111 protein-coding genes and 1 riboswitch are annotated in these 113,034 nt (G+C 63.1%); of the genes, 58 read left to right on the forward strand and 53 right to left on the reverse strand.

The genetic code is table 11. The annotated features are described in order from the left end of the window. The coding region (locus NKH17_RS00005) for a transposase (protein ID WP_352969820.1) at positions 1 to 332 on the forward strand (332 nt) is incomplete at its 5' end. Positions 333 to 344: 12 nt separating this feature from the next. Here the strand turns inward: NKH17_RS00005 and NKH17_RS00010 are convergent. Further along, a complete protein-coding gene (locus NKH17_RS00010) occupies positions 345 to 1,985 on the reverse strand; it encodes an acyl-CoA synthetase (RefSeq protein ID WP_352897729.1) in 1,641 nt (546 codons plus the stop codon). A 186-nt stretch (positions 1,986 to 2,171) separates the two neighbouring features. Between NKH17_RS00010 and NKH17_RS00015 the strand changes: the two genes are divergently transcribed. After that, complete coding sequence (locus NKH17_RS00015; RefSeq protein ID WP_352897731.1) at positions 2,172 to 3,137, forward strand: sugar-binding transcriptional regulator; 966 nt, start codon at positions 2,172 to 2,174, stop codon at positions 3,135 to 3,137. 84 nt (positions 3,138 to 3,221) lie between these two features. Beyond that, the gene (locus NKH17_RS00020) at positions 3,222 to 5,276 is read left to right on the forward strand and encodes a bifunctional aldolase/short-chain dehydrogenase (protein WP_352897733.1); all 2,055 of its coding nucleotides are present in this window, start codon (positions 3,222 to 3,224) and stop codon (positions 5,274 to 5,276) included. 68 nt (positions 5,277 to 5,344) lie between these two features. On the opposite strand, the gene NKH17_RS00025 is transcribed toward NKH17_RS00020, so the two are convergent. From NKH17_RS00025 to NKH17_RS00035, 3 genes are all read right to left on the reverse strand, one after another. Further along, the gene (locus tag NKH17_RS00025; protein ID WP_352505322.1) at positions 5,345 to 6,400 is read right to left on the reverse strand and encodes a substrate-binding domain-containing protein; all 1,056 of its coding nucleotides are present in this window, start codon (positions 6,398 to 6,400) and stop codon (positions 5,345 to 5,347) included. A gap of 45 nt (positions 6,401 to 6,445) precedes the next feature. Further along, complete coding sequence (locus NKH17_RS00030; protein WP_352476556.1) at positions 6,446 to 7,441, reverse strand: ABC transporter permease; 996 nt, start codon at positions 7,439 to 7,441, stop codon at positions 6,446 to 6,448. 83 nt (positions 7,442 to 7,524) lie between these two features. After that, positions 7,525 to 9,036: a sugar ABC transporter ATP-binding protein gene (locus NKH17_RS00035; RefSeq protein ID WP_352897736.1), complete on the reverse strand. Its 1,512-nt coding sequence runs from the start codon at positions 9,034 to 9,036 to the stop codon at positions 7,525 to 7,527. Positions 9,037 to 9,171: 135 nt separating this feature from the next. Between NKH17_RS00035 and mtnK the strand changes: the two genes are divergently transcribed. The 10 genes from mtnK (at position 9,172) to dhaL (ending at position 19,837) form a co-directional block, all read left to right on the forward strand. Then, entirely contained in the window at positions 9,172 to 10,443 is a 1,272-nt protein-coding gene (mtnK, locus tag NKH17_RS00040) for an S-methyl-5-thioribose kinase (protein WP_352897738.1), read from the forward strand. After that, a complete protein-coding gene (gene mtnA / locus NKH17_RS00045) occupies positions 10,440 to 11,534 on the forward strand; it encodes an S-methyl-5-thioribose-1-phosphate isomerase (RefSeq protein ID WP_352897740.1) in 1,095 nt (364 codons plus the stop codon). Before mtnK ends, mtnA begins: the two co-directional genes overlap by 4 nt. Positions 11,535 to 11,714: 180 nt before the next feature. Beyond that, positions 11,715 to 12,599 (forward strand): helix-turn-helix domain-containing protein, encoded by an 885-nt coding sequence (locus NKH17_RS00050; protein WP_352645508.1) that lies wholly within the window; start codon positions 11,715 to 11,717, stop codon positions 12,597 to 12,599. Between the two features lie 130 nt (positions 12,600 to 12,729). Then, on the forward strand, positions 12,730 to 13,389 hold the full coding sequence (locus tag NKH17_RS00055) for a 2Fe-2S iron-sulfur cluster-binding protein (protein WP_352476552.1): 660 nt from the start codon (positions 12,730 to 12,732) through the stop codon (positions 13,387 to 13,389). Between the two features lie 3 nt (positions 13,390 to 13,392). Continuing rightward, positions 13,393 to 14,379, forward strand: a complete 987-nt coding sequence (locus tag NKH17_RS00060; protein WP_352897742.1) for an FAD binding domain-containing protein — start codon at positions 13,393 to 13,395, stop codon at positions 14,377 to 14,379. 71 nt (positions 14,380 to 14,450) lie between these two features. Then, positions 14,451 to 14,921 (forward strand): nuclear transport factor 2 family protein, encoded by a 471-nt coding sequence (locus NKH17_RS00065; RefSeq protein WP_352476550.1) that lies wholly within the window; start codon positions 14,451 to 14,453, stop codon positions 14,919 to 14,921. Between the two features lie 96 nt (positions 14,922 to 15,017). After that, entirely contained in the window at positions 15,018 to 17,327 is a 2,310-nt protein-coding gene (locus NKH17_RS00070) for a xanthine dehydrogenase family protein molybdopterin-binding subunit (RefSeq protein ID WP_352897744.1), read from the forward strand. 91 nt (positions 17,328 to 17,418) lie between these two features. Next, positions 17,419 to 17,566, forward strand: a riboswitch (FMN riboswitch). 76 nt (positions 17,567 to 17,642) lie between these two features. Then, positions 17,643 to 18,116, forward strand: a complete 474-nt coding sequence (locus NKH17_RS00075; protein WP_352476549.1) for a 6,7-dimethyl-8-ribityllumazine synthase — start codon at positions 17,643 to 17,645, stop codon at positions 18,114 to 18,116. Positions 18,117 to 18,184: 68 nt separating this feature from the next. After that, positions 18,185 to 19,192 carry a dihydroxyacetone kinase subunit DhaK gene (locus tag NKH17_RS00080; protein ID WP_352897746.1) on the forward strand — a complete coding sequence of 336 codons (1,008 nt, stop codon included), beginning with the start codon at positions 18,185 to 18,187 and terminating at the stop codon, positions 19,190 to 19,192. Between the two features lie 9 nt (positions 19,193 to 19,201). Then, positions 19,202 to 19,837 (forward strand): dihydroxyacetone kinase subunit DhaL, encoded by a 636-nt coding sequence (dhaL, locus tag NKH17_RS00085; RefSeq protein WP_352476547.1) that lies wholly within the window; start codon positions 19,202 to 19,204, stop codon positions 19,835 to 19,837. Here dhaL and derI read toward each other — a convergent pair. Genes derI through NKH17_RS00100 form a run of 3 tightly spaced genes read right to left on the reverse strand, consistent with a single transcriptional unit; the run spans position 19,834 to position 21,837 of the window. After that, entirely contained in the window at positions 19,834 to 20,277 is a 444-nt protein-coding gene (gene derI, locus NKH17_RS00090; RefSeq protein ID WP_254818715.1) for a D-erythrulose-4-phosphate isomerase, read from the reverse strand. The two genes, dhaL and derI, sit on opposite strands and share 4 nt — an antisense overlap. 26 nt (positions 20,278 to 20,303) lie before the next feature. Continuing rightward, complete coding sequence (locus tag NKH17_RS00095; protein WP_352476546.1) at positions 20,304 to 21,062, reverse strand: triose-phosphate isomerase; 759 nt, start codon at positions 21,060 to 21,062, stop codon at positions 20,304 to 20,306. A 10-nt stretch (positions 21,063 to 21,072) separates the two neighbouring features. Further along, positions 21,073 to 21,837, reverse strand: a complete 765-nt coding sequence (locus tag NKH17_RS00100) for a DeoR/GlpR family DNA-binding transcription regulator (protein WP_352476545.1) — start codon at positions 21,835 to 21,837, stop codon at positions 21,073 to 21,075. Between the two features lie 256 nt (positions 21,838 to 22,093). Here NKH17_RS00100 and fba point away from each other — a divergent pair, with 256 nt between their 5' ends. Continuing rightward, positions 22,094 to 23,158 (forward strand): class II fructose-bisphosphate aldolase, encoded by a 1,065-nt coding sequence (gene fba / locus NKH17_RS00105; RefSeq protein WP_352476544.1) that lies wholly within the window; start codon positions 22,094 to 22,096, stop codon positions 23,156 to 23,158. Between the two features lie 42 nt (positions 23,159 to 23,200). Here the strand turns inward: fba and NKH17_RS00110 are convergent, their stop codons facing one another. From NKH17_RS00110 to NKH17_RS00155, 10 genes are all read right to left on the reverse strand, one after another. Next, positions 23,201 to 24,139: a sugar phosphate isomerase/epimerase family protein gene (locus tag NKH17_RS00110; protein WP_352476771.1), complete on the reverse strand. Its 939-nt coding sequence runs from the start codon at positions 24,137 to 24,139 to the stop codon at positions 23,201 to 23,203. Next, positions 24,139 to 25,656, reverse strand: a complete 1,518-nt coding sequence (locus tag NKH17_RS00115) for a glycerol-3-phosphate dehydrogenase (protein ID WP_352476543.1) — start codon at positions 25,654 to 25,656, stop codon at positions 24,139 to 24,141. The genes NKH17_RS00110 and NKH17_RS00115 overlap by 1 nt, the downstream gene beginning before the upstream one ends. 19 nt (positions 25,657 to 25,675) lie before the next feature. Further along, positions 25,676 to 26,716, reverse strand: coding sequence for a 2-hydroxyacid dehydrogenase (locus NKH17_RS00120; RefSeq protein ID WP_352476542.1), 1,041 nt, complete (start codon positions 26,714 to 26,716; stop codon positions 25,676 to 25,678). A gap of 7 nt (positions 26,717 to 26,723) precedes the next feature. Further along, entirely contained in the window at positions 26,724 to 28,286 is a 1,563-nt protein-coding gene (locus NKH17_RS00125) for an FGGY-family carbohydrate kinase (protein WP_352897749.1), read from the reverse strand. After that, on the reverse strand, positions 28,286 to 29,410 hold the full coding sequence (locus NKH17_RS00130; RefSeq protein ID WP_352476540.1) for an ABC transporter ATP-binding protein: 1,125 nt from the start codon (positions 29,408 to 29,410) through the stop codon (positions 28,286 to 28,288). The genes NKH17_RS00125 and NKH17_RS00130 overlap by 1 nt, the downstream gene beginning before the upstream one ends. After that, complete coding sequence (locus NKH17_RS00135; protein WP_352476539.1) at positions 29,407 to 30,525, reverse strand: ABC transporter ATP-binding protein; 1,119 nt, start codon at positions 30,523 to 30,525, stop codon at positions 29,407 to 29,409. The genes NKH17_RS00130 and NKH17_RS00135 overlap by 4 nt, the downstream gene beginning before the upstream one ends. A gap of 4 nt (positions 30,526 to 30,529) precedes the next feature. Next, positions 30,530 to 31,387: a carbohydrate ABC transporter permease gene (locus NKH17_RS00140; protein ID WP_352897752.1), complete on the reverse strand. Its 858-nt coding sequence runs from the start codon at positions 31,385 to 31,387 to the stop codon at positions 30,530 to 30,532. Between the two features lie 9 nt (positions 31,388 to 31,396). Then, positions 31,397 to 32,320, reverse strand: coding sequence for a carbohydrate ABC transporter permease (locus tag NKH17_RS00145; RefSeq protein ID WP_254818724.1), 924 nt, complete (start codon positions 32,318 to 32,320; stop codon positions 31,397 to 31,399). 151 nt (positions 32,321 to 32,471) lie between these two features. Further along, positions 32,472 to 33,917 (reverse strand): ABC transporter substrate-binding protein, encoded by a 1,446-nt coding sequence (locus NKH17_RS00150; protein ID WP_352897754.1) that lies wholly within the window; start codon positions 33,915 to 33,917, stop codon positions 32,472 to 32,474. A gap of 44 nt (positions 33,918 to 33,961) precedes the next feature. Continuing rightward, positions 33,962 to 34,936 (reverse strand): sugar-binding transcriptional regulator, encoded by a 975-nt coding sequence (locus tag NKH17_RS00155; RefSeq protein ID WP_352701800.1) that lies wholly within the window; start codon positions 34,934 to 34,936, stop codon positions 33,962 to 33,964. Between the two features lie 226 nt (positions 34,937 to 35,162). On the opposite strand from NKH17_RS00155, the gene NKH17_RS00160 reads away from it, so the two are divergent. From NKH17_RS00160 to NKH17_RS00215, 12 genes are all read left to right on the forward strand, one after another. Further along, positions 35,163 to 36,206, forward strand: coding sequence for a LacI family DNA-binding transcriptional regulator (locus NKH17_RS00160; RefSeq protein WP_352645342.1), 1,044 nt, complete (start codon positions 35,163 to 35,165; stop codon positions 36,204 to 36,206). Positions 36,207 to 36,242: 36 nt separating this feature from the next. Continuing rightward, positions 36,243 to 37,511, forward strand: coding sequence for an ABC transporter substrate-binding protein (locus NKH17_RS00165; protein ID WP_352897756.1), 1,269 nt, complete (start codon positions 36,243 to 36,245; stop codon positions 37,509 to 37,511). Between the two features lie 76 nt (positions 37,512 to 37,587). Continuing rightward, positions 37,588 to 38,433, forward strand: coding sequence for a carbohydrate ABC transporter permease (locus NKH17_RS00170; protein ID WP_352645339.1), 846 nt, complete (start codon positions 37,588 to 37,590; stop codon positions 38,431 to 38,433). Further along, the gene (locus NKH17_RS00175) at positions 38,430 to 39,272 is read left to right on the forward strand and encodes a carbohydrate ABC transporter permease (RefSeq protein ID WP_352645338.1); all 843 of its coding nucleotides are present in this window, start codon (positions 38,430 to 38,432) and stop codon (positions 39,270 to 39,272) included. Before NKH17_RS00170 ends, NKH17_RS00175 begins: the two co-directional genes overlap by 4 nt. A gap of 21 nt (positions 39,273 to 39,293) precedes the next feature. Next, positions 39,294 to 40,334: an ABC transporter ATP-binding protein gene (locus NKH17_RS00180; RefSeq protein WP_352645336.1), complete on the forward strand. Its 1,041-nt coding sequence runs from the start codon at positions 39,294 to 39,296 to the stop codon at positions 40,332 to 40,334. Positions 40,335 to 40,368: 34 nt separating this feature from the next. Further along, positions 40,369 to 41,649 (forward strand): amylo-alpha-1,6-glucosidase, encoded by a 1,281-nt coding sequence (locus NKH17_RS00185; RefSeq protein ID WP_352897759.1) that lies wholly within the window; start codon positions 40,369 to 40,371, stop codon positions 41,647 to 41,649. Between the two features lie 191 nt (positions 41,650 to 41,840). Then, the gene (locus NKH17_RS00190; protein WP_352897761.1) at positions 41,841 to 43,244 is read left to right on the forward strand and encodes an SWIM zinc finger family protein; all 1,404 of its coding nucleotides are present in this window, start codon (positions 41,841 to 41,843) and stop codon (positions 43,242 to 43,244) included. Next, entirely contained in the window at positions 43,241 to 44,683 is a 1,443-nt protein-coding gene (locus tag NKH17_RS00195) for a DUF5691 domain-containing protein (protein ID WP_352897763.1), read from the forward strand. The genes NKH17_RS00190 and NKH17_RS00195 overlap by 4 nt, the downstream gene beginning before the upstream one ends. Before the next feature lie 18 nt (positions 44,684 to 44,701). After that, positions 44,702 to 45,781, forward strand: coding sequence for an ATP-binding protein (locus tag NKH17_RS00200; RefSeq protein WP_352897765.1), 1,080 nt, complete (start codon positions 44,702 to 44,704; stop codon positions 45,779 to 45,781). A gap of 4 nt (positions 45,782 to 45,785) precedes the next feature. Further along, positions 45,786 to 48,035: a DUF5682 family protein gene (locus NKH17_RS00205; protein WP_352897767.1), complete on the forward strand. Its 2,250-nt coding sequence runs from the start codon at positions 45,786 to 45,788 to the stop codon at positions 48,033 to 48,035. A gap of 2 nt (positions 48,036 to 48,037) precedes the next feature. Beyond that, the gene (locus NKH17_RS00210) at positions 48,038 to 49,276 is read left to right on the forward strand and encodes a VWA domain-containing protein (RefSeq protein ID WP_352897769.1); all 1,239 of its coding nucleotides are present in this window, start codon (positions 48,038 to 48,040) and stop codon (positions 49,274 to 49,276) included. 255 nt (positions 49,277 to 49,531) lie between these two features. Next, the gene (locus NKH17_RS00215) at positions 49,532 to 50,923 is read left to right on the forward strand and encodes an FAD-binding oxidoreductase (protein ID WP_352969835.1); all 1,392 of its coding nucleotides are present in this window, start codon (positions 49,532 to 49,534) and stop codon (positions 50,921 to 50,923) included. A 35-nt stretch (positions 50,924 to 50,958) separates the two neighbouring features. Here the strand turns inward: NKH17_RS00215 and NKH17_RS00220 are convergent, their stop codons facing one another. The 3 genes from NKH17_RS00220 to NKH17_RS00230 form a co-directional block, all read right to left on the reverse strand. Further along, on the reverse strand, positions 50,959 to 51,888 hold the full coding sequence (locus NKH17_RS00220) for a pseudouridine-5'-phosphate glycosidase (protein WP_352737222.1): 930 nt from the start codon (positions 51,886 to 51,888) through the stop codon (positions 50,959 to 50,961). 12 nt (positions 51,889 to 51,900) lie between these two features. Further along, complete coding sequence (locus NKH17_RS00225; RefSeq protein ID WP_352897773.1) at positions 51,901 to 53,010, reverse strand: carbohydrate kinase; 1,110 nt, start codon at positions 53,008 to 53,010, stop codon at positions 51,901 to 51,903. Positions 53,011 to 53,241: 231 nt separating this feature from the next. Further along, on the reverse strand, positions 53,242 to 54,090 hold the full coding sequence (locus NKH17_RS00230) for a MurR/RpiR family transcriptional regulator (RefSeq protein WP_352897775.1): 849 nt from the start codon (positions 54,088 to 54,090) through the stop codon (positions 53,242 to 53,244). A gap of 185 nt (positions 54,091 to 54,275) precedes the next feature. Here NKH17_RS00230 and murA point away from each other — a divergent pair, with 185 nt between their 5' ends. The 9 genes from murA (at position 54,276) to NKH17_RS00275 (ending at position 64,918) form a co-directional block, all read left to right on the forward strand. Then, positions 54,276 to 55,532, forward strand: coding sequence for a UDP-N-acetylglucosamine 1-carboxyvinyltransferase (gene murA, locus NKH17_RS00235; RefSeq protein WP_352897777.1), 1,257 nt, complete (start codon positions 54,276 to 54,278; stop codon positions 55,530 to 55,532). Next, complete coding sequence (locus NKH17_RS00240; RefSeq protein WP_352897779.1) at positions 55,529 to 56,419, forward strand: glucosamine kinase nucleotide-binding domain-containing protein; 891 nt, start codon at positions 55,529 to 55,531, stop codon at positions 56,417 to 56,419. Before murA ends, NKH17_RS00240 begins: the two co-directional genes overlap by 4 nt. Before the next feature lie 188 nt (positions 56,420 to 56,607). Further along, a complete protein-coding gene (gene murQ / locus NKH17_RS00245) occupies positions 56,608 to 57,513 on the forward strand; it encodes an N-acetylmuramic acid 6-phosphate etherase (protein WP_502910570.1) in 906 nt (301 codons plus the stop codon). 99 nt (positions 57,514 to 57,612) lie between these two features. Further along, positions 57,613 to 59,133, forward strand: coding sequence for an ABC transporter substrate-binding protein (locus NKH17_RS00250; protein WP_352645319.1), 1,521 nt, complete (start codon positions 57,613 to 57,615; stop codon positions 59,131 to 59,133). A 34-nt stretch (positions 59,134 to 59,167) separates the two neighbouring features. Then, positions 59,168 to 60,127: an ABC transporter permease gene (locus NKH17_RS00255; RefSeq protein ID WP_352897783.1), complete on the forward strand. Its 960-nt coding sequence runs from the start codon at positions 59,168 to 59,170 to the stop codon at positions 60,125 to 60,127. Further along, positions 60,127 to 60,966, forward strand: a complete 840-nt coding sequence (locus NKH17_RS00260) for an ABC transporter permease (RefSeq protein WP_352897785.1) — start codon at positions 60,127 to 60,129, stop codon at positions 60,964 to 60,966. The genes NKH17_RS00255 and NKH17_RS00260 overlap by 1 nt, the downstream gene beginning before the upstream one ends. After that, complete coding sequence (locus NKH17_RS00265; protein WP_352897787.1) at positions 60,963 to 62,711, forward strand: ABC transporter ATP-binding protein; 1,749 nt, start codon at positions 60,963 to 60,965, stop codon at positions 62,709 to 62,711. The genes NKH17_RS00260 and NKH17_RS00265 overlap by 4 nt, the downstream gene beginning before the upstream one ends. A 69-nt stretch (positions 62,712 to 62,780) precedes the next feature. Next, the gene (locus NKH17_RS00270; RefSeq protein ID WP_352897789.1) at positions 62,781 to 63,782 is read left to right on the forward strand and encodes a serine hydrolase domain-containing protein; all 1,002 of its coding nucleotides are present in this window, start codon (positions 62,781 to 62,783) and stop codon (positions 63,780 to 63,782) included. Between the two features lie 5 nt (positions 63,783 to 63,787). Continuing rightward, a complete protein-coding gene (locus NKH17_RS00275) occupies positions 63,788 to 64,918 on the forward strand; it encodes an anhydro-N-acetylmuramic acid kinase (protein WP_352897791.1) in 1,131 nt (376 codons plus the stop codon). Here NKH17_RS00275 and NKH17_RS00280 read toward each other — a convergent pair. Together NKH17_RS00280 and NKH17_RS00285 are read right to left on the reverse strand one after the other, a co-directional pair. Beyond that, a complete protein-coding gene (locus NKH17_RS00280) occupies positions 64,915 to 65,346 on the reverse strand; it encodes a GNAT family N-acetyltransferase (protein ID WP_352897792.1) in 432 nt (143 codons plus the stop codon). The genes NKH17_RS00275 and NKH17_RS00280 overlap by 4 nt on opposite strands. Positions 65,347 to 65,395: 49 nt before the next feature. After that, positions 65,396 to 66,571, reverse strand: a complete 1,176-nt coding sequence (locus NKH17_RS00285) for an MFS transporter (RefSeq protein WP_352897794.1) — start codon at positions 66,569 to 66,571, stop codon at positions 65,396 to 65,398. A 48-nt stretch (positions 66,572 to 66,619) separates the two neighbouring features. On the opposite strand from NKH17_RS00285, the gene NKH17_RS00290 reads away from it, so the two are divergent. From NKH17_RS00290 to NKH17_RS00300, 3 genes are all read left to right on the forward strand, one after another. Then, a complete protein-coding gene (locus NKH17_RS00290) occupies positions 66,620 to 67,159 on the forward strand; it encodes an Lrp/AsnC family transcriptional regulator (RefSeq protein WP_352452390.1) in 540 nt (179 codons plus the stop codon). Positions 67,160 to 67,298: 139 nt separating this feature from the next. Continuing rightward, complete coding sequence (locus NKH17_RS00295; RefSeq protein WP_352897796.1) at positions 67,299 to 67,838, forward strand: dihydrofolate reductase family protein; 540 nt, start codon at positions 67,299 to 67,301, stop codon at positions 67,836 to 67,838. Positions 67,839 to 67,860: 22 nt separating this feature from the next. Next, positions 67,861 to 68,778: a sigma-70 family RNA polymerase sigma factor gene (locus NKH17_RS00300; protein WP_352897798.1), complete on the forward strand. Its 918-nt coding sequence runs from the start codon at positions 67,861 to 67,863 to the stop codon at positions 68,776 to 68,778. 74 nt (positions 68,779 to 68,852) lie between these two features. On the opposite strand, the gene NKH17_RS00305 is transcribed toward NKH17_RS00300, so the two are convergent. Genes NKH17_RS00305 through NKH17_RS00330 form a run of 6 tightly spaced genes read right to left on the reverse strand, consistent with a single transcriptional unit; the run spans position 68,853 to position 73,237 of the window. Next, a complete protein-coding gene (locus NKH17_RS00305) occupies positions 68,853 to 70,112 on the reverse strand; it encodes an ABC transporter substrate-binding protein (protein WP_128244314.1) in 1,260 nt (419 codons plus the stop codon). A 47-nt stretch (positions 70,113 to 70,159) separates the two neighbouring features. Continuing rightward, a complete protein-coding gene (locus tag NKH17_RS00310; protein WP_352897800.1) occupies positions 70,160 to 70,588 on the reverse strand; it encodes a DUF4440 domain-containing protein in 429 nt (142 codons plus the stop codon). Positions 70,589 to 70,596: 8 nt separating this feature from the next. Continuing rightward, a complete protein-coding gene (locus tag NKH17_RS00315; RefSeq protein WP_352897802.1) occupies positions 70,597 to 71,652 on the reverse strand; it encodes an aldo/keto reductase in 1,056 nt (351 codons plus the stop codon). Beyond that, positions 71,649 to 72,008 (reverse strand): TIGR04076 family protein, encoded by a 360-nt coding sequence (locus NKH17_RS00320; protein WP_352701846.1) that lies wholly within the window; start codon positions 72,006 to 72,008, stop codon positions 71,649 to 71,651. The genes NKH17_RS00315 and NKH17_RS00320 overlap by 4 nt, the downstream gene beginning before the upstream one ends. Next, entirely contained in the window at positions 72,009 to 72,497 is a 489-nt protein-coding gene (locus tag NKH17_RS00325) for a DUF3830 family protein (RefSeq protein WP_352897804.1), read from the reverse strand. It abuts the gene before it with no gap. After that, the gene (locus NKH17_RS00330) at positions 72,494 to 73,237 is read right to left on the reverse strand and encodes a GntR family transcriptional regulator (protein ID WP_352897806.1); all 744 of its coding nucleotides are present in this window, start codon (positions 73,235 to 73,237) and stop codon (positions 72,494 to 72,496) included. The genes NKH17_RS00325 and NKH17_RS00330 overlap by 4 nt, the downstream gene beginning before the upstream one ends. Positions 73,238 to 73,362: 125 nt before the next feature. On the opposite strand from NKH17_RS00330, the gene NKH17_RS00335 reads away from it, so the two are divergent. The 6 genes from NKH17_RS00335 (at position 73,363) to NKH17_RS00360 (ending at position 78,302) form a co-directional block, all read left to right on the forward strand. Continuing rightward, positions 73,363 to 74,160: an ABC transporter ATP-binding protein gene (locus NKH17_RS00335; RefSeq protein WP_254818756.1), complete on the forward strand. Its 798-nt coding sequence runs from the start codon at positions 73,363 to 73,365 to the stop codon at positions 74,158 to 74,160. Then, entirely contained in the window at positions 74,157 to 74,906 is a 750-nt protein-coding gene (locus NKH17_RS00340; protein ID WP_352897808.1) for an ABC transporter ATP-binding protein, read from the forward strand. The genes NKH17_RS00335 and NKH17_RS00340 overlap by 4 nt, the downstream gene beginning before the upstream one ends. After that, positions 74,903 to 75,811 carry a branched-chain amino acid ABC transporter permease gene (locus tag NKH17_RS00345; RefSeq protein WP_352897810.1) on the forward strand — a complete coding sequence of 303 codons (909 nt, stop codon included), beginning with the start codon at positions 74,903 to 74,905 and terminating at the stop codon, positions 75,809 to 75,811. The genes NKH17_RS00340 and NKH17_RS00345 overlap by 4 nt, the downstream gene beginning before the upstream one ends. Then, positions 75,808 to 76,788 carry a branched-chain amino acid ABC transporter permease gene (locus tag NKH17_RS00350; RefSeq protein WP_352897935.1) on the forward strand — a complete coding sequence of 327 codons (981 nt, stop codon included), beginning with the start codon at positions 75,808 to 75,810 and terminating at the stop codon, positions 76,786 to 76,788. The genes NKH17_RS00345 and NKH17_RS00350 overlap by 4 nt, the downstream gene beginning before the upstream one ends. After that, the gene (locus NKH17_RS00355) at positions 76,788 to 78,080 is read left to right on the forward strand and encodes an NAD(P)/FAD-dependent oxidoreductase (protein ID WP_352897812.1); all 1,293 of its coding nucleotides are present in this window, start codon (positions 76,788 to 76,790) and stop codon (positions 78,078 to 78,080) included. The genes NKH17_RS00350 and NKH17_RS00355 overlap by 1 nt, the downstream gene beginning before the upstream one ends. Before the next feature lie 75 nt (positions 78,081 to 78,155). Continuing rightward, the gene (locus NKH17_RS00360; RefSeq protein WP_023716676.1) at positions 78,156 to 78,302 is read left to right on the forward strand and encodes a hypothetical protein; all 147 of its coding nucleotides are present in this window, start codon (positions 78,156 to 78,158) and stop codon (positions 78,300 to 78,302) included. Between the two features lie 47 nt (positions 78,303 to 78,349). Here NKH17_RS00360 and NKH17_RS00365 read toward each other — a convergent pair whose 3' ends face one another. The 6 genes from NKH17_RS00365 to NKH17_RS00390 form a co-directional block, all read right to left on the reverse strand. Next, complete coding sequence (locus NKH17_RS00365; RefSeq protein ID WP_352897814.1) at positions 78,350 to 79,186, reverse strand: GNAT family N-acetyltransferase; 837 nt, start codon at positions 79,184 to 79,186, stop codon at positions 78,350 to 78,352. A 6-nt stretch (positions 79,187 to 79,192) separates the two neighbouring features. Next, positions 79,193 to 79,933 carry an aspartate/glutamate racemase family protein gene (locus tag NKH17_RS00370; RefSeq protein WP_352897816.1) on the reverse strand — a complete coding sequence of 247 codons (741 nt, stop codon included), beginning with the start codon at positions 79,931 to 79,933 and terminating at the stop codon, positions 79,193 to 79,195. Between the two features lie 2 nt (positions 79,934 to 79,935). Beyond that, positions 79,936 to 80,754 carry an ABC transporter permease gene (locus NKH17_RS00375; protein WP_352801327.1) on the reverse strand — a complete coding sequence of 273 codons (819 nt, stop codon included), beginning with the start codon at positions 80,752 to 80,754 and terminating at the stop codon, positions 79,936 to 79,938. 4 nt (positions 80,755 to 80,758) lie between these two features. Beyond that, positions 80,759 to 81,667 (reverse strand): ABC transporter permease, encoded by a 909-nt coding sequence (locus tag NKH17_RS00380; RefSeq protein WP_352897818.1) that lies wholly within the window; start codon positions 81,665 to 81,667, stop codon positions 80,759 to 80,761. Between the two features lie 254 nt (positions 81,668 to 81,921). Continuing rightward, complete coding sequence (locus NKH17_RS00385) at positions 81,922 to 83,211, reverse strand: ABC transporter substrate-binding protein (RefSeq protein ID WP_352897820.1); 1,290 nt, start codon at positions 83,209 to 83,211, stop codon at positions 81,922 to 81,924. 36 nt (positions 83,212 to 83,247) lie between these two features. After that, a complete protein-coding gene (locus NKH17_RS00390) occupies positions 83,248 to 84,336 on the reverse strand; it encodes an ABC transporter ATP-binding protein (RefSeq protein ID WP_352897821.1) in 1,089 nt (362 codons plus the stop codon). A 258-nt stretch (positions 84,337 to 84,594) separates the two neighbouring features. Here NKH17_RS00390 and NKH17_RS00395 point away from each other — a divergent pair, with 258 nt between their 5' ends. Then, positions 84,595 to 85,308, forward strand: coding sequence for a GntR family transcriptional regulator (locus NKH17_RS00395; protein ID WP_352476498.1), 714 nt, complete (start codon positions 84,595 to 84,597; stop codon positions 85,306 to 85,308). Between the two features lie 7 nt (positions 85,309 to 85,315). Here NKH17_RS00395 and NKH17_RS00400 read toward each other — a convergent pair whose 3' ends face one another. Further along, positions 85,316 to 86,413 carry a lactonase family protein gene (locus tag NKH17_RS00400; RefSeq protein ID WP_352476497.1) on the reverse strand — a complete coding sequence of 366 codons (1,098 nt, stop codon included), beginning with the start codon at positions 86,411 to 86,413 and terminating at the stop codon, positions 85,316 to 85,318. 191 nt (positions 86,414 to 86,604) lie between these two features. Here NKH17_RS00400 and NKH17_RS00405 point away from each other — a divergent pair, with 191 nt between their 5' ends. The 4 genes from NKH17_RS00405 to NKH17_RS00420 are packed head-to-tail and all read left to right on the forward strand — an operon-like array spanning position 86,605 to position 89,676. Further along, positions 86,605 to 87,156, forward strand: coding sequence for a MaoC family dehydratase (locus tag NKH17_RS00405; RefSeq protein ID WP_352476496.1), 552 nt, complete (start codon positions 86,605 to 86,607; stop codon positions 87,154 to 87,156). 3 nt (positions 87,157 to 87,159) lie between these two features. Continuing rightward, entirely contained in the window at positions 87,160 to 88,320 is a 1,161-nt protein-coding gene (locus tag NKH17_RS00410) for a CaiB/BaiF CoA transferase family protein (protein WP_352476495.1), read from the forward strand. Between the two features lie 20 nt (positions 88,321 to 88,340). Continuing rightward, positions 88,341 to 89,483: an extracellular solute-binding protein gene (locus NKH17_RS00415; protein WP_352897937.1), complete on the forward strand. Its 1,143-nt coding sequence runs from the start codon at positions 88,341 to 88,343 to the stop codon at positions 89,481 to 89,483. A 43-nt stretch (positions 89,484 to 89,526) separates the two neighbouring features. Continuing rightward, complete coding sequence (locus NKH17_RS00420; protein ID WP_254818770.1) at positions 89,527 to 89,676, forward strand: hypothetical protein; 150 nt, start codon at positions 89,527 to 89,529, stop codon at positions 89,674 to 89,676. A gap of 65 nt (positions 89,677 to 89,741) precedes the next feature. Here the strand turns inward: NKH17_RS00420 and NKH17_RS00425 are convergent, their stop codons facing one another. Together NKH17_RS00425 and NKH17_RS00430 are read right to left on the reverse strand one after the other, a co-directional pair. Then, on the reverse strand, positions 89,742 to 90,578 hold the full coding sequence (locus NKH17_RS00425; RefSeq protein ID WP_352897824.1) for an amidohydrolase family protein: 837 nt from the start codon (positions 90,576 to 90,578) through the stop codon (positions 89,742 to 89,744). A gap of 67 nt (positions 90,579 to 90,645) precedes the next feature. After that, the gene (locus tag NKH17_RS00430) at positions 90,646 to 91,434 is read right to left on the reverse strand and encodes an IclR family transcriptional regulator (protein ID WP_352451570.1); all 789 of its coding nucleotides are present in this window, start codon (positions 91,432 to 91,434) and stop codon (positions 90,646 to 90,648) included. 159 nt (positions 91,435 to 91,593) lie between these two features. Between NKH17_RS00430 and NKH17_RS00435 the strand changes: the two genes are divergently transcribed. The 8 genes from NKH17_RS00435 (at position 91,594) to NKH17_RS00470 (ending at position 98,923) form a co-directional block, all read left to right on the forward strand. Then, on the forward strand, positions 91,594 to 92,913 hold the full coding sequence (locus NKH17_RS00435) for a type 2 periplasmic-binding domain-containing protein (protein ID WP_352897826.1): 1,320 nt from the start codon (positions 91,594 to 91,596) through the stop codon (positions 92,911 to 92,913). Positions 92,914 to 93,053: 140 nt separating this feature from the next. Next, positions 93,054 to 93,950 carry a carbohydrate ABC transporter permease gene (locus NKH17_RS00440; protein WP_352645280.1) on the forward strand — a complete coding sequence of 299 codons (897 nt, stop codon included), beginning with the start codon at positions 93,054 to 93,056 and terminating at the stop codon, positions 93,948 to 93,950. A gap of 2 nt (positions 93,951 to 93,952) precedes the next feature. Continuing rightward, positions 93,953 to 94,819 carry a carbohydrate ABC transporter permease gene (locus tag NKH17_RS00445; protein WP_352465970.1) on the forward strand — a complete coding sequence of 289 codons (867 nt, stop codon included), beginning with the start codon at positions 93,953 to 93,955 and terminating at the stop codon, positions 94,817 to 94,819. A gap of 1 nt (position 94,820) precedes the next feature. Then, positions 94,821 to 95,918, forward strand: a complete 1,098-nt coding sequence (locus tag NKH17_RS00450) for an ABC transporter ATP-binding protein (RefSeq protein ID WP_352897828.1) — start codon at positions 94,821 to 94,823, stop codon at positions 95,916 to 95,918. A 3-nt stretch (positions 95,919 to 95,921) separates the two neighbouring features. Next, on the forward strand, positions 95,922 to 97,034 hold the full coding sequence (locus NKH17_RS00455) for a mandelate racemase/muconate lactonizing enzyme family protein (RefSeq protein WP_352897830.1): 1,113 nt from the start codon (positions 95,922 to 95,924) through the stop codon (positions 97,032 to 97,034). A 9-nt stretch (positions 97,035 to 97,043) separates the two neighbouring features. After that, positions 97,044 to 97,373, forward strand: coding sequence for an L-rhamnose mutarotase (locus NKH17_RS00460; protein ID WP_023676093.1), 330 nt, complete (start codon positions 97,044 to 97,046; stop codon positions 97,371 to 97,373). Next, positions 97,366 to 98,442: a Gfo/Idh/MocA family protein gene (locus NKH17_RS00465; protein WP_352897832.1), complete on the forward strand. Its 1,077-nt coding sequence runs from the start codon at positions 97,366 to 97,368 to the stop codon at positions 98,440 to 98,442. The genes NKH17_RS00460 and NKH17_RS00465 overlap by 8 nt, the downstream gene beginning before the upstream one ends. A gap of 1 nt (position 98,443) precedes the next feature. Continuing rightward, complete coding sequence (locus NKH17_RS00470; protein WP_352897833.1) at positions 98,444 to 98,923, forward strand: MaoC/PaaZ C-terminal domain-containing protein; 480 nt, start codon at positions 98,444 to 98,446, stop codon at positions 98,921 to 98,923. Positions 98,924 to 99,163: 240 nt separating this feature from the next. Here the strand turns inward: NKH17_RS00470 and NKH17_RS00475 are convergent, their stop codons facing one another. The 9 genes from NKH17_RS00475 to NKH17_RS00515 all read right to left on the reverse strand — a co-directional run bounded on the left by NKH17_RS00475 (position 99,164) and on the right by NKH17_RS00515 (position 106,998). Then, positions 99,164 to 100,120, reverse strand: coding sequence for a C-terminal binding protein (locus NKH17_RS00475; RefSeq protein WP_352897835.1), 957 nt, complete (start codon positions 100,118 to 100,120; stop codon positions 99,164 to 99,166). Between the two features lie 12 nt (positions 100,121 to 100,132). Continuing rightward, positions 100,133 to 100,891: an HpcH/HpaI aldolase family protein gene (locus NKH17_RS00480; RefSeq protein WP_352897837.1), complete on the reverse strand. Its 759-nt coding sequence runs from the start codon at positions 100,889 to 100,891 to the stop codon at positions 100,133 to 100,135. A 41-nt stretch (positions 100,892 to 100,932) separates the two neighbouring features. Beyond that, a complete protein-coding gene (locus NKH17_RS00485; protein ID WP_352897839.1) occupies positions 100,933 to 101,646 on the reverse strand; it encodes a hypothetical protein in 714 nt (237 codons plus the stop codon). Between the two features lie 26 nt (positions 101,647 to 101,672). Next, positions 101,673 to 102,983: a TRAP transporter large permease gene (locus tag NKH17_RS00490; protein WP_254818782.1), complete on the reverse strand. Its 1,311-nt coding sequence runs from the start codon at positions 102,981 to 102,983 to the stop codon at positions 101,673 to 101,675. A gap of 3 nt (positions 102,984 to 102,986) precedes the next feature. After that, positions 102,987 to 103,499 carry a TRAP transporter small permease gene (locus NKH17_RS00495; RefSeq protein ID WP_352897841.1) on the reverse strand — a complete coding sequence of 171 codons (513 nt, stop codon included), beginning with the start codon at positions 103,497 to 103,499 and terminating at the stop codon, positions 102,987 to 102,989. 76 nt (positions 103,500 to 103,575) lie between these two features. Further along, positions 103,576 to 104,553: a TRAP transporter substrate-binding protein DctP gene (gene dctP, locus NKH17_RS00500; protein WP_352897843.1), complete on the reverse strand. Its 978-nt coding sequence runs from the start codon at positions 104,551 to 104,553 to the stop codon at positions 103,576 to 103,578. Positions 104,554 to 104,642: 89 nt separating this feature from the next. Beyond that, the gene (locus NKH17_RS00505; protein WP_352897845.1) at positions 104,643 to 105,188 is read right to left on the reverse strand and encodes a flavin reductase family protein; all 546 of its coding nucleotides are present in this window, start codon (positions 105,186 to 105,188) and stop codon (positions 104,643 to 104,645) included. Continuing rightward, positions 105,188 to 106,285: an LLM class flavin-dependent oxidoreductase gene (locus tag NKH17_RS00510; RefSeq protein ID WP_352897847.1), complete on the reverse strand. Its 1,098-nt coding sequence runs from the start codon at positions 106,283 to 106,285 to the stop codon at positions 105,188 to 105,190. Before NKH17_RS00510 ends, NKH17_RS00505 begins: the two co-directional genes overlap by 1 nt. Continuing rightward, a complete protein-coding gene (locus NKH17_RS00515) occupies positions 106,282 to 106,998 on the reverse strand; it encodes a GntR family transcriptional regulator (protein ID WP_352804456.1) in 717 nt (238 codons plus the stop codon). The genes NKH17_RS00510 and NKH17_RS00515 overlap by 4 nt, the downstream gene beginning before the upstream one ends. Before the next feature lie 442 nt (positions 106,999 to 107,440). Here NKH17_RS00515 and NKH17_RS00520 point away from each other — a divergent pair, with 442 nt between their 5' ends. Beyond that, the gene (locus NKH17_RS00520) at positions 107,441 to 107,707 is read left to right on the forward strand and encodes a hypothetical protein (RefSeq protein WP_352505406.1); all 267 of its coding nucleotides are present in this window, start codon (positions 107,441 to 107,443) and stop codon (positions 107,705 to 107,707) included. 42 nt (positions 107,708 to 107,749) lie between these two features. Here the strand turns inward: NKH17_RS00520 and NKH17_RS00525 are convergent, their stop codons facing one another. The 7 genes from NKH17_RS00525 to NKH17_RS00555 form a co-directional block, all read right to left on the reverse strand. Beyond that, positions 107,750 to 107,968, reverse strand: coding sequence for a hypothetical protein (locus tag NKH17_RS00525; RefSeq protein ID WP_352590409.1), 219 nt, complete (start codon positions 107,966 to 107,968; stop codon positions 107,750 to 107,752). A gap of 3 nt (positions 107,969 to 107,971) precedes the next feature. Continuing rightward, positions 107,972 to 108,157, reverse strand: coding sequence for a hypothetical protein (locus NKH17_RS00530; protein WP_254818788.1), 186 nt, complete (start codon positions 108,155 to 108,157; stop codon positions 107,972 to 107,974). A gap of 137 nt (positions 108,158 to 108,294) precedes the next feature. Further along, positions 108,295 to 108,495: a hypothetical protein gene (locus NKH17_RS00535; protein WP_352645260.1), complete on the reverse strand. Its 201-nt coding sequence runs from the start codon at positions 108,493 to 108,495 to the stop codon at positions 108,295 to 108,297. 105 nt (positions 108,496 to 108,600) lie between these two features. Beyond that, the gene (locus NKH17_RS00540; RefSeq protein ID WP_352505410.1) at positions 108,601 to 109,038 is read right to left on the reverse strand and encodes a GFA family protein; all 438 of its coding nucleotides are present in this window, start codon (positions 109,036 to 109,038) and stop codon (positions 108,601 to 108,603) included. Positions 109,039 to 109,065: 27 nt separating this feature from the next. Further along, positions 109,066 to 109,284, reverse strand: coding sequence for a hypothetical protein (locus NKH17_RS00545; protein WP_254818791.1), 219 nt, complete (start codon positions 109,282 to 109,284; stop codon positions 109,066 to 109,068). Positions 109,285 to 109,436: 152 nt separating this feature from the next. Beyond that, positions 109,437 to 109,778 (reverse strand): response regulator, encoded by a 342-nt coding sequence (locus NKH17_RS00550; RefSeq protein ID WP_352505411.1) that lies wholly within the window; start codon positions 109,776 to 109,778, stop codon positions 109,437 to 109,439. Between the two features lie 14 nt (positions 109,779 to 109,792). Beyond that, complete coding sequence (locus tag NKH17_RS00555) at positions 109,793 to 112,897, reverse strand: CheR family methyltransferase (RefSeq protein ID WP_352897851.1); 3,105 nt, start codon at positions 112,895 to 112,897, stop codon at positions 109,793 to 109,795. Positions 112,898 to 113,034 lie beyond the last annotated feature (137 nt).

The following is a 113,034-nucleotide window of genomic DNA, read 5'->3' on the forward strand; positions in this document are numbered from 1 at the left end:
ACCGTCGCATCTTCGACACCTACGTCGAAACGCAGCTCGCTCCGACGCTGGCAAAGGGCGATGTGGTCATCCTCGACAATCTCGCTGCCCACAAGAGTCCGGCGGCCGAGGCAGCCATCCGGGCCAGAGGCGCATGGCTGCTCTTCCTGCCGCCCTACAGCCCAGACCTCAACCCGATCGAAATGGCCTTCGCCAAGCTCAAGGCGCATCTGCGCGCAAAGGCCATCAGAACCATCGACGCCCTGTGGCAGGCCATTGGCGATATCTGCAATCTCTTCTCCCCAACAGAATGCAGAAACTACTTCACTGCCGCAGGCTATGGACTCACATGAAAGTCCGCCGCTCTAAGGCTGCTTCGCCATCTCCCGCAGCCGGAACTTCTGGATCTTGCCCGTCGAAGTCTTCGGGATTTCGGCGAAGATCACCGCTTTCGGTACCTTGAAGCGGGCGAGCAGCGCGCGGCAGTGCTCGATGATTTCGGCCTCGGTCGCCGCCTTGCCCGGCTTCAGCTCGACATAGGCAACGGGCACCTCGCCCCATTTGTCGTCGGATCGGGCGACAACGCCGCAGGAAGCGACGGCGGGATGCTTGTAGAGCGCCTCCTCGACCTCGATCGAGGAGATGTTTTCGCCGCCGGAGATGATGATGTCCTTGGAACGGTCCTTGAGCTGGATGTAGCCGTCCGGATGCATGACGCCGAGGTCGCCCGAATGGAACCAGCCGCCGGCAAAAGCCTCGTCGCTCGCCTTGCGGTTCCTGAGATAGCCCTTCATGACGATATTGCCGCGGAACATCACCTCGCCGATCGTCTCGCCGTCGGCCGGCGTTTCTTGCATCGTCTGCGGGTCCATCACCGTCAGGCCTTCGAGCGCGGCGTAGCGTACGCCCTGCCTGGCCTTCTTCGCCGCCCTCGCCCCCTTCTCCAGCCGGTCCCACTCGCCATGCCATTCGTTGACGACGGCCGGGCCGTAGGTCTCGGTCAGGCCGTAGAGATGGGTGACGGCAAAGCCCGCATCTGCCATGCCCGACAGCACCGCCTCAGGCGGCGGCGCCGCGGCGGTGTTGAAGGTGACGGTCTGCGGAAACTGCCGCTTGTCCTCGTCGCTGGCGTTGATCAGCACCGACATCACCACCGGCGCGCCACACAGATGGGTAACGCCGTGATCGGCGATGGCGTCGTACATCGGCTTCGGCCGCACCCAGCGCAGGCAGACATGGGTGCCAGCCTGGACGGCAAGCGTCCAGGGAAAGCACCAGCCGTTGCAATGGAACATCGGCAGCGTCCACAGATAGACCGGGTGCTTGCCCATGCCGGCATGGATGGTGTTGGCATAGGCCATCAGTGCCGCGCCGCGATGGTGACAGACGACGCCCTTCGGATTGCCTGTCGTACCGGAGGTGTAGTTGAGCGAGATGGCGTCCCATTCATCGTCCGGCATCGACCAGGCGAAATCCTCGTCGCCGCCGGCGACAAACGCCTCATAGTCCAGCGTGCCGATCCGTTCCCCCTTGGGATAGGGCGCATCGGCGGCATAGTCGGGATCGTCGTAATCGATCAGCAGCGGCCTGACCTTGGCCAGCGTCAGCGCTTGCCGAACCACGCCGGCGAATTCGCGGTCGACGATCAGCACCTTGCTTTCGGCGTGATCGAGCTGGAAGGCAATGACGGCGGCGTCGAGGCGGGTGTTGAGCGAGTGCAGCACCGCCTTGGTCATCGGCACGCCGAAATGCGCTTCCAGCATCGGCGGTGTGTTGGACAGCATGACAGTGACGGTGTCGCCCTTGCCGATGCCGCGCTTAGAAAGGGCCGAGGCAAGCCTCAGCGAGCGTTTCCAGAAATCGCGATAAGTCGTGCGCCGGCGGCCATGAATGATGGCGACCTGGTCGGGAAAGGTTTTTGCCGCCCGCTCGAAATAGGTGAGCGGCGTCAGCGGCTGATGGTTGGCCGGGTTCCTGTCGAGATCCTGTTCGTAGGGATTGCCCATCCCGTCCTCCCCGATGTTCGTCCAGAACTTTAGCTACAGGTTTGCGGTCCGTCACCACCAACGATGCCGCGACAGACCGCATTTGGCACAATGACGGTCTAGATTCGACCGGCGCGAGAGCATTACCTGCCCGCGCGTAGTTTGACTTTTGTCGAGAGCCGTGAATAATGTCAGCAAGGAGATGGCATGGCGATCCGACCGGCAGAACAGCTTATCCACAAGGCCGCGTGGCTTTACTACGCACACGGCTTGCGCCAGGACCAGGTGGCCAGCCAGCTCAAGATTTCGCGCGCCTCGGTAGCCATGTATCTGCGCAAGGCGCGCGAGACCGGCATCGTCAACATCTCGACCTCCACCCAGCTTTTCACCGACGACGTGCTGGCGCGCGAGCTGGAAGACGCGCTGAAGCTCGACGCCGTCTGGATCGCGCCGGAAAACGGCTATGTCGCCGACCCGTCCACCGACATCGCGGTACTTGCGGCAAGCGTCTTCCTCGAGCTGGTCAGGAAGGGCGACCGCATCGGCGTCGCCTGGGGGCGGACCATCTACACCATCGCCGACATCATGTCCTATGCCGATCTGCAGGACGTCACCGTGGTGCAGCTCTGCGGCAATCTCGGCGCCCCCTATTCGTACCGGCCGGACCAATGCACCATGGAGATCGCCCGCCGGCTCAACGCCAAGGGACTGAATTTTTACGCGCCGCTGGTGCTGACGACGGAAGAACTGGCACGCGGCCTGCGCGCCGAGCCGGTGATCCGCGAGCAATTGTCGGGCATCGGTGACTGCAACCTGGCGCTATACTCGGTCGGCTCAGTGGATACCGACAGCCATCTGGTCAAATGCGGCGCGCTGACGCCAAGCGAAATGGCTGCATTGCGCAAGGCGGGTGCGGCCGGCGTCATTGCCGGGCAAATCATCGACGCCCAGGGCCAGGCGCTCGACTGCAGCTACAACCGCCGGCTGATTTCGGCGGAGCTGTCATCGCTGCGCCAGATCGAAAAGCGCCTTGTGGTGGTGCAGGAGGAGAGCAAGTTCGAACCGCTCGTCGCGGCGATCGCCGGCGGGCTCTGCACTCATCTCGTCGTCGGCGCGCGCATGGCACGACGGCTGCTCGACCATGCCGGAGCGGCAGCAGCAAAGGTCGCCTGATAGTTAATTCCAGCCGCCGGTGCATTGTCATCAAAGCGTCGCGGCATTCCTGTTCACAACAAAGAGAAATCGGACGAAGCTGACATGAAGAACCTATGGAATGACGGCGAGGCGGAGAAGCTGGTCGCCGACTATGCAAAGAAGGGTGTGGCCCGCGACCTGGCGTTGCGCGTCTACACGACCAGGCTGCTGGGCGGCGAGCCGCGGCTCGTCCTGCATGGCGGCGGCAACACCTCGTGCAAGACCAAGGCTACCGATCTTGTCGGTGACGAGTGGGACGTGCTCTGCGTCAAGGGCAGCGGCTGGGACATGGGCGTCATCGAGCCGCAGGGGCTGCCGGCGGTCAAGCTCGGCGCGCTGTTGAAGGCGCGGTCGCTGAAGAAGCTCTCCGACGAGGACATGGTCGCGCTGCAGCGGGCGAACCTCATCGATCCGTCCTCGCCAAATCCATCAGTCGAGACGCTGCTGCACGCCTTTCTGCCGCACAAATTCGTCGACCACACGCATTCGACCGCTATCCTCGCCATCGTCGACCAGGAGGACAGCGAGGCGCTGAGCCGCAAGGTGTTCGGCGAAAAGATGGGCTTCGTGCCTTACATCATGCCGGGCTTCGATTTAGCGAAGGCGGCCGCCGATGTTTTCGACGCCGATCCGATGGTCGAAGGCCTGATCCTCGACAAGCATGGGATTTTCACCTTCGGCGACGATGCCAAACAGGCCTATGACCGGATGATCCATTACGTGAACGTCGCCGAGGATTTCATCGCCAGCCACGGCAAGCCGCGCACCGAAAAGCTGGCACTGCCAGCCAGGCTGGCGAAGCCCGCGGAGATTGCGCCGATGCTGCGCGGGGCGGTGGCGGTGGCGCGCGGTGAAGGCCGTTTCGACCGCATGATCAGCGATTTCCGCACCTCGGACGCGATCGTCGATTTCATCAATTCGGCAAAGATCGCCGACTACGCCGGCCGCGGCGTCTCGACACCCGACCTGTCGATCCGCATCAAGACCGGACCGATGGCACTGCCGGCGCCCGACGCTGACAAGGTAGGCGACTACAAATCCGTCATCCGCCAGCATGTCGAGAAATTCGCCAAGGACTATCGCGCCTATTTCGAAACCAATGATGCGCTCGACGACGTGAAGCGCACCATGCTCGACCCGATGCCGCGGCTGACGCTGGTGCCCGGCCTCGGCATGTTCGGCCACGGCCGCACACTCAAGGACGCGAAGATCGCCTCCGACGTCGGCGAAATGTGGATCGAGGCGGTGCGCGGCGCCGAAGCCGTCGGCGACTTCCGTCCACTGTCCAAAGCCGACCTGTTCCCACTCGAATATTGGTCGCTGGAACAGGCCAAGCTCGCCTCCAACAAGCCGAAGCCGTTGACTGGCCAGGTTGTGCTGGTCACCGGCGGCGCCGGCGCAATCGGCGCCGCCACCGCAAAGCTGTTCGCCGACAACGGCGCTCATGCGGTCGTTGTCGATCTCGATGCGTCAAGGGCTGCCGAGGCGGCAAAAAAAGCCGGCAACAATTCGATCGGCATTGGCGCCGACATCACCGATCCGGCGCAGATGCGCGCTGCGTTCGACAAGGCGGTCGCCGTCTTCGGCGGCCTCGACATTCTCGTCTCCAATGCCGGTGCCGCCTGGGAGGGCCGGATCGGCGAACTCGACGACGCCACCTTGCGCAAGAGTTTCGAACTCAATTTCTTCGCGCACCAGTCGGCGGCGCAGAACGCAGTGCGGATCATGCTCGAACAGGGCACCGGCGGCGTGCTGTTGTTCAATACCTCCAAGCAGGCGGTCAATCCGGGGCCGAAGTTCGGCGCTTATGGCATTCCCAAGGCGGCAACGCTGTTTTTGTCCAGGCAATATGCGCTCGACTACGGCGCGCATGGCATCCGCTCCAATGCCGTCAACGCCGACCGCATCCGTTCGGGGCTGTTGACCGATGCCATGATCGCCAGCCGCTCGGGCGCACGCGGCGTGTCGGAGAAGGAGTACATGTCCGGCAACCTGCTCGGGCAGGAAGTGACGGCCGAAGACGTCGCCCAGGCCTTTCTGCATCAAGCGCTGGCCGAGCGGACAACCGCCGATGTGACGACGGTGGACGGCGGCAACATCGCGGCGGCGTTGAGGTAGATCTAAACACCGGAGCAACAAAAAGAGCGGCCCGCGAGCCGCTCTTTTCCTTTGCCAATAGTGAAAGACTACTTCGCGTTCGGGTTCGGCATCCAGGCCGGCATCGCGACGTCGGCATGGGCGAATTGCGGCAGCTTGGCCGAGAGGTCCTCCATGTTCTTGATGTCCTTGTCGATCAGATCCTTCTGGGTGATCAGCGTCGGCGGCACGATGACGTTGTGGCCCGGGTCTTCGCCGGCCAAGAGTTGCGCCAGCGCACGCACCGAGACCTGGCCGACGACGGCCGGGTTGGTGGCGGCGGTTGCCGCCCAGGCGCTGTCCGGCTCGCGCATCGCGGCGATGTCCGAGGTAGAGATGTCGGCCGAATAGATCTTGATGTCCTTGTTCAACCCGGCCTCGTCGACGGCGATCTTCACGCCTTTGGCGAATTCGTCATAGGGCGCGAACATCACCTTGATGTCGGGATGAGCCGACAACACCGAGCGAGCCTGGTTGGCGACCGAATTGGCGATCGGATTGTCGAGCGTGCCGAACATGGCGACTTCGTTGATGCCCGAATATTTCTTCTTGAATTCGACCCAGGTCTCGTTGCGGCGGTCGAGCGGCGCGATGCCGGCGACATAGACATAGCCGGCCTTCCAGCTCTCGCCATTGTCTTTGACCGCCTGTTCGAGCGCCAGGCGCGCGAGGTCGCGGTCGGATTGCTCGATCTGTGGGATCTTGGGGTTTTCGACATTGACGTCGAAGGCGACGACCTTGATGCCGGCATCGACCGCGCGCTGGGCGGCGTCCTTCATCGATTCCGTCAGTCCGTGCTGGATGATGATGCCCTGGACGCCGAGCGCGATGGCTTGGTCGACCATGTCGGCCTGAAGCGCCGCGTCCTGGCGACTGTCGAGCACGCGCAGGTCGACGCCGAGCGCCTTGGCCTGCGCCTCGACACCTGACAAATACGCCTGGAAGAAGTCGCCGGTCGAGAGATAGCGGACCAGCGCTATCTTGACGGCGCCCGGCTTGTCGAACGGCGCTGGCCGATCCTGCGCCATCGCTGGCAACTGCATCAGCAATGTTGCGCCGGCAAGCCCGAGCGCTGCCTTCCCCAAAAGTCTTCTTGTGATGTTCACGTCGCTTCCTCCACTTGTTGAACCCAAAATGTAACCGGTCGAAACCTATCTCCTGCCCCTGCCGGACAGGGCGAAGGTGAAGACAAGGGCGACCACGAGAACCACGCCCTTGACGAAATCCTGCGTGTAGTAAGGCGCGTTCATCATCGTCAGGCCCTGCAGCAGCACGCCGACAAACACCGCGCCGACAGCCGTGCCGAAGGCGTTCGGCTTGGCGGCGCCGAGAACCGCGTAACCGATGAGTGCCGCAGCCACCGCGTCGAGCAACAGATTATTACCCGAGGCGATGTCGCCACGTCCAAGCCGGGCGGCGAGCAAAATGCCGCCGATCGAGGCAAAAACCCCAGAAATAACGTAGGCCCAGATTTTGTATGCCTTGACAGGCGCGCCGGCGAGTTCGGCAGCGCGTTCGTTGCTGCCGACCGCATACATCATGCGCCCGAAACGCGTGTATTCTAGAAAGAACCAGATCAGTACGGCCAGCACGAGCAGGACGACGACCGACACCGGGATGAGGTTCGGGATGAAGAAGTCGAAGCGATGGCGGCCAAGCGCCAGGAACGCGGCGCCGAAGCTGCCGTTGGCGACCGAGCCGTCGGGCATGGTCATGCCGGTGGCGATCGAACGGCCCTCGGTAGGTATGCGCTGCAGGCCGACAAGCAGGAACATCATGCCGAGCGTCGCCAAAAGGTCCGGCACCCGCATATAGACGATCAGCCAGCCATTGATGAGGCCGACGACGGCGCCGATCACAAGGCAGACGACGACCGCCACGACGGCGTTCTGTTCCAGCACCACCATGACGTAGGCAGCCGCCATCATGGCGCTGGTGGCGACCGAGCCGATCGACAGGTCGAAGCCGCCGACGACCAGCGTAGCGGTGACGCCGAGCGCCAGAACGCCGGTGATGGCGACCGACTGGAAGATGAAGACGGCGCTTTGCGGCGAGACGAAACCATCGGCGGCGACGGCGAAATAGGCGATCAGCCCGAACAACAGAACGATGAAGCCGTAGCGAATAGCATGGTCGCGCAGGATCATTCAGCGCTCCCGCACGCTGGCACCGTCTTTATCCGACCCGAATTCATACCCTCTCCATTCCAATTCTCATCGTCTTCCCGCTGTCAGGCTGCGCTGTGCAACGGCCCGCCCGCCACTTCGGCCAATAGCCGCTCGAGATCGACATCGGTATTGCGGTGCTCGCCGACGATCGTCTGCTCCGACATCACCAGGATGCGATCGGCCGTCTCCAGGGCTTCGTCGAGTTCGGTGACGAACAGCAGCGTCGCGCGGCCGTGGGCGCTCGCCCGCAGCTTTGCGGCGATATCGCGTCTGGCCGAGATGTCCACACCTTGAAACGGCTCGTCGAGGATGAAAAGCCTTGCCGCCTGCGACATCCAGCGGGCGACCATCACCTTCTGCTGATTGCCACCGGAAAGCGACGCCATCTCGTCCCTCTCGGAGCGGCAGACGATGCCCAACTCCTGGATTTGCTGGCGGGCAACAGCGCGTTCGATACGGCGTTTGAGAACACCGAGACGCGACATGCGACTGTGGAACGGCAGGCTGATGTTTTGCTGGATGTTGAAGTCGCCGACGATACCGTTTTCGCCACGGTCCTTGGCGACGAGAAACACGCCGGCGGCAATCGCTTCGCCGGTCGACGCCGGCGCATAGGGTTTCCCGTTCAGCACCATGGTCCCGGACAGCGGCTTGCGCAAACCGAACAGCGTCTCGGCGAGTGCGGTCTTGCCGACACCGACGAGGCCGGTGATGGCGACGACCTCGCCGTCGCCGAGGGTCAGCGAAATCGGCCTGGCGCCTTCAGCAATCCGCAATGCATCGGCAGCGAAAATTGCTTTGGCCGAATTCCTGGCGACGATCCGCTCGAGCTGGATCTTACGGCCGAGCATGGCGTTGACCGCACCTTCGTAATCCAGCGGCTTCTTGTCGAAGATACCTGAGATAACCCCATCGCGCATTGAAATGATGCGATCGGCAAGCCGTCTGATATCCGACATACGGTGCGAGATGTAGAGGATCGCCACGCCTTGCTGGCGGAGCCGGTCGAGCAATGCGAACAGCCGGTCGGCTTCGGCGCTGGACAGCGAGGAGGTCGGCTCGTCGAGGATCAGCACTTTCGGCCGGTGCGCCATGGCGCGGGCGATCGCCACCATCTGGCGGTCGGCCAGAGAGAGATCGCTGATCCGGGCCTTGAGGTCGATTGCCAGTCCCATGCGGTCGGCCACCGTCTTTGCCTCGCGACGCACCCGGCCCGGATTGAACAGCGTCGGCACGCCGCTGCCGCTCAGCCTGTCGAGGGTAAGGTTGGTTGCGACGTCGAGGTCGGCGACGACACCGTCATTGATGTTCTGGTGAACGGTAACGACGCCGGCGCGGATCGCCTCGGCCGGCGTTTTCGGGGCGAAGTCCTGACCGGCAAGCGACATCGAGCCGCCGCCATGGTCGTAAACACCGCTGATGATCTTGACGAGGGTGGATTTGCCGGCGCCGTTGGCGCCCATCAGCACGGTCATTTCGCCGGCATGCAATTCGAGCGAGACGCCGCCAAGCACCTCGATATGGCCAAAGGATTTCCTCAGGCCGTCGACGCGGAACACGGCATCATTGCCCATTCGTTCCTCCCTGACCGTGACGCTATGGGCTATATCGGCAATTGTCAACATGATTGACAATTGCCAGAAGGCTTCCTAGCTTGGCCCGGCCGCCGTGGCTCCGCTATCATCGGAGCACATAAGCGGGAGGTGAGGATGACTGGGAAATCGCCGTTCGAAGCACTGTCGGTCGAGACACTGGCGGGCCGTCTCGGTGCCAACGAGGCCCTGTGTTCGCAGATCGGCAAGGATACGAGCCAGTGGAAGGTTCGTGAAGTCGGCGACGGCAATCTGAACCTTGTGTTCATCGTCGAAGGTGCTGAGGGTGCGGCCGTCGTCAAGCAGGCCCTGCCCTACGTCCGGCTGGTCGGCGACAGCTGGCCGCTGCCGTTAAAACGCTCCTTCTTCGAATACCATGCGCTGACGCGGCAACAGGCACGGGCGCTGGGTTCGGTGCCTGAGATCTACCACTTCGATGAAGGCCAGGCGCTGATCATCATGGAGTACCTGTCGCCGCACATTATCCTGCGGCGGGCACTGATCGAAGGCAGGCAACTGCCGAACATCGCGAAAGACATCGGCTTGTTCATGGCCCGCACGCTGTTTCGCGGCTCCGACCTGCATATGGCGACCAAGGATCGCAAGGCCGATCTGGCGCTGTTCGCCGACAATGTCGAACTCTGCGACATCACCGAGAACCTGGTTTTCTCGGATCCGTATTTCGATGCCAAGATGAACCGGCACACCAGCCCGCAGCTCGATGCCATTGTCGCCGAGCTGCGCGCCGACCGCGACCTCAAGGTCGAGGCGCAGCGCATGAAGCACATCTTCGCTGCCAATGCCGAGACGCTGCTGCATGGCGACCTGCATTCCGGCTCGATCATGGTCACCGATACCGAAACGCGGATGATCGATCCCGAATTCGCCTTCTACGGCCCGATCGCCTTCGACGTTGGCATGCTGCTCGCCAATTTCTGGATGGCGTTCTTCTCGCAGCGCGGCCATGAACAGGGCGGAAGCCGCGATGCCATGCGCGACTATCTGCTCGGCGTTACGGTCGAGACATGGTCGGTATTCCGCGTCGAGTTCTCGCATCTGTGGCGAACCGAGCGTACCGGCATGCTCTACCAGAAGAGCCTGTTCGAGGATCAGGGCGACAGGCTTGGCGCCGAGCAGGCGCTAGACCACATGCTGCAGTCGATCTGGACCGATCTGCTCGGCTTTGCCGGCGTCGAGGTTCACCGGCGCATTCTCGGCCTTGCCCATAATGCCGATTTCGAGACCATTGCCGATCCTGATCTGCGCGCCAGATGTGAGGCAAAGGCGCTGAAATTCGGCCGTCACCTCGCCGTCAACCGGCGCCAGATCCACAGCATCGACGAGGTCAACCGGTTGGCCGCGCTGATCGAACAGGAGAGCAGGATTTGAACGTCGGCGACCGCCACTACCGCACCATCTGGCCGAGTGACGACGGGCGTTCGGTGGAGATCATCGACCAGCGCTGGCTGCCGCATGATTTCCGCATCGAAAAGATCGATATCGTCGCCGGCATCGCCACGGCAATCCGCGACATGTGGGTGCGCGGGGCGCCGCTGATCGGCGTCACCGCGGCCTATGGCGTCGCCATGCAGATGGCCGACGACCCGTCGGATGCAGCACTCGACGCCGTCTGGGCAACCTTGCACGAAACGCGCCCGACGGCGATCAATTTGCGCTGGGCGCTGAACGAAATGCAGCGCTTCCTGCTGACGCTTCCCCTGGCAGAACGTGCCGCGGCTGCGTATCGGCGTGCCGGCGAGATCGCCGACGAGGATGTCGGCCTCAACCGCGCCATCGGCGCCCATGGGCTCGAAATCATCAAGGCGATCGCGGCGCGCAAGCAGCCGGGCGAACCAGTCAACATCCTGACCCACTGCAATGCCGGCTGGCTGGCCACCGTCGACTACGGCACCGCCACCGCGCCGATCTATCTGGCGACGGAAGCCGGCATTCCAGTCCATGTCTATGTCGATGAAACGCGACCCCGCAACCAGGGTGCCCAATTGACCGCCTGGGAGATGGCCGGCCACGGCGTGCCGCATACGCTCATTGTCGACAACGCCGGCGGCCATCTGATGCAGCGTGGCCAGATCGACATGGTCGTCGTCGGCACCGACAGGACCACCGCCGACGGCGATGTGTGCAACAAGATCGGTACCTATCTCAAGGCACTGGCCGCCGCCGACAACGACGTGCCGTTCTATGTCGCGCTGCCGTCGCCGACGATCGACTGGACCGTGGGCGACGGGCTGGCCGAAATCCCGATCGAACAGCGCTCGCCCGACGAGGTCTCGCTGGTCTGGGGCAAGACCGCTTCCGGCGAGATCGCCCAGGTCCGCGTGTCGCCGGAAGCCACGCCGGCGGCCAATCCGGCCTTCGACGTGACGCCGGCGCGGCTGGTCACCGGTTTGATCACCGAACGCGGTGTCGCTACGGCCTCGCGCGAAGGCCTGAAGGCGATGTTTCCCGAGCGCGGATGATCGGCTTTTCCGGGAGGGCGCTCTGGATTGCCTGATCTCACGATTTCTTGACCACGGCACGGTTAAAAACGCCTGTTGCCTGTCCCACATGGACGGCCGTATGCGTAGCGGCGGGGCGGCGCCCAACGCTCGAAGCCGGGGTTGACCACGGCCCGGCGAGTGAACAAGCGGGATACCGCGATGTCATTCAGACCATTGCTTGGTGACGGACGGGTTCGGAGCCAGGACGAGAAGTCGGAGCCCCTGCAAACCGCGTCATGGGTCAGCTCCTCGATCGTGTTCGACAACCGGCGGTGGGCGTGCCGGGAGGCGGAGCTCCGCTGGACAGCCCCTCATCATCTGATCGTGCTGACCGAAGAAGGCGGCACGTCCCATACATCCATCCGGCACGAGGCGCGATCCCTTTACGATGGGATGGACCGTCCCGGAGCCCTCACCTTCGTCCCGGCAGGCGCGGAACGACAGGGCTTCTATCGCGATGTAAACCTCTCCTATTCAGCCCTGTGGATCGATCCCGATATCAGGCTTCCCGGATGCGAACGCCTGAGGAACCTGCCTATACTGGTAAACAAGAAAGACGCGGTCGTCGCCACGCTCCTGAGTTCGCTTCGCGACGAGATGGCACTCGGCCACAAGCCAGACACTGCCTATGTCGAGCATCTGGTCGCCCTGGTCAGCCTCCGCGTGGCCAACCTGAGCCGGGAGCAACAGCGGTTTGTACGTCACGGCTGTCTCAGCCGCCGAGCACTTGGTCGCGTTCGGGATTACATCGATGCGCATATGAATTCCGACATTTCGCTAAGCGAGCTGGCAGCCGTCGCGGGCATGGCCGTCGACAGCTTTGCGCGTCGCTTCAAGGCGACGACCGGCCTTGCACCCTATGCCTATGTGATCGAGGAACGGGTGCGGCGAGCGGAGGTGTTGCTGCGCGAAACGGGTTTGTCGATCGGTATCATTGCCTTTCGGCTCGGCTTTTCAAGCCAGAGCCACTTCACCACGACCTTCCGACGTCTAAGGGGCACGACGCCTCGTGCCTATCGGATGAATTCTTCTCCAGAATCCTGATAGTGCCGCCGGTTTCTTGAAAGAAAGGCGCCGCGCGCACTCCCACCTCCAGTGTCGTTGGGTGACAGAACCCGAGGAGTTGCTCGGGTCAAGTTGCCGTCTGCGCTTCATTGCGACTGGGAGATCATGCATGGCCAAAACGGACAACAGGAGCGGGCCGACGCGTCGGATGGTGTTGGAAGGCGGTGTTGCGACCGGGGTGCTCCTGGCTACCGGAATACCGGTTGACGCCGAGCCGGCCGAGACCGTCACGGCGGCGGCATCGGCCACGCCGGTACCGACGATGACGATATCGTTGCGGATCAACGCGAAGGATCTTGCCATCGCGCTCGACCCGCGGACGACGCTGCTCGACGCCCTGCGCAACCATCTCGGCCTCACCGGCTCGAAGAAGGGCTGCGACCACGGCCAGTGCGGCGCATGCACGGTGCTCGTCGATGGGCGCCGGATCAATTCCTGCCTGACGCTTGCCGCAATGCATGAAGGCGACGAGATCACCACGATCGAGGGCCTTGCCGAGGGTGACCGGCTGCATCCGGTCCAGGCCGCCTTCATCGCCCGCGACGGTTTCCAGTGCGGCTACTGTACGCCAGGCCAGATCTGCTCGGCGGTTGGTATGCTGGGCGAGGCGCGGGCTGGCTGGCCAAGCCATGCGAGCGCTGACGTGGCAGCGGCTTCCGTCGGTCTCACCGATGTCGAGATCCGCGAGCGGATGAGCGGCAACATCTGCCGTTGCGCCGCCTATCCGAACATTGTCGCTGCAATCCGCGACGCGGCAGAGGAGGCATGAGCAATGCAGTCCTTCACTTATGAACGTGCGACGAGTGCCGAGCAGGCGGCCGCCGCGGTTGCGGCCCGGCCGGACGCCAAGTTCATCAGCGGCGGCACCAACCTGCTCGACCTGATGAAGCTCGAGATCGAGCGCCCAGCGCATCTCGTCGACATCAGCCGGCTGCCTCTTGATCGGATCGAGGAGACGGCGGAAGGCGGGCTTCGGGTCGGCGCCCAGGTCCGCAATAGCGATCTCGCCGCCGACCCACGGGTAAGGTCGCGCTACCCGATGCTCACGCAAGCGCTGCTGGCGGGAGCGTCTGGACAGATACGCAACAAGGCCTCGACCAGCGGCAATCTCCTGCAGCGTACGCGCTGCCCCTACTTCTATGACCGCAACATGCCCTGCAACAGGCGCCAGCCGGGTTCGGGCTGCGCGGCGCTTCAGGGCTTCAACCGCATGCACGCCGTACTCGGCGCGAGCGAAGCCTGCATCGCGGTACATCCTTCTGACATGGCGGTCGCCATGTCCGGGCTCGACGCCTGGATCGAGACCGTCTCGCCCGGCGGTGAGACCCGCACGATCACGATCGGCGATTTCCATCGATTGCCCGAGGCGACGCCCCATGTGGAGACCGTGCTCGGCCACGGCGAAATGGTCGTTGCGGTTACCCTGCCGCCGCGACCACCCGGCCGGCAGCTTTACCGCAAGGTGCGCGACCGTGCTTCCTACGCCTTCGCGCTGGTGTCGGTGGCAGCAATCGTCGAGAAAAGCGGCGACCGTATCCGAAGCGCTCGGATCGCCATGGGCGGCGTGGCAGCGAAACCCTGGCGCGCGACGGAGGCGGAGCGCGCGCTGGCAGGCGCGGCGGCGTTCGACGGCGCCTTTACCGACGCGGCCGAAGCCGCGCTCGCCGGAGCCGTCGGGCATGGCGCCAATGACTTCAAGATCCCGCTGGCGAAACGGACGGTGCGGCACACGCTCGCTGCTGCCGTCGAACGTGCATGAGGTGGTGCGATGACAGAGACGACGACCCCGAGCAGCGGTTCCCAGATGCAGGCGACGAGCGGGGGATCGATATGAAACTCACGCGACGCGCCGTTGCCGCCGCGGGTGGCGGCCTTTTTGTTTCTGCCGCCGCAGCCTGGGGCGCCACATCCGACCCGGCAGCTCGTCACGTGCTCGAGGCCGCCGTTGACGCCTTCTTTGCCGGCTGGGCCTCTGGCGACTGGACGGCATTCCTTGATTCTTGCGATGAGACGATGACCTTCCAATTCCCTGTCGGCGAGCAACGAGGCCGACATGGACCGCCAGAAGGCAAGCAGGCACTCGCAGCCTGGACCGCCGCGCATCAAGCGCAGGGAAACAGGATCACGAAATCGACCGTCGATCTCAAGCTCTTCGCCGCCGACTGGGTCATCGTCTGCGATCGCGGGAGCGGGACAATCAGTGGCGCGCCCTACACTGGCCTGCATGCGATCTTCATGCGGGCCGGCCCGACAGGGAGGCTGGTCGAGTTTCGCGAGTATTTCGGCGAGATCGCCGCGTGAGCTCCGGCCGCCGCGCGACGAACATGAAGGTGCAAGGAAGAGGCGTCGTCGCGGCCTCGATGCTTCTGAACTCCCAATGAAATCTTTAGGTGACTTATGAACGACACCATACCCGGACTGCCCGGCTCCGCCATCCATTCAAGGGTGAAACCTCGTCCCGATGCCGGCGTCATCGGGCGGCCGATCGACCGCATTGACGGTCCGCTCAAAGTGACGGGCGGCGCCACATACGCTTACGAGAATGCGCCGGATGGTACAGCCTATGGCTACATTCTCGGCGCCTCCGTCGCCAAGGGCCGCATCGCCGAGATCGACACGACCGAAGCCGAACGGGCGCCGGCAGTGCTGCTCGTCATGACGCACCGGAATGCGCCGGCCCAGCCGGATTTCGGCCCATCGGTCACGCCGACGGTGCCGGAGGTCTTCACCCGCGCCCGGCCCGCGCTCAACAGCGATCGGGTGCGGTATTACGACGAGCCCGTCGCGCTGGTCGTTGCGGAGACGTTCGAGGCTGCACGCGCTGCTGCGGGCCTCATCAGAATACGCTACGAGAAGGAGCCGGGCCTCTACGATCTAACGGGCCATCAGGCCGACGCCTATGCACCAAAGCGGACAAATGCCGGCTTCGAGACCGACAGCGTGATCGGCGACTTCGAGAGCGCCTTTGCTGCGGCCCCGGTCAAGATCGATGCCACGTACCGGACGCCTTTCGAACATCACAATCCAATGGAGCCGCATGCGACGCTCGCCGCCTGGTCAGGCAACGAGCTGACGATCGATACATCGGCGCAGACCCTCGCGAACTTCCGGGCCGGGGTCGCCAGCACGCTTCGCATCCCGCCCGAGCGTGTGCGCATCATCAGCCCGTTCATCGGCGGAGGCTTCGGCTCCAAGCTGATTGCCCATGCCGATACGATCCTGGCCGCGCTTGCAGCGCAGGTCCTGCAGCGTCCCGTGAAGATCGCGCTGACGCGACAACAGATGTTCGCCAATGCCGGACACCGCGCAGAGATGATCCAACAGGTGCGTCTCGGCGCGGACACCGATGGGCGGCTCACCGGGATCGCGCACGAGGTCTGGTCGGCAACGTCCAGCTTCGAGGAGTACTGCGAGCAAACGGCAGTGTTTGCCCGCTCGCTCTATGCGGCGCCGAACCGTCTCACCCGCCATCGCCTGGTTCCGCTGGACATCAACCGCGGCGAATGGATGCGCTCGCCCGGCGAAGCGCCCGGCATGCTGGCCTTCGAATGTGCAATGGATGAACTCGCCGAGCGGGTCGGCCTGGATCCGATCGAACTCAGGGTCCGAAACGAGCCGGCACAGGATCCCGAGCGCGGCGTGCCGTTCTCTACCCGCAATCTCGTCGCCTGCATGGACGAAGGCGCCCGGCGTTTCGGTTGGGAGCGGAGAAACCCGACACCTGGCCGCACCCGAGAGGGCCGCAAGCTCATCGGCTACGGCATGGCGGCGGCGATCCGTCCGAACTACATCGGCGCGGCGACGGCGCGGGTTGCGATCGACCGGGACGGTCGGGTGACGGCGCGGCTCGACATGACCGATATTGGGACCGGCACCTATACGATCCTGACCCAGATCGTGGCGGAGAGCCTCGGCCTGCCGATCTCGTCCATCAAAGTGGAGCTTGGCGACAGCCGCTTCCCGCGTACCGCCGGCTCCGGCGGGTCCTGGGGCGCAGCAAGCGCGGGTTCGGCGCTGCACAACGCCTGCAACGCTCTGAAGGAACGCATCCTGGAGGCGGCGCAGTCGAACGAAGCCTCGCCGTTGCGCGGCGCGAACGCCACCGAGGCAAGCTTTGCCGACGGCGAGGTCAGGGTCGGCCAGCGATCGGCGAGCCTGGCCGATCTTATCCGAGGGATCTCTCTCGACGGGCTCGAAGCCGAAGGCTCCGTAGCCGCGGGCGCCACTACCCAGTCATACAAGACCTATTCGCAGCATTCCTATGGCGCGCATTTCGCAGAGGTCGCTGTCGATTGCGATACCGGTGAAATCCGCATGCGCCGGATGCTGACTGTGATCGGCGCGGGCCGTATCCTCAACGCCAAGACCGCGCGCTCGCAAATCATCGGCGGCATGACCTGGGGGATCGGTGCAGCGCTGATGGAGCAGACGGTGCTCGATCCGCGCTACGGCCACTTCGTCAATCACGATCTTGCCGAGTATCATGTGCCGGTCAATGGCGATGTCCCCGATATGGAGGTCGCCTTCCTCGAGGAAGATGACGACAAGGCCAACCCGCTTGGCGCAAAGGGTCTCGGCGAGCTCGGCGTGTGCGGTGCCGGGGCAGCTGTCGCCAACGCCATTTACAACGCGACCGGCGTGCGAGTGCGTGAATTTCCCATCACCTTGGACAAGGTGCTGCCTGCCTTGCCTGTGATCGCCATTTGACTCTGCAAATTGTCAGCGCCTCCTCGCCCTCAAGGGTGACCGCGACGCCGGTGGTTGACAGTGTCATCCAGCCCTTCCATACAAACGCGGTCAATGTTCTCAGGGCGGGGTGAAAGTCCCCACCGGCGGTGAAGGGTTTCGGCCCAAGCCCGCGAGCGCCTTCCAGATGATCGGAAGGGTCAGCAGATCCGGTGTGATTCCGGAGCCGACGGTCAAAGTCCGGATGGAAGAGAACGAATGGAAGACGGTCCGCTTTCGCGGTTCGGATTCCATATCGTGCGTCCTGATTCTGGTTCGAAACGGAAGGATGGACCCATGAATCAGCATTCCCGGAAAAACTATGAAACGATCCGCGTTGCCGTCATTCGGGCGCGCTGGCACGCCGACATCGTCGACCAATGCGTTGCAGCGTTCGAGGCGGAACTGGCGGTTCTCGGGGAGAAACGCTTTGCCGTCGATGTCTTCGACGTGCCGGGTGCCTATGAGATTCCCCTGCATGCAAAGACCTTGGCCCAGACCGGTCGCTATGCGGCGATCCTCGGCGCGGCGTTTGTCGTCAATGGCGGCATCTACCGCCATGAATTCGTGGCGGGCGCTGTCATCGACGGCATGATGAACGTGCAATTGTCGACTGGCGTGCCCGTGCTTTCGGCGGTGCTGACGCCGCACAACTACCATGACAGCGCGGACCATCACCGCTTCTTCTTTGAGCATTTCAAGGTCAAGGGCAAAGAGGCGGCCAGTGCCTGCGTGCAACTGCTGGCGGCACGCGAACGCATCGCGGCATGAAATCTCCGTCGCGGGTGGAAATCCCGGTAAGGCGCTGTAGTATCTCACGAAAACCAGGGAGGATGCCGGTGCAGACCAAGAAGATCATCAATGACGGTAACCGCTCCGTCGACGAGATGCTGGAGGGCATCCTGGCTGCGCATCCGCGCCATCTCAAAAGTGCGGAGGGAAGTCCGCGCTCCATCATCGCCCGCGACGGCCCACGCCCCGGCAAGGTCGGCCTCGTCATCGGCGGTGGCTCCGGCCACGAGCCGACCTTCCTCGGCTTCGTCGGCAAGGGGCTGGCCGACGCCGCCGCAATCGGCAATGTCTTCGCGTCGCCGCCGCCCGACCCGATCCTCGAATGCACCAAGGCGGCCAGCGGCGGCGCCGGCGTGCTGTTCATGTACGGCAACTATGCCGGCGACGTGATGAACTTCGACATGGCCGCCGAAATGGCGGCAATGGACGACATCGAGGTGCGCACCTTGCTGACCACCGACGACGTGGCATCGGCCCCCCGAGACCAGAGACACAGAAGGCGTGGTGTCGCCGGCAATTTCTTCATTTTCAAGGCCGCCGGTGCCGCATGCGACCAGATGCTGTCATTCGATGAATGCGAGCGTATCGCCAGGAAGGCCAACGATCACACCTTCACCATGGGCGTGGCGCTGTCGCCCTGCTCGCTGCCGCAGACCCGCCGGCCCAATTTCGAGATCGGCCCGGACGAGATGGAGATCGGCATGGGCATCCACGGCGAGCCCGGCACCGCGCGTGGAAAGTTGAAAACCGCCGACGAGATCACCGACGAAATGCTGGACAAGGTCCTCGACGAGATGGCACCGGCGCGCGGCGATAAGGTCGCCGTGCTCGTCAATTCACTCGGCTCAACGCCGTTGATGGAGCTTTACATCATGAATCGGCGCGTCAAGCAGAGGCTCGACGACATCGGCGTTTCCGTCCACGCGACCTGGGTCGGCAATTATTGCACGTCGCTCGAAATGGCCGGCGCCTCGGTGACGCTGATGCATCTCGACGGCGAATTGCAGGCGATGCTCGACCATCCTTGTGACTGCGCCATGTTCCGCGCCGGCTGAGAGAGCATCATGACGTCCACCGATACGGCCAAATTGAAAAGAATGTTCGATGCGATCGCCGCGGCGATCGACGCCGACAAGGACAGGCTCTGCCGGCTCGACGGCGTCATCGGCGACGCCGACCATGGCATCGCCATGGCACTAGGCTTCGGCGCTGTGCGCGACGCGCTGGACCAGATCGATGCGTCGACCGAGCCGACGGCATTGCTCAACACCGCGGCAAAGTCGTTTCTCAACGCAGTCGGCGCCTCGTCGGGCCCGCTCTATGCGACCGCCTTCATGCGCGGTGCCGCCGCCGTCAAAGGCAAGGCAATTCTGGAGGACGCTGACGTCATCTCCATGTTCCGGGCGATGGCGCAAGGGATCCAGGATCGCGGCAAGGCCGAGCTCGGCGAAAAAACCATGGTCGACGCCTGGCTGCCGGCAGCGCAGGCAGCGGGTGTCGCGCGGGAAGCCGGCAAGAGCCTGTCCGAGAGCCTGGAAGCGGCACTTGCCGCGGCCGAAAGCGGCGCCGAGGCGACCAAGGACATGATCGCCACCAAGGGCCGCTCTTCGCGTCTCGGCGAGCGCTCGATCGGCCACGTCGATCCTGGCGCCGCATCGGCCGTGACGATCATCAGGGCGATGCGGAACAGTCTGGCTTAGCCCCGCTTCGCCGCGTCGAGCCTGTCGATGGCCTGGACATTGCCGGCCGATGGTCCCTTCTCATCGAATTCCGATGCGAGCCAGGCGTCGACGATCGACTTGGCCAGTTCCGGGCCGATGACGCGCGCGCCCATGGTGATGATCTGGGCGTTGTTGGATTTCGCCGCGCGCTCGGCCGAATAGGTGTCGTGGGTGAGTGCGGCGCGAATGCCGGGCACCTTGTTGGCGGAAATGGATACGCCGATGCCGGTGCCGCAAAACAGGATGCCGCGATCGTTCTCGCCGTCCAGGATGGTCTGGGCGAGCTTCTGCGACAGGTCGGCATAGTAGCCCGCCTGGCTGAGGTCGCTAACCGTGAGGCCGGGCTTGGTGGCGAGGTGAGCGGCAATGACGTCGAGCAGCGGCTTGCCGGCGCTGTCGGCTCCAATGGCTATTTTCATGTTCGGTTTCCTTCCTGTTCGATGCTTCAGATCGCCGCCGAGGCGCGTTTGAGGATGTCGATGTAGCCTTCCGCCTGCCAGGCGGAACGGCCGATGAACAAGCCGTCTATATTGGGCTGGCCGACCAGTTCGGCGGCATTTTGCGGATTGACGCTGCCGCCATAAAGCACCGGCGGCACCACCGGCAGCAGGTCGCGGGCGATTTTCTTGATCAGCGCCTGCTGCCTGTCGGCATAATCAGAACTGGCCGGCACGCCCTTGTCGCCGATCGCCCAGACCGGCTCATAGGCAAACAGGATCGTCGCCGCCTTCGCCGCCCCTTCGAGAAACTGCAGTGCGCCGTGCACCTGCAGGGCCAGTATCGCAGCGGCCTGCCCGCTGTTGCGTTGAGCCAAGGTCTCGCCGACGCAGATGAGTGGCACGAGACCGTGCTTCACCGCCGCTGCAGTCTTCAGCCCGACAGCCTTGTCGGTCTCGCCGAAATGCTCGCGCCGTTCGCTGTGGCCCAACTCTACCACATCAAGTTCGCAGTCTTTCAGCATTACCGGCGAGATCTCGCCGGTCCAGGCACCGGCGTCGGCCCAATGCATGTTCTGCGCGCCAACCTTGATGCGTGTCGGCGACAGCGCTTTCTTGACCTCGCGGACCGCCGTGAAGGGCGGGATGACGAAAGGCTGAATGCGCTCGTCGAAACCGGGGACGAACTCCGCCAGCGCCTCGGCGAAAGCCATCGCCTCGGCGAGCGTCTTGTTCATTTTCCAGCTGGTGCCGACCCAATAAACCATACGCGCCCTCCTACTCTGCGATCACCGTCAGCAAAACGCCAGCGCCATCCAGTGCGGCGCGCATCTGCGGCTGCGGCTCGCGGCCGGTGAAGACCATGTCGAAGGCCTTGAGATCGGTCAGGAAGTGCAAGGCGGTGCGGCCAAACTTGCCGTGATCGGCCAGCAGATATTTGCGCGCTGCTGCAGCCATCATCAGCCGTTTGGTCTGGACCACTTCCTGATCCTGGTGAAAGGCAGAGGCACCATGGATGGCCGATGAAGACAGGAAGGCGACATCTGCGCGCAAAGATTTCAGCGTGTCTTCGGCGAGCAGGCCGAAGAAGCCGTGGAACTTCTTGCTGTATTGGCCGCCAAGCGCAATCAGGTCGATGCCGGCAACGCCCGCCAAATCCTGGATGACAGCCAGGTTGTTCGAGATCACCGTCAGCGGACGCAGATCGGCAAGGTGCCGAGCAACGCCGCCCGCGGTCGAGCCGTCGTCGATGATCACCGTCTGGCCCGGCTCGATCATCCTCACGGCGGCGACGGCGATGCGCTGCTTTTCATCGCCGGCCAGCCGCTGGCGGTAACGGAAATCGCTTTCGAAAAGGCTGCTCGGCTGGATCGAGGCGCCGCCGCGCACCTTGCGCAGAAAGCCGCTTTCCTCGAGCTCGTCGAGGTCGCGGTGGACGGTCATCTTCGACACGCCGAAGCGTGAGGCAAGATCGTCGACACTGGCGGTGCCGGTGTCCATCAGAAAATCCATGATGCCTTGCCGACGGCCGTCGCTCTTCATTTCCGCCGCTTCCTCGTACACCCCGGTTCCGGGACATAACAGAAAACGTCGCACAGGCCACCAAATTTTTTGTGATAATGTTATATCTCTATGGGATATCATGACGCTTCTGGGCGCGTGCTGTAACAAGAATTGCTGCCGGCCGAGCGCCCAGCGGTTGCGGTGCCGCGGAAATCCGGCCAGAAGCATCAGGGGCTCGACGATAACCGAACAGCCCGCAAACACTGGCCCGAAACCGGATACGGGAGACTACTGAGTGGCTCGCATCACACTGAGACAATTGCTCGATCATGCCGCCGAATACGGCTATGGCGTGCCTGCCTTCAACATGAACAATATGGAACAGGGCCTCGCCATCATGGAGGCAGCCGAGGAGACCAAATCGCCGGTTATCCTGCAGGCGAGCCGCGGTGCGCGAGCCTACGCCAACGACGTGGTGCTGGCCAAGCTGATCGACGCGCTGGTCGAAATCCATCCCGATATCCCGGTCTGCATGCATCTCGACCATGGCAACAACGAAGCGACCTGCGTCACCGCGATCCAGCACGGCTTCACTTCGGTGATGATGGACGGATCGCTGAAGGAAGACGGCAAGACTCCGGCCGACTACGCCTATAATTCCGGCATCACCCGCCGCGTCGTCGACATGGCGCATTGGGGCGGCGTCTCGGTGGAAGGCGAGATCGGCGTTCTCGGATCGCTGGAGATGGGTGGCGGCGAGCAGGAGGACGGCCATGGCGTCGAGGGCGTCATCAGCCACGACCAGCTGCTGACCGATCCCGTGCAGGCCGAACAGTTCGTGCGCGACACCCGTGTCGATGCGCTGGCCGTCGCCATGGGCACCAGCCACGGCGCCTACAAGTTCAGCCGCAAGCCGGACGGCGCTGTGCTCGCCATGAACGTCATCGAGGAAATTCACCGCCGCCTGCCGAGCATGCATCTCGTCATGCACGGCTCGTCCTCGGTGCCGGAAGAGCTGCAGGAGATCATCAACAAATATGGCGGTCAGATGAAGCCGACATGGGGGGTGCCGGTCGAGGAGATCCAGCGCGGCATCAAGCACGGGGTGCGCAAAATCAACATCGATACCGACAACCGCATGGCGCTGACCGGCGCGATCCGCAAGGTGCTGACCGAGAACCCGAGCGAATTCGACCCGCGCAAATATCTGACGCCGGCAATGGCCGCCATGCGAAAGCTGTGCAAGGAGCGTTTCGAGCAGTTCGGTACCGCTGGCAACGCACCGAAGATCAAGCCGCTGCCGCTGTCGGAAATGGCCAAGCGCTACAAGTCGGGAAGCCTCGATCCGAAATTCGGCTGACGTTCTGGATGAGCAGGAGCCGCATCGCTCCTGCTCATCCCATCATGCTCGTGGCAAGAGATCGGCCCTGCCGGTCTCGATAAATGGTGCCCAGTAGTCGACCGACTCGCGGATCATGGCGATGACCTTGTGGTCGACGGGCTCGCGCTCGCGGAACGACAATTCGAGGCAGATCTCGTTGTCGACGCCGCCGCCACGGCGAATCGTCTCCAGCAGCTTTTCCGGTGTGATGCGGCCGTCCTTGTTGTGGGCGGCAATGAACGGCCAATGGCCACCCTTGTTCATCGACGACTGCTTGACGTGGATGATCGGTGATTGCTTTGGAAAGGCTTCGGCCCAGGCATAAGGGTCGATGTCGTCCGGATTGCTCGACGTCACGTCGCCATGGTCGATGTCGACCATCATGTTGAGCGGGATCGCCATCCCTGCCGCATCGATCTCGCGCTGCAGCGTCCGGCAGCTCTCGATCGTATGGCCGAACTCGCGGCCGACCGACATCGGCTCCCAGAACAGGTAGATCAAGCCGGCGGCCCGGGCATGCTCGGCAACCTCGCGCCAGCACGCCAGCGCGATGTCGAAAAGCCGCGCGCGACGTTCAGGATCGTCGTAATCCCGGTGGGTGAAGATCGCGAACTGCGTACCCATGCCGCCGGCGCCGAGCTCGGCCGAAATTTCGGCAAAGGTCTTGAACCAGTCGACGTAGTAGCGCCGCACGTCGGCATCGGGATGGCCGAAATGATTGAGCCGCCCGTAAGGGCCGGTCATCGCCGAGGTCACGCGCACCCCGGTGCGGTTGAGAGCGGAGCGGAACAGGCGGGTGAATTTGGCGATCGTTGCCGCCGGCCAGCCGGGATTGATGAATTCATGCGTGAGCTGCACGTCGCGGATGCCGATGTCGTAGGCGATCGTATCGATCAGGTCGTCCGGCTCGGCAAAACGGTTGACCAGCGGATTGGTGTTGAGGGACAGCGTAAAGGCCATCAGCCGGCCTTCGCCAGCCGATTCGAACACCAGTCCTCGAACGCTTCTCTCTCCGCGCTGGACAGATGCAGGCCGTGCTTGGTGCGTCGTTCGAGAATATCGGCCGCGGTCTCGGCCCATTCGTGCTCGAGCAGGTAGTTGGCTTCGCGCTCGAAAAAATCCTTGCCGAAGCGCCGGCCCAGTTCGGGGAGCGAACCGGCCGCGCCGACCAGATCACGCGTCCTTGTGCCATAGAGCCGGCCATAATGCTTGACCAGGGAGGCGGGCATCCAGGGATATTCTTGGCCGAGGTCACCGAGGAACTGCTCGAAATCGGCATTGGCGATATCGCCGCCCGGCAGATGCCCTTTCGAGGTCCACGGCTTGCCCATCTTCGGAAAGAACGGGGCGATGCGGTCCAGCGCGTGCTCGGCCAATTTGCGGAAGGTGGTGATCTTGCCGCCGAAGACGGAAAGCAGCGGCGCCTGCCCTGCCGAAGCGTCGAGTTCGAAAATATAATCGCGGGTCACCGCACTCGGATTGTCGGCATTGTCGTCATAGAGCGGCCTGACGCCGGAAAACGAATGAACGACGTCGCTGCGCGCAAGCTGGCGCTTGAAGTAGCGGTTGACCACCTTGATCAAATAATCGATCTCGCCGGCATCCGCGGTCACGTCTTCCGGCCGCCCGTCATAGGGGATGTCGGTGGTGCCGATCAGCGCCAGATCGTTCTGGTAGGGATTGATGAAGATCACGCGCTTGTCGCTGTTTTGGACGAGATAGGCCTGTCGCCCTTCCCAGAATTTTGGCACGACAATGTGGCTGCCCTTGACCAGGCGCACGTTCCGCTTGGAGTTCTGGCCGGCCACGCGGTTGACGATGTCGTTGACCCAGGGACCGCCGGCGTTGATCAGCGCCCGTGCCCGGACTGTGGTCCTGACGCCGGTTCGACCGTCGCGCATCTCCACCGACCACAGGCCGTGTTCGCGACGGGCGGCAATGCAGGCGGTGCGGGTGAATATCCTGGCCCCACGCTCCGCGGCGTCGAGCGCGTTGATGACGACCAGGCGGGCGTCGTCGACCCAGCAGTCGGAATATTCGAAGCCGCGCTTGAAGGCGTCTTTGATCGGCGCGCCTTCGGGTGCGGTGCGCAGGTCCAGCGTGCGGGTGGCCGGCAGCCGCTTGCGGCCGCCAAGATGATCGTAGAGGAACAGGCCGAGCCGGACCAGCCAGGCCGGCCGGTCATCGGGGCTATGCGGCAGCACGAAGCGCATAGGCCAGATGATATGCGGCGCGGATTCGAGCAGCACCTCGCGCTCGATCAGCGCCTCCCGCACCAGGCGGAACTCGTAATATTCGAGATAGCGCAAACCGCCATGAACGAGCTTTCCCGATCGCGAACTGGTGCCCTCGGCGAGATCGTCTTTTTCGCAAAGAATGACCGACAGGCCCCGGCCCGCCGCATCGCGCGCGATTCCGGCGCCATTGACGCCGCCGCCGACGACGAAGAGGTCGACGATTTCGGTTTCACCGTTCATCTCGCTCGATGCTCTGTCGTCAGCATGGATTGACCGGAGGCAGACCGGCGATGAAGCGGCGCACTTCCTCGGCCGCCTGCTCGGCCGCATAAGTCACCGTGCGCACCGACGCGCCGGCGATATGCGGCGTCAGTGTCACGTTCGGCAGCTGCAGCAAGGGCCAGTCGGCAGGCACCGGCTCGACGGCGAACGTCTCCAACATGGCACTGCCGATCTGTCCCGAGACGAGCGCCTCGTAGAGTGCATCGTAGTCGACCAGCGGTCCGCGCGCGGTATTGACGAAGATTACGCCTGGCTTCATCCGGGCAATAGCGTCCTTGCCGATGAGACCGCGCGTCTCTTCGGTGACCCGAGAATGCAGCGTGACCACATCGGAGCGCGACAGCAGATCGTCCAGCGCTACCAGCTCGACGCCGGCATTGCGGTCCTCGACGCTCAACTGCACATAGGGATCGCAGACCAGGATGCGACAGCCGAAAGCACGCAGCAGCCGAACCAGCCTGGTGCCGATATTGCCATAGCCGATGACGCCAACGGTCATTTCGTTGAGCTCGCGGCCGGTGCGGTCGGCGCGGTAGAGATCGCCGCGCCACTCGCCCTTGCGCAAGGCTTCGTGACCGACGCGGATCAGCCGCGTTTCGGCGAGAATGGCGCCAATGGTGAACTCGGCCACCGCGCTGGCGTTGCGGCCGGGCACATTGACCACCGTGATGCCATGGGTCTTGGCGGCAGCCATGTCGATGTTGATCGGCCCGCCGCGCGACACCGCAACCAGCTTGAGTGTGGGCAGGCGCTGCATCATGGCTTCGGAGAGCGGCGCAAGCTGGGTAACAAAAATTTCGGCATCGCCGATAAAATCGACCACCTCGTCCGGATCGCCGAAATACTCCTTGACCTTGTCGAGGCCGAGCGCCGCATTGCCGAATTGCATCGGCTCGTCGGGCCAAGCGGTTTCAACGGTGCGGATGTCGAGATTGTCGCCGCAGGCCGCCTCGATTTTCTCGCGAAACACGTTTGGAAGCATGAAGCGGTCGCCGATGATCGCAATTTTCTTGGGCATGCTCTTCTCAATTCACGTCGGTTTGCCTGGACGCGGCCAGCGAACGCCAGACTGGCCGCAGCGCCTCGTGCGCCAATGTGTAGGACGGAGCCATCGCCTCATAGGCAGCGGCAAGTTTTCGATCGCTGGGCTCGGACGCACGGAGCAACGGTGTGACCCATTCACTGACGCAATCGTCCATCGATGCGTACTGGCCGACGCAGACCGCAGCAATCATTGCAGCGCCCGCCGCACCGGCCTCCTCGCGCTCGCTGGTGCGAATGTCGGCGCCGATCGCAGCACCCAGGATATTGCGCAGCGCCGGGCTCCTGGCCGCTCCGCCGGTCAGGCGGATTTCCTTGGGCAGCGGCCCCATGGCGGCGTAGCAATCGCGTGCCGCGAAAGCCAGTCCCTCGAACACCGCACGAACCATGTCGGCATAGCCGTGCCTGGACGAAATGCCGATGAAGCCGGCCCGGGCATTGGCATCGACGAACGGGCCGCGCTCGCCGGCCTCCGAGACATAAGGCTGGTAGAGCAACGAGCCTGGCTCGGACGACGATATCCACTGGTCGACCAGCGCGATCATCTCGCCATTGGTCCGTGTGATACCTTGCGAGGCGAGAATGCCGGAGGCGAGGCCAAGGACCCAGTCAATATTGAGCGTTGCCGCCATGTTCGACTGCATCTGCGCAAAGACGCCCGGTGCCGGCATCGTCATCGTGTAGCCGGTTGCAGCCTCATTGAGCAGAACCTCCTCCGGCGTTTCGGCAAGCCGCATATGCATTCCGGTGGAGCCAATGATCGAGCATCCCGGCTTGCGCTCGCGATCGAACAGGCCGGCGCCAAGCGCCGTGCAGGCGACATCGACATAGGCCAGAACGACCGGCGTGCCGGCGAGCAGACCGGTCGCTTTGGCTGCTGCCGCCGACAGCGAGGTGCTTTGCCTGGTGCCATCTACGATCGGCGGCAGCAGATGCCGGAGATCGGTGACTCCGAGTACCTCGAGCACATCATCTGAATAGCCGCGCGTGCGGAAGTCGCCGAAGGTAAAGGTGCCCTCGGACGGGTCGGTGGCGCGTTGGCCGGTCAACTTGAAATAGAGCCAGTCCTTGCAGTGGAAGGCCGTCGCTGCATTGGCAAGCATCGCGGGCATGTGGCGCTTCATGAAGACGAACTGCGATCCTTGCTGGCAGGCAGCGAGCCCGCTGCCGGTCTTTTCGAAGCGCAGCCGGTCCTCGGGCCGCGCGCGTATCTCCTCGACGACCGCGGCAGCGCGCGCGTCGAGCCACAGCCAGCCCTTGGCCACCGGCTCACCATCCTTGTCGATCAACCAGGTGCCGTCGCCCTGCCCGGTCACGGCGATGGCAATGGTCCGGCTGGCGAGGTCCGGCACCTTGTTGGCAAGCTCGCGCAAGGTCGTCGCGGTATCGGCCCAGGTGCGTGTCAGGTCCTGTTCGGCGCCGCCGCCCGGCAGTGTCTCGTACTTGTTGGGCAGCGCGGCGGCCGCGATCTGCCTGCCCGCCGTGTCGAAGGCGACGGATTTAATGACAGACGTGCCGGCATCGACGCCGATCAGCACATCCCGCATCAGGCAAGCTCCGTGCCATGCGAAATGGCGTCACCGCTCGCCTGATCGAAGACGTGCAGGTTTTTTGGATCGATGCTGACCTTGATCGGCGCCCCGAGCTCCAGGCGGGTCCGGTCATGCTCGACCAGAACCAGCGAACCGCCGGCGAAATCGGCGGCGATATGGGTCTGATCGCCGAGCCATTGATTGGCCGAAACCGTGGCCGGCACGCCGTCCTTGGAGCGGCGGACAGCATAAGGCCTGACGCCGATGACGACGCGCTGCCGGTTGAGCAATTCGTCGCGAACCGGGCCGCTGAAGGCATCCTTGTCGTAGTCCAGCGAAAGCCCGTCGGGCAGCTTGAGATTGATCTTGCCGTCAGTCGTGCCGACATAGGCTTCGAAGACATTCATTGGCGGCTCGCCAACGAAGGTGCCGGTGAACAGGTTTGCCGGCCGCTCCTTGATCCTGTCAGGCGTATCGAACTGCTGCAGCACGCCGCCTTCCATGACGGCGATACGGTCGGCCAGCGCATTGGCCTCCGTCTGATCGTGGGTGACCAGGATCGCGGTCAGGCCGCGCTCCTTGATGAAGTGCTTGATGCGGCCGCGCAGCACAGCGCGAAGCTGCGGCTCGAGTTGGCCCATCGGCTCGTCCAGCAGGTGCAGGTTGGCTTCGCGGATCAGCGCCCGGCCGAGGCTGGCGCGCTGCTGCTGGCCGCCGGAGATCGAGCTCGGATAGCGCTCGAGAATGTCCTCTATCTCAAGCAGCTTGGCGATATGAGCAACCTTTGCATCGACCGCGCTCTTAGCCAGCCTGGCAGCCTTGAGGGCGAAGGCCATGTTCTCGCGCACGGTCAGGGGCGGGTAGAGCGAATACCCCTCGAAGGCCATCGCGACGTTGCGCTTGACCGGCGGCAACGTGTGCACCTTGCGGCCGGCAACCGAGATTGTGCCGCGCGAGACCTCTTCGAAGCCTGCGATCATGCGCAATGTCGAGGTCTTGCCGCAGCCGGATGAGCCGAGCAGTGCCACGATCTCGCCCTTGGCGATTTCCATCGTCAGGTTCTTGACGGCGTGCACGCCGCGGTCGACCGGACCGTAGAACTTGTCGACGCCCGAAATGGTGATTGCGCTCGGGCTCATGCCGCTTCTCCACTGCGCAAATTGACGACATTTTTCGAGCCGATGCGCTCGCCGCTTGCACGATCGAACAGCAGGGCGCTTTTGCTGTCGACAGCGATATGCGCCCTGCCCTCGGATTGACCCGGTATCCCGGACGGACGCGAAACCAGGATTTCACGGCCTCGCACGGTGCGCACCAGTGTGACGATCTTCTCGTTGAGCGGCGTCTCGGCCTCGACCGTCACCGGGATGGCGCCGGACGTGCCTTCGTCAACAAAGGCCAGCGCCTCCGGCCGCAAGCCGATCACGCAGTCACGGCCGACCGCCGCCTCATGCGCGCCGGCCAGATGGACCTGGACATTGGACAGGCCGACATAGACGCCCTTGGCATCCCGGGACGGCTTGACGTCGAGCAGGTTGATGGTCGGGTCGCCGAACAGCCGGGCGATCTCGACGTTGGCCGGCTCGCGATAGATCTGTTCGGGTGTGCCTAGCTGTTTCACGACGCCTTGCGACATCACTGCGATGCGATCGCCAAGCGCCATCGCTTCCTTGTAGTCCTGGGTGACGTAGACAACAGTTGCGCCACGATCGGCGAGCAGTCTTGGCAGTTCGAGCCGCATTTCGAAGCGCAATTTGGCATCGACGTTGCGCAAGGGATCATCGAGCAGCAGAAGCGGCGGCGAGCCGACCAGGGCGCGGGCAAGCGCAGTGCGCTGCTTCTGGCCGTTGGACAGCGCCCGCGGCTTGTGGCTGAGCACATGGCCGATCTTCAACAGCTTGCCGACGCTCTCGACGCCAGCCTTGATCGCGCCCTGCGACGAATGCTTCGCCTGCAGCGGCGTGGCGATGTTGTCGAACGCCGTCATATGCGGGAACAGCGCGAAGTTCTGGAATGCCATGCCGACGCCGCGGAACTCGGCGTCGACGTCGGTCATGTCCTCGCCGCCGATGAGGATCTTTCCCTCGTCGGGGTCGATGACGCCGGCGACCAGCCGCAATAGCACCGTCTTGCCGGCGCCGGACGGCCCGAACAGGACCAGCGTTTCGCCGTCGGCGACGGTCAGCGACAGATTGTCGAGAACGGTCTGGCTTTTGTAGCGCTTGACGATGTTTCGCAGTTCGAGGCTTGCCATCGGACTATCCTTTCACCGCGCCAAGCGACAGGCCTTCGACGAGATAGCGCTGCGCATAAAGCGCGAGCGCCAGCGTCGGCGTGATCGACAGCACGATCGCGGCTGAGATCTGGCCGTACTGGATGCCGGAGGAGGTGATGAACGCCAGCGCGCCGACCGTCACCGGCTGCTTGTCGGCCGAGGCGAGCACCAGCGCAAAGACGAAATTGTTCCAGGCGAAGATGAAGGCGAGCAGGCCGGCAGCGGCAATGCCCGGCCCGGCGAGCGGCAGCGCGATCTTGCAGAAGGTGGCAAACCAGGAATGGCCGGCAATGCGGTAGGCGTATTCGATGTCGGCCGGAATATCCTCGAAATAGCCGCGCACGATCCACAGGATCAGCGGCAGACAGATCAGCTGGTAGACCCAGATCAGCCCGATATAGGTGTTGGCCAGCCCGAGCTTCTGGAAATAAAGGGTGAGCGGCAAAAGCACCAGCAGCGCCGGCGCGAACCGGAACGACAGCAGCGTGAAGGCGATGTCCTCCGAGCCACGGAATTTGTGCCGTGCAAAGGCATAGGCTGCGGGAACGCCGAGCAGCAGCGCGACGGCAACCGAGGTGACCGACAGGAAGACGGAATTCCAGAGATTGCGCATGAAGGCGATGTCGAGCGTGCCGGCTGCCGTCATCAGCTTGCCTGTGATCAAGGCGGTGTAGTTGGCGAGCGTCGGCTCGAAGACAAGCTGCGGCGGGATCCGCAGGATTGTCTCGTTGGTCTGGAACGACATCATCAGGATCCAGACGATCGGGAACATGAAGAAGATCACGACCAGCGCCAGGGCTATGCCACGCAGGATGCGTTCGAGTAGGGAGGTGTGTTCCATGCCAGCCTCCTATGCATGGCCACGGGCGCGTTCGCGCAGCCGCAGCCAGTTCTTGATGAAAATGTTCGAGAGGAAATAGGTGATCGCCCACAGGATGATCATCAGTGCTGCCGAGCGGCCGACATTGGTCGACTGGAAGAAGTTGAGATAGGCCTCCACCTGGAAGACGGTCAGCGTATCGCCCGGCCCGCCTTGGGTCATGGCGTAGATGATGTCGAACTGCTGGATTGAATCGAGCAGGCGGAACAGCGTCGCTGTCAGGATGTAGGGGGTCAGCATCGGCAGGGTGATGCGGAAGAAGACGAAGCTGCGCGGCACGCCGTCGAGTGCTGCCGCCTCGAAGGGCTGCGTCGGCAGGCTGCGCAGTCCGGCAAGCAGCAGGATCATGATGAAAGGCGTGTAGACCCAGATGTCGACAAGGACGACGGTGAGCAATGCCGTCGACGGAGACGAGGCCCAGCGGAAATCCTGCAGCCCGATTAGGCTAGCGAGATAGCTGAGCACACCGAAGCCGGGATTGGTCATCAGCTTCCACATCAGCGCGGCGAGCGCCGGCGCCGTCATCAGCGGCATCAACAGCATTATCGAGATGAAGTTGTTTAGCGTCGAGCGCTTCTGCAGCAGCATGGCGATGCCGAGACCGAGAAGCAGCTCGAGCACGACGGTGATGCCGGCGTAGAGCAGCGAAATCTCCAGCGTGTTCCAGAACTTCGGGTCGGTGAAGAAGGAGATATAGTTGTCGCCCCAGTTGAACTGCCGCGCCCAGGGTTGGCTCAACCGGTAGCGCTGGAACGAATAGACCACCGAGGTCAGGAACGGGATCAGGATTCCGATGCAGACCAGCAGGGCCGGCAGGCTGAGGAGGTAAGGCAGCACACGCTTGCTGATCCTGAAGCCCGACGGCCTGTTTCTTTGTATTGTCGCCGCAGTCATCTGCTGCTCCGTCATCCTGTTGCTTCGCCGTCCCGGCCGCCCAAGGGAGCAAGGCGGCCGGTAGGGCGAGCAGGCGGCACCTTTCGGGACCGCGTCGCAAACGTATCACATCTCAAAGGCTGGCCCGCGACGGGCCAGCCTTTGCCGCGCCTTAGCCGAGCCCGGCTTCCTTGAGCTGGCCGTTGATGCTCTCGGCCAGCTTGTCGAGGCCCTCGTCGACCGGCACTTCCTTGGCCACCATCTTCTGCAGCGTCGCCGCCCATTCGGTGGTGAGATCGAAGAACAGCGGCTGCGGAGTGAACTTGATGCTGGCGCCCGGCGCCGAGACGTCGAACATCTCGACATAACCGGGATAGCTCTTGTTCAACTTGTCCCGGAACATCTGGTCGTTCCAGACCGACTGGCGGACCGGATTGACGAAGTCCATCTTGGTCGCACCGAACAGTGCATGCTCGGGTCCGGATGCCCATTGCATGAAGTACCAGGTGGCGTCCTTGTCTTTGGAGAAGTTGGACATCGACAGCGACCAGATCCAGATATTGGGCGTCGGTGCCTTGGCGGCGGGATTGGCCTTGAACGCCGCGAAGGCGAGCTTGCCGGCCATCTTGTTATCGCCGCCATTCATGAAGTAGCCGAGAATGTCGGCATCGTAGATCATCGCCGAGGCGCCTGCACCGAGATCGGTGCCGACCTGGTACCAGGTGTAGGTCGACCAGTCCTTCGGGCCGCTCTCCTGAATCATCTGGACCCACTGTTTGTGGAAAGCCTTGGATTCGGCGGTGCTCATCGCGGCCGACAGCTTGCCGTCAGCCGAGACGTTCAGGTCCTTCTGGTCGAAATTGGCGTAGGCCGACAGGAAGCCCGGGTGGATCGTCGCCCAGGAGCGCGAGCCGCGCACGCCGATGCCGTAGACGCCACCGCCGACGTCCTTAGTGAGCTTCGCCGCCGTAGCGACCATCTCATCCATATTGCCGGGAACGCTGACGCCGACCTTGTCGAACATGCCCTTGTTGTAGGTGATGTTGTTCTGTTCGAAACCCCACGGAATGCACCACTGCTTGGCGTCGTCGGAACCGAGCACTCCGCCAGGCTGGCCGTTCCAGGCGCAGGACTTCCTGACGCCGGGCAGGAAGTCGTCCCAGGCATATTTCGGGTTGGTCTTGGCCGGATCCTTGATCCATTCGTTGAGGTCGGTGATCCAGCCGGCCGGGCCGTAGGTCCAGGTCATGTAGGCGCCCGTCATGAAAGCATCGTATTCGGGCGAGCTGGCCGACAGCGCGGCGGTAACCTTGTCGAAATAGACGTCTTCGGGGAACACGTCATAGACGACATTCATGCCGGTCAACTGCTTGAAATTGTCGAGGTTGGCGATCATCGCATCGGCGTAAGGATGCTTGTTGAGCAACAGCTTGATGGTCTTGCCCTTATGCGCCTGCCAGTCGAAATCAGCCGCCAGGGCGCGGGTCTGCCCGAAATTGAGCAGTGTGCCGGCGGTGCTGGCGGCAAGGCCCATTGTACCGAGGCCCTTGATCAGCCCACGGCGGTCGACTTGTCCACGCAGGAACGCGTCGATGAGGTCTTTCTCTTTCTCATGCATTTCTCTTCTCCTCCACAGGGTAGTTTCAACGAAATGGTTGCCGGCTACCCGACCGGCGTCTGTTCCACGAGCGATCGCGCCGTCCGCTCGTCGGTTATCAAGCCTTTGAGATAGCGGCCCTCCAGCACTGACTTGATGGCGCGAACCTTCACCTTGCCGCCGGCAACGGCGACAATCCTGCGGTTGCTGATGTCTTCGCGCGCCAGCGCCAGCGCCCGGTCGGAAAGCGTCGTCGCAACGGCCTTTCCGGCGTTGTCGAAGAAATGCCCGAGCAGTTCGCCGACGCCGCCATTGCGGCGGATCTCCTCCATCTCGCCCTTTTCGATCATACCGGTGGCGACAAGCGAGGCCTCACGCTCGGCGGTGCCGATGCCGGCGATAAGCAAGTCGGCGGACTTGGCGAGGTCGAAGACATCGCTGACGCCCTTCTGCCCGAGCAACACGGTTCGATCCTCGACCGTGTTGGCGAACATCGGTACGGGCATCACATAGGCCTCCGCACCGGTCCGTTCCGCGACGCGGTGGATGACGTCATGCGGATTGGCCGAGAACTTGCGCGTCAGGCCGCCGAGCAGCGAGACGAAACGGATCCGGCCGGCCGATATGCGCGGCAGATACTCCACGCAGGCGGCAAGCGTGCGGCCGTGGCCGACGCCGATCAGCGCCTCTTCGCCGCGTTCGATCTCGCGCTTGAGAAACTGCGCGCCGGCGATGCCGAGCGCCTTGAGCGGCAGGTCTTCGGCATCGAAGTCCGGAACTACCTCGCAATAGTCGAGGCCGTAGCGGCCGGACAACTCGTCCTCAAGCTCCACGCATTCGGAGACTTCGCCGTCGATATAGACTTTGACCAGGCCTTCCTGATTGGCCTTGGTGATCAGGCGATGCGCCTTGAGGCTGGTCAGGCCGAGCCGCTTGGCGACCTCCGACTGGGTCAGGCCGCCGGCATAGTGAAGCCAGGCGGCACGGGCTGCCATACCTGTCTCATCGTCGCGCAGCAGGCCGTTGCCAAAACCAACCATTTCCGCCCTTTGATATTTTTATCAGTTGCTGCAAAATTTTTCACATGGCGTCGCCCGAGTCAAGCAACCGCTGCGTTTAAATCGCCGACTAGGAGCTTGCGGGCCGGGGTCGATAGGGCCGCGCTACCCAACGGGCAAGAAATCACACCAACCGCGCGCCATTTAAAACGTTTGCAATTTCGCTTGAAGTGATTACAAACGTTTCAAACTTCGTTCGGGAGGAACGATGCCGGCCCGCGTTACCACCCTCAAGGAACTTGCTGCGCAGCTCGGCCTGTCAATCACCACCGTTTCGCGGGCCCTTGCCGGCCACGAGCAGATCGCCTTGAAAACGCGCCAACGTGTCACCGAGGCCGCGCGCCTGGCCGGCTATGTGCCGAATACCGCAGCCCGCACCCTGGTCTCCGGCCGCAGCGGCTTTGTCGGCATGGTGCTGCCGATCCGCGGCCCCAATCTGGTCGATTCCTTCCTCGGCGAATTCGTCACAGGGCTCGGCGAAGGGCTGGTTTCGCACGGCTCCGACCTGATCCTGGCCGCAGCGGCGCAGGGCCAGTCGGAACTTTCCGTGCTTCGCCATGTCGTCGAATCGGGCCGCGCCGACGGGGTCGTCGTCACCCGTATCGCCGAGGTCGACGAGCGGCTTGCCTATTTGCGCCAACGCAATTTCCCTTTCGTCGCGCATGGCAGGCTGCTCGACGGCGACTTTGCCTACCATTGGCTCGATACCGATGGCGCACATGCTTTCGGCGAAGCCTTCGACATGCTCTACGACCTCGGACACCGGCATTTCGGCCTGGTGACGATTTCCGAGCCGATGACGTTTCGCCATCTTAGGCAGGATGGGCTCGCCGCCGCGATCGCCCGCCGGGGCGATCCGTCGGTCAGGCTCGATGTGGCGACGGCGCCGCGTTTCGATCGCGGTGCCCGCATCCAGGCGATCAACCGGCTGCTGCACGCTGCCGAGCGGCCGACGGCCATTGTCGCGCTGTTCGACGAGCTGGCGCTGACGGTCATAGAAGAGGCGGGGCGCGCCGGACTTGCCATTCCTCGCGACCTTTCGGTGATCGGCTTCGACAACATAGCCGCCTCCGCCTATGCGCCGCCGGGGCTGACCACTTTCGACGCCTCGATCCGCCAGTGCGCGCGCGAGATCGGCGAGATGCTGCTGACCGTCATCGGCGACAGGCCGACCACGCCGCTGACGCGGCTGGTGCGGCCGACACTTGTCTCGCGGGCAAGCCATGGCCCGGCACCTACAGGACGGAACTGACGCCTTAGCGGCGCACAACCAGGGAGGAAGATGACGATGAATGCGTTGAGGACATTGGCAGGTGCGGTGCTGGCGTTGTCGCTTGCTGCTGGCGCAGCACAAGCCCAGCAGGTGTTGTTCTGGTCGACACAGGCGCGACCAGTGGAAGAGACACAGAAGATGCGCAGCGAAGTGCTGAAGGGGTTTGACGGCCAGGTCGACTATCAGGTCGCCGAGGACGGGCCCTGGCTCACCCGCCTTCAGGCCGAACTGCAGGCCGGCTCCGGCACCATAGGTGTGCTCGGCGGCCTGCACGGAGACTTCTCCACCGTCGGCGCGAACCTTGTCGATCTCTCTGGCGTCGATCTCGGTGGCGTCAAGGTCAACGACACCTACAAGAAGCTCGGCATGCTCGGCACCGGCGAGCAGAAATACCTGCCATGGATGCAGGCCACCTTTCTGATGGCGGCAAACAAACAGGCGCTGCAATATCTGCCGGCCGGCACCGATCTCAACACCATCACTTATGACCAACTGATCGAGTGGACGAAAAACATCGCTGAAAAGACCGGTTCGCCCAAGTTCGGTTTTCCGGCCGGCCCGAAAGGGCTGAAGCATCGTTTCTTCGAGGGTTTTCTCCTTCCGTCCTATACCGGTTCGATGGTGACCAAGTTCCGCTCGGCGGAGGCCGAGACGGCGTGGAACAAATTCAAGGAGTTGTGGCAGTACACCAACCCGAATTCGACCAACTATGCCTTCATGCAGGAGCCGCTGCTGACCGGCGAAGTCTGGGTGGCATTCGATCACGTGGCGCGCCTCGCCGACGCCTTTAACCAGAAACCCAATGACTTCGTCGCCTTTCCGGCGCCGGCTGGCCCGGCAGGCCGCGGCTACATGCCGGTGGTGGCCGGTGTCGCTATCCCGAAGACCTCGCCTGACATGGACAAGGCCAAGGCGCTGGTCGCCTATATGCTGAAACCGGAAACCCAGATCGCGACGCTGAGGGCGACAAACTTCTTCCCCATCGTCGACGTCAAGCTGCCCGACGACATGCCGGCCTCGGTGAAGGCCTTCAGCCCAGTGATCGCCACCATGACCGGAGCTCCCGATGCGTTGCCGGCGCTGCTGCCGATGGGACTTGGCGGCCTCGGCGGCAAGTTCAATCAGATCTACACCGACAGCTTCGAGCGCATCGTGCTCGGCGGCGAGGATGTGCACGGCGTGCTCGACGAACAGGCGACGGCGCTGAAGGCGATCATCGAACAGGCGAAGGCGCCGTGCTGGGCGCCCGACAAGCCATCGCAAGGCGCCTGCCCGGTTGACTAAGAATCCTCCCTGGGCGTCCGGATTTCCAGCGCGCCGGGCGCCCACCCGTTTTCAAGCGTCGAATAGAGAGCGCTCCATGCACGGCAAGGCCCTTCCCTATCTGCTGCTGATGCCGGCGACGCTGTTCCTCTGCGTCTTCTTCCTCTACCCGTTCGCGCTGGTCGCCTTCGAGGCGTTCACCCGCGACGGCGGCTTTACGCTCGACAATTTCCGCACCATGGCGGGCAGCTGGAAGTTTCCGGTCACTGTCCGCAACACGCTGCTGCTGAGCGCCATCGTCGTGCCGATCCAACTGGTGATGGCGCTGCTGATGGCAACGATGGTGTCGCGGCTTGAAACCGGACGCAGCGCTGCGCTTTACATCTTCGCTATTCCGCTCGGCATTTCCGATCTCGCCGCCGGACTGATCTGGCTCGCCATCTTCGACCAGTCCGGCTTCCTGAACACCTTGCTCTCCAATCTCGGCGTCATCGACAGGCCGGTTATGTTCCTCGGCTACCAGAGCAAGCTGACGATCTTCATCGCCGTGGCGCTGGCCGAGATCTGGCGCGCGACCGCCATCATGATGGTCATTCTGGTCGCCGGCATGGGGCTGATCCCCCGGGAATACTACGAGGCGGCGGAGGTTTTTGGCGCTAGCCCGTGGAAGCGCTTCATCAAGATCACGCTGCCTCTGCTGCGCCCAAGCCTGCAGACGGCGATCATCCTGCGCGTCATCCTTGCCTTTGAAGTCTTCGCCGTGGTTGCAGCACTCGGCGGCACCAATCTGCCGGTGCTGATGGGCGAGACCTACAATTGGCAGTTCACGCTGCAGGACCGCAATGTCGCCGCCGCCATGGCGCTGTTCATCCTCGCCATCTCGATCGGTTTCACGCTGTTCTTCCTGCGGGTGCTGCGTGTGCCGAAGGAAGCGCGGATATGAGCACGGTCGCGGAGCTCCCGATCGCGGCGCCTGAGGCCCGCAAAGCCGGCAACTGGTTGCTGGTCGCCACCGTCATCCTGCTTTGCGTCTGGGTGCTGCTGCCGATCTATCTGTTGATCGTCAACGCGCTGTCGTCGCCGGAAGAGGTGACCGCCTTTCCCAAGCGCTTCTTCCCGTCATTCGATTTCGGCAGCCTTTCTTTCTTCATCAATTTCGCTGGTGTTGCCAAGGCGCTGTGGAACTCCGTTCTCGTCGCCACGCTGACGATGCTGCTCTCGATCGGCTTCGGCGCACCCGCGGGCTACGCGCTGTCGCGCTTCGATTTTCCAGGCAAGGAAACGTTCCGTTTCCTCGTGCTGATGACCCGCGCCTTCCCGCTGCCGCTGCTGGCGCTGCCGCTGGCGGTGATGTTCATCCGCACCGGCCTCGACGATACCGCGATCGGGCTGGCGCTGGTCCACACCACGCTGGCGCTGCCGTTTGCCGTGCTGATCACCTTCTCGCTGTTCTCCGGCATCCCAGTCGAGCTGGAGGAAGCTGCCTGGACGCTGGGCTGCACGAGATTGCAGGCATTCCGAAAAGTCATTCTGCCGCTGGCGCTGCCGGGCATCGCGGCGTCGGCGGTGTTTGCCTTCACCATCTCCTGGAACGAGGTGTTTGCCGCCGCAGTGCTCACCATAGAGAACCGGACGCTGACCGCCTTCCTGCTGCAGAGCCTCGGCGAGTCGCCGCTCTACCTCAAATTTGCCGGTGGCGCGGCACTGGTCATTCCGGCGCTGATCTTCATCTTCGCCGTCCGCAAATATTTGTTCGCCATGTGGGGGATCGCCAATCGATGACGCGCACAAAAGAGAACGCCGATGGCTGAGATCGTCATCAAGCAGGTGGCAAAACGTTTCGGCGGCTTCACCGCGCTGCATTCGATCGACCTGACCATCACCGACCAGGAATTCATGGTGCTGCTTGGCGCCTCGGGCTGCGGCAAGACCACGCTGCTGAGGATCGTCGCCGGGCTGGAAACGCCAAGCCAGGGCGAGGTCTGGATCGGCGGCCGTCGCGTCGACCATCTGCCGCCGCGCGACCGCGGCATCGCCATGGTGTTCCAGAATTACGCGGTCTTTCCGCACCTGACGGTATTCGAGAACATCGCCTTCGGCCTGCGCATGAAGAAGCTGCCGCAGCAGGAGGTCGACGGGCGCGTCAACCGCACCGCGGAGCTCATGCATATCGAGCAGCTTTTGAAGCGCTATTCGGGCCAGCTTTCCGGCGGCCAGCGCCAGCGTGTGGCCGTCGCCCGCGCGCTCGCCATGGAGCCCGATGTGATCCTGATGGACGAGCCGCTGTCGAACCTCGACGCGCTGCTCAGGCTCGAAATGCGCGCCGAGCTCAAGGGCGTGCTGGCGGCGTCCAAGACCACCACCATCTACGTTACCCACGACCAGGTCGAGGCGATGAGCCTCGCCGACCGCATCGCCGTCATGCATCAGGGCCGTATCGTCCAGGCCGCCTCGCCGGTAGAGGTCTACCGCAATCCGGCGGCCCGCTTCGTCGGCTCCTTCATCGGCAACCCGCCGATGAATTTCATCCCGGCGACGAAGACGGCGAACGGCAGTTGGACCGTCGCCGGCCTGACGCTGCCCGGCCCCAAATCGGACAAGCAGACGATAGAGTTCGCCATTCGCCCCGAGGATGTGGACGCCGGCAACGAAGGTATTAACGCCACCGTGCGCGTCGTCGAGCCGCTCGGACCGCACACGCTGGCCACCTGCGACGTCGAGGGCGGCCTGTTTCGCGCCATCCTCGAATCGAATGCCACGGTCGCCGTCGGCGATCACTTGCGGCTTTCGCCCAAACCCGATCGCATCCGCTGGTTCGATCCCGAAACCACGAACGCCCTTTGATCCTCCCTTCGATCCTGAAAGTACGAACGCCCCGATGATATCTCTTGCTGTCGACGAAACCATCGCCCGCGCCGTCGAGGTGCTCAGGGAAAATGACCAAGGCACCTATACCATACCGACCAAGGGCCTCTACCCGTTCCAGTGGAATTGGGATTCCTGCCTGACCGCCCTCGGTCTTGCCCACTATGACGAGGCCCGAGCCTGGACCGAGATCGACACGCTGTTCGCTCACCAGTGGCCGGACGGCATGGTGCCGCACATCGTCTTCCACGTCTGGAGCGACGGCTATTTCCCCGGGCCGGAGGTCTGGCGAACGGACCGCCCGACCGCCACCTCGGGCATCACCCAGCCGGCAGTCGCCGGCTTTGCCGTGCGCCGCCTGTTCGATCAGGCCAAGGACAAGAAACTGGCGGCCGAGCGCGCCCGCGCGCTGCTGCCGAAGATCGACGCCTGGCACCGCTGGTTCTACGAAAATCGCGACCCGAACGGCGAAGGGCTGGTCGCCATAATTCACCCATGGGAGTCCGGCCGCGACAACTCGATCGACTGGGACGAGGCGTTCGAGCGCGTGCCGACCGAAGGCGTCGAGCCCTACACCCGCCGCGACATCCTGCACGCCGACCCTGCGCATCGACCGACCAGGGCCCAGTACGATCGCTATATCTGGCTGCTGCAGCATTTCCGCGAACTTGGTTGGGACAACACCCGGCTGCACGATGCCTCGCCCTTCCAGGTCGTCGATCCCGGCTTCAACGCCATCCTGATCCGTTCCGCCGCCGACCTTGCCGATCTCGCCGAGGCACTTGGCGAAACCGAAATCGCAGAAGCCAACCGCGCCCGTGCCGAAAAGGGGCTTTCAACGATGGAACGGCTGTGGAGCGACACACATGGCCAGTACATTTGTTTCGACCGAGTGGCCGGAAAGCTCGTGGACAGCGCGTCGGTCGGCGGCATTCTGCCGGTGTTTTCGGCCATTCCGGAAAGCCGGGCAGCGGCCATCGCTGCAACGATCGAGCGCATCGCCGGCAAAGCGCGTTACATCGTCCCCTCGCACGATCCTGGCGATGGACGCTTCGACCCAAAGCGCTACTGGCGCGGCCCGGTCTGGCTGGTGGTCAATTACATGATCGCCGACGGCCTTGCCGCCGCCGGCCACAGCCAAATCGCACAACGGATCACGCAATCCAGTCTCGACCTGATCGCCGAGAGCGGTTTTGACGAATATTACGGTCCCTTCAGCGGCGAGCCGCTCGGCGGCAATCGCTTCACCTGGACCGCGGCGATGGTGATCGAGTTCCTGAAGGGCAGAGCCTGAACGCTTCCGCCTAGGCCGCCGGCTACCAAAGCCCGTTCTGTCTGCCGAATAACAGTCGACCCCATTTGCGTCTGAGGCATGTCCTGGCCCATCAAACAGGGCCAAGGCATGCCCAATCTTCACCATGCCAGAGCTATAATAAGTCGTCACAAACCGCTATCTATACTGCGTCGGGGCGGGAGAAGCGCGGCTTGGAATTCGATCTGAAGACCATTGAGGCGCTTGCTCCCGATCAGGCGTCGCTGAGCGCCGCCTCCAAGCTCACCAAACGAACGAACTGGCCGCGGCTCGAAAAGCATGAGCAGCAGGCGCTCATCTGGGGCGAATGCCAGGGCTCCGGCTCCAATCCTTATCGAGTGGTGGTCGACACGGGTGATCACGGCTACCAATGCACCTGCCCTTCGCGCAAATTCCCATGCAAGCACACGCTGGCCCTGATGTGGATTGCCGCCACCGCGCCAGCCAGTTTTGCCGCTGCCGATACGACGCCGGAATGGGTGAATGACTGGCTTGGCCGACGCAGGAAGACGGCGTCACAGCCGGTGCAGCAACCGGCACCGGGCGCGGAAGCCAAGAGCATTGGCGAAGCCGCACGGGCGGACGAGAGCGCCGCCGTTGAAGATAACGCAACGGTCGAGCGTCGCGAGGCGGCGCAGCGCAAGCGGGCGGAAAGCACACGAGAAGCAGTGTCGGCGGCGCTCGATGAACTCGACCAGTGGATTGCCGACCAGTTGCGGCTCGGTCTTTCCGGGTTTCTCGACGCCAGCAGCGACCGTTGCCGGCGGATTGCTGCGCGGCTGGTCGATATGAAGGCAGCGGCGCTCGCCGGCCGTATCGACGAGATTCCGTCGCGGCTGATGGCGCTGCGCAGCGAAGAACGACCGGATGCGGCGATTCGCGAACTCGGCAAGCTCGTGCTGCTGGCCAAGGCCTGGCGGTCGGCGCCTGATGATCCCGAGCTGAAGCGGCTTGTATCGACATCCGAAACCCGCGAACAGGTGCTGGCCAATCCCGATGCAATGCAAGTCGAAAGTCTCTGGGAGGTTGTCGGCGAGAAGATCGAGACCCGGCGCGATGGTTTGGTCAGCCATTCGACATGGCTGCTCGATCTGAAAAGCTCCACACCACAATTTGCCCTGCTGCTCGATTATTTTCCCGCCTCGGCCGGACGCCGATCCAACGCCTTCTCGCCAGGCGATCGCTTCAATGCCCGGTTGGTCTTTTATCCATCACGCCGGCCACTCCGGGCGCTGGTGGCAGAACGCATGGGCGACGTCGCATCGGGCCCGTGGCCCGATTTTACCCTGGGCGTCGCCAAGGATCCGCTGGCTGCGCATGTGTGCCATCAGGATGCCGCTCCCTGGCTCACAGATAGCCCTCTCATGCTGCCGCCTGGTGCGATCCTGGTCGACGATCGGGGCGCAGCCTGGTGGCAGGCCGCCGATGATCCGCAAGGGCTCGCCTTGCAGATCAGTGGCGCCGTCAATCAGACATTGCTCGGCCTCGACCTTGCCGCCACGGCAGCGCTCTGGGACGGCGCTCGGCTTGACCTTCTGGCGGCTCAAAGCGGGTTCGGGAGGCTTGACCTGTCGTGAATGAGGGCGAGCAAACAGGCCTGGCGACCATGCGCGATTGCTGGATCACCGGCGGAGCCACCTTCGATCTGGCTCCGGCCGCCTGGAAGGCAATCGCAGGCGGCGCAAGTCCCGACGAGCAGGAGCGCCGGCTCCTGGCAATTGCAGCGCAAGCGCTCGACGTCGCCTTGCGGCCGGCGGCGCCGAAGACGCTCAAGCGGCGGCCGCCGCTGCCCGGGCTTGCCTTGCCAATGCTGCCGGGGCGGTTGCGGCCGCTTTTGCGCGCCGCCCTGAAACAAGCCGCCGACGCAAGGCGCAAGACGCGCGTGGTGACGCTTGTCGCCAGCCGCGGCTTCGTGCTCCACCCAATGGACTGGATGCCCTCGTCGGATCAGAACAGCCCGGATGTCTACGCTCCATGGATCGACTGGCAAGCCAGCGTGGATGGAGAAAGACATACCCCGCAAGAGAAACTCACGGCGGAAAATTGGGATGAGTTCTATCCCGCCGCGCGCCGCATCGCGCTGGCCGATATGCGCCGGCGCGAACCGGCCGCGGCGCGAATGCTGATCGAGGCCAAGGCCTCGGGCGAACCTGCGGAGGTCAGGCTTGCGCTCATCGAACTTATGCGCTTCGGCCTCAGTGCCGAGGACGCGCCGTTCCTGAAAAGCATTGCCACCGACCGTTCCGGCAAGGTGCAGGACCTGGCTGGCCGGTTGCTGGCAAGGTTGGGCGAGCACGGCCATTCGAGCGAAGGCGGGGCGGAGGATCCAGCAGTCGAACTCGCCGTCTTCATCGGCGAAGGCAAATCCGGCTTCATCCGCCGCCGGACCACCTACACGCCGGCGAAACTCAAATCCCCGGCGCAGGAAAAGCGCCGCGCCGAATTGTTCGAGACCTGCAATCTGGTCGACCTCGCCAGACGGTTCGGCATCACGGAACCCGAATTCATCGGAGCCTGGCAGTTCGGCGCCGACAACAACGCTGATATCCTGATCGCCCGAATGGTCGCCGCTTCTGGGAGCGACGCGGCGGTGACGCATATGGCGGACATGCTTGTCACCGAAGGCGGCAAACCGGCGCTGTTCGTGTTGCACCTTGTGCCGCGTCTGGACAGCCGCAGGAAACGGGCTCTCGTCCGGCTGATCCTCAAGCAAGCAAATTACCTCAGCGCGATCAATCTGGCGGAAGGCATCGATGCTGGCTGGCTGGAATGGGACGATCTTTCGAACGGGTCAGCTCTTCCCGCTTTGCGTTCCGCCGTTGCGGGAAACGACGAAGCCGTGCGGCGGGGCGCTGACGATATACTGGAAACGATCGGCTACCTTGCCACAGCGACCACAGCAGCCAAATTGATCGACGAGGTCGTCGCTGCCGGTATGCCGCCCGCCGCCCCATCACTCAGTGTCCTGCGTCTCAACGCGGCGCTGGCCGAACATCAGTCTCGAACCGACACATGATCAATCCGGAGAATTCATATGAACGCTGCCATCCGTCTCCCGGTCGAGCAGGCCTATGCCTCTGAATTGCAGGCGCTGGCGCGCGGTGACGACAGGCAAAAACCTGCCGGCTGGAGCCTGTCGCCACAGGCTGTGCTGACCTATCTGCTCGGCGGCAAGGCTAGCGACGGCACACTGATAACCCCGAAATATGTCGGTCGCCGCCGGTTGATGGAAACCGCGGTAGCGACGCTCGCCACCGACCGTGCACTCTTGCTGCTCGGCGTTCCCGGAACCGCCAAGTCCTGGGTATCTGAACATCTTGCCGCCGCCATCATGGGCGACTCGATGCTGATCGTGCAGTGCACGGCCGGCACCGACGAGAACCAGATCCGCTATGGCTGGAACTATGCGCAGCTGCTGGCAAAAGGCCCGAGCCAGGAAGCGTTGGTGCCGACGCCGCTCTACCGAGCCATGCAGAACGGCAAGCTCTGCCGGCTGGAGGAACTGACCCGCATGGGCTCGGACGTGCAGGACACGCTGATCACCGTGCTTTCCGAAAAGATGATGCCGATCCCGGAATTGAACACCTCGATCTACGCCCAGCGCGGCTTCAACATTATCGCCACGGCAAACAACCGCGACAAAGGTGTCAACGAGCTCTCCTCGGCGCTCAAGCGTCGCTTCAATGTCGTGGTGCTGCCATTGCCGGAAGACATGGCCGAAGAGGTGGCGATCGTCGCCAAACGGGTCGATGAGATGGCTGGCGGACTCGACCTGCCGGTGCCAAAAAATGTCGGCGAGGAGATCGCCCGTGTGCTGACCATCTTTCGCGAATTGCGCTCCGGCGCGACTGCCGACGGCAAGGTGACGCTGAAGACTCCTTCCGGCTCGCTGTCGACCGCAGAAGCGATCGCCACGATGGTTGGCGGGCTCAGCCAGGCGGCGTGGTTCGACAGTGGCAAGCTCGGCGCCGAAGGTCTCGCCGCCAGCCTTGTCGGCGCGATCGTGAAGGATCCGGTGCAGGATAAGGTGGTGCTCGAGGAATATCTGGAAACGGTGCTCAAGAAGCGCCCCGACTATGCCGGCTATTACGCGGCGCTGAACGCAGCGATCTGACGCCATGAGCCACGGCGACATTGCCTATTTCGGGATACGCCATCACGGGCCGGGTTCCGCCGACAGCCTGCTGCAGGCACTGCAGGATTTGAACCCGGTCGCCGTGCTGATCGAGGGGCCGATCGACGCCTCTGAGCTTCTGCCCATGCTGGCCCGCCCCGAAATGCAGCCGCCGGTGGCGCTCCTTTGCTATCCGGAAGACGATCCGGCTTCGACAAGCTTCTGGCCTTTTGCCGAGTTCTCGCCCGAATACCAGGCGGCGCTTTGGGCTGTGGGCAATAAGGCGACGTTGCAGTTTATCGACCTGCCATCGTCGGCACGGTTCACCACTGCTGCGATCGGTGGCGCGGAGGACACCGATGCGACCGAAGCTACCCAAGCCCCCGAGGATGGTGACGCGGCTCCGCTTCCGCGTGATCCGATTGCCATGCTGGCGCACGCCGCCGGTTATGAGGACGGCGAAAGCTGGTGGTCGGACATCATTGAACAGAACCCGGAACCCGGCCCGATATTTGCGGCCATCGCCGATGCGATGACGACACTGCGGAATGGTGAGGGTCCGATCGCGCAGTTCGAAGCCAAGCGCGAGGCGCATATGCGGCTCGAAATCGCCAAGGCGCGTAAGCAGTTCGAGGGGCCGATCGCCGTCGTCTGCGGAGCATGGCATGTGCCGGCGCTGCAAGCCACCCACACTCAGAAAAACGATCAGGTCCTGATCAAGGGAATTGCCCGGCGCAAGAGCACAATGACATGGGCACCGTGGACCGGACCGCGCCTGGCGCTGGGATACGGCTATGGCGCGGGCGTCGTCGCGCCCGGCTGGTGCAAGCATCTTTGGCGCACGCGCGGTCGGCGCGATGCGGCAACCCTGTGGCTTGCCATGATCGCGGCGCTGCTGCGGGCGAAGGGCCATCTGGTCTCGACCGCTTCGCTGATCGAAGCGGAGCGGCTCGCCCGCGCTCTCGCCGCCATTCGCGAACGGCCGAAGCCCGGGTTCGAGGAATTGCGCGACGCCGCGATCGCGGCCCTGTTCAATGGCGAAGCGTTGCTGTGGGGGCTGGTCGAGGCCGAGTTGCTTCTGGGTGCGGACGTCGGTGAAATTCCGCCCGACACGCCGCTGGCGCCATTGATCGAGGATCTGCAGCGCAACCAGAAGGCGGCGCGGCTGAAGCCCGAGGCGCTGGAGCGCGAACTGTCCGTCGACCTGCGCAGCGAAAGCGGGCTGTTTCGCTCGACATTGCTGCATCGGCTGAGCGTGCTTGGTGTGCATTGGGGCAGACTGGCCGATGCCGGTCGCAGCCGTGGCACCTTCCGCGAGCGGTGGACCCTGGCGTGGGAACCGGAATATGCCGTTCGTCTGGTCGAGAACCTGATCTACGGGCCGACCATCGAAAAGGCTGCCAATGCCCGCCTGATCCAGATGATCGAAACGGCGGCGACGCTCGATACGCTTGCGGCATTGGTGCAGAACGCGATCACGGCAAGCCTGTCGGAAGCATCGACTGCCGGCCTTGCGGCGTTGGAGGCGCGAGCGGCGCGCAGCAGCGAATGCCTGGAGATCCTGGCGTCTGTGCCGCCCCTCGCCGACATCATCCGTTACGGCGAGGCCCGCAAAACGGAGACGAACCGGCTGTCCGGTCTCATGGAGCGGCTGATCGTCGAAGGTGCGATCGCGCTTCCGTATGCTGTACGCGATCTGGATGAGCAAGCCGCCGCGACGCTGGTCGGTGCGATGCGCAAGGCCGATGAGGCGATCAGACTGGTCGAGCCCGGGCAAGACGTGCTGGACGGATGGCGTAACGGACTGGCTGCCGTGCTGGAGGGATCGCGGTCGACGGCGCTGCCGGCAGGATGCGCCGCGCACCTGCTCTACGAAGCTGGCCGGCTTTCCGCCGAGGACGCTGCCGGACTGCTCGAGCGACGCTTGTCACCGGGGACTCCTGTCATTGAAGCGGCCGGGTTCTTCGAAGGCTTCTTCAGCACTGCCGGTCAGCGGCTGATCTATGACGAAGGTCTGCGCGGTGCGGTTGATGCCTGGCTGAAGTCCCTCGACGAGGACGCTTTCATCGCGCATCTACCGCTGCTGCGCCGCGTCTTCTCCAATATGGACAGCATGGAGCGCCGGCGGTTGATTGAAGCGGTGCTCGGCCGCGCCGCTCGGCTGCCGGCCGGCCTGATACCGGCGCCCGATGGCGGCGAGGCCTGGCGTCGGCACCTGGAGCGGCTTGGACCTTTGCTCAAGAGCGGGACATAACGATGGACGACGAGGCAGAGGCGACCCAAACCGGCGCACCATCGCCCGATGGCGGAAGAGAGCGCCGCTGGCGTCTGACGATCGGCGCCGACGATGAGATATCTGCGGCACTTTCCAGCGACGACAAACGGCTTTCGGCGGCTCTTGACGCGTTATACGGCGACGGCGCCAATGCCGCTGCCGACCCGCGCAAACGGCGCGGCGGGCTAGGCCGTTCGGCGCCGCGCGTTGCGCAATGGATGGGTGACATCCGCTCTTTCTTTCCCGCGCAGGTCGTCCAGATCGTCCAGAAAGATGCCTTCGAACGGCTGAACCTGAAGCAGATGCTGATGGAGCCGGAGTTCCTGAAGGCGATCGAGGCGGACGTCAATCTGGTCGCCGACCTGGTTTCGCTCCGCTCGGTGATGCCTGCCAAGACCAAGGACATCGCCCGCGCGATCATCGCCGATATCGTGGCCAAGCTGATGCAGAGGCTGGAGCAGAAGACAGTCGAGGCAATCCGAGGCGCGCTCGACCGGTCGAGGCGCACCAACCGCCCGCGTTCGCGCGATATTGACTGGCAGCGCACCATCTCGGCGAACCTTCGCCACTACCAACCCGAACACAAGACTATCGTGCCGGAGAAGCTGGTTGGTTTCATACGCAAGCAGCGACGGCTGGTCGATCTCGACGAGGTGGTTCTGTGCGTCGACCAGTCCGGCTCGATGGCAAGTTCGGTGATCTATGCCTCGATCTTCGCAGCGGTCATGGCCTCGCTGCCGGTTGTGCGCACCAAGCTCGTCTGTTTCGATACCGCAATCGTCGACCTGACCGAAGAACTCAGCGATCCTGTTGAAGTGCTGTTCGGCGTGCAACTCGGCGGCGGCACCGACATCAACCAGGCAGTCGCCTATTGCGCCGACCGTATCGAGCGGCCCACCAAGTCGCATCTGGTGCTGATCACCGACCTCTTTGAAGGCGGCAATGGCCAGGAACTGCTGCGGCGGCTGGCGGCGCTGGTTCGATCCGGCGTCAATGTCGTCGTGCTTCTGGCGCTGACCGATCAGGGACGGCCCGGCTATGATCCAGCGATGGCAGGTTCGGTCGCGGCACTTGGCATTCCGGTCTTCGCCTGCACGCCGGATCTGTTTCCGGACATGATGGCGGCGGCACTGCGGCGGGAGGATATCGGCGCCTGGGCGGCGGGAGCCGACATCAAGCTCATTCGCGCCGAGGCTGAGGCGCCTGGGATGCATGAGTGAGCGTTTGCCTCGGTCCAGAATACCGGGCCGCCCGCAGGCAAGCGCTTGCGGTCAAAGGTTTGACAAATAGCCGGCCGCGCCTATGGTCGACCGGTTACAGGAGCGACGCATGGCGAAGGCAACCGGCTGTATTCTTGGCGGGTTTTCCCCACATTTGCTGAACAGTAGAAATCAGCCACGGCCGCTTTCACAGCCCTCGCCCTTCCCTCTCCCGGCCGCGTCGATGCGCCCGGGCCGTTCATGTCCTTGAGCCACATGTCGCAGAAAATTGCCGAGCTTCTGTCGCGGCTGGAAAAGCGGCTGGACAGGTCAGCGATTGTCTCGGCTGAGGAGGCCGGACCACGCTACCGGGAAGATCCCGACGGCAAGGACGGCGCGCCGCCAGCGATCGTCTTGCGTCCACGCACGACCGGCGAGGTGTCGGACATTCTGCGCCTGTGCAACGAGGCCGGGCAGAGGCTCGTCATCCAGGGTGGCCGCACCGGTCTTGCGGGCGCGGCGCGCATCCAGCCCGGCGAGGCGGTGCTGTCGCTGGAGCGCATGACGGCGGTCGCGGCGCCCGACCGCGAGGCGGGGCCGCTCGTCGCCGCGGCCGGCGCGCCGCTGCAAATGGTGCAGGACGCGGCCGATGCGGCCGGCTTGCTTTTCGGCGTCGACATCGGCGCGCGCGGCACGGCCACCGTCGGCGGCAATGTCGCCACCAATGCCGGCGGTATCCGCGTGCTGCGCTACGGCATGTACCGGGCGCAGGTGCTTGGGCTGGAGGCGGTGCTTGCCGACGGCAGTGTGCTCACGTCGCTCAAGGGCTTGCCAAAGGACAATTCCGGCTATGATCTCAACCAGCTCTTCATCGGCAGCGAAGGCACGCTCGGCGTCGTCACGCGCGCCTGCCTGCGGCTGCATCCCAAACCTGCCACCGAGGTCAATGCCTTCTGCGCACTTCCATCGCTCGACGCGGCGATCGCGCTGCTTGCGCAGCTCCGGCAGAAGCTTGGGCCGTTGCTCTCGGCCTATGATGTGAATTTCGCACCGCTCTATGGCGCCATGATCGCCGGCATGGAGGCGTCGGCGCCGCTGCCGGTCGGCTCGCCCGTCTATGTGCTGGCCGAGATACAGGGCAACGAGCCGGACCGCGACGGCGACCGCTTTGCCGCGGTGCTGATGCAGGCGGTCGAGGACGACGTGATCGACGACGTCGTCGTCTCGCAATCGCCGCGCGAATTCCGGGCGCTCTGGGCGGTGCGCGAGGAGGCCAACCGTTTTCTGTTTTCGATGGCAGGACTGATTAGCGTCGATGTCAGCATCCCGCTGGCGAAAATGGCGACTTTTCTGCGCGAGACGGAAGCCGCTATCAAAGCCGTCGACCCGAGCGCCGACATCTACGTCTTCGGCCATCTCGGCGACGGCAATCTGCACTACCAGGTCCGCACCGTGGATCCGGCGGCCGCATACGGGATCATCTACCGGGGTGTGGCCACGGCTGGCGGCGGCGTCTCGGCCGAGCATGGCATCGGCCTCGACAAGAAGGAATGGCTGCATCTGGTGCGCAGCGACGCCGAGATCGCGGCCATGCGCCGCCTGAAAGCGGCCTTCGACCCGAACAACATCCTCAATGCCGGGCGCATCTTCGACCTCGTGCCGGGCTGAAATCGAAGGCACGTAGCGCTGGCCGGACGCTGTCTCTATCTGGTCGCGCCCTTCAATTCCGCATGCGCAACTGCGATACGGGCAGCAAGCGCGGCGTTGTTGCGGACAAGCGCGATGTTGGCCTTCAGGCTGCGGCCTTGTGAAAGCTCGTTGATGCGGGCGAGCAGAAACGGCGTCAGTTCCTTGCGCCCGATGCCGCGCTTCTCAGCCTCAGCCACGGCCGCTGCGATCGTGCCGTCGATGAACGCCGGATCGAGCGCGTCCGCTTCGGGAATCGGGTTGGCGACGAGAATGCCGGTGCCGGATTCCATCTCGTCATGCAGCAGCATGGCTCGCGCGACCTCGTCGGGGGTATCGAGGCGATGGTCGGCCTTGAGCCCGCTGGAGCGGGTGTAGAAAGCCGGAAAATCATCGCTCCCATAGGCAATGACCGGCACGCGCTGAGTTTCCAGATATTCCAGCGTCTTCGCAATATCGAGTATCGACTTAACCCCGGCGCAGACGACGGTCGTGCCGGTCTGGCCGAGTTCGGTCAGGTCAGCGGAGATATCGAAAGTGGCTTCGGCGCCGCGATGCACGCCACCGACGCCGCCGGTCGCGAAAATACCGATCCCTGCTAAAGCGGCAATCCGCATCGTCGCCGAGACGGTGGTTCCGGCCGAGCCGCCGCGCACCATGATTGCGGCGAGATCGCGCCCGGAAGCCTTGACCACACCCTTTGCCGCTGCCAGCTCTTCCAGTTCACGGTCGTCGAGGCCAACCTTGATCTTGCCGGCGACCACTGCGATCGTGGCGGGCACGGCGCCGTCTTCACGCACGACGGTCTCGACACCACGGGCAGTTTCCAGATTGGCCGGATATGGCATGCCGTGGGTGATAATCGTCGATTCCAATGCCACCACCGCGCGGCCCTTATCAAGCGCAGCAGCGACTTCATCGTTCAAATGGACAAGGGAAGGTTTCATATCATCTCGCTTTCAGGCAGGAAGGCGGTACATGCCGGCGGCAAGGAAGCGCGGCGACAGATCGGGGTGGACGCTGGATTCGCTCTCGGTGGTCAGTGTGGCAAGCAGCGCGCCGGTGCGCACGGCATGAGCGACCGGCTCACCCGAAAGCACCTTGTACAGGGTGCCGGCGATCATCGCGTCACCGGCGCCGGTGATGTCGACGGCCTGCGCCGGGACGGAGCGCATGGCCGTCACACCGCTCTCGGTCGCAACGGCAAATCCATGCGCGCCTGCGGTCACGATCACTTCGGCGGCGCCGGCCGCGCGCAGCCCTGCTGCTGCTCCCTCCGGCGTCAGCCGCTTGTCGGCATCCGTCACACCGAGCATCGTATTGGCCTCGTCATGGTTGGTGAACAGAAGATCGATGCCGGTCAGGTCCTTTGACAGGCGCGCCGACTTCGGCGACGATACCGTGTCGACTGCGAGCTTGAAGCGCGCACCGTGCTTGCGCGAGATCAGCGCTGCGATGGTCGCGGCCGGCAGGTTGCAGTCGATGAACACCCATGTCGCCGAAGCCAGATGCGGCCAGAAACGGTCGAGATAGGACGGCAAAAACAGATCAAAGATCTCCATGTCGGCGATGCCGAGCACGAGATCGTTGTTGCGGTCGAGGATGGCCGCGTATTCGGCCGTCGGCCGCTCCGTGGTGGTGATGACCTGGCTGACATCGGCGCCGAAGTCACGCAAATGCCGCACCAGCGCGCGGCCGGTTTCATCCTCACCGACGATCGAGACGAAGCTTATGTCGACACCGAGGCGGGCAAGGTTTTCCGCGACGTTGCGGGCAACCCCGCCGAAGCTGCGATGGCCGTCGACCGGGTTCGATGTCTCGAAGATCAAATCCTTCTTGGCGTGGTATTTGCGGTCGAGCACCGCGCCGCCGATGCAGACCATACGTTTGGACGCCGGCAAGACATAGCCGCGGCCGAGAATGTAGCCCTTGTTGATGAGTTGCACGATGTGGGCGGCGACCGTCGAGCGGGCAATGCCGAGCGCGGTTGCAATATCCTGCTGGCCGGAGAACGGATTCGCCGCAATGAGGTCGAGAACCGCTTGTTCTTGTGCTCCAAGGTCGTCCATCGTCTCACCTGGCCCGCCAAATTCGAGGCTGAACTCGATGTATGAAACAACAGATGATCTTGTCAACAGTGGTTTGCCATGGCGGCGTTTGACCAATCGGCGCTCCCGCGGCTCTGCCGGCCGGAGAGCGTGTGAGCGCATTGAAGAAAGCTACTTCGGAGGGCGAAACTTGCTCTTGTCGACGTGCAGCATCAGGGAGGAACAGAGGCCTTAACGCCATGCCGAAGACAGCTAAGCCTTCAGCACCGAGACGGCCAATTCGCTGTTGTGGACATATTCATTGGCGTCAGGCTGCTTCTGCACAAGCAGGATGAACAGCAGGTCGGTTAGCGTCAGTTGTGCATCACGCGCGGTTATCGATGAAGAGCGCGCGCGCTCTTCATCGGCGATCGTGTGGAGGCGAATGTCGGCAACCCGGCTCAGCGGATTGTCGCGAAGCCCGGTGACGGCGATAACGGTGGTGCCGCGTTTATGTGCGAGTTCAGCTATCCGCAGGGTTTCGATGCTCGCCCCGGAATAGGAGAGCGCGAATAACGCGTCGCCTCGTCCAAGCGTCGAGACATTGGCCATTTGCACATGGCTGTCGCTGTCGTGCAGCACGTTGCGGCCGAGCTTCATCAGCTTGTATGAGAAATCGCGCGCCACCAGCGAGGATGCGCCGACGCCTGCCAAATGAATGCGGCGCGCACCGTTCAACGCTTCGAGGGCCTTGCCGATTTCCTGCTCGGTGTTGGCCGCGACCGTCTGTTGCATCGACAAAAGCTTGCTGCCGATCAGCTTGCGCAGGATGACCAGATAGCTGTCGCCGACCTCGATCGAACCGTGGATCATGCCGGCCGGCACGTGCCATTCCTGCGACTTGGCCTCGCTGACGGCGAGCTTGAGCTCCTGATAGCTGGCATAGCCGAGCTTCTGGCTGAACTTGACGACGCTCGACTGGCTGCGGCCGATCTCGGCGGCAAGCGCCGCCGTCGACAGGCGCAGCATCTGGTCGGGATTATCGACGATATACCGACCGATCTCGCGGTCGCCGGGCGCCATGACTTCGAGCTTGGCCTCGATCTTCTTCAGGACGGACATGCGTTCACCTGTTGCCAGTCACGGACAATGCCAAACCAAGGAATAAATTATTCCGTCTCTGATTGACAGCCAAGAATGATCCATCAAATCTCTACCGGTGCGGTTGCGGCCAGCCTTCGGGCATGTCGACGATTCGGCCACGAAAGATCGTAGACTCGCCGACAGCTCGGGATTAGGTCAGAGTCATGGATAAATTGCGGATCGTCGGCGGGCACAGGCTTGAGGGCGCGGTGACGATCTCCGGCGCCAAGAACGCGGCCTTGCCGCAAATAGCGGCGGCGTTGCTCAGCCCTTATCCGCTGCAACTGACCAACCTGCCTGCGGTGACCGACGTCGGAAACATGCTTGGCGTCGTCAGGCTCCACGGCGCCCAGGTCACCAGATCGGCACACGCCGCAACGATCAACACCAGTGCTGCCGTCTCCAAGGAGACAACCTACGATACCGTCAGGCGCATGCGCGCGACAGTGCTGGTGCTCGGCCCGCTGCTTGCCCGCTTCGGCCACGCCAGGGTTTCGCTGCCCGGCGGCTGCGCGATCGGCGCACGGCCGGTCGACATGCATGTCGCCGCACTTGCCGCACTTGGCGCCGACATTGCGATCGAAAACGGGCTGATCGTCGCGTCCGCGCCGGGCGGACTGAAAGGCGCGCGTATCGTTTTGAGCTTACCGTCGGTCGGCGCGACCGAAACGGCGATGATGGCAGCGACGACTGCAAAGGGCGAAACCGAGATCCTCAATGCGGCGCGCGAACCGGAGGTGGCCGACCTTGCCGCCTGCTTGAACGCCATGGGCGCGCGAATCGAGGGCGCCGGCACGCACCGTATCCTGATCGCGGGCGGCACAGGCTGGCGCGCCGCCACGCACGACATCATACCGGACCGGATAGAGGCCGGCACCTATGCCGTCGCGGCGGCTATCACCGGCGGTCAGCTCGAGCTGACCCACGCGCGGCTCGAGCACATGGCATCCGTCGTCCAGCTGCTCGAAACAGCCGGTGTGAAAATCTGGCCGGGCGACCGCGGGCTGATCGTATCGAGAGACGGGCCGCTCAAAGCCGTCGATGTGACGACGGAGCCCTATCCGGGCTTTCCGACCGATCTCCAAGCGCAGTTCATGGCGTTGATGTGCTGTGCCGAGGGCGCTTCGCTGTTGCGTGAGACGATCTTCGAGAACCGCTTCATGCATGTGCCTGAACTGATGCGGCTCGGCGCCAACATCAAGCTGCAAGGCACCATGGCGCTGGTGCGCGGAGGCGAGAAGCTGAAGGGCGCGCAAGTGATGGCCACCGACCTGCGCGCCTCCGTCTCGCTGGTGCTGGCAGCGCTGGTGTCCCAGGGCGAGACGACGATCAACCGCGTCTATCATCTCGATCGCGGCTATGAGCAGCTGGACCGCAAGCTCCGGCTTTGCGGCGCCCAGATCGAGCGGATAAGTGGATGAGTGCCGGCGCGGCGTCTTCGCATTATTTCCTGGGCGTCGATGGCGGCGGAACCGGCTGTCGGGCGCGTATCGAAGACGAGGCGGGAACCGTGCTCGGGCAAGGTCTCTCAGGTCCGGCGACAACGCGGCTCGGTATAGAGGCGGCCTGGGCCTCCGTTGCCACAGCCTTCGGTGCTGCGATCAAAGAGGCAGGGTTCACGGCGACGAAAATCGCCAGGATCCGTGCCGGCGTCGGTCTTGCCGGCATCGGCCGCAAGGGGTCGCTTGAGGCGTTTCGTGCGATCTCCCATCCCTTTGCAAGTCTCGACTTCGTCAGCGACGGCGTCGCGGCTTGCCTGGGCGCGCATTCGGGCCAGGATGGCGCCATAGTCATAGCCGGCACGGGCTCTATTGGGCTCGGCTTTGTCGAAGGGCGCGACCTGCGTGTCGGCGGCTACGGTTTTCCGATTTCCGACGAGGGCAGCGGCGCCGATCTCGGACTGAAGGCAGTGCAGCTTGCCTTGCGCGCCCATGACGGCAGGCATGAGCGGACGGCGCTGCTGGCCGAGGTGATGCAGCGCTTCAAGGACGATCCATTCGAGGCGGTGACCTGGATGGACCGCGCCAGTGCGACGGACTATGCCGCCATGGCGCCGATGGTGATCCGCCATGCCGACCAGGGTGATCCGGCCGGTCGGCGGATCGTGCAAGGCGCTGCCGAGCAGATCGACACCTTCGTGCGGGTGCTGTTCGAAAAAGGCGCGCCGCGGGTTACGTTGCTCGGAGGGTTGTCCAGCCCGCTTGAGCCATGGCTCGCTCCCGACGTCCGCCGACGGCTGAAGCCGGCCGACGGCGATGCGGTTTCGGGAGCCATAGTCCTGGCCAGAAAGTCGCTTTGCGGCGAGTAATGCGCTACTCAAAGAGGAATATTTTATTCCTACAATCCGTTGACACCGGGAATACCGAATTCTAAAAAGTTAACTAAGCAGAAACAGGACAGCCGGTCGCCTGCCGCGGGTACTGGACGTCGCCCGGCACGGCATCGCGTTCCCGCTCACGGCAGATTGAAAGTAAGCAAGTGGTCGAACACGGGTTGATGTCGGAGTTGGAGCGGCTGGTTTCCGAGGACCGCAACCCGAGAACCATCGACATCGACCTGTTGCCGACCATCGAGGTGCTGCGCAAGATCAATGACGAAGATAAAGGCGTCGCGGCCGCCGTCGAGAAGGTCATTCCTGAGATTGCTGCTGCCGTGGACCGGATCGAGAGCGCGTTCCAGAAGGGTGCGCGCCTTGTCTATGTGGGCGCTGGCACCAGCGGCCGGCTCGGCGTCCTCGACGCCTCGGAATGTCCGCCGACCTTCGGCGTACCCGAGGACATGGTGGTGGGCCTGATCGCCGGCGGCGACGACGCGCTGGTGCGCTCCGCGGAAGGCGCCGAGGATGACCCGAAACAGGGTGTAAAGGCATTGCAGGACATCAAGCTGACCGCCGACGATGTGGTGGTCGGCATCGCTGTCAGCGGGCGCACGCCCTACGTCATCGGCGGCCTGACCTATGCCAAGCAGGTGGGAGCGACCACGGTGGCGCTGTCCTGCAATCCGCGATCGACCATCGCCGGCATAGCCGACATTGCCATCTCTCCGGTGGTCGGCCCGGAGGTTCTCACCGGCTCGACCCGACTGAAATCGGGAACCGCGCAAAAGCTGGTGCTCAACATGCTGTCTACCGCCAGCATGATCCGCATCGGCAAGAGCTATCAGAACCTCATGGTTGACCTCAATCCAAGCAACAAGAAGCTTGTCGCCAGGGCGGTCAGGATCGTGATGCAGACGACCGGCTGCGCGGCACAGCAGGCACGACAGGCACTCGACCAGACCGGCAATGATGTAAAACTGGCAATCCTGGTGACGATCACCGGCATGGGCGTCGAAGAAGCACGTAAGACGCTTGCCAACGCGGGAGGTTTCCTGCGCAAGGCGATAGGCGAAAAGACGGTGTAAGACCGCATGGATACTGGGCCGATGTTCCGGGACGTGTGTCCCTTTGAAGCGGTCCGGGGAACTGCAAGGCATCAGGTTTAACAATAATGGGAGACGACAATGGTACGGCACATTGGCAAGAAACTGCTTTCCGGCATGGCACTCGCGGCAATGGTTGGCATCGCCGCGCTACCGGCGCAGGCGAGTGCGGCGACGCTGCATATGGCGTGGTCGCAGGACGCCACCGGTCTTGATCCGCACAAGCAGACGGCATTCTCCTCACTGCGGCTGCTGGAACTGATCTATGAGCCACTGGTGCGGCTCGACGCAAACCTGCAAATCACGCCCGCGATTGCCGATTCATGGCAGTTCTCGCCGGACGGCAAGGAGCTGAGTTTCAAACTCAATCCGAAAGCAAAATTCCAGAACGGCGCCGCCGTGACCTCGGCCGATGTCAAGGCATCGTTCGAGCGCATACTCGACGAGAAGACCGGCGCGGCCGCGCGTGCCAACTTTCTCTCGATCGCCAGCATCGACACACCCGATCCAGCCACCGTCGTGTTCCACCTGTCGCAGCCGGATGTGCCGATCCTGACCGCGATGAGCGACGTCAACGCCGCGATCGTCCCGGCAAGCGAAATCACGGCCGGCTCGATCGGCACGACGACGATCGGCTCGGGTCCGTTCAAGTTGGAAAAGTGGGATCCGAATTCCAAGGAAGTGCTTGTCGCCAACAAGGATTGGGCGGGCGGCACGACCGGCGTCGACGGCATCGAGATCAGCGTGCTGCCGGACGAGACGGCGATCCTGGCGGCAATGCGCAGCAAGCAGATCGATTTTGCCCTGCTCAACGATCCGCTTGTCGCCACGCTTGTGCCCAAGGAAGCCAGCCTGCAGTTGAACCGTGTGCCGGTGCTTGCCTACCACGTGCTGCAGCTCAATCCTTCCCGCAAGCCGATGACCGAACTCAAGGTGCGTCAGGCGATTTCCTGCGCCATCGACCGGCAGGAAGTGCTGGACACCGCCTCGCTCGGTGAAGGCAAAGTCACCGGCCCGCTGACTATCCCGGCCCTGGCGACCGATCCGAGCCAGTTGTTCTGCTATAAGCGCGACGTCGAGAAAGCCAAGCAGCTGATGGCCGAAGCGGGCTACGCCGACGGTTTTTCGGCGACCGTGATCGGCGCCACCGGCGAGCCGCCGACGGCAGCGGCGGAAGCCCAGGTCATCCAGTCGCAACTCGCAGAAATCGGCGTCAAGCTCGACATCAAAATGATGGAGCTCAACGTCTATGTCGATGCCTGGCTGAAGGGCGATTTCGACATGGCCATCGCCCTGAACGGCGGCAGGGCCGATCCCTACACTATGTACAACCGTTACTGGACCAAGACGGGCAATCTGCAGAAGGTCGCGAACTATATCGACGATACGCTGGACAGTCTGATGCAGAAGGGCCGCAGCGAGACCGACCCGGCAGCGCGCAAAGCGATCTTCGCCGACTTCGAGAAGCACATCACTGAGATGTCGCCCTGGATCTGGCTCTACACGTCCTACAGCTACACGGCACAGCAGAAAAATATCGCAGGATTCGAACCGGTGCCGACAGGTTCGCTGTTCAGCCTCGCCAAAGTGACGATCCAGTAGCTGCTTTGGTGCCGGACGAGAGGGTATTCTTCGCGTGAACTATCTGATGCGGCGACTGGCAACCTTCCCTCTCGTCCTGCTTGGCGTGTCCATCGTCGTGTTCCTGGCGATCAGGATGGTTCCGGGCGATTCGATCACGGCAATGCTGGGGACCGAAGCCGGCCTGCTGACGCCGCAGCAGCGCGATGCGCTTGCAGCTTATTTCGGCATCGACCAGCCCTGGTTCATCCAGTACTGGCGCTGGCTGCTTGGTCTTTTCCAAGGTAATCTCGGCATTTCGTCCACCTATGGCAGGCCGGTGCTCGACGTCATCCTCGAGCGTTTCCCGCTAACGTTGGAGCTCGCCCTGCTTTCGATGGTCATCGCCCTGGTTGTCGGCATGCCGGCCGGGATTTTTGCCGCCACCCATAATGAAAAGCTGTCCGACCTCGGCGTGCGCGTTGTCGCAATGATCGGGCAGTCGACGCCGAACTTTGTCCTTGCCCTGCTGATCATCTACACACTGTCGGCGGGGTTCGGCGTTTTGCCGGCGATGGGCGAGTTTTCGCCGCTGTGGCAGGATCCGCTGCGCAATCTCGGCCAACTGTTGCTGCCTGCGGTCACGCTTGGATTTGCCTTCGCGGCTTCGGTGACCCGCATATCGCGTTCGGCGATGCTCGATGTGCTCTGCGACGACTATGTCAGGACGGCGCGCAGCAAAGGCGTTTCGGCGCGCGGCGTCATCTGGCGGCATGCTTTGCCCAACGCGCTCATCCCGGTCGTGACGCTGAGCGGCATAGAGTTCGGCTATCTGCTGGGCGGGGCAGTCATCGTCGAGCAGATATTTGCGCTGCCCGGTCTCGGCCGTATGGTGCTGGATGCCATCCTGCAGCGCGACTACGCGCTGGTGCAGGGAAGCGTGCTGTTCATCGCCTTTAACTTCATGATCGTCAATCTCCTCGTCGACCTCGCCTATGTCGCGCTCGACCCGCGTATCCGGCTAAGCGAGCACTGATGGCGACATTGCGGGCTATATTTGCGCATCCCAGCGGCCGCATCGGCGGTGCCATCGTTGCGCTTTATCTGCTGCTTGCCGTGCTTGGCATGCTGGGGCTGACGCCGCACAATCCGCTGACGCAGCACCGGGTCGAGCGACTGCATGCGCCTGACGGCACCTACTGGATGGGCACGGACCTTTTCGGCCGCGATGTCGCAAGTCGGCTGATGACCGGGATCGGCCAGTCCTTCATCGTGGCCTTCCTTTCGGTCGCCTTCGCGACACTGGCCGGCATCGTGCTCGGGCTGGCGGCAGCCTGGTTCGGGCGCCGCTGGGACGGCTTGGTGATGCGCATCATGGACGTTGTGCTGGCGTTCCCGGCGATCCTGCTGGCGCTGCTGATCGTCGCGGTTGCTGGACCGGGAACCTCGACCAGCGTCATTGCCATCGCCATCGTCTACACGCCGATCTTCACGCGCGTCGTGCGAGGTCCGGCTCTGTCGCTCAAGGCGCGCGAGTTCGTCGACGCGGCCCGCACGTTCGGCAGCAGTGCGGGCTATATCGTAACACGGCATCTGCTGCTCAATCTGGTGGCGCCACTGACGGTTCAGGTGACGCTGGCGCTGGCCTGGGCACTGCTGACCGAGGCCGGCTTAAGCTTCCTCGGGCTAGGCACGCAGCCGCCCGCCGCGTCGCTCGGTCTGATGCTGAGCGACAGCCGCAATCTGATGGAGACAGCTCCCTGGCTGATGATCTTCCCGGGCGTGGCGATCATGATCAGCATCCTCGGTTTCAACCTGCTCGGCGATGCGTTGCGTGATGTCCTCGACCCGAAGATGCGGAGATCGATCGCATGATCCCGCTGCTGTCCGTCAGCGGATTGCGCGTCGGCTTCGGCCGCAACCCGAAAGCCAATGAGGTCGTGCGCGGCGTCAGCTTCGATCTCGCCGACGGCGAGACATTGGCAATCGTCGGCGAAAGCGGCTCGGGCAAATCGGTCACGGCGCTGTCGATCAATCGCCTTGTCGATTATGGCGGCGGCCGCATCACCGCGGGCTCGATCAAGCTGAAGCGGGTCGACAACAGCATTTTCGACCTGACCGCCGCGGACGAGCCGCAACTGACGAAGATCCGCGGCGGTGAAATCGGCATGATCTTCCAGGAGCCGATGAGCTCGCTCAATCCGGTGCTGACCATCGGCAGGCAGATCGAGGAATCGTTTCGCCTGCATCGCGGCCTGACCGGCCGGCAGGCGACGGCGGCGGCCAAGGACGCGCTCGACCGCGTGCGTATTCCCGACGCTGCACGGCGACTGAAATACACGCCCAACCAGCTTTCGGGCGGCATGTTGCAGCGGGTGATGATCGCCATGGCGCTCGCTTGCAACCCGCGCCTGCTCATTGCCGACGAACCAACGACGGCGCTGGATGTTACGGTGCAGGCGCAGATCATGGCGCTGCTCGCCGAGTTGAAGCAGGAAACCGGGATGTCGATGATCTTCATCACCCACGACATCGGTCTGGTTGCAGGCATCGCTGACAAGGTCATGGTGATGCAAAGCGGAGAAGCTGTCGAGCAGGGCGCGCTGAACCAGATATTGGACAATCCGCAGCATCCCTATACGCGGCATCTGCTTCATGCGGTGCCGCATTTCGCCGGCGGCAGTGCCGCACGCAAGGACGTGCGACGCGAAACGCAAAAAGCTGCCGAGCCGGCGCTGACGGTCAATGGCCTCGTGGTGCGGTTTCCGGTCAAGGCTGGGTTTTTCAGCCGCGTCAGCGGTGCCGTGCACGCAGTGGACGGGGTGGATTTCGAGCTAATGCCGGGCGAGACATTGGCGGTCGTCGGCGAGAGCGGTTCCGGAAAGTCCACCACCGCCCGCGCGATTCTGGGGCTGGTGCGCCCGACGCACGGCACGATCTCGGGCAGCGCGCGTAAGGCCTCCGCCGGGCAGAGCGCCCTTCCCGTGCAGATGGTGTTCCAGAATCCCTATGGCTCGCTCAATCCCAGACTCACCATCGAAAGCATCCTCGCAGAGCCGGTGATCGCTACCGGCGGACGGATAACTGCTGAAATGCGGGCGAAAATGGCCGCGCTGTTGAAACGGGTCGGCCTTCCGGAAAACAGCCTGCAGCGCTATCCGCACGAATTCTCCGGCGGCCAGCGGCAACGCCTGTGCATCGCTCGCGCGCTGATGCTCAATCCTTCGGTTGTCGTCCTCGACGAAGCGGTTTCGGCGCTCGATGTGTCGGTGCAGGCCAGGGTGCTGGAGCTTTTGATCGAGCTGCAGCGTGAATTCGGGCTGGCCTATCTGTTCATCTCGCATGACATGGCTGTCGTCGAGCGGATCGCCCATCGCATCGCGGTCATCTATGCCGGCCAGATCGTCGAGATCGGCGATGCCAGATCGGTGCTCTCGGAGCCGAAGCACTCCTATACCAAACAGCTTATCGCGGCCGTTCCCTCCATAGACCGGCGCCATGAACGTTTCGAGCTGGACACGCGCCAGGTCCCCTCGCTCGTGCGTCCGCTGGGATTTGAGCCAGGCCCGGCCAACTGGCAGCAATTCGGGCCGGATCATAGAGCGAGGGTGGACGTGTGATGACTATCACCCGAAAGCATGCAGAGTCAGACGGACAGCCTCCTCGCTGCCTTTCAGACGGAGCCGCAATTGATCGACCATGATCTCTTCGACCGCGCATTCGCCCCGCTCGAAGCGGCCGTGGCTGCGTCGCGCATTCCGGGCGGCGTGCTCGGCGTGGTCGACCGGGACGGTCAACGCATCGTCCGGGCAATCGGCTCGGCCCAGCGTGTGCCGAAGGTGCGGCCGATGCATGCCGAGACCTGGTTCGACCTGGCGTCGCTGACCAAAGTCATTTTTACGACGCCGCGCATCCTGGCACTGGCGGAGGAAGGCGTCATCGACCTCGACGCGCCGCTGATTTCGGTCCTGCCCGACCTTCGCCAATATGACGAAAAAGCCTGGGAACGGAAGGTGACGTTTCGCCAGTGTCTCGGTCATCAGACGCCGTTTCCCGCCGTCGCGCCGATCTACACCTATGGCCGCGATCCCGAGCTGTTGCGCGCCTTTGTCCTGCAGCGCGAGTGGCAGGCCGGGGAGCCGGTCTATTCCGATATCAACTTCATTCTGCTCGGCTTCGTCCTGGAGCGCCTGTCCGGCAAGACCATTCGCGACATGGATCCCGGTCCGGGCTTCGCGTTCTCCACCGAACCGGATCGCGCGGCGGCCACGGAAGACTGCACATGGCGCCATCGTGTTCTCTGCGGCGAGGTCCACGACGACAATTGCTCGGCATTGCAAGGGGCCGGTCACGCCGGGCTGTTCGGAACGGCGGCCGCGATCCTCGATTTTGCGCTAGGGCTGCTGGACGGGAGCGGCGCATCCGAGCGTTCAATAGCGCTGATGCGCACGCCCGTGTCGGCAACCCGCACCCATGGCTGGGAGCGGCCTTACGAAGGCTGGTCCGGCGGCCGGCTGTGCAGCCCCGGCACAATTGGCCATACCGGCTTCACCGGCACCGGGCTTTGGGTCGACTTCGACAAAGGCAGAGCATGGACCTTGCTCACCAACCGGATCCATCCGACACGTCATTTCAACAGCGGGATCGCAGCGCTAAGGCAATCGATCGGCGATCTCGTCAACGGAGCCTGACAAGCATGATTGCGAAAAATGGCGAACCAATGTGGGCTGTCGGCCTGATGACCGGCACCGTGCTGGACGGCAATATCGACGTCGCGCTGATCAAGACCGACGGCGAACGGATCGCGGATTTCGGCACCTACACGCTGGCACCCTACCCCAGATCGATCCGCAGCCTGTTGGAGGAGACGTTGCGCCAGGCCAGGATCTGGAATTTCACCGGACCGGAACCGGCGATTTTTCGTGAGGCAGAGGAGGCACTGACGCGCGCCCAATCCGCCCCGGTGAGGGATCTTGTCGAAAGTCAGGGCCTGACCATGGCCGATATCGGCGTCGTCGGCTTCCATGGCCAGACCGTGCTGCACCGTGCCCCGCAGGTGGGCCGACTGGGCCAGACCCGCCAGCTCGGCGACGGCGAGCTGATGCATGCCATCCTGGGCACCAAAGTCGCCTATGACTTCCGCTCGGCCGACATGCGCGCCGGCGGCCAGGGTGCGCCGCTCTCGGCCGCCTATCACGCCGCGCTACTGCGCGAGGCAGACGCCAGCGGCGACACGGCGGTGCTTAATCTCGGCGGCGTCGCCAACATCACCTGGTGGGACGGCATGGACAATATTGTTGCCTTCGACACCGGGCCCGCCAACGCACCGCTGAACGACTTCATCAAATCGAAGGGTCTTGGCGAAATGGACCGCGACGGCGCGCTGGCCCGCGCCGGGACGGTCGACGAGTCACGGCTGGCCAAGCTCCTGCAGCACCCGTATTTGACCAAGCCTTACCCGAAATCGCTGGACCGTTTCGATTTCGACGCCTCGATGGCGGACGGGATGAATGCCGAGGATGGCGCAGCACTGCTGACGGCCTTCACCGCGGCCGCGGTCGGCAAGGGGCTCGATCTTCTGCCGCGCCGGCCGAAGCGGCTGGTGATCAGCGGCGGCGGGCGCCACAATCCAACGATCATGGCCATGCTTGCCAGCCGCGCCGGTGTCGAGGCCGTGCCGGCCGAGGCTATGGGCTGGAAGGGCGATGCGGTGGAGGCGGAGTGTTTTGCCTTCCTGGCAGTGCGCGTGCTTAGGGGCTTGCCGATCAGCTTCCCCAGCACGACCGGCGTGCCGCAGCCGATGCGCGGAGGGCGGCTCGCCGGCTAATCGTGCTTCAGGTTCTTCTGTAAGAAGATGCGGCTGCGGCCGATGGGAAAGTCGGCGAGCGCACCGAACGGCCGGTAGCCGTGGCGCTCATAGGCCTTGGCCGCCTTGGGATTGAACGTGTCGATCCAGGCGCCGTGACAGTCGCGCGCGATCGCCTCCCTCTCGGCCGCCTCGAGCATCCTGCCGGCCATGCCGTGGCCGCGCAGTTTTTCATCGACCCAGAGCCATTGCACATAGAGCCAGCCCCAGGCGGTGTATCCCGAGATGCCGGCGACAATAACGCCGTGCTCATCGCGCACGAACACGGCCAATGCCTTCCTGCGGGAGGCGCCGACATCGCTGTCGTTGAACGCAGCAAGCCGCTCTCCGAGAAAAGCCAGCTCGTGCGGCAAGGGATCGGCGGTTGTCTCAAGCGTTGTATCGTCCATCCACCAAGCATCTATCGATGGACGGGGCCGAGACGCAAGCCTTGCTGCGCTATAGCTTCGGCGAACGCCACGCCGCTGCCACAGCAGCGATCAGCATGAGCAGGGCTGCAACCACCGCCGACGTCGCAAAACCGAATGTGGAATAAAGCGGTCCGAACGCCGTGGTGCCGACGAACACGGCGAGGTAGGTCACCGCGCTGTTCAAGCCCATGATCGTGCCGCGCCGCGCAGGATCGAGCGCGGACAGGCGCATCACCAGGACGTTCAGCCCGAAATGATTGGCAAGGCCCCAGACGGCTATCATCGCTATGGTCAGATGGAAACTACTGCTCGCCGCGGCAATCGCGACATAGACGGCCGCGACGAGCAGGTAGGCAAATGGCATGATACGCCGCGCGCCCAGGCGGTCGATAACGCCGTCAAGAAGTGCCGCCGCACCAAATCCGGCGCCATAAGCGAGCGCGGCCAGCCCGTTGGCGCTGACCGGCCGTCCCAAGCCATTGTGAAGGTGATCGCCAAGATAGCCATAGACACCGTAGAACGCGGTCATGAATGCGGCGCAGGCAACCAGAAGCGGCACTATGCCGGGGACGCTCAAGGCGCCCAGCGGCGTCGGCGCCGGGCCGCTCTTCCTGACATCGCTCAGCGACGTCAGCGTCAGGCTTGCCAATGCGAGTGCTGAGAGTACCGCGACCGCCGCGAAAACGGCGCGCCAATGCACCAGGTCGGCAAGTACGGCCGACAGCGAAACCCCGGCGACCATGCTCAGCGTCCAGCCGGTCAGCACCACGCCTATGGTGCCGCTTTCGCGGCCGGGCGGTGCAATCGCGGCGGAGCTGGCGTAGATTGCCGGCATGGCGACACCTGCAGCGATGCCGGCGAGAAGCTGGGCCGCGACCAGCGCCGTCACCATCGGCGCAGCAGCGCTGGCGACGAGCGCTATCGCCAGCAGCAGCAACGCTCCTTGCAGCATGCGGCGGGCACCAAGCCGGTCGATATAGCGCGCCAGGAACAAGGCGCTCGCCGACGTACCGAGCCCGAACGCGGCGGACGCGATCATAACCGCCGGCACGCTTGTGCCGAAGGACGCGGCCACCGCCGGTGCGATCGGACCGAGCACCAGCGAGTTCGAGCCGATCACGGCAATGCATCCGGTGAGGAGGTAAGCGAGCGCCGGGATAGGCGGCCTTACCGTAAATGTTGCGACTTGATCACTATTCGACATAGGGCGATAATGGCCGTATTAAATTCTGCATCAATAGGGAATTTCATTATGGATGAAGAAACAGATGGCATTCCGCAGAACAGGCCTGCCGCCCGCGATATCGATGCAACCGACCGAAAAATATTAGGCGTTCTGGTCGACGACGCCACGATCAGCTATGCCGAGCTCGGCGACCGGGTCGGCCTTTCACCGCCGGCAGCCCATGAACGCGTCAAGCGCCTCCGGCGCAGCGGCGCCATCCGCAACACCGCGGTCATCATCGATCCCAAGGCGGTGCACAAGCCGCTGCTTGCCTTCGTCCATATCGACACCAAGGGGTGGGGCAAGACGCCGGAGCTGATGGCAATCTCCGAACACCCCGAAGTCGAGGAGATTCATTCGGTGGCCGGCGACACATGCATGCTGATCAAGGTCCGCACCGAGGACACGCGGGCACTCGAAGGCCTGTTGTCGCGCCTCTACGAAACGCCTGGTGTCACCTCGACCCGAAGCTACGTCGTGCTGTCGACCTATCTCGAGCGGCCGGTGCAGCCGGGGATAACGACGGAATGGCCGACCCCCCGGCACATGGCCAAGCCGCTTTATTAGCTCATACGATCCTCACGCGTATCCAACGTCGAACCGGAAACGTCTTAGGCACTGCATCCTGTGGTCATCCGTCGGGCCGGTTCGTTTGCGCCGGTTTTTGGATCCGACGGAATGCCTGTTGCGCAACCGGAGACACGCGATGAGAAAATTAATCGTAGGCAGCTTCATTTCGCTGGACGGCGTCATCGAAGCACCAATGGAATGGGCCTCGCCCTTCTTCGACGAGGAGATGAAGGAACACTCATATGAAAAGGCCGGCGAGGCGGATTTTTTCCTGCTCGGCCGCATCACCTATGAAATGTTTTCGGCGCGTTGGCCGCAGGTCAAAGGCAGCAAGTACATGGACCGCATGAACGGGCTGAACAAGCTCGTCGCTTCGCGCAGCCTCAAGGCAGTGAGCTGGAACGCGTCGCTGATCGAAGGCGACGTCGCTGCCGAAATCGCCAGGATCAAGCAGCAAACCGGCGGCAACATATTGAAGTATGGAGTGAGCAATCTCGACCAGACGCTGCTCGCCAACAGGCTTGTCGACGAGTATCAACTCTCGATCGTGCCGACCCGCGTCGGGCATGGCAAACGCGCTTTCCAGGATGTCGACCCGTCCCTGGTCAAGCTGAAGCTTATAGATACGCACCGTTTCAAGAACGGGGTCATTACGCTGACCTATGTCCCGCTGTGATCCGCCGCCGAATTGAATGCCGATGAAGATGCAGCCAAGACTTGACCCGACCGGGCTTTTCGACGTCCGCTACGCCGGCTTCCTGGAGACAGTCGCGCATTTGCGTGGACGGCTGCACCGCTACTGTGCACGCATGACCGGTTCGACGCTCGACGCCGAAGACGTGATGCAAGAGGCGCTGTTCGAGGCCTATCGGAAGATCGAGAAGCTGGACGATGCGAGTGCTCTTCGCCCCTGGCTGTTTCGCATTGCACATAATCGCTGCATCGATTTCCTGCGAAGCCGGCAGGTGCGTCAGCATGCGGAGGCCAATTTCGTCGAAGACGAGATCATCCTGCCGGTCGAGCCGGCGGCCCAGGGCGCGGATCGCGCGATGGAACGGTTGGTGATCCACCTGCCGCCCAAGGAACGCGCCTGCGTCCTGCTCAAGGACGTCTTCGACTATTCGCTGGAAGAGATTGCCGATCTCGTCGGCTCGACCGTGGGTGGCGTCAAGGCCGCGTTGAGCCGTGGCCGCTCCAAATTGGCCGCCTTGTCAGGCGAGCCAATCGTGCGTTCGGAGCCCCAGCGCGATCCGGAACTTCTGGAATTGCTCAGCCGCTATGTCGAACTGTTCAACCGCCGCGACTGGGACGGGGTTCGGGCGTTGACCAGCGCCGACGCACAATTGCGGGTCGCGGATTGCTTCAAGGGCAGGCTGTCGGAATCACCTTACTTCGTTGAATATGAAAGAGCCTCGACGGCCTGGAAAATGGCGATTGGCATGATCGATGGCGAGGCGGTGCTGCTCGTGCTCCACCATGGCGAAGACGGTTGGAGGCCGGCCCATCCGGTTCGGATCGAAGCCGCTGGCGGGACCATAAATCGCAACACCGATTATTATGCCTGCCCCTGGATCATGCCGACGGCTGGTGCGGTGGTCGTTTCCAGGCTGGCATAACCAGCAACAGGACATGCAAGCGTCCGGCATCAACCTCAATGAAACGGGATCGATGCCGGACAAGACATAGGGGCTTACTGAAGCTTCGCCTGCAAGGCGTTGACGTCATCCGTCGTCATTTCGCCGTCGGTCGTCACCTTGCCGTCGACGATCTTCCAAAGGCGGAACGGGCCGGTGATGTCGCCATACTTGTCGAAGGCTACAGGGCCGATGACGCCTTCGTAGCGGATCGGCTTGCCGTCCTTGATCAGGCCGAGCGCCTTGGCGAACTCGTCCTTGCCGGCATAGATCGGTGTGCCGGCCGGATCGACCGCCTTGTACATCGCGTCCTTGATCTTGGCCGGATCCTCGGAGCCGGCAATCGCGATAGCCAAGCCGACGATGGCGCCGGCATCATAGGACCGGTCGGCCGCCGGGTTCGACGGCTCAATGCCCGAAAATTCCTTGTAGTTCTTGGTGAAATATTCGGTCGATGCGGTCGGGCTGGTGCCCGAAGAAGTGCCATAGGCATCCTTCAAATAGTCGGCGCCGACGGATTCGATGAAATCCGGGCTGTTCATGCCGTCATTGAGCAGGAATTTCTGGACGCCGCCCTGCGAAATCCAGGTACGGGCGATGGTTGCGCCATCGACAGGCGTGCTGACGAGGTAAAGCCCGTCTGGCTCGCCAGCCATGGCCGCGGTCACTTCAGAGGCATAGCTCGACTGCTTTTCATTGTAGGGCGTGTCGGAGACGATGGTGCCGCCGAGCGCCTTATAGGCACGCGAGAATTCCGCCACCATGTTGACGCCGAAGTCGTTGTTGACGTGGATGACCGACAGCTTCTTGAAGCCCTTGTCGATGGCATATTTGGCGGCGGCGACGCCCTGCAGAGCGTCCGAGGTGATGGTGCGGAAGAAGATGCCGTTGGTCTTGCCGTCGCGCCCGAGCGCCGTCAGCGTCGGCGACGACGAAGCCGGCGACACCTGGACGATCTTGGCCGGCGCGGTGACCGAGGTCAGGATCGGGATCGACACCGAGGAGATGATGCCGCCTATGATCACCGGCACTTTCTTGACCTGCACGAGCTGGGTTGCGGCGTCGACCGCAATGTTGCCCTGGCTCTGGCTGTCGCGGGTGTCGGTCGCGAGATCGCAGCCGCGCACGCCGCCGGCATCGTTGATGTCGCGGAATGCCATTTCGACCGACTTGGCGCCGGCCTGGCCGTATTCGCCGGCCGGGCCGGTCAGTTCCATGACGAGGCCGACGGTGATCTTGCAGTCGGCGGCCTGCGCTGCGCCGGCCGCTGTCAGCAAGGCGAGCGCGGTGGTGATCTGAAGTATGGTCTTTGTCATTGTTGTTCCCCTTTCGTTACACGACTCTCATTCACGCTTGAGCCTGTTCAGCCTTCCGGCACCTGCAGCCAGGTTTCATGCAGATGTCGCCATTCGACGCCGTTAGGCCCCGATGAACTGGTGGTGAAAACGGCACTCGAGCGACGGCGGCTGTGCTTGCCGGCGCGTTGCTGTGCCTCGACGTAGCAGACGACGATCGTGTCGCCGGCCTGCCAGCCGGCCCGGATATCCTCGATCGAGATACTGAAATCGCCGTCGCAGCTGGCGCGGCTTGCGCTGACATGGTCAAGCGCAGCATCGCGATCGAGGACCTGGCCATCCGGCGCAACCATGCAGAAGCCTTCGCCCATGACGCGTTCGAACCGCCTGAAATCTGCATTGTCCGCACTCGCCGCATTGAACCAGTCGACGAAGAAGCGGTGGAGATCGACCACCTCGGCGCTGGCGCGGGAAAGCAAGGAGGGGTTTTCGTCCATGGCCGCGTTCATTTCCTGCCTGCATTCAAATTGTAATGCATGATCGAGCCGTGGCGGCCGTGACGGTCGCGTTCCAATGTGTAGACGTCGCCCAGCGGCCCCCGGCTTTGCGCGATTACGGCAGCGATCCTCGCCCGGTCGTCGGCATCGAGCGCGATGTCCATGATTCTGGCATTGGCGAGGGCGTGCGCCTGGTTGCGGGCGCCGACGATGACGGCCGCCACTTGCGGCTGCTCCAGCACCCAGGCGCTGGCGATGGTGGCGATGTCGACGCCGTGGCGGTCGGCGACGGCCTTCAGTGTGCGAAGCAACTCCTGGAAAAGCTCCCAGCCGCCGAAATCATCGATGATCAGCTTGTATTTGACCAGCGACCGGTTTTCGAGCGGCGTCTGCGGCTCGGTAACGCCAAGCCATTTTTCGCTAAGGAAGCCGCCCGCCACCGAACCGTAGCAGAGGAAACTGACGCCATGCCGGCTGGCGAGTGCTGCAAGGCTGTTGGCCGGCCGCTGGTCGAGCACCGAGTATTGCAATTGCTGGCTGACCAGCGGCACACCCGCGGCCAGGATCTCGGCCAGCCGCAGCGTGTCGAAGTTCGTGGTGCCGATATTGCGCACCTTGCCTTCCCTGCGGATTTCGTCGAGCCAGCCCATTGCATCGACATAGCGGGGCACCGAATAGTCCCACCAATGGAACTGCACAAGATCGAGGCGCTCAGTCTTCAACCGCCGCAGCGACTGGTCGACGATGCTGCTGATGTAGTCGCGGCCGATCGTGGAGAGCCGTTCGAGGTCAGGCACCAGCTTGGTGTGCACCTTCATCTTGGCGGCAGCGTCGAGGCCACGCTCATTGGCAAGGCGCAGGCGCGCCGCACCAATCAGTTCCTCGACGCCGGTATAGATATCGGCGCAATCATAGGTCCAGATGCCGGCGTCGAACGTGGCGATCAGGTCGCTCACCGCCTGTTGGCGATCGACCGCGCCGTGCCCGCCGGCAAGCTGCCAGCCGCCGCGAATGACGCGCGAGATCGTGTAGCCGGGACTCAGTTCGAATGCCTTGGCGGTCATCTCTGGTCACTCTCCTTCGGCAGCGGAACCGCCGTGGTCTCGGCATGGCTGAACCGCCGCTTGCCCGTCCTGACGATCCGCAGCCGGCTGGCGCAATTCGGATCCGGACAAGCGATCTCGGCGTCCGACGTCATCCAGTCGTTCCTGTGGGTCGGGCGCTGTTTTGCCGCGAGCAGCGGCAGCACGGCTGATATCGAATAGATCGAAAAACCCTGGCCCGCCGGCATCGACAGCATCTCGCCCTTCAACTCGAAATAGTCGCCGGCCTTGGCGCCGCAATAGATCGGCTTGCCCTCGGGGATAACCGCCTCGACGCGAAGGTCGAAGAGTTCGAAACTGTCGTCTTGTCCGGCCATTCAGATCTCCACCCGGGTAAAGGTGATGTCGCAGGCGCCGTTGCGGCGGATCACGCCACAAGCGGCTGCGAATTTATCGCGATCCTCAGGCACCACCTGCGCGACGACGCTTCCGGCAAGCCAGCCGATCGGGAACAGTAGCCGCGCACCCTGTCCATAAAACAAGCCGATGTCGAAAATCGCATTCGGATTGCCGCCCCACATGCGCGGCGGCACGTAGGACAACACGATGTCGCCCGGCTGCGGCGTCAGCGTTGCATTCTCCGCCGGCAAGGGCCTGGCATAGGTTTGGCCCTCAAGATCGACTGATGGAACCGGGCAGGAAATCTCAGGCCCCGTCCACATCGCATGGATGCCGGCAACGACGCGCGGCTGCTCGAGATAGGCCAGCAGGAAGGCGGCGTTGTCGGGCGCCTTTTCAGGCAACAGCAGCGCGGTCACGGAAAGCTGTGAGCGCGGCTCGGTGATGCTGATGCGAGGCGCCGTCATGCCCTCAAACCTTCCTTGCTTGTGGATTGGAGCTTGTCGCGCAGAAAGGCGAAGGGCCGGCTGATGTCGGCCACCAGCGCCTCGCGCGCCGCTTGCGCATCCTGCTTGGCAAGCGCGGCGACGATGCTGCGGTGATAGTGGGCGGTGTCGACCTCGCCGGCGTCGGAAAAGGCGTAGATGGCGACGCGGATACAGGGTCCGGATTGCAGCCAAAGGCTCTCGATCATCGGGATCAGCACGGCGGAACCGCAGCCACGGTAGATCTCGAAATGGAAGCTCTGGTTGAGCGTCGCCTCGCGATCGATATCCTTCTTGTGCTTCAGTGCCCGCATCTCGTCCCATTCGCCGAGCATGGCTTCGACCGAAGCAATCTGGCGCGGGTTCATGCGCGTGGCGGCAAGTGCTATCGCTTCGCCCTCTATGAGCGACCGAGCCCGCAAGAGATCGTCGATACGCTCCAGCGTGATCGGCGGCACGCGCACCGAACGGTTGGGAAGCGCCTCCAGCGCCTTCTCGGTGATCAGCCGTCCGAGCGCCTCGCGCACCGGCATGGTGCTGGTGACCAGCGCGTCGGCGAGGCCGCGGATGGTCAGAACCTGGCTCGGCTCGAAAAGGCCGCCGATCAAGGCGCGGCGAAGCTCCGAATAGACGCGATCCTGCACGGTCTCGCGGCCGACCGGTGTAAGCTGGGCCGCGATCACCTCATTGTTCTTGTTCTTTTCGACGGCGGCCTTCTGCATTGGCAATTCCGGTCTTGGCCGTTTTCGGCTTGCGGAAGAAATTAAAGCCGAATAGCGTGATCAAAGCAAGTGTGATCACAAATCAAATCATAGGCGACGAAGATCGCTTTCGGCCAGAGGGATTGATGAGCGACACGACGGAACGGCAGGAGGAGATCCGCACGCCGGTCCTCACGGCCAGGAACGTCCTCAGACGCTTCGGCGGGCTCGTTGCGGTCAACAATGTCTCGTTCGACGTCCGGCCGGGCGAAATACTTGGCCTTATCGGCCCGAACGGCGCAGGCAAGACCACGATGTTCGACCTGCTCGCCGGCAGCATTCTGCCGACCAGCGGCGAAATCCTCCTCAACGGCGTATCGGTGTCGGGGGAAGCTGCCCATCGCCGCATCCGCCGCGGCCTCGGCCGCACGTTCCAGATCCCCCGGCCCTTGCCTAACCTGACGCTGATCGAAAACGTCATGCTGGCCGCGCAAGGGCAGGCCGGAGAAAAACTGCTCGCCAATTTCCTGACGCCCCGGCGGGTCGCTGCCGAAGAACGGGCTGCCGAGATAAGAGCCGTCGAACTACTCGAGCTCGTCACGATCGCTCACCTTGCGCACGAGCCGGCGCGCGTGCTTTCAGGCGGCCAGCGCAAGCTGCTCGAGCTGGCCCGCGTGATGATGGCCGACCCGGCGATCATCCTGCTCGACGAGCCGGCGGCCGGGGTCAACGCAACCCTGCTCGAGATCATCATCGACCGCATCCGCGACATCAATGCGCGCGGCATCACCTTCCTGCTGATCGAGCACAATATCGACATGGTGACGCGACTCTGCCACCGCGTGCTGGTCATGGCGAGCGGCCAGCTTCTGCGCGAAGGCACTCCGGACGAGGTGGCGCGTGACCCACGCGTCATCGAGGCCTACCTCGGAGGCACGGCATGAGCCAAAGGGTACTCGATGTCCGCGATCTCGAAGCCGGCTATGAGCCCGGCGTTCCGATCGTGCGCGGCGCCTCGATCACCGTCGACAAGGGCGAGATCGTCGTCGTCCTCGGCCCCAACGGCGCCGGCAAGTCGAGCCTTATCAAGGCCATCGCCGGCCTTGTCCCGATCGCCGGCGGCACGGTGCTGCTGGACGGCAAGGATATCACGGCGTCGCCCGCCCACACCATGGTCCGCCTTGGCCTTGCCTTCGTGCCACAGACGGAGAACATCTTCCCGCTGATGTCGGTCGAGGACAATCTCAGGGTCGCCTGCGGCATTCTGAGGCCGCGCGAGGTCCCCGCCCGCATCGAGGAAATGTATGGGGTGTTTCCCGATCTCGCCCGTCAGCGCAGAACAGCCGCAGGCAATCTGTCGGGCGGACAGCGGCAGATGCTGGCCGTCGCGCGGGCGTTAATCGTCCATCCCAAGGTGCTGGTGCTCGACGAGCCGTCGGCCGGCCTGTCGCCGAAATTCGTGTCGATGGTATTCGAGATGCTGGCCGGCATCCGCAAATCCGGCGTCACCATCCTGCTGGTCGAGCAGAACGCGAAGGCAGCGCTTGCCGTTGGAGACCGCGCCTACGTGCTGGTCGAGGGCAAGGAGCGGCACCAGGGCATCGCCGCCGAGCTCTGGAACGATCCGGTCGTCGCCGAACTCTACCTTGGCCAGCGCCGCCCCGACTTTGGGAAAGGAGGCGCGGCATGAACCTGCAATTTGTCGTCGACGGACTGCTGGCAGGCTCGATGATCGGCCTCGGCGCCATCGGCGTGACGCTCACCTATTCGATCCTGCGCTTCTCGAACTTCGCCCATGGCGACTTCATGGCCTGGGGCGCCTATGCGACGCTGGCCGTGGTTGGCGCCATTGGTGCGATGTTCGGCAAGATCGCGCCGATCGCGCCCCTCTCCTTCGGTTGGCCGCTGATCGCCGCGCTCATCATCGGCATGGCGGTCACCGGCCTGCTGGCACTGGCGCTCGATCTGGTGCTGTTCGCGCGGCTGCGGGCCAAGGGCCAGGCGATCATCGTGGTGATGGCGAGCTTCGGCGCCTCCATGGCGCTGAGAAGCCTGCTCGAATTCATCTTCACCTCGCGTCCGACCTATTTCAGCCGGGCCATCCAGATCGCCATGCCCGTCGGCTTCGGCATTCGCATCACCCCCGACCAGATCGCGCTGCTGCTGCTGACGGCCGTGCTCGTGCTCGGCGTGCATCTGCTGATGACCCGCACCCAGACCGGCCGTTCGATGCAGGCATTGAGCCAGAACGCGGCACTGGCGCGCATCGTTGGCATCGACGTCGCCAAGGTGGTGCGCGTCACCTGGCTCATCGGCGCGGCGCTGGCCTGCGTCGCCGGCGTCATGATCGGCATTCTCATCCAGATCCGCCCATTCATGGGTTTCGAGATGCTGCTGCCGATGTTCGCGGCCGCCATCCTCGGCGGCATCGGCAGCGTGCCCGGCGCCGTCCTCGGCGGTGTGATTATCGGCATGGCCGAAGCGGGTGCCGTGCAATTGATCGGCGCCGAATGGCGGGCGGCCGTCTCCTTCGTCATCCTGATGGCGGTGCTGTTCGTGCGCCCCATCGGCCTTTTCGGAGTGAGGGAACGCTGATGGATCTGCTCGGCTACGGCGCTTTCTTCCTGACCACCGCGCTGATTTTTTCGCTCGTCACGCTCGGGCTCAACCTGCAATGGGGGCTGACCGGGCTTTTCAATGTCGGGGTCGCCGGCTTCGTTGCCATCGGCGCCTACACCTCGGCACTGCTGACCACGCCCGACGATGCCGCGCGGCTCGGCGGCTTCGGCCTGCCGATCCTTGTCGGCTGGCTCGGCGCCATGCTGGTGGGCGGCGTCGCGGCCGCCATTACCGGCATCGCGACGCTGCGCTTGAGATCGGACTATCTGGCGATCACTACTTTCGGCGTCGCCGTCGTCGTGCAACTGGTAGCGCTCAATGCCCAGAAGCTGACCGGCGGCCCATTCGGCATCGGCTTCATTCCGCGTCCGTTCGGCGGTCTTGCCGAAACGCCGTTGCTGTTCAACCTTTCGAACCTTGCGATCGTCTTCGTGATGACGCTGATCGTCTATCTCGCGCTGGAGCATCTGTCGCGCAGCCCGTGGGGGCGCGTGTTGAAGGCGCTTCGCGAGGATGAGCGGGCCGCGATATCTCTGGGTAAAAGCGCGCGGTTCTACCGCGTCCAGGCCTTTGGCGTCGGCGGCGCCATCATGGCGCTGGCCGGTGCGCTGCAAGCCCATTTCACCGGCTTCATCGCTCCGGATAATTATCTGCCGGCGCTGACTTTCCAGGTCTGGGTGATGCTGATCGTCGGTGGCGCCGGCAGCAACATCGGCGCCGTCATCGGCAGCATCCTGGTCTGGGCGATATGGGCCGGTTCGGGAGCCTTGACCAGTGTGTTGTTCTCGCCGGAACAGCAGGCTCGTGCCGCCTCCCTGCAGATCGTCGCCATCGGCGTGATGCTGTGCGTCATCCTTCTGGTCAGGCCGAACGGCCTGTTCGGCGACAGGCCGCGGCGCGCAAGGTTCGGCAAGGGCGCGAAAGCGGCTCCGGACGAGAGCGCGGCGCGGTGATGAGCAGCGCTGCAGTGCCACGCGGCCTTTCGCTATGGCACGCCGTCGGCCGCAACCGCCGAGAACGACCCGCCCTCGAAGGTGCACTCGATGTCGATCTGGCGATTGTCGGCGGCGGATTCTTGGGCCTTTCAACCGCGCTGCACACCGCCGAGAAAGGCATCTCGGTCGCCGTCCTCGAAGCCGAAACCATCGGCTGGGGTGCGTCCGGCAGGAACGCCGGTTTTGTCGTGCCGAATTTCGCGAAAAGAGATCCCGAAGACATCATTGCCCAGCTCGGACCCGAACGCGGCGAACACCTTGTCGGGTTCGCCGCCGGCAGCGCCGACCTCGTCTTCGACCTGATCAAGCGGCATGCCATCGAATGCGATGCCGTCCAGAGCGGCTGGATACAACCAGCCCATTCGCCGCCCGCTTTGCAAAAGACCAGATCGCGTGTCGAACAATGGGCACGGCGCGGAAGACCGACTGTTGCGCTGGATAGAACGGCGGTCGAGGAGCTGACCGGCGTTCGCGGCTATCTCGGCGGCTGGATGGATCGGTCGGGTGGCGTCCTCAATCCGGTCGAATATGCGCGCGGCCTCGCCGATGCGGCGGAGAAAGCCGGCGCGCGCATTTTCGAACATACGCGTGTCGCGTCGATCGATCACATAGGCGATGGTTGGGCTTTGAAGACGGCCTCCGGCTCGGTACGCGCAGGAAAGGTGCTGGTCGCCACCAACGCCTATGGCGGGCCGCTGGATCGCGCGCTGCGGCGAACCTATTTCCCATTGAAAATCTTCCAGATCGCGACAGCGCCGCTGCCGCGCGAAATACGCACTCGCCTGCTTCCTGGCGGGCAAGGCGTCGGCGACACAAGACGCAATCTCTTCACCTTTCGCTTCGACGACGATAACAGGCTGATCACCGGCGGCATGCATGTTTTTGGCCCCGGTGCCGACACGCGGGTGCCGCGGGCGATCTGGCGGCGCCTGGCAAAACACCTCGACCTCCCGGAGATCCCGCCGCTTGAATATAGCTGGTCGGGGATGGCTGCCGTCGAGCCCGACTTCCTGCCGCGCCTCGTCGATCTTGGCCCTGGCCTGATCGCGGGCTTTGCCTGCAACGGACGCGGCATCGCCATGACGACGAGCATGGGCAAGGTGCTTGCGGATTGGGCTGATGGAACAAAGCCTCAGGATTTGCCGCTGCCGTTTGCGCCGCCGTCGCCGATCCCGTTCCACGGCCTGACGCGGCACGCGCCAAACATGCTGCTTCCCCTAAGCATGCTGCGCGATCGGCTGGATGGCTGATCGACGTGCGTGTCCGTCCGCCGTCCTGATACCGAACCGCTAGACTCGCTCAAATCATGTTGTTAACGACAGCGGATGAAGCAGAACTATCTTTATCTCATCATCGGCGCTTTGGTCGTCGCAGTCATTGCCTTGGGCATTTACGTCTATCGCGAGGAGACCAAGCCGAAAGGCGTGGAACTTCGTATCGACGATTCCGGCATTTCAGTTCAGGAAAAGTAGACATTTCTGCTCCCCGACTTGCGCGCTAGAAGCCGACTTGCACCGTCTCAACCAAGCTCCAAGGTCGTTATCGCATAGACACCGGACTGCGCGTGCCGCGGCGCTTTTCCCTTGTACATTCGAGCTGTCTCGAAGCCGGGTTGAAGGCCGGCGGACGACAGCAAAGCTGCAAATTGCCCGCTGGTTTCGGGGACGTCGAGATGGACATTTCCGGGGCCGCACATCTGCGCAAGCGTGGCGAAGAGACGGCTTGCCGCGTCCAGGCTGTCGGCAAAGAGCGGGCCGACCTTGCAGCCGTCGCGGCATCGGCGCGCGACGCCGTATCCCGCAATGGCGCCGTCCTTGACGACCGCAAGCGCTGAGTGCGGTGGGCGCAGCCAGTGTTCCAGGAAGGACTGTCTCGGGCCGGGAAAGAAGCGGCGGTCATAGGCCAGTATGTCCGGCACGAGGTCCGGCCCTATTGCGCAAATGTCACTGCCGACGGCTGCCGGGACATCCGGCAATCCGACGAACCGGATCGTCCGGTAGGCCGGTGCAAAACCCATGCTGCCGTAGTTGGCCTGCTGTTCGACGACGCCGTCGAGTCCGATCGTGCGGTTGCCGAGCCGCGCCATGCCGGCATCCCAGACCGCCTTGCCATGGCCCGCGCCGCGCCTGTCCGGCCGGCAGATATAGAGGCCGATGAAGCCGAAATCGTCGCCATAGGCCACCGCTGAAATACCAGCCACCATCTCGCCATCGACAAAGGCGCCGATGAAGCCCTGCGGGTCGGCTGCCTGGAACAGCGCGGCGTCGCCGAGGCCGGGATTCCAGCCTTCCTGCGCCGCCCAGTCGACAAGGGTTTCCACCTCTTCAAGTGCGAGTGTTCGGATCGTTCTGAGCATTTGCGATCACTCGGCGGCACCAGGCGCGAAGGACTTCAACGCGCCATGATAGGGCTTTGCCAATGGGCTTGCATAGGCACCGCGCTTGGATGTCGTCAGGCCAAGCGCGATCAAGGCCTCGGCCTGCTTGACCGCGGCACCGACGCCGTCGATGACCGGAAGGCCGAATTCCCGCTGCAGCGCCGCCGCCAGATCGGCCATGCCGGCACAGCCGAGCACGATCGCCTCTGCGCGATCCTCGTCGATGGCGCGCGCAATCTCGTTGCGCAGTTTGAGCAGTGCGCCGGACGCCGGATCTTCGAGGGCAAGGACCGGAATGTCGGCAGCGCGCACGCGTGCCCGCCGCGCCATGCCATAGCGCTGCACCAGGCCTTCGACCGGCACGCGCGAACGCCCGGTGGTGGTGACGACGGTGAAGCGCTGGGCGATGAACGAGGCCGTGCTGAGCGATGCCTCGCAGATGCCGATGACCGGAATGTTGGCCATGGCGCGCGCGGCATCGAGGCCGGTGTCGTCGAAGCAGGCGACGATCGCGGCCTGTGCGCCCAAGCGCTCACCGGTGGCGATCTCGACCAGCAGGCCGGGAACGGCAAGCGCTTCATCGTAATAGCCTTCGATCGACACCGGGCCCATCGTAGAGGTAACGGCAACAATCTTCGTCGATTGAGCAGCGACCGACCGGGCGGCGACCGCGATAGTCTCGGTCATGCTGGCGGTGGTGTTCGGATTGACGACGAGGATCTGCACTGTCAGGCACGCTCGCGGCGGCGGCCGACATAGACGATTGCGCCGAGCGTCAGCAAGATCACCAGGAAGGAAAACACGGTCGTCACGGTGCCCAGCGCATAGAGCACCGGCGTCGTGACATTCGTCGTCATGCCATAGATTTCGAGCGGCAGCGTGTTGAAGGTGCCCGACGTCATCAGCGTGCGAGCGAACTCGTCATAGGAGAGGGTAAAACCAAACAGGCCGACGCCGATCAGGCTGGGTGCGATCATCGGCAGGACGACATGCGCGAAGGTTTGCCACGACGATGCTCCGAGATCGCGCGCGGCTTCCTCGTAGGCCGGCGAGAACCGGTTGAAGACAGCAAACATAATCAGCACGCCGAAAGGCAGGGTCCAGGTCAGATGGGCGCCGAAAGCGGACGTGTACCAGGCGGGGCGGAAGCCGATCTGCTGGAAGACGACGCCAATGCCGAGACTGATGATGATCGAGGGCACGACCAGGCTGGCGACAGCCAGATAAAACAGTGCGGTTGCGCCGCGAAATTTCTGCCGGAAGGCCAGGCCGGCAAGCAGCGACACGGCGACAGTGACGACCATCACCATCAGGCCAAGGACGAGCGAGCGTTTGAAGCTGCCGCCGAAGTCGCCGACCGCCTGGCGCTCGAACAGGTTGGCAAACCAGTGCAGCGAGACGCCGTTCAGCGGAAATGTCAGACCGCCGTTCTCGCCCTGGAAAGAGAGGATCAGGATCGCCGAAAGCGGGCCGTAGAGGAACAGCACGAAAACCGCGAAGAACGCCGCCAGCACGTAGAATTCGAAGCTGCGCTTGTCGTGTCTCAAAGTCTCACAGCTCCTTGCGAATGTCGACGATGCGCAGGATGCCCGCGACCATCAGCAGGACCAGCACCAGCAGCACGACCGCGTTGGCAGCGGCCGCCGGATACTGCAGCAGCGACATCTGGTTCTTCATCATCAGCGCGACGGAGGCGCTCTGGCCGCCGGACATCACCTGCACCGTCGAAAAGTCGGCCATCACCAGCGTGACGACGAAGATGGTGCCGATCGCCATGCCGGGCTTGGCAAGCGGGATGATGACGTTCCACAACACCTGCCAGCCGGAAGCCCCGGCGTCGCGCGCGGCCTCGATCAGCGACTTGTCGATGCGCATCAGCGTGTTGAAGATCGGCGTCACCATGAACAGCGTGTAGAGATGCACCATGGCCAGCACCACGGCGAATTCGGAATAGAGCAGCCACTCGATCGGCTTCGGGATCAGCCCGATTTGCACCAGCGTCGAGTTGACCAGGCCGTTGCGGCCAAGCACCGGAATCCACGAGATCATGCGGATGATGTTGGAGGTCAGGAACGGCACCGTGCAGACAAGGAACAGCACCATCTGCATGGCTGTGGTTCTGATATGGAAGGCGAGGAAATAGGCGACCCAGAAGCCGATAAGCAGCGTCAGCGCCCAGACGATGGCGGCGTATTTCAGCGTATTCAGATAGGTCTTCCAGGTAACCCACGAGCCGAGCGTGTCGGCGTAGTTGGTGGTCAGGAAATCCGGGTACATCGCCGCGAAATCGTAGTCCCAGAATGAGACCACGGCGATCATCAGGATCGGCAGCAGGAGGAACGCGCCGAGGATCAGCGCCAGCGGTGCCGCCTGGAGATAGGGTGCGACGCCGGCAAAGGAGCGCCTACGTCTGGCAGGCTTTGTGGCAATGGTTGCTGGCTGATCGAGTGCCACTGTCATCAGGTACAGCCCTGGGGCGTCGCAAAGGGCCGATAGTCCGGCACGCCGTGATCCTTCCCACCCCCCTCTGTCCTGCCGGACATCTCCCCCGCAAGGGGGGAGATCGGCAATTTGGCTGCTAGCTCTCCTCTTGAAGCATTGGAGATTGGCGAAATCAGAGATGACGGCGCAATCTCCCCCCTTGTGGGGGAGATGTCCGGCAGGACAGAGGGGGGCGCGAAGGAATGCAACATCTCAGCTATTGCCGCCTTGCATCAAGCAGCGATGAACTCGTTCCAGCGCTTCACCATGTAGCGGTCCTCGTCCATGACCGAGTTCCAGCAGGCGACCTTGCCCATGCGCTCTTCGAACGAGCCGCCGTCACGCACGGCGCCTGCCTTTTCCATGACCTTGCCGTCCGGCGACAGGATATCGCCCTTTGCCGGCTTGCCTTCGATCCAGTAGCCCCACTCGTCCTCGGACATGAACTTCTTGGCCGACACCATGTTGGCCGAGTAGTAGCCCTGGCGATTGAGATAGCCGCCCACCCAGCCTGACGTGTACCAGTTGATGTATTCATAGGCGGCGTCGAGTTTGGCGCCGGAGAGATGGACTGCCAGGCCAAGCCCGCCACCCCAGGAGCGGTAGCCTTCCTTGAGCGGCTGGAAGCGGCACGCGATGCCCTTGGAGCGGACTGCGGCCACGGCCGGCGACCACATCGACTGGATTACCACTTCGCCTGAAGCCATCAGGTTGACACTTTCGTCGAAGGATTTCCAGAAGGCGCGGAACTGGCCGGCTTGCTTGGCTTTGATCAGGAAGTCGATCGTCTTATCGATCTCCTCTTTGGTCATGTTGCCCTTGTCGGCGTATTTGATGTTGCCCGTTGCCTCCATGATCATCGCCGCATCCATGATGCCGATCGACGGGATGTTGAGGATGGCGGTCTTGCCCTTGAAGGCCGGATCCATGATGTCGGCCCAGGTGGTGATATCGCGGCCGACGAGGTCGGGGCGGATGCCGAGCGTATCGGCATTGTAGATCGTCGGCACCATGGTGAACCAATTGGTCGGCGCCTTGGCGAAAACCTTGCTGTCCTGCGCCTCGACGTAACCGACCGTATGCGGCGCGGTGCCCTGGGCAATGACGCTGTCCGGCGTCAGCTTGCCGGTTTTGAACAGCGGCACCAGCTCGTCGTAATATTTCAGCTTGCTGACATCCATCGGCTGCAGGACGCCTGTCGGGAACACCTTCTTGCAAATCCAGTATTCGATGTCGGCGATGTCGTAGCTGTCGGGCTGCGTCACGGCGCGCTGCGCGGCGGCGTCGGAATCGGTTGCCGTCATCTCCAGGGTGATGCCGAGATCGGCTTTGCACTTGTCGGCGATGGCATTGAGATTGGACACGCCGGTGCCGAACTGGCGCAGCGTGATGTTCGATTGCGCCCAGATGGTCGGAAAGCCTGATATGGCGCCGGAACCGGCGGCGAAACCGACGGCGGCGGCACCTGTCTTGAGCAGCGAACGTCGCGATATTCCAGTCTTCTTGTCGGTGGTGTTGGTCATGTTCAGTTCCCCTGTTTTGGTTGGTTATGCTGGATTTCAGGAATGGAGACGGCCAAGGACGATCGCGTCCTCGGCGTCCCAGGCGATCGGCACGGCGTCGCCGACCGCAACCGGCCTGGCGAAGAAGCTGGTGTCGTCGACGATCACCGTGAAATCGTCGATGCCGGCGCCATTGACCGAGAGCTTCACGGTCGAACCGCGGTACTCGACATTTGAAACGATGCCGGTGAAACCGAGCCCGGCTGCCGGCGGCTCGCCGATGCGCACGTGGTCGGTGCGAATGGCGATGTCGATGGGCTCCCCGGTCCCCCTGCCCAGCCCGCTCGCGGCGAGCGCGACGCCGCCGGGCACGTCGAAAACGACCGTGCCGTCGCGACTACCGGTGACGCGGCCGGAGATGACATTGTGGTCGCCCATGAAACGAGCGACGAAGGCGGTGGCCGGCCGCTCGAACACCGTGCGCGGGTGCGCCGCCTGCTCGATTCGGCCGTCGTTCATCACCACGATCAGGTCGGCCAGCGCCATCGCCTCTTCCTGGCTGTGGGTGACGTGGACGAAAGTGATGCCGAGCGATGTCTGCAGCTTCTTCAGTTCGGCCCGCATGCGGATTTTCAGGAACGGATCGAGCGCCGAAAGCGGTTCGTCGAGCAACAGCGCCTCGGGATCGGTGATCAATGCGCGGGCAAGAGCAACGCGCTGCTGCTGGCCGCCGGAAAGCTGCGCCGGACGACGGCTGGCATAGGCCTCCATCTGCATCAGCTTCAGCATGTCGAGTGCCTTGGCGCGGCGCTCTTCCTTGCCGACGCCCTTCATCTTCAGGCTGAAGGCGACATTGTCGATCAGGTCGAGATGCGGAAACAGCGCGTAGGACTGGAACATCATGGCGGTGCCGCGCCTGGCCGGCGGCAGGTCGGTAACCACCGTGTTGCCGAGACGCACGTCGCCGCTCGATATGCTCTCGTGCCCGGCGATCATGCGCAGCGTCGAGGTCTTGCCACAGCCGGACGGACCGAGCAGGCAGCAATAGGTTCCCGCCGGGATTTTCAGGCTGATGCCTTCGACGGCAGTCGTCGCGCCATAGACTTTCGAAACGGACACAATGTCGATTTCGGCGGCTTTGGACATCCAGCTTCCCCTTTGGTCGGATTAGCCAAAGCATCATGCGTGCCAGTTGCGCACCGCCGCACCAACCGACTGAATCCTTGAAGAAATCAGGGCCGCGTCAATATGACTGCCGATACAGCATCCTTGTGCAATGCACAAATTATAGGCGATTGCCACCGATCCTCGCAAAAATCGTATGCAATCTTTTTCGTTCCTGTATTCACTTTGTCTCTCGTCCAAGCGATGCGATTCAGGATAGAAGAAGGCAGGACCACTGCCATGAACATTGCCGACCAGACTATCCCTGCTATCGAGGCCGCCAACGAGGATCGCGCGCAGGCGATCCGCGACCAGTTGCGCGACGCGATCGTCGATCGCCGGCTGGCGCCGGGAACCAAGCTTTCCGAAGGCGAAGTCGGCACGCTGTTCGATGTCAGCCGCACCGTGGCGCGCGCCGCACTGCAGATGCTTTCCTTCGAGGGATTGGTGCGCACCGAGCGCAATCGCGGTGCCTTCGTCGCCAATCCGTCGCCGGAGGAAGCGCGGCAAGTCTTTGCTTCGCGCCGGCTCATCGAACCCGGCATCGCGATTGCCGCCGCCGGGCGGATGACGCCGGCTCATGTCGCCGCATTCAAGGCCCAGCTCGACGAAGAAGGCCGTTTCATCGCCGAACGCGGACCGAACGCAAGGCGATCGGAGATCAAGGCGTCGGGGGATTTTCACCTGCTTCTGGCGTCGGTCGCGGGAAACGTCATCCTGCAGCGCTTCATGGAGGAATTGGTCGCTCGTTCATCGCTGGTGATCGCACTCTATGGCCGCTCGGGTATCTCGAGCTGCGGCCACAACGAACACATGCAGATCCTCGAAGCGCTGGAAAATGGCAATGCCGAACGCGGCAGTGCCCTGATGCTGCACCACATCGACCATATCGAGGCCGACCTCGATTTGCGCGTCAGGAGCGGCCCGGCACTCAGGCAGGCGCTCGAGTTCTGAGGTCACTTCAACGCACGATCCTCGCGCACATCGGCGTGCCGATGTCGATGGATCGGCCGGTGTCGGTCAGCCGGCCGGTTGCGGCATCACGGGCGAAAATCGAGATGCGGTCGGCATTCTGGTTGGCCGAGAACAGATGGCCGCCCGAAGGCGTCAGGGCCAGATTGCGCGGCGTGGCGCCCCCGCAAGGCGTATAGCCCACAAGCGTAAGCCTGCCGTTTTGCTGGTCGACCGAAAACACGGCGATGCTATTATGGCCGCGGTTGGAGCCATAGAGGAAGCGGCCGTCGGGCGAGATCTGGATGTCGGCGCAATGATTGCCGTCGCGTGCCTCGGGCGGCACCGCCGGCTTACTGTCGATCACCGCAAGCTTGCCTGATCCGTCTTCCAGCGCCAGCGAGACGACCGTCGAATCCAGCTCGTTCATGACGAACACGAAGCGGCCGCCCGGATGCAGCGCGAGATGGCGCGGACCAGCCCCCGGCGCAAGCGCCGATTCGGCGAGCTTCGTCAGACTGCCGTCTGAGCCGATGCGATAGGACACCAGCTGGTCGATGCCGAGGTCGGCGACGATCGCCATGCCGCCGGCAACCGTCTCGGTTACGCTATGGGCGTGCGGCCGCTCCTGGCGTGCGGGGTCTGGTCCGGTCCCGCTATGGGCGACGCTCGACAACGGTGCGGTCAGGCCGCCATCCTCGCGCAGCCCCAAGACCACGACCGAGCGATCGGGGCCGCCCTCGCCCATGCCGTAATTGGCGACCAGCAGCTTGGTCCCGTCGCGCGTGATGGTGTTATGCGCCGTGATGCTGCCCAGCGTCGGCTGCTTGTTGATGTAGGACAGCGTGGCGGTCTGCCTGTCGAAACGGTAGGCCGAGACAACCCCTTCGCGCCAGGTGAACACTTCGGAATTGGCGTAGACGTGGGAGCCGTCCGGCGTCACCGACAGGAAGGTCGGATTGTCGATGTCTTCCGTCTCGGCCAGTTTCTTTGTCTCCAGCGTCCCCTCGTCGAAACTGTAGACGCCCAGCCCGACGCCGCGCGCGCCCTGAAAATATGGGGCGTCGCGATTGAGGCTGCCGACGAAAACCAGACAGGCATTCTGCATCACTTCCTCCCATGTGCCGCCGGCATGGGCCGCGACGGAGCCGCCAAAATTTCGCCGAGACTCGCTTGCAACACAACCCCATATGTGAAAATACTATTCACAAAAGAAGATTGATGGGAGGATCGATCCATGCATTTCGCTGGTCTGCGGCGCGCCCTGATGGACGATTCCCGCTCCCAGAGGAAGTCGTCATGAGCGGTTTCGCGTCAACCGTGGGCGTGGCCTCGACACACCCCGCCAACATGCCTAGGGATCACGCCGACCTTCCCGTCTGGAACGCGGAGAACTGGTTCTACGAAGACTGGCCGGTCGGCCAGAAGATCCGCTCGCTACGCAGGACCATTGCCGAGGGCGACAGCCATCTCTTCAACACGCTCGTGCTCGACATCCATCCATACGTGCAGGACCAGATGTTCGCCGAAACAGAAGGCATCTTCGGCAAGCGCCTGGTCGCCGGCGCCTTCGTGTTCTCGGCCGGGCTCGGCCTCGTTGCCACCAATTGCATCAACGCTTTTTCCTATGGCTACGACAAATTGCGCTTCATCAAGCCGGTGTTCATCGGCGACACGATCTATTCGATCCGCTCCAATCTCGACAAGAAACCCAAATACAAGGAGATGGGGCTGATCCGCGCCAGCTATGAAGTCTTCAAAGGTGAAGGAGAGCTTGTGCTTTATTGCGAGCACCTGCAGACGGTGAAGTACCGCAATCCGGCCGATTTCGCCGGCAAGACGGAGAAATAGGCAATGGCTGCCATTGCCGAACTGCCGCTGACCGGGCTCATCGTTGTCGATATGAGCCAGTTCTTGTCCGGCCCCTACTGCTCGCTGCGACTGCTCGACCTCGGCGCTCGCGTCATCAAGATCGAACGGCCGGATGGCGGCGACCTGTCGCGCCGACTCTATCTCAGCGACACCGAGATCGGCGGCGATTCCACTATTTTCCACGCGATCAACCGTGCCAAGGAAAGCTTTGCCATCGACCTCAAGGACAAGGCCGATCTTGCGGCACTGCGCGGCCTGCTGGCCAGGGCTGACGTGCTGATCCAGAACTTCAGACCCGGCGTCATCGAACGACTGGGCTTCGATTATGACGCGGTGCGCAAGATCAATCCGCGCCTGGTCTACGCCTCGATCAGCGGCTACGGCGAGGAAGGCCCATGGGTCAAGCGGCCCGGGCAGGATCTGCTGGCGCAGGCCCGTTCCGGCGTCATGTGGCTGAACGGCGACGAGGACCAGGGGCCGGTGCCCTTCGGCCTGGCGATCGCCGACATGCTGGCGGGTTCGGCCGCCGCGCAAGGCATCCTCGCCGCACTGGTGCGGCGCGGTGTGACCGGCAAGGGCAGCCATGTCGAGACCAGCCTGCTCGAAGCGCTGGTCGACTTCCAGTTCGAGGTGCTGACCACGCATCTCAATGATGGGCGCCGGCTGCCGCGGCGGTCGAGCTTCCGCAGCGCACACGCCTATCTGTCGGCGCCCTACGGCGTCTATCCGGCCAAGGACGGCTATCTGGCGATCGCCATGACGCCGATCTCGAAACTCGCCGATCTCCTCGGGCTCGAGGAACTTGCGCCCTACCGCGATCAGCCGTCGACCTGGTTCACTGCCCGCGACGAGATCAAGGCGATTATCGCGCAAAAAATCGCGACGAAAACGGTCGACGAGTGGCTTGCCATCCTCGAACCTGCCGACATCTGGTGCGCCAAGGTTTTGACCTGGCCGGAAATGATGGCCAGCGAAGGCTTCCAGGTTCTCGACATGCTGCAGACGGTGACGCGCGAGGATGACGTTTCGATCCTTACCACGCGCTCGCCGCTCAGGGTTGACGGCATCCGCGCCAAGGTCGAGCGGGCCGCGCCACGCATCGGCGAGCACAGCGCAAAAATCCGCGCGGAGTTCGGGCTGTGAGCGACGTCATGCTCAAAGGCATGACCTGGAGCCATCCGCGCGGCTATGACCCGATGGTCGCCTGTTCGGCGCTGTGGAAGGAACGGACCGGCGTCACTATCGAATGGGACAAGCGCTCGCTGCAGGATTTCGAGTCCTTTCCGGTCGAGGAACTGGCCCGCGCCTATGATCTGATCGTCATCGACCATCCGCATGTCGGCCGGATCACCGCCGAGAACTGCCTGACGCCGCTCGATATCGCCGGCCGGGAAGCCGAACGTAAAGCACTTGCGGCGGGCAGCGTCGGCCGGTCCTATGCCAGCTACAACTGGCAGGGCCGGCAGTGGGCGTTTCCGATCGACGCGGCCAGCCAGGTGCAGGCGTGGCGGCCCGACATGCTCTCGGCTGCGCCGGCGAGCTGGGCCGATGCGCTCGATCTGGCGCGGCAGGGCCGCGTATTGTTGCCGCTCAGGCCGCCGCATTCGCTGATGGTGTTCTACACGCTCGCCGGCAATCTCGGCCGGCCCGCCGGTGAAGGCCCGGGCGACCATGTGGATCCTGCAATCGGCAAGCAGGTTTTCGAGATGATGCGCGAGATCGCGGCCCTCGTCGACCCGGCCTGTCTTGGCATGGACCCGATCGCGGTTCTTGAGCAAATGGCCGGATCGGGATCGCGGATCGCCTGTGCGCCGCTGATCTATGGCTATGTCTCCTACGCCATCGCCGGATTCCGGCCCAGCCGCGTTGTTTTCGCCGATATCCCTGCTGCGGGCAATGTCGGTCCCAAAGGCTCGGCGCTCGGCGGGACCGGCATCGCCGTGTCGGCCTTTTCGAAGGCCAGGCGGGCCGCCATCGACTTCGCTTACTGGATCGCCAGCGGTGACGTGCAGCGCGGCCCTTACGCCTCGGCCGGCGGCCAGCCCGGCCATGCGGCAGCCTGGGCGGATGCCGCCGTCAACGCCGCCACCGGCAAGTTCTACGTCGCCACCCGAGCCACGCTCGAAGGTGCCTGGGTCAGGCCGCGGCACGACGGCTACATGGCCTTCCAGCAGGCGGCGTCAGATCGCATCAATCTTGGCCTGAGCGAAAGGCACAATGCCGCTCGCGTCGTTGCCGATCTCAATCGCCTGTTTCGGGAGAGCTTTTCGACTCAGGTGTCCGGCGTTGCCGGCGGAGGAGCCTGAAACAACCGAACGGAGGAGAGCCTGCGCTCAAGACGTTTCGGGCGTGATTGCTGGATTGCCGACCGAACTGAAGGCGCAATATGACGGCGCGCCGCAGAAGGTGCTGCCGTCGGCCTGGGCGGCACCTGGCCTGGTCATCGTGCTCCTGGTTTCGCTCTACGGTCGCGAGCGGCACATGTCGGCGACCATCTGAGGCCGTCTATTCGTTTTAGCCGCATTTGTGCGACGCCAAGTGATTCCACTTGGCTGCAAAATGCTCTACAAACTCCACAGCCGCTTGGCGTTGCCGGAGAGCAGCTTTTGCCGTTCATCGTCGCTGGTGCCGGCAAGCAGCGCGTGCGTTGCCGCAATCCAGGTCGTAAGCCCACCGCCGAGCGTGCAGACCGGCCAGTCGCTGCCCCAGACGACGCGATCCCAGCCGAAGCATTCGATGGTGTGCTCGACATAGGAACGCAGCGTTTCGACAGTCCAGGATCCGGCATCCGCATAGGCGACCACACCGGAAATTTTGCCGGCGACGTTCGGGCGCCGCGCGATCTCCGCCATGTGCTCGCGCCAGGGGTGCTCGGCACCGCCCTTGATGTCGGGCACGCCGCAATGGTCGAGCACGAACTGGACATCCGGCGCGAGGTCGGCGAGTGCGATCGCCTTGGGGATCTGGTGCGGCAGGACGACGAGGTCGAAGGTCAGGCCGGTGCCGGCAAGCCGCTTGACGTTTTCACGAAACAGCGCGCCTTCCGACAGTTCATCCGGCATGACGTGCAGCACACGCCGAAAGCCCTTGACGAAAGGATCGGCGCGCTGGCGCTCGAGATAGCCGGCAAAGCCCGGCTCTTCCGGACGGCAGGAGGCGATTGCACCGCGTAGCAGGCTGCCCTTCTGCTGCGACAGCGTTTTCACATGGCTGGTCTCGGCCTCGATGTCGGCAGGATCGACATCGACCTCCATGTGCAATGCGCCCTCGATGCCGGCACGGCGGGCCTGGACTGCATATTCGTCGTAGGAGAAATCGCGGTTGAGCGCCGGCACGCCGGCCAGCCAGGGATAGCGCAGCGCGGACTGGTCGATCAGGTGCAGATGAGTGTCAAAGATCATGGTGGCGCGCTCCTCCTTGGCGACTTCGCGATCATCTCACGGAGAAATTCTTCATTCAAATAAGAATTCATCGCGATTGCTTGACGGTCGATCCCGCCAGTTGGGACAGCTTTTCGGTCGCTGCCAGCAGCAGCTCAATCGTCCTCGTAATGTCGGGCGCCTTGGGTGCGTTGACCAGGGTTATGTAGGGGATCGACAGCGCGGCGATTGCCCTGCCGTCCGAGCCAAGAACCGGTGTCGACAGGTTGAAGACACCGGCGGTCTGCATCGATGCCATCATCTCGTAGCCGCGTTCCCGGATCTGGTCGAGGCGGGCAAAGAACTCCGGCGATTGCGGCGGCTTGTCGGTGCTGCGCAGATGTTCTGAGATCATCATCTGCCGCTCTTCCGGCGGGCGGAACGCCAGCAGCACATGGCCGGAGCCGGTGTCGAACAGGCTGATATGCGAACCGACGCGGATCGAGATGCCCCAGTAATCCGGCGCTTCCTGCTGGGCAATCACCACGGCGGAGCCGCGATCGAAGACGACCAGCTGATTTGCCTGCTGTGTGGTCTCGGCCAGCTCGCGCATCAGCGGCGTCGCATAGGAAACCAGCCGTCGCACCGGCGCGTGCAGCTGCGCCAGACCAAACAGCTTGAGCGTCAGCGAGTAACGGTCACCATCCGGCCGCGTGACATAGCCGCGCCGCACCAGCCGGTCCAGCATGCGATAGAACTCGTTCGGGCTGCGGTCGAGCTTCTTGGCGATTTCCGCCTGCGTCAGGCCGCCATCGACACCGGCCAGCAGCTCGAGGATGTCGAGCCCCTTGTCCAGCGCTGGGGCTCGATAGCGGTCGTCTTCCTCGTCCTCTGCCATTCCGCCTCTCCAGTGAATTGCATTTTTCATATACGCATAACGGTATTGCTTCCGAAAGAACTTTCGGCTTGACGATCGCATGAATGTTTTGTTTGTATATGAATGAAGCTGCCGATCGACCTCACTACGCGATCGATGCAGGCTCTTGGGAGGATACCAATGACGAAACTGTTCTGCGGCCTGTCGGCCGGCGTAACGCTGCTCGCACTTGGTGCGAGTGCTGCCCTTGCTGCCGACCTGCCAGGCAAATTCGACGGCGTCACCATCGACGCCAAGCTGATCGGCGGCCAGCAATATGAAGGGCTCTACGCGCGCATCGGCGAATGGGAAAAACTGACCGGCGCCAAGGTCAACGTGATCTCGAAGAAAAACCACTTCGAGCTCGACAAGGAAATCAAGTCGGACATCGCCTCCGGCAGCATCAACTGGTGCGTTGGGTCGAACCACTCGTCCTTCGCGCCGCAGTATCCTGATATCTACACCGACCTCAACAAGCTGCTGCCGAAGGAGGAGATCGACGCCTTCGTGCCGTCGACGATCAAGGCCTCGACGCTCGACGGCAAGCTGGTGATGCTGCCGCGCGCGCAGTTCGACGTGTCGGCGCTCTATTACCAGAAGAGCCTCTACCAGGACGAAGCCAAGAAGGCCGCCTACAAGGCCAAGTACGGCAAGGAGCTGACACCGCCCGACACCTGGGACGAGGTCGCCCAGCAGGCGGAATTCTTCGCCAGCCCGCCCGATTTCTACGGCACCCAGTTCGCCGGCAAGGAAGAGGCGATCAACGGCCGGTTTTACGAGATGCTCATCGCCGACGGCGGCGAATACCTCGACAAGGATGGCAAGCCGGCCTTCAACTCGGAAGCCGGCGTGCACGCACTCGACTGGTTCGTCAATCTCTACAAGGCCAAGGCGGTGCCGGCCGGCACCACCAACTATCTGTGGGACGATCTCGGCCAGGGCTTTGCCTCAGGCACCGTCGCCATCAACCTCGACTGGCCGGGCTGGGCAGGCTTCTTCAACGATCCGAAGTCGTCGAAGGTCGCCGGCAATGTCGGGGTGAAGGTGGCGCCGAAGGGATCGGCCGGCATTCGCACCGGCTGGTCGGGGCACCACGGATTTTCGGTCACCGAAAACTGCGCCAGCAAGGAGGCTGCGGCGTCGCTGGTCTGGTTCCTGACCAATGAGGACAGCCAGAAACTCGAGGCGGCAAGCGGCCCACTGCCGACCCGCACGGCGGTGTGGGACTGGGACATCCAGCAGGCGGCAAGCGATCCCTATAAGAAGGAAGTGCTGGCGGCTTTCCAGGAAGAGGCACAGCACGCTTTTGCCGTGCCGCAGACACCTGAATGGATCGAAATCTCCAACGCCGTCTATCCCGAATTGCAGGCCGCCATCCTTGGCGACAAGACCTCCAAGCAGGCGCTGGACGACGCTGCCGCCAAGGCCACCCAGATCCTCGAGGACGCAGGCAAGCTTTGATCATTCAACCAAGGGGGCGCCGCGCTCATTGAAGAGCGGCGCCCGAACTTTTTTCGAACCATGCGCAACACGCTGTGTCTTGATCCCAGCTCGCCAATGGCGGCCTTCGGTGTCCGGGCACCAACCAGAACCGGATCGCCATGAAAGGCTGGAGACCTTCGCCGCCATTGCTGCTCCTGCTGCCGGCGGTGATCGTGCTGGCGGCGGTGGTGGTGGTGCCGTTGCTGCTGTCGCTCTATTCCAGCTTCACGCCGTTCCGGCTGACCAGGCCGGAGACGTTCTGGGTCTTCATCGGCGCACGCAACTACGTCGCCATCCTGACCAGCCGCGCTTTCTGGGTCGCCTTTGCCCGCACCGTGGTGCTGCTGACGGTGGCGCTCAACCTGGAAATGCTGATCGGGCTAGGGCTGGCGTTGCTAGTGGAAAAGGCATCGCGCGGCCAGCGGGTTCTGCGCACCATCATGATGTTTCCGATGATGTTTTCGCCGATCCTGGTCGGCTTCCAGTTCAAATTCATGTTCAACGACAATATCGGCCTGGTAAACAACACCCTGCAGGGGCTCGGCCTGACCGACCGCGCCATCCCGTGGCTGATCGACGGCAATCTCGCCTTCATCGCCATCCTGACCGCCGAGATCTGGTCGTCGACCTCGGTGTTCGCGATTCTGATCCTTGCCGGGCTGCTGGCGATGCCGCGCGAACCGGTCGAGGCGGCCCGCGTCGACGGCTGCACGCCGTGGCAGACATTCCGCTATGTCACCTGGCCGTTCATCATGCCGTTTGCTTTCATCGCCATGACCATCCGCTCGCTCGACGTCGCGCGCGCCTATGACATCGTCAAGATCATGACCGACGGCGGTCCTGCCGGCCGCACCGAACTGGTCTGGACGCTCGTCGCCCGCACCGCCTATGGCGATGCCCGGATGGGAATGGCCAATGCCATGGCCTATTTCTCGATCCTGCTGTCCATCCTGTTCACCGTCTATTTCTACCGCAAGCTTGCCGCGGCGCGCACGCAGATCGCGGCGGAGTGGTGAGGATGGACCAGAACAGCCTGCATCGCGTCGGCAACAAAGCGCTCGGCATCGTTCACGGCATCGGACTGTTCCTGGCCATGCTGGTCATCTGCCTGCCCGGCATCTGGATCGTGCTGTCGTCGCTGCGGCCGACCGTCGAGATCATGGCCAAGCCGCCGGTGTGGATCCCGCAGCAACTCTCGCTCGATGCCTACATAGCCATGTTCAGCGGCGTCGGCCAGGGCGGCATTCCGGTGCTCGACTACTTCCGCAATTCGCTGATCATCTCGGTGACCTCGACGGTGATCGCCATCGTTATCGGCATGGCCGGCGGCTATGCCTTTGCGCGCTACCGCTTTCGCGCCAAATCGGCGATGTTCCTTGGCCTGATGCTGACGCGCACGGTGCCTGGCATTGCGCTGTCGCTGCCGCTGTTCTTCGTCTTTGCGCGGCTCGGCATCATCGACACGCATTTCGGGCTGATCCTGGTCTATGTCGCGCTCAACGTGCCCTTCACCGTCTGGCTGATCGACGGCTTTTTCCGCCAGGTGCCGAAAGACCTCGCCGAGGCGGCGCAGATCGACGGCTGCACGCGCTGGCAGGCCTTCTGGCAGGTCGAGTTTCCGTTGGCCGGGCCTGGCATCGCCTCGGCCGGCATCTTTGCCTTCCTCACCTCCTGGAACGAGTTCGCGCTCGCCTCGCAGCTGACACGCTCGATCAACTCCAAGACCCTGCCGGTCGGCCTGCTCGACTATACGGCCGAATTCACCATCGACTGGCGCGGCATGTGCGCGCTGGCCGTGGTTATGATCATACCGGCGCTCACGCTTACCTTCATCGTCCAGAAACATCTCGTCGGCGGCCTCACTTCCGGCGCGGTGAAAGGCTGACATGGCAACTGTATCGCTCAAGAAACTCACCAAGAGCTATGGTCCGGTGGCGGTCGTGCACGGCATCGACCTCGAGGTCGCCGACCGCGAGTTCATCGCGCTGGTCGGGCCGTCCGGCTGCGGCAAGTCGACAACCCTGCGCATGATCGCCGGCCTCGAGGCGATCAGCGACGGGATCATCGAGATCGGCGGCCGCATGGTCAACGACCTGCCGCCGCGCTCGCGCAACATCTCGATGGTGTTCCAGTCCTACGCGCTCTATCCGCATATGACGGTGCGCGAAAACCTCGGCTTCTCGCTGAAGATAGCCGGCGCCGCGAAGGAAGAAATGGACCGTCGCGTAGCCGAAGCGTCCGGCATTCTCGGCCTCGACCAGTTGCTCGACCGCCGGCCGTCGCAGCTGTCGGGCGGACAGCGCCAGCGCGTCGCCATGGGTCGCGCCATCGTGCGCGATCCCGACGTCTTCCTGTTCGACGAGCCGCTTTCCAATCTCGACGCCAAGCTTCGGACGCAGATGCGCACCGAGATCAAGAAACTGCATGCCAAGGTCCGGTCGACGGTGATCTACGTCACCCACGACCAGGTCGAAGCGATGACATTGGCCGACCGCATCGTCATCATGCGTGACGGGTTCATCGAGCAGGTCGGCACACCCGACGAGGTCTTCCGCCGGCCGCAGACACGCTTCGTCGCCGGCTTCATCGGCTCGCCGCCGATGAATTTGCACGAGGCTGACGTCGACGACGGACAGCTGCTGTTCGCCAGCGGCGAGAGACTGCCTCTGCCCAGCCAGTTCAAGGCAAATGTCGGTACCGGCGACAAGGTCGTCTTCGGCTTGAGGCCGGACGACATCTATCCGACGGGACACGGCATCAGCTCCGGCGAAGATGTCGACGTCCACCAGGTGGAACTGCCGGTGACCGTCACCGAACCGCTTGGCAACGAGACGCTGGTGTTTGCCGAATTCAACGGCAGCGACTGGGTATCCCGCATGCTCAATCCAAAGCCGCTCAACGCCGGCGACCGGGTCAAGATGAGCCTGGACCTGTCGCAGGCCCATCTGTTTTCTGCCGAAACAGGCAAGACATTGCGAGGTTAAAACATGGCAAAGATCGAGAAGGTCGAACTGCGCATGGTCGACTTGGTGCCGAAGGTCAAGCGCACCGATGCCATCCAGAGTTTTGTCAGCCAGGAAACACCGATCGTCACCATCACCGACGCCGACGGCGCGGTCGGCACCGGCTACAGCTACACGATCGGCACCGGCGGCTCCTCGGTGATGCGGCTGCTGGCCGACCACCTTGCGCCGCGGCTGATCGGCCGCGACGCCGACATGATCGAGGCGATCTGGCGCGAGCTGGAGTTCGCCACCCATGCCACGACGATCGGCGCGATCACGGCAATCGCGCTGGCGGCCATCGACACTGCGCTTTGGGATCTGCGGGCGAGGAAGCAAAACCTGCCGCTGTGGAAGCTTGCCGGCGGCGCCAAGGACCGCTGCCCGCTCTACACCACCGAAGGCGGCTGGCTGCATATCGAAACCGAGGCACTGGTCGAGGACGCGCTGGCCGCCAAGGCCAAGGGGTTTCGTGGCTCGAAGGTCAAGATCGGCAAGCCGCACGGTTCCGAGGATCTTGCCCGGCTGACGGCGGTGCGCCGGGCGGTTGGAGACTCCTACGAGATCATGACCGACTGCAACCAGGGCTTTTCTGTCGACGAGGCGATCCGCCGGGCCGAGCGCTTGCGTGAACTCGACCTCGCGTGGATCGAGGAACCGCTGCCGGCCGACGACATTGACGGCCATGTGCGACTGTCGAGTGCCACATCGACGCCGATCGCCATCGGCGAGTCGCTCTATTCGATCCGGCATTTCCGCGAATATATGCAAAAGGGCGCGTGTTCGATCGTGCAGGTCGATGTCGGTCGCATCGGCGGCATCACGCCGTGGCTGAAGGTGGCGCATGCGGCGGAGGCGTTCGACATACCGGTCTGCCCGCATTTCCTGATGGAACTGCATGTCAGCCTGACATGCGCCGTTCAGAACGGCAGATATGTCGAGTATATTCCCCAGCTCGACGAGCTGACCGGCACGAAAATGCGTATCGAGGACGGGCACGCGCTGGCGCCGGACGAGCCCGGCATCGGCATCGACTGGAACTGGGATGCGATCAAGTCGAAGAGCATAGCGGAATTCACCATGGCGATAGTGAAATAGGAGGCGGACATGCAGCGAATGGGAATGGTGCTCGGTCTCAAGCCGGAGAAAGTCGCCGAGTATGTGCGGCTTCACGCTGCCGTCTGGCCGGACGTCCTCAAGATGATTTCCGCCTGCAACATCAAGAATTATTCGATCTATCTGAGGGAGCCGGAGCACCTTTTGTTCAGCACCTTCGAGTACCACGGCACCGACTATGCCGCCGACATGGCGAAGATGGCTGCCGATCCCACGACGCAGGAATGGTGGGCGCTGTGCATGCCATGCCAGGAGCCGCTGCCGACCCGCAAGGAGGGCGAGTGGTGGGCGTCGATGGACGAAGTCTTCCATTATGACTGATGACATTTTCGATCCTGCCTCGCTTTCCCAGGCCTGGGCACAACCGTCAAAGCCCAGGCCGATCGTGATTTTCGGCGCCGGCTCGATCGTCGGCGATGCGCATTTCCCGGCCTACGGGAAAGCCGGTTTCCCGGTTGCCGGGCTTTTCGACCCCGACCTGGCCAAGGCGGAAAAACTGGCGCAGAAATGGGGCGTCACCGCTTACCGGTCGCTCGAGGAAGCTGCGTCAATCAAGGACGCCGTATTCGACCTGGCGACACCGCCGGCCCATCACGTCGGCGTGCTCAGGGCGCTGTCCGATGGTGCGGTGACGCTGATCCAGAAGCCGATGGGCAGCGACCTCACCGAGGCGACCGAGATCCTCGAAATCTGCCGCTCCAAAAACCTCAGGGCCGCTGTGAATTTCCAACTCCGTTTTGCGCCGATGATGCTGGCGCTGAAGGATGCGATCGCCAAGAGCTGGCTGGGCGAAGTGGTCGATTTCGACGCATGGCTGGCGCTGGCGACACCCTGGCAGCTCTGGGAATTCCTGTTGCAGGCGCCGCGTGTCGAGATCGCCATGCATTCCATCCATTATCTCGACCTGATCCGCCAATTGCTCGGCGATCCCAAGGGGGTTCACGCCAAGACACTCGGCCACCCCGGCCATAAGGTTGCGCAAACGCGCACCAGCGCGATCCTCGACTATGGCGACACCGTGCGCTGTGCACTGTCGATCAACCACGATCACAAATTCGGTCGAAAACACCAGGCCTGCGAATTCCGCATCTGCGGCACCGAGGGCGCCGCTTACCTCAAATTAGGCGTCAACCTCGACTATCCGCGCGGCGAGCCGGATATTCTCGAAATCTACCCCAAAGGCGGCAAGGACTGGATTGCGGTTCCACTCGTCGGCTCATGGTTTCCGGACGCCTTTGCCGGCCGCATGGCGAATGTCCAGCGCTACGCGTCGGGCGAGGACGCCGAGCTTGTCAGTTCCGTCGAGGACGGCTGGAGCACCATGGCGCTGGTCGAAGCCGCCTATCAATCGAGCGCGGCGCCGGCAACACCGATAGTGGCGAGGCCCTGACATGGAGCAGACGATCTACTTCGAGGACTACCAGATCGGGTCGTCGCGCATGACCAGCGGGCGCACCATCACCGAGACCGACTTCGTCGTCCATGCCGGCCATACCGGCGATTTCTTTCCCCACCACATGGACGCCGAGTTCATGAAGACGACGCCGTTTGGCCAGCGCATCGCCCACGGCACGCTGGTCTTTTCGGTCGGCGTCGGACTGACGGCAAGCGTCATCAACCCGGTTGCCTTCTCCTATGGCTACGACAGGCTGCGCTTCATCAAGCCGGTGTTCATCGGCGATACGATCCGGACCCGCACCACCATCTCAGCTAGGGAAGACGATCCGAAGCGACCCGATTCAGGCCGGGTCATCGAGCGCTGCGAGGTGATCAACCAGCATGGCGACGTGGTGTTGGTCACCGACCACATCTACATCGTCGAGCGTCGCGACAAGCCGAGCAGAGCCTCGACGGATGGCGCTGAAACCTAAAGACAAAAAACCCGCCTTGCGACGGGTCCTCGGTGCGAATCACCACCATACGCAAACTAGTAGCATAGCTGCCAGCACAAAGCAAGAACAAAATGTGGCGCTGTCGGCAAAAATGCACATTCACTCTTCGCCCGTTCCCGTCTTTATCCGCTTGCCGAGGTCGCGCTCAGGGGGCGCCTGCCCCGGACCGTAAGCTGGAACTGTCGACAGGCAGCGGATGGTGCCGACATCGGGAATTGGTCATATCCGGTTGACCGGATATACCGGCTTGCCGCCGCGCAGGACCGCTGCGACATCGGCAAACACCTTGTTGCGAACCTCCGCGTAAGACTGGGTCGAGTAGTGCGCCGCGTGTGGACTGACCAGGACGGTGTCCAGCGCCAGCAGCGGATTGTCGGGCGAAGGCGGCTCCCGCTCGAAAGTGTCGATGCCGGCGCCAGCCAGATGGCGACGCCGGATCAGATCCGCCAAGGCGACCTCGTCGACGAGGCCGCCGCGGGACACGTTGATGAGTATCGCCCTTTCCTTCATTCTCGACAGGGCTTGCGCCGACATGATGTTTCTGGTCTCCGGTGTCGCGGGAACGTGCAGCGAGACGATGTCGGCGCTGGCAAGCAACTCGTCGAAGCCGACCGGTTCAGCACCACCGGCCGTGATGCGCTCGGCCGGCATGTACGGGTCGTAGGCGATGATGTGGTAGCCGAAGACACGTGCCCGCTCGGCAGTCAGGCGCCCGATCTGGCCGAAGCCGATCAGGCCGATGATCTGCCTGTCGGGCCGTGTGATGCCGGCGCCATCGGTCATTGCAGCCCAACGGCCGGCGCGCACGGCGCTGTCGAACTGCTTCAGCTTGCGCGTCAAGGCCAGGATCAGGGCCATGGCGTGGGTGCTGACTTCCACCAGATTGGCGTCCGGCACGTAGGTTACCTGAACACCGGCACGGCTGGCGGCCTCGACGTCGATCGAATCGAGCCCGACGCCGAACCGTCCGATGACCTTGAGCCTCTTCAGTTCCGCCAAAACGCGAGCCGTTAGCGGCTCGCGCAATACCATCAATGCGTCGGCGTCGCGGCAGTGTTCGATCAGGGCATCTTCCGTGAGCAGCGTCTTTTCGACAAACTCGGCGCCCAAGCCGTCGAGGTAGCGCAACTGCTCTTCCTCGACTGACAACACGCCGTCGGTCTTGATGATCTTCATGCCAAACTCTTGCTATGAGGCGCTGCGCGCCGACGCGACACCGGCGGCAAGGCCGGCGCCGAGAAACATCGTGTCGCTGGCCAGCACGTGGAAGCTGATGCCGTGCCGCGACCATTTGCCGACATCATCCGCCGAAGGGCGAAAGATGCCGACGGCCTTGCGGGCCGTGCGCGCCGCGGTCGCGATCCTCATAATCGCGGCATTGAGCTTGTCCTGGCCGGCCGGCCCCATGGCGTCGATCGAGACCGATAGGTCGCCGGGGCCAATGAAGACCACGTCGACGCCGTCGACCTGGACGATGTCGTCGATGTTGGCGAGGCCTTCCGCCGTCTCGACCTGGATGGCGACCGTCAGGACCTCGTTGGCCGATTTGAGGTAGTCCGGAATGCTGTAGCCATAACCGGCGGCGCGGCCTGGGCCGACACCGCGTGCGCCGACCGGCGGGTAACGGCAGGCCATGACCGCCATGCGGGCTTGCTCGGCCGTGGAGACGCGCGGCACCAGGACGCCCGACGCGCCGGCGTCGAGCGCGGCCGCGATCCACTCCGGCGTGTGGCCGGGAACGCGCACCATCGCGGGAACCTTGTGGACATCGGCGGCGCGGATCAGATCCTCGAGCCGTTCGCGGCCGATCTGCGAATGCTCCCAGTCGATGCACAGGAAATCGACCCCGCTCGCGGCCGCCACTTCGACCGCCACAGGGTGCGGGATGGCGCAGAAGGTGCCGATGAGGCGATCGAGAGAGATACATTTCTTGCGAAAGTCGTACATGAAATCTCCAGAAATTTTCGGCGTCGGCAAACCCTGTTTGCCTACGAGGCCCTTGACGAAGGATGCACGGCTTCCGTCGACATCGGAAAATGCCGGCTGCCGCCTGAAAACGGCGGAAAAGTCTTGTAGTCGGCGCGCATCTCCAGCCGCGCCGGCGATTGCAGCGCGTGCGTCAATGCAGCGGGACTGTCGAACATGACGCGATTGCGCTGCATATAGTCGATCCGCGGCCAGGGCAGCGAACCGCACCAATCCAGTCGCGACAGAACCTCGATGTGGCGAATGCCTGGGAAGCCCCGCATCAGTTGCGGATGATGCGTCACATAGTGGTGGAGCCAGACATTCATGTCTTCGGCCGGCCCGGGATAGTGGACAAGATAGCTGCAGGGCAGCCCGAACGTCTTGACGCCAGCGTCATCGACGGGAAACGGACGCACGCACATTGCCTGTTGCGTCGGCCTCGAACCGGCGATGCTCGACAGCATACCAGGTGCGGCAAGTGCCTGCAGATGGCCGGACGGCGCCAGCGCCGCCTCCATGTCCGCCAATTCGTCGAAATAGAGCTGGAAGCCAAAGACCGGCGGTGGACCATCGTTGTTGAACATGTCCGTCGCCACTTCGGGCAGATAGATGTTGGCAAGCGCAAGACCCGGGGTCGACGCAATCACACGCCGCACAGCGTCAACGTCTTCACCGGCGGTGGCCAAATTTGCCTCGCGGTCGTCATGGAAGAAGGCAAGATAGGCAAAGCGCATGTGGAGACCCTCTGGATCGAGTTCGGCTAGATCAAATTCGGAAGAAAGAGAGCGATCTGCGGAAAGAGGACAATCAGCAGGATCAGCAGAAGCGTCAGCGCGATGTAAGGCGCCGCTGACATGGCAACCGTTTTGAGCGACGTGCCTTTCGGCGCGACACCGATCATGATGAACAGCAGCAGGCCAAACGGCGGCGTGGTGAAGCCGACCTCGTAGGCGAGCAGCAGGATCAGCCCGAACCATACGGGCTCGTAGCCGAATTGCTGGGCGATCGGCAGGAAGATCGGCAGCGTGATCAGCATCATCGAGACCTGATCCATGAACATGCCGAGCAGCAGGATGACGAGCACCATCATGAGCAGCATGGGATACGGTCCAAGATCGTAGCCGACGATGAACTGGATAAAGCCGTTGGAGGCGCCGGAGAAGGCGAATATCTGCGAGAACGTCGTCGAAGCCGAGATGATCAGGAAGGTCATGCCGGTGACCTTCATCGCATCGTCCAGCGACTTCCAGACAACCGACCAGCTGAACCGTCGGTAGACAAACAACAAGGCGAAAACGGCGGCACAGCCCAGTCCCGCCGATTCCGTCGGCGTCGCTATCCCAAGGATGATCGTGCCGACCACCATGAACACGATAACGCTCATCGGAATGATGTTGACGGCGACCGCCCTCACCTTCTCGGCCGCGGGAACGGCGGGCACCGGATAGTGCGGAGCGGCGTCCGGGTCGATCTTCGTCTGGGCGAAGATCAGCGCTGCGTACATGACAACGAGCAGCAGCCCGGGCAGAGCCCCCGCTATGAGCAGCGCGCCGACATCGATCTGGGCAAGCGAGCCGAGCAAGACGGCCAGCGAGGATGGCGGGATGATGACGGCAAGGCTTCCGGCGCCAAGCACCGGGCCGTAGGCCATATGCGGCTTGTAGCCCCGCTTCAGCATCTCGGGCACCATCAGCGAGCCCATCATGCCGGTATTGGCGAGGCTCGAGCCCGACAGCGCGGAAAAGATCGTGCCGGCGGCGAGGACGACATAGGCGAGGCGTCCGCGCAGATTGCCGATGCACAGGTCGAGCGCATAGATGACCTTCTCGCCGAGGCCGGAGCGGAAGAACAGGCTGCCCATGACAAGAAACATCGGCAGCGGGGCAAGCGCGTAGGTCGAGACAGCGTCGGAGAAGTTGGCGACCATCTGCGTCACGCCGATCGAACCGCCGAAGAACAGGTACAGCCCGATCACATTGGTGACGAAGAACGCGAAGGCGACCGGCAGCCCCAGTCCCATCAACACCAGGATGGTGCCAACGAGCACGGCGAATGGAAACAGCCAGGCCACCGGTCAGAGCCCTTCCATTTCCAGAGGATCGAGCGTGTACAGCGTGTCACGGCCGAGCAGATATCTGAGCCATTCCAGCGCCGAGAGGTAGAAGGCGAGCATGATGGGCAGAAAGACCAGCCATTTCGGCATGTCGAAGCTGCGCGTTTCATATTCGCCGCCGGCCACGGCACTGGTCAGGGACGACAGAGCGACGCTGCCGAGGTAGAGGCTGACGGCAATGCAGGCGAGATAGACCAGCTTTTCAAGCACCGCCCGTGCCCGCACCGGCAGCGCCTTGCGCAGGAACTCGACGAAGACATGGCCCTTGCTGTGGACCAGCCAGGGCATCGGCAGAAATGCCGCGTAAAGCAGGCCGTATTCCGTCGCGGATACTGCCCAGGCGAGCGGCCTCAGGCCCAGATTGCGGACGCATACATCAGCAACCACCGCGACAATGATGAGGCCAAGCACCACTTTTGCCGCCGCCGCCAACGCAAGGCTCAGCTTCCCAATCGCTGCAAACAATCTGTCCATGCCCGACGACCCTCATGTCCACCGTTGTCCTTGGCCAGCTTTGACGGAGGGCGCACAAGGCAACCCTCGGCTCGGGCTACTGAAAGAATTTCTTCAACTGATCGATGTTGGTGGGATCGCGTTTGGCCATTCTCGCCCAGCTCGCCTGCATGGCAGCCGCTAGGAATTTGTCGCGCCCGGCGCCGGTCAGGCTGACAACCTTCTGCCCGCCGTCGATCATCGCCTGTGCCTGTTTTTCGGATTCGGCAAGGTTGGCGTCATAGCTCGCGCGCTCGTATTCGTCGGCCGTGTCGGCAAGCAGCTTCTGCGCCTCGGGCGACAGCGTGTCCCATCTGGCCTTGTTGATCGAGATCAGCACGTCGGTTTTGAAGAATTGCGGATCGACGCGGTATTTGGTGAATTTGTCCCAGCCGAAGGATGCATAGCCAAATACGGTATAGGCGTTGGCATTGACGACGCCGCGCTCGAGCGAGGTATAGACATCCCCCGGCGCTTGCACGATCACTGTCGCGCCCAGGGATTCGAGGAAATCGCGATAGAGCGGCGACGAGCGGATCTTCAAACTGCCCCAGTCGATGCTGCCTTCGCTGTTGAGCTTGGGTTCGTCGACGGTGAAGACGTTGAAGCCCGAGCCCGCGTCGACATGCGCCAGCAGATGGGCATTGGCCTTCTTCTCGAAAATCCCGCTGATGAAGTCCCAGCCGCCATTGTCGCGAACCTCCCAGGGCGTCTTCGTCGATGCGGAGAAAACCTCGCCTTCGGGCACGAGTTCGAGAAACTGCCCTGCCGGTGTGTCGATCACATCGATCAGGCCGCTCCTGAGCGCCGCGCCCTGCTGGATCGGCGGAATGACCTCCGGCCCGCCACGCACGTTGATCTGGACCACGCCCTTGCCCTTTTCGTTCACCTTCTGAACGAACTTCAGGAAGCTCTGGGCGTAGCCGTTCTGCGTCGGCGTAAAATGCACAGCGTTGAGGACGACCTCTTCGGCCATGGCGATACCCGCCACACCCGACATGAGTGCAGCCAGAACAAGGGATTTCCAAATGCGCATTGCCGTATTCCCTCCGATAGATTCACTTCGCCGGAGCCCATCATCGGGCCGATCTGAAATTGCACGCTTCGCCGCCACACGAACGGCGGTTAGTTGACATCATCTCCTACTGTCAGGAACCGCCCATGCGCGTAGAAGACCGGCGATCGGTGAGCGCGATCCAGCGCAACGCCCGAGACGATGCCGATGACGATCATGTGCGACGCCCGCACGATGATTTCGGCCACCCGGCATTCGAACATTGCCCGCGCGCCGACAAGCAAGGGCGCGCCGGTTTCGCCGCGCACCCATGATCCGGCCGAGAACCGCGCGGCGCCCTTGGCTTTGGTCATGCCGCCAAAGGCACGCACAACGTTCTCCTGGTCACCGGCGGGAAGATTGACCGAAAAAGGCAAACCTTCGCGAATGGCCGAGGCAAAGGTGCTGCCGCGGTTGACACAGGCAAGCAGCGAAGGCGGCTCGGCACTGAACGAGCAGAGAGCGGTCGCCGTGATGCCGCAAAAGCCGATCTCGTCATGCTCCGACGCGAGGATGGCGACGGAGCCCGCCACGGCCCGCATAGCCTGCTTGAACGCGCGCGGATCGATGGCGTTGTGCCCATCCACCCATAGCGTCGGAATGGCGGCGGCCGGCATCAATTTACTCGCAGCCCGGCCTGGCGCATCAGCGGCAGCACGCGGTCGCAGAAGAAGGGCAGTTCGTAGGTGTAGTTGACGAATGTGAGGGCGGCGCCGGAATAACCGTGTTCCATGATCTCGGTGAGGTCGTCGACGATCTTTTCCGGCGTGCCGATGAGCGGGAACGTCCCGGCACCGCCGGCGAACCTTTGCCGATATTCGGTGAAGGCCTTCGCGTCATGCGAGTTCGCGAATTCCTTCTTCTTGCGCATATGCTCGTCGACGGCACCCTCGTCCGCGCATTCGAGCGCGTAGTGCCGGTAGTAATCCTCGGCTTCCCGCTGGGTCTCCCGGCAGACGACGTGACAGACCGTATAGACGCCGACTTCGCGCCCGACTTCGGCCGCGCGGTTGGTAATGTCGACCACATGGGCACGTCCGTCGGCAATTTCGGAAAACGTCGAAAACAGATAGTCACAGTGGCGCGCCGCATAGTTGCGCCCCGGCGCGCCGAACGCGGCGTTCATGGTCACCGGTCGTGGCACTTGCAAGCTTGGCGGGCGGCTAACGACACTCTTCAGATCATAGAACTCGCCGCTGAAGTCGAACGGCTCCCTCGATTGATAGGCACGCACGATGATGTTGATCCATTCCTCGGCCTGATCGTAGGTCCGCTCGCCGACCGTCTGCCCGAACATAGCGAACTCGTCCGGGTTCCAGCCGCAGACGATGTTCAAGCCGGCACGCCCGTTGGAGATGTGGTCGACCGTCGCAAGCGCTTTGGCAGCCTGCAGCGGATGAACCAGCGGCACATGCACCGTCATGAACAGGCCGATGTTTTCCGTGGCGACAGCAAGACCCGCCGCCCAGGTGAACGTCTCGAACGACCATTCCCGCACATGCGTCAAACCGCCGAAGCCGCGCCAGCGGGCGATCGGCAGCAGAAACTCGAGGCCGGCGCGGTCGGCGATGCAGGCGGAATTGAGGTTGTCTTCCCAGCGGGCACGCCAGCGCTCGGGAACGGTGGTCATTGCCAGGCCGCCATCGGCGTTCATGGAAAAGACGCCGAGCTTGAACCTGTTCGGCCCTTTCAGCGGGTGCTGCTTCCTGGTCATGGTTTCCCCCGCTGCGACATGCTCTCACCTTCACCTGTGGAATTTTGAGACGGAGGGCTCAGCTTCATGAAACGCTCCTCGGCGTTCTGAATGAAGTGGGTCATGCGGTCGTAAGCGGCGACGGCGTCGCGCTTGACGAACGCCTCATAGATTGCGCGCATGCCGGCCACGACGACGGCCTGCGTCGGCTGGTGCGACAGCGTCCTTAAACGGACGACGAGGACATGATCGGCGAACCTTGCAATGGTTTGTGAAAGGCGCTCGTTCTCGACAGCGCCGAGCCAGCAATTCCTGAATGCCGAATTGGCCTGGAAAAAGCGGTCGGCATCGCCGGCGGCGGCCGCAGCCTCCGCCTCCCGAAGCGCGGCCGCAAGCGTCTTGAGGCCAGCGGCGTCGAGTGTCCGCGCAGCGTGTGCGGCGGCCCGCGGCTCGAGCAAGCGGCGGACCTCGAAGATGTCGGCGACATCCGTTGCGGTAAGCGTGGGCAGCGTGAAGCCGCGTGTGGTGCCGACGAGATAGCCCTCATGCACCAACTGCATCAAGGCGTCGCGGACAGGCATTCTGGAAATACCGAGCTGGGCGGCAATGTCGACATCTACGAGCTTCTGGCCAGGCGCCAATTCGCCATGCTGTATGGTCAGACGGATTTGTTGATAGACCTGGGCACGCAGATTGCCATCGCCAACCCGTTTGAGCTCTATCGTTTCCGTCATCCACGCCTTCCCCTGCGAAGATTTCGTATATCGTTTGAGGCTGGTGTTCTCGCAGTGATCGTTGAAATGCAGCTACATATCGAGAGAATTCGACCTGCAGGCCACGTTCCAATGCGAAGTGGAGCACAGGCTGGATCGCCTGGCAAGATGTTTTAAGTTTATAATGTATACTGTTTAGGTTCGTTGTCCGGAGGGCAGAGGGTCACGCCATCCGTGCGGTCGCGCCGCGCGACGCGGGGAGAGCCAGCGATCCGCGCGGTTCGGTAAAAAACGTACAGACGTTTTCCCGTGACACATCGAGGCTGCGGATTTAACTAAAAATACTTGCGATCTGCGCGTGCCGGCACGCCCACCCGATCCCCTCGCCGGTGCGCATTACTGGATCGCCCGCCGTATCGAAAGGTGCGGCGGGCTTTTGGTTTCGTTTGGCGGGGAGGCGCTTATGCGAGACTTGCCTAGGGATATCGACGCAGACGTCGTGATCGAAATCAGCAAGCTGCTCGACGACCGGGCGAAGTCCGTGCCGGTGCCGGTGCACAAGCTGGCGGCGATGATCCGGCTGGGCGTCGAGACGCGTCTGACCAATCACTCCATCGAAGAGCTGATCGTAGAGATGGCCGCGACGCGAGGGCTTCCGATGCTGTTTGATTTGCCGGCGGCAAATGTCGACAATGTCGTTCCGTTCGCCTCGGCGCGCCGTCCCCGCTGAAATTTCAGCTCGAGCCACCGATCTTCGCGTCGCCACCCGATTTCACTTGCCCTGATGCGCAGGCCGGGTGTCGCCTTTCTTTTCGGGGTCGTGGGTATGGTGGCTGTCGCGTTCGCCGCCGCCACCGGAGACCTTGCTGTGGCTGCGCCGGTCGGAATCGGCCGGCGGCTTTTCGACGCTCAGCGGCTTCTTGGCGTTTTCGTGCGCCGCGCCGGGACCACCCTGGCGGATGCTGGCAGGAGTCTTCTTCGACGTGGACATGACCTAGCGATCCTGGACGTTGCCTTGATGGGTGGTGTTGACCTTCGTATTGCCTTGCTGGCCCTGCTTGTCGGGATCCGGCACGGTCGATTGGCCGTGCGGTGCTTGGTCGGCGGCTACCGGTTTTTTGTCACCGGCTCCTTTTGGGCTCAGATTCTCCGGTGGAACAGGGGGAGGTTTTGTGCTCATGGCGTTTCTCCTTCCGCCACCCAAACAAGCGGGTCGGGAGAAAAGTTCCAGATGGCCCGGTCCGAACGGCAATTGCTGCGAATAGCCGGGCCAGCAGGCCGTGGCGTGGGCCGGCGGAAGGCCTGCGCAATCCAGGATTATTTCTTGATGATGGTTCCGTTGTTCAGATCGAAGGCCTGGGCACCGAAAGCCTGTTTATAGAAATCCTCCTGCAGCTCGCCCCATTCGCCGAGATAGGCGCCGCAATTGCTGCAATAGATCGGCGTCGAATCCTTCGGGTCGTCGGGAATATCCATCAGGATCGTCCCGCACGCCTTGCAATCGAGCTTGTCATCCAAACGGCGGCTCATCGGCCGATAATTGCGCGTTTTCGGCCCCGCGCCAACTGTCGTTTTCGTACGCAGCCCCGATGGCACGTCTTCCAACTTGCAACGGACCCCAGGCTAGCGTTCCGCCGGATTTCCGAAGGTCGGATCTCGCCGCCTCGAATACGTCCCCACCCGCGGCAGCTCGTCTGGAAAGTCGACCCAGGGCAACCTCATGTCCCAGTATGCATGGGCCTGTGGCGGAAACCGTTCGGGGTGATCGAGAAAGCCGATTGCCAGATAGAGTTCGTCGGGCAACCCTTGGTCGACATAGCCGATCGATGTCCCGCAATCCGCGCAGAAGGACCGGAGCACGCCGGAGGTTTTCGAAAAGGTCCTCGGCGTGCCGGTGAGCAACGTGAATTCGGAAGGCCGATAACCGACCCACACCGTCAGAGGGCTTCCTATCGCCTTGCGACAGTCGTCATCGTGATCGGAGCAAATCCAGAAAGGCTCGCCGCGCATCTCCGCCGTTATGGCGCCGCAAAAACAGGAGCCCGTTTCAGTTCGTGGCATTGGTTAACTTCATTACTGGACCGGCCTTCATTGCTGGCCTGGCATTTCGGTATTTTCCTTGGGGTTCTTCTTGATGCCGGCGGCAGGCGAGGTATCGGCCGGAGCATTGCCACCCTGGTTCTGTTCAGGGGCTCTTTTGAGCGGCGAGGTTTGCCAGCCCATATCGCCGTACAAAAAGCCTATGAGAAAGCCGACGATGATGATGGCCGAAATCACCATCGCAATTAACGCGTTACGTCGCTCCATTTCGCGCGGCTCCTTTCTTCGAGCCGAACAAACGATGGCGGAAATGGTTCCGGAAGGCCTCGACCCGGAATCGGCGGCGGCAGGCTGGCACCTCGCTGCCCCACCGACAAGCCGCTGGATGGAAAAGGCGGGCCCGCTGGAATGACAGGAATTCAGCCGGCGCGCGCGAGTTCATCTACGGCATTCAAAATCGCACTTTGGCTCGCCGGCTTCTGCACGATCCTGCAAGCGCGGAACCCGGCTGGAATTTCGCGTTCGCCGTACCCGGAGAGGAAGGCGAACGGAACACCGCGCGTTTGCAACGCTTCCGCGATCGGATAGCTGGTTTCGTCGTTCAACTGGATATCCAACAACGCCGCGTCGATGCCGCCTTCGCCAACGAGCCGAAGTGCTGCCGTTACCGACGAAACCGGTCCAACCACCTGATGGCCGGCTTTGCGCAGGTAAGCCGCCGCGTCGTCGGCGATCAGCCATTCATCCTCGACGATCAGCACACGCACCTTTCCGGTCACGACGAGCCCTCGCGGGTCAGAGGGAATGCAATTTCCGCCTCCAAACCATTTGAGCGGAAAGTTGTTTCAATTTTTCCGCCCAGCCTGTAGCCGATTTCTCCGCGCAGAAGGGTAAGGCCGAAGCCGCTGTCGGTTGGCTCCTTGATGCGGGGGCCGCCCTTCTCGCGCCAGACGAGCTTGAAGGTTCCATCCACCACCGACCATTTCACAATTATCCGCCCGGCAGGCTTCGACAGTGCGCCATATTTAGCGGCATTGGTCGCCAGTTCATGGATTGCCATGCCGAACGAAAGCCCCTGTACAGGCTTGAGGCTTACCCGCTTGCCATCGAGCTCGAACCGTTCGGCCCCGAAGGGACCAAGCTCCTGGCGCAGCAGTTCCTCGACGGAGGCTTCCGTCCAGCTTTCGCGCGAGAGCAGACTGTAGGCTCGTGACATTGCATGCAGACGGCCGATCAAAGCTTCAGCGAACTCGTCTTTTGACGCCGAGTATTCCCGCGTCCGGTTGGTGATGCTGGCGACAACCGCCAGCATGTTCTTGACGCGATGGTTCAGCTCCGAGATGAGCACCTGCTGACGCTCTTCCGCCTGCGCCAGTGTCGTCACGTCGATCAGTGTCACGACCACGCCTTGGATGCTGCCGCCTTTGTCCCGGTAAGGGTTGATGCGGACCAGGTAGAACCGGCCCTTGTCGTCGCGCGCAAGGTGATGGTTCAGGGTCTCTCCCGTCTCGAACACCGCCTGGATGTGCCGCTTCAACTCGGGGTAGTCGAGTTGGCTCGAAAGATCGGTCAGCGGTCGGCCGACATCTGACGGACGCAAGTTGAAGAACGACGACGCGGCAGGAGTAAAGGTTCGCACCACAAGGTTGCGGTCGAGGAAGATGGTGGCGATTTCCGTGCTTTCGAACAAGTTTCTGAGATCGCTGTTGGCGCGATCGAGTTCCTCTATCTTGCCGGTCAGTTCCGCATTGATGGTGTTGAGCTCTTCGTTGAGCGACTGCATTTCCTCCTTCGAGGCCTCAAGCTCCTCATTCGTCGACTGTGCCTCTTCATTGACGGAGACGAGTTCCTCGTTCGAAGATTTTACTTCCTCCAGCGCGGTTTCGTACTCCTCGATGGTCGACTGCAGCCGCTCGCGCGTGTCGCGCAACTCCCGTTCGAGATCGGCCGCGTCGTCTGTGCCGCGGCTTTCGCGGGCCGGATCGGAGCGTATCTGGGCCTGCCCCACCGGATTGAACAGGACGAGGTAGAGGGGCTCGCCATTGCTGCGTTCCGTGTACGGCTCGACTGTCAGTGTAATGAACTGAAGCTGTCCGTCGTCTTCTTCGACCGCTATGTTCTCCCGCACGACCGTGCGGCGCGTCGTTGCTGCTTCCCGCAACGCGGCGCGCATCTCAAGTCTCAGCCCGCGGCGGGCCAAGGTCAGCAACTGCCGGCTCGGGGCACCTTGCGGCGCTTCCAGATATTTACCCGTCCGCGCCGAATAGTAGACGATGTCGCCATCGCCATTGACCAGCACGTGAGGCGGGGCGAACCGCTCCAGCACCTGAGCCTCGATTGCCTGGCGCAGCGAATGGCTCGCGCCATCGTTTTTTGAGCCACGGCGTCCCGCCGGCAGGGCAGCTGTGAAGCCATTGCCGATCAGGACCGGCGGTCGCGGCGTGGCATGTTCCCGCGCCTGGAATATCCGCTGCTTCTTATCGACCGTGGCGAACAGGTCGCCGTGCTGACCGACGCTTTCCGAGGTGCCGAGGAACAGATAACCGCCCGGCCTCAGCGCATAGTGGAAGATCGGGACGACCCGGTTCTGGATCTGCGGGCCGAAATAGATCAACAGGTTGCGGCACGAAATCATATCCATACGCGAGAACGGAGGATCGCGGATGACGCTGTGCGGGGAAAAAATGCAGAGTTCGCGCACCTCTTTGGCCAGCACATAGCTCTCGCCGTCGCTGTGGAAAAAGCGTTGCCTGCGCTGTGGCGATAGCCCGTGCAGCAGCGCTTCGGGATAACGCGCCGCACGCGCCACCGCGAGCGCCGGCTCGTCGATGTCGGTCGCGAATATCTGGACGCGCGGCGGCGCGGGAAGTTTCTCCATGCGCTCGCGCATCAGCATGCCGATCGAGAACACCTCCTCGCCGGTGGCGCAGCCGGGCACCCAGACACGCACCGCATCGGACGCGTTCCTGCCCTCGAAAATCTGCGGTATGATCTTGTCCTCCAGCAATTTGAACGCTTCGGCGTCCCGAAAAAAGCTGGTGACATTGATGAGCAGGTCGCGAAACAGCTTCGCCACCTCGTCGGGATCCCTCTTCAGCCGTTCTATGTAGGTGCTGATCGACTGTAGCTGCGTTATCTGCATGCGCCGCTTTACGCGACGCAGGAACGTCTTGGCCTTGTAGCCGGAAAAGTCGTGACCGGAATGGCTGCGCAGAATGGCGTAGATTTCATCGCGGGCTCGATCTATCTCGGCCTTGCGTTCGTCGTCCGCTTCGGTCAGGCCGTTCAGCACGTCGAAACCGCGGACAAACGCCTGAAGCTTTGCACCGATCTGCTCGGCGGGCGCCGCTATGTCGATCAGGCCGCTCGAAATCGCGCTCTGCGGCATATCTGGATTGCGGGGGCCGGAACCGTTGGAGGCCTGGGCAATGGTCAGCCCGCCATGCTCCTTAATTGCCCTGGCGCCGAGCGTGCCGTCCGAATCGCCACCCGACAAAATAATGCCGACGGCATACTCGCCCTGGTCCTCGGCCAATGCGCTGAAGAAGATATCGATCGGCTTGCGCTCGCGGTTGAGCGTGTTCGGCCGGCGCAGCGAAAGCGCGCCCTTACGGATGGTGAGGACGACGTTTTGCGGCATCACATAGACCTGGTCGGGTTGGACCGCTGCCCCCTCCTCGGCCACCAAGACCGGCATTTCGGTATAACGTCGGATGACCTCGTGCAGCAGGCTTTCCCGCTCCGGGCTGAGATGCGTGACGACGACGAACGCCATGCCGGTGTCGCCGGTCAGCCCTTTGAACAGGCCCTCCATCGCGGGAATGCCGCCAGCGGATGCGCCGACGCCGACAATAGGAAATCTTCCATTCTGGAACACCATGCCATGCCCCGGTAACAGCCGCGCCCGCGAAACCGCCAAATCGGCCCTCAGACTAGAACCGGGCCGAGCCTCGGGCCAGTAAATAGTCCACGAACGGAACAAAGCACCGCCGGTGGGCATTAACATCCGGTTTTCGA

It is taken from the genome of Mesorhizobium sp. M1334 (assembly GCF_040317995.1).
Classification (GTDB): domain Bacteria; phylum Pseudomonadota; class Alphaproteobacteria; order Rhizobiales; family Rhizobiaceae; genus Mesorhizobium.

Excerpts from the sequence above, each read along its gene's own strand:
- NKH17_RS00480 (WP_352897837.1), bottom strand. The coding sequence starts at position 100,891 with ATGTACGACTTTCGCAAGAAATGTATCTCTCTCGATCGCCTCATCGGC.
- NKH17_RS00125 (WP_352897749.1), bottom strand. The coding sequence starts at position 28,286 with ATGCGGGATGTGCTGATCGGCGTCGATGCCGGCACGTCTGTCATTAAA.
- NKH17_RS00160 (WP_352645342.1), top strand. The coding sequence starts at position 35,163 with ATGCCGGCCCGCGTTACCACCCTCAAGGAACTTGCTGCGCAGCTCGGC.
- NKH17_RS00545 (WP_254818791.1), bottom strand. The coding sequence starts at position 109,284 with ATGGAGCGACGTAACGCGTTAATTGCGATGGTGATTTCGGCCATCATC.
- NKH17_RS00175 (WP_352645338.1), top strand. The coding sequence starts at position 38,430 with ATGAGCACGGTCGCGGAGCTCCCGATCGCGGCGCCTGAGGCCCGCAAA.
- NKH17_RS00525 (WP_352590409.1), bottom strand. The coding sequence starts at position 107,968 with ATGTCCACGTCGAAGAAGACTCCTGCCAGCATCCGCCAGGGTGGTCCC.
- NKH17_RS00365 (WP_352897814.1), bottom strand. The coding sequence starts at position 79,186 with ATGCTCAGAACGATCCGAACACTCGCACTTGAAGAGGTGGAAACCCTT.
- NKH17_RS00470 (WP_352897833.1), top strand. The coding sequence starts at position 98,444 with ATGGAGCAGACGATCTACTTCGAGGACTACCAGATCGGGTCGTCGCGC.
- NKH17_RS00150 (WP_352897754.1), bottom strand. The coding sequence starts at position 33,917 with ATGCATGAGAAAGAGAAAGACCTCATCGACGCGTTCCTGCGTGGACAA.
- NKH17_RS00530 (WP_254818788.1), bottom strand. The coding sequence starts at position 108,157 with ATGAGCACAAAACCTCCCCCTGTTCCACCGGAGAATCTGAGCCCAAAA.
- NKH17_RS00475 (WP_352897835.1), bottom strand. The coding sequence starts at position 100,120 with ATGAAGATCATCAAGACCGACGGCGTGTTGTCAGTCGAGGAAGAGCAG.
- NKH17_RS00515 (WP_352804456.1), bottom strand. The coding sequence starts at position 106,998 with ATGACGGAAACGATAGAGCTCAAACGGGTTGGCGATGGCAATCTGCGT.
- NKH17_RS00020 (WP_352897733.1), top strand. The coding sequence starts at position 3,222 with ATGAAGAACCTATGGAATGACGGCGAGGCGGAGAAGCTGGTCGCCGAC.
- NKH17_RS00485 (WP_352897839.1), bottom strand. The coding sequence starts at position 101,646 with ATGCGCTTTGCCTATCTTGCCTTCTTCCATGACGACCGCGAGGCAAAT.
- NKH17_RS00325 (WP_352897804.1), bottom strand. The coding sequence starts at position 72,497 with ATGACGGCGCCTCGCATCAGCATCACCGAGCCGCGCTCACAGCTTTCC.
- NKH17_RS00510 (WP_352897847.1), bottom strand. The coding sequence starts at position 106,285 with ATGACCAGGAAGCAGCACCCGCTGAAAGGGCCGAACAGGTTCAAGCTC.
- NKH17_RS00465 (WP_352897832.1), top strand. The coding sequence starts at position 97,366 with ATGACTGATGACATTTTCGATCCTGCCTCGCTTTCCCAGGCCTGGGCA.
- NKH17_RS00285 (WP_352897794.1), bottom strand. The coding sequence starts at position 66,571 with ATGTCGAATAGTGATCAAGTCGCAACATTTACGGTAAGGCCGCCTATC.
- NKH17_RS00435 (WP_352897826.1), top strand. The coding sequence starts at position 91,594 with ATGACGAAACTGTTCTGCGGCCTGTCGGCCGGCGTAACGCTGCTCGCA.
- NKH17_RS00035 (WP_352897736.1), bottom strand. The coding sequence starts at position 9,036 with ATGGGCAATGATGCCGTGTTCCGCGTCGACGGCCTGAGGAAATCCTTT.
- NKH17_RS00415 (WP_352897937.1), top strand. The coding sequence starts at position 88,341 with ATGACCTGGAGCCATCCGCGCGGCTATGACCCGATGGTCGCCTGTTCG.
- NKH17_RS00205 (WP_352897767.1), top strand. The coding sequence starts at position 45,786 with ATGAGCCACGGCGACATTGCCTATTTCGGGATACGCCATCACGGGCCG.
- dhaL (WP_352476547.1), top strand. The coding sequence starts at position 19,202 with ATGACGTCCACCGATACGGCCAAATTGAAAAGAATGTTCGATGCGATC.
- NKH17_RS00275 (WP_352897791.1), top strand. The coding sequence starts at position 63,788 with ATGATTGCGAAAAATGGCGAACCAATGTGGGCTGTCGGCCTGATGACC.
- NKH17_RS00140 (WP_352897752.1), bottom strand. The coding sequence starts at position 31,387 with ATGGAACACACCTCCCTACTCGAACGCATCCTGCGTGGCATAGCCCTG.
- NKH17_RS00450 (WP_352897828.1), top strand. The coding sequence starts at position 94,821 with ATGGCAACTGTATCGCTCAAGAAACTCACCAAGAGCTATGGTCCGGTG.
- NKH17_RS00055 (WP_352476552.1), top strand. The coding sequence starts at position 12,730 with ATGGCCAAAACGGACAACAGGAGCGGGCCGACGCGTCGGATGGTGTTG.
- NKH17_RS00395 (WP_352476498.1), top strand. The coding sequence starts at position 84,595 with ATGAACATTGCCGACCAGACTATCCCTGCTATCGAGGCCGCCAACGAG.
- NKH17_RS00460 (WP_023676093.1), top strand. The coding sequence starts at position 97,044 with ATGCAGCGAATGGGAATGGTGCTCGGTCTCAAGCCGGAGAAAGTCGCC.
- NKH17_RS00180 (WP_352645336.1), top strand. The coding sequence starts at position 39,294 with ATGGCTGAGATCGTCATCAAGCAGGTGGCAAAACGTTTCGGCGGCTTC.
- NKH17_RS00555 (WP_352897851.1), bottom strand. The coding sequence starts at position 112,897 with ATGGTGTTCCAGAATGGAAGATTTCCTATTGTCGGCGTCGGCGCATCC.
- NKH17_RS00215 (WP_352969835.1), top strand. The coding sequence starts at position 49,532 with ATGTCGCAGAAAATTGCCGAGCTTCTGTCGCGGCTGGAAAAGCGGCTG.
- NKH17_RS00310 (WP_352897800.1), bottom strand. The coding sequence starts at position 70,588 with ATGGACGAAAACCCCTCCTTGCTTTCCCGCGCCAGCGCCGAGGTGGTC.
- NKH17_RS00185 (WP_352897759.1), top strand. The coding sequence starts at position 40,369 with ATGATATCTCTTGCTGTCGACGAAACCATCGCCCGCGCCGTCGAGGTG.
- NKH17_RS00220 (WP_352737222.1), bottom strand. The coding sequence starts at position 51,888 with ATGAAACCTTCCCTTGTCCATTTGAACGATGAAGTCGCTGCTGCGCTT.
- NKH17_RS00295 (WP_352897796.1), top strand. The coding sequence starts at position 67,299 with ATGAGAAAATTAATCGTAGGCAGCTTCATTTCGCTGGACGGCGTCATC.
- NKH17_RS00300 (WP_352897798.1), top strand. The coding sequence starts at position 67,861 with ATGAAGATGCAGCCAAGACTTGACCCGACCGGGCTTTTCGACGTCCGC.
- NKH17_RS00430 (WP_352451570.1), bottom strand. The coding sequence starts at position 91,434 with ATGGCAGAGGACGAGGAAGACGACCGCTATCGAGCCCCAGCGCTGGAC.
- derI (WP_254818715.1), bottom strand. The coding sequence starts at position 20,277 with ATGAAAATAGCCATTGGAGCCGACAGCGCCGGCAAGCCGCTGCTCGAC.
- dctP (WP_352897843.1), bottom strand. The coding sequence starts at position 104,553 with ATGCGCATTTGGAAATCCCTTGTTCTGGCTGCACTCATGTCGGGTGTG.
- NKH17_RS00290 (WP_352452390.1), top strand. The coding sequence starts at position 66,620 with ATGGATGAAGAAACAGATGGCATTCCGCAGAACAGGCCTGCCGCCCGC.
- NKH17_RS00330 (WP_352897806.1), bottom strand. The coding sequence starts at position 73,237 with ATGCAGAAGGCCGCCGTCGAAAAGAACAAGAACAATGAGGTGATCGCG.
- NKH17_RS00355 (WP_352897812.1), top strand. The coding sequence starts at position 76,788 with ATGAGCAGCGCTGCAGTGCCACGCGGCCTTTCGCTATGGCACGCCGTC.
- NKH17_RS00265 (WP_352897787.1), top strand. The coding sequence starts at position 60,963 with ATGATCCCGCTGCTGTCCGTCAGCGGATTGCGCGTCGGCTTCGGCCGC.
- NKH17_RS00075 (WP_352476549.1), top strand. The coding sequence starts at position 17,643 with ATGAATCAGCATTCCCGGAAAAACTATGAAACGATCCGCGTTGCCGTC.
- murA (WP_352897777.1), top strand. The coding sequence starts at position 54,276 with ATGGATAAATTGCGGATCGTCGGCGGGCACAGGCTTGAGGGCGCGGTG.
- NKH17_RS00065 (WP_352476550.1), top strand. The coding sequence starts at position 14,451 with ATGAAACTCACGCGACGCGCCGTTGCCGCCGCGGGTGGCGGCCTTTTT.
- NKH17_RS00315 (WP_352897802.1), bottom strand. The coding sequence starts at position 71,652 with ATGACCGCCAAGGCATTCGAACTGAGTCCCGGCTACACGATCTCGCGC.
- NKH17_RS00385 (WP_352897820.1), bottom strand. The coding sequence starts at position 83,211 with ATGACCAACACCACCGACAAGAAGACTGGAATATCGCGACGTTCGCTG.
- NKH17_RS00360 (WP_023716676.1), top strand. The coding sequence starts at position 78,156 with ATGAAGCAGAACTATCTTTATCTCATCATCGGCGCTTTGGTCGTCGCA.
- NKH17_RS00200 (WP_352897765.1), top strand. The coding sequence starts at position 44,702 with ATGAACGCTGCCATCCGTCTCCCGGTCGAGCAGGCCTATGCCTCTGAA.
- NKH17_RS00230 (WP_352897775.1), bottom strand. The coding sequence starts at position 54,090 with ATGTCCGTCCTGAAGAAGATCGAGGCCAAGCTCGAAGTCATGGCGCCC.
- NKH17_RS00335 (WP_254818756.1), top strand. The coding sequence starts at position 73,363 with ATGAGCGACACGACGGAACGGCAGGAGGAGATCCGCACGCCGGTCCTC.
- NKH17_RS00155 (WP_352701800.1), bottom strand. The coding sequence starts at position 34,936 with ATGGTTGGTTTTGGCAACGGCCTGCTGCGCGACGATGAGACAGGTATG.
- NKH17_RS00380 (WP_352897818.1), bottom strand. The coding sequence starts at position 81,667 with ATGACAGTGGCACTCGATCAGCCAGCAACCATTGCCACAAAGCCTGCC.
- NKH17_RS00115 (WP_352476543.1), bottom strand. The coding sequence starts at position 25,656 with ATGAACGGTGAAACCGAAATCGTCGACCTCTTCGTCGTCGGCGGCGGC.
- NKH17_RS00110 (WP_352476771.1), bottom strand. The coding sequence starts at position 24,139 with ATGGCCTTTACGCTGTCCCTCAACACCAATCCGCTGGTCAACCGTTTT.
- NKH17_RS00145 (WP_254818724.1), bottom strand. The coding sequence starts at position 32,320 with ATGACTGCGGCGACAATACAAAGAAACAGGCCGTCGGGCTTCAGGATC.
- NKH17_RS00240 (WP_352897779.1), top strand. The coding sequence starts at position 55,529 with ATGAGTGCCGGCGCGGCGTCTTCGCATTATTTCCTGGGCGTCGATGGC.
- NKH17_RS00455 (WP_352897830.1), top strand. The coding sequence starts at position 95,922 with ATGGCAAAGATCGAGAAGGTCGAACTGCGCATGGTCGACTTGGTGCCG.
- NKH17_RS00440 (WP_352645280.1), top strand. The coding sequence starts at position 93,054 with ATGAAAGGCTGGAGACCTTCGCCGCCATTGCTGCTCCTGCTGCCGGCG.
- NKH17_RS00405 (WP_352476496.1), top strand. The coding sequence starts at position 86,605 with ATGAGCGGTTTCGCGTCAACCGTGGGCGTGGCCTCGACACACCCCGCC.
- NKH17_RS00120 (WP_352476542.1), bottom strand. The coding sequence starts at position 26,716 with ATGCCCAAGAAAATTGCGATCATCGGCGACCGCTTCATGCTTCCAAAC.
- mtnK (WP_352897738.1), top strand. The coding sequence starts at position 9,172 with ATGACTGGGAAATCGCCGTTCGAAGCACTGTCGGTCGAGACACTGGCG.
- NKH17_RS00260 (WP_352897785.1), top strand. The coding sequence starts at position 60,127 with ATGGCGACATTGCGGGCTATATTTGCGCATCCCAGCGGCCGCATCGGC.
- NKH17_RS00060 (WP_352897742.1), top strand. The coding sequence starts at position 13,393 with ATGCAGTCCTTCACTTATGAACGTGCGACGAGTGCCGAGCAGGCGGCC.
- NKH17_RS00130 (WP_352476540.1), bottom strand. The coding sequence starts at position 29,410 with ATGAGCCCGAGCGCAATCACCATTTCGGGCGTCGACAAGTTCTACGGT.
- NKH17_RS00010 (WP_352897729.1), bottom strand. The coding sequence starts at position 1,985 with ATGGGCAATCCCTACGAACAGGATCTCGACAGGAACCCGGCCAACCAT.
- NKH17_RS00225 (WP_352897773.1), bottom strand. The coding sequence starts at position 53,010 with ATGGACGACCTTGGAGCACAAGAACAAGCGGTTCTCGACCTCATTGCG.
- NKH17_RS00165 (WP_352897756.1), top strand. The coding sequence starts at position 36,243 with ATGAATGCGTTGAGGACATTGGCAGGTGCGGTGCTGGCGTTGTCGCTT.
- NKH17_RS00250 (WP_352645319.1), top strand. The coding sequence starts at position 57,613 with ATGGTACGGCACATTGGCAAGAAACTGCTTTCCGGCATGGCACTCGCG.
- NKH17_RS00210 (WP_352897769.1), top strand. The coding sequence starts at position 48,038 with ATGGACGACGAGGCAGAGGCGACCCAAACCGGCGCACCATCGCCCGAT.
- NKH17_RS00135 (WP_352476539.1), bottom strand. The coding sequence starts at position 30,525 with ATGGCAAGCCTCGAACTGCGAAACATCGTCAAGCGCTACAAAAGCCAG.
- NKH17_RS00340 (WP_352897808.1), top strand. The coding sequence starts at position 74,157 with ATGAGCCAAAGGGTACTCGATGTCCGCGATCTCGAAGCCGGCTATGAG.
- NKH17_RS00400 (WP_352476497.1), bottom strand. The coding sequence starts at position 86,413 with ATGCAGAATGCCTGTCTGGTTTTCGTCGGCAGCCTCAATCGCGACGCC.
- NKH17_RS00520 (WP_352505406.1), top strand. The coding sequence starts at position 107,441 with ATGCGAGACTTGCCTAGGGATATCGACGCAGACGTCGTGATCGAAATC.
- NKH17_RS00425 (WP_352897824.1), bottom strand. The coding sequence starts at position 90,578 with ATGATCTTTGACACTCATCTGCACCTGATCGACCAGTCCGCGCTGCGC.
- NKH17_RS00540 (WP_352505410.1), bottom strand. The coding sequence starts at position 109,038 with ATGCCACGAACTGAAACGGGCTCCTGTTTTTGCGGCGCCATAACGGCG.
- NKH17_RS00030 (WP_352476556.1), bottom strand. The coding sequence starts at position 7,441 with ATGATCCTGCGCGACCATGCTATTCGCTACGGCTTCATCGTTCTGTTG.
- NKH17_RS00390 (WP_352897821.1), bottom strand. The coding sequence starts at position 84,336 with ATGTCCAAAGCCGCCGAAATCGACATTGTGTCCGTTTCGAAAGTCTAT.
- NKH17_RS00345 (WP_352897810.1), top strand. The coding sequence starts at position 74,903 with ATGAACCTGCAATTTGTCGTCGACGGACTGCTGGCAGGCTCGATGATC.
- NKH17_RS00100 (WP_352476545.1), bottom strand. The coding sequence starts at position 21,837 with ATGAAGAGCGACGGCCGTCGGCAAGGCATCATGGATTTTCTGATGGAC.
- NKH17_RS00320 (WP_352701846.1), bottom strand. The coding sequence starts at position 72,008 with ATGGCCGGACAAGACGACAGTTTCGAACTCTTCGACCTTCGCGTCGAG.
- NKH17_RS00095 (WP_352476546.1), bottom strand. The coding sequence starts at position 21,062 with ATGGTTTATTGGGTCGGCACCAGCTGGAAAATGAACAAGACGCTCGCC.
- NKH17_RS00445 (WP_352465970.1), top strand. The coding sequence starts at position 93,953 with ATGGACCAGAACAGCCTGCATCGCGTCGGCAACAAAGCGCTCGGCATC.
- NKH17_RS00305 (WP_128244314.1), bottom strand. The coding sequence starts at position 70,112 with ATGACAAAGACCATACTTCAGATCACCACCGCGCTCGCCTTGCTGACA.
- NKH17_RS00050 (WP_352645508.1), top strand. The coding sequence starts at position 11,715 with ATGTCATTCAGACCATTGCTTGGTGACGGACGGGTTCGGAGCCAGGAC.
- NKH17_RS00505 (WP_352897845.1), bottom strand. The coding sequence starts at position 105,188 with ATGCCGGCCGCCGCCATTCCGACGCTATGGGTGGATGGGCACAACGCC.
- NKH17_RS00015 (WP_352897731.1), top strand. The coding sequence starts at position 2,172 with ATGGCGATCCGACCGGCAGAACAGCTTATCCACAAGGCCGCGTGGCTT.
- NKH17_RS00495 (WP_352897841.1), bottom strand. The coding sequence starts at position 103,499 with ATGGACAGATTGTTTGCAGCGATTGGGAAGCTGAGCCTTGCGTTGGCG.
- NKH17_RS00170 (WP_352645339.1), top strand. The coding sequence starts at position 37,588 with ATGCACGGCAAGGCCCTTCCCTATCTGCTGCTGATGCCGGCGACGCTG.
- NKH17_RS00070 (WP_352897744.1), top strand. The coding sequence starts at position 15,018 with ATGAACGACACCATACCCGGACTGCCCGGCTCCGCCATCCATTCAAGG.
- NKH17_RS00280 (WP_352897792.1), bottom strand. The coding sequence starts at position 65,346 with ATGGACGATACAACGCTTGAGACAACCGCCGATCCCTTGCCGCACGAG.
- murQ (WP_502910570.1), top strand. The coding sequence starts at position 56,608 with ATGTCGGAGTTGGAGCGGCTGGTTTCCGAGGACCGCAACCCGAGAACC.
- NKH17_RS00410 (WP_352476495.1), top strand. The coding sequence starts at position 87,160 with ATGGCTGCCATTGCCGAACTGCCGCTGACCGGGCTCATCGTTGTCGAT.